This is a genomic window from Ruegeria sp. CDSA221 (genome assembly GCF_059611825.1).
The window spans coordinates 56,800-167,484 of sequence record NZ_JBXWPK010000007.1 but is presented as its reverse complement, the minus strand read 5'-3'; the positions used below and the strand labels follow the sequence as shown (position 1 = coordinate 167,484).

The following is a 110,685-nucleotide window of genomic DNA, read 5'->3' as shown; positions in this document are numbered from 1 at the left end:
AGGACCTCTCGAAGTTCTGCGCGCAACCCATGCATCTGGTCGATCAGGGAAATCATCATCGACACTGCGTCTGCCTCCATTTCGTATTGGTCGTGCAACTCGCAGGCCAACTCCAGCCGGGCAACGTCGAGGCTGTGATAGACCAATCCGCGATCTGTTTGTTCGGGGATCACGATTTCGGCGGCCAGATATTCTGTCAATCGGGTCGAAGTCAGCCGGGCTACGGCAGTGATCAGTTCCTCTTCGGTCAGGGTGCGGGTCATGACGGCATTCCTTTGCGTGGGTCATAGCGGTGGGTTTCTCGCCATGAATCCATAAATTGCCTCAACTCATCATCGATTTGATCGGGCATTGAAATGGTCAGCTCGATCAACTGGTCGCCCCGTTCGGCCGAGCCGCGCTTCTTGACGCCCTTACCCCGCAGGCGCAGGGTTCTGCCGCTGCTGGTTCCGGCCGGAACGGTCACGTTTACGCCCCCATCGATCGTGGGCGCCGCCACTTTGCCGCCCAGCACCGCCTCATCAATCGTGATGGGCAGCGTGATGTGAATGTCATTTCCCTGACGGTCGAATACCGGATGATCCGCGACTGATACTGTCACCAGCGCATCGCCGCGCGGCCCCTCACCATAGCCAGCGGCACCCTTGCCCCGCAGGCGAATGGTCTGACCGCTTGTGATCCCTGCGGGTATCTTGACTTCGATCCGGTCCCCATCCGGCAGGGTCAGCTTCTGGCTGGCGCCGAATACCGCATCCAGAAAGCTGATCTGAAGCGTGAAGTTCAGATTGTGGCCGGGCGCGTGAAACTCGCGGCCGCCTTGCCCACCAAATCCGCCGCGACCCCGCATGAATTCGGCAAATATATCCGACATGTCGTCCGGGTCCGTCGCCTGCCCGCGATAGGGGTTGCCGGCGGCTTCGGCGTAATCGCGATAGTATTGCTGTTGCGGGCGTTCCTGTCCCGAGGCATCAATCTCACCATTGTCATAGCGTTTGCGCGTCTCAGGATCTTTCAACAGATCATAGGCCGCGGCGGCGGCCTTGAACTTGGCTTCGGCCTCGGCGTCCCCGGGTTTCAAGTCCGGATGGCATTCCTTGGCAATACGCCGATACGCTTTTTTGATTTCAGCGTCGCTGGCATCTTTGGCCACGCCAAGTGCGGCATAGGGATCGTCGCTCATCTCACCTCTCATGGATGGGGGAAGGGCTGATCATGATGAAGGTATTTTATCACGTGATTTCAACAGGTCAAAAAGAACCGGTGGCTAAATTGGTTCGCAAGTTTCGCAATCTCTGATACTATCAGGCTGTTTCATATTATTCATTGACGGAGATCAGCCGATGACGCGCAGACTTAAATCGGTTCTGGCCCTGCTGGCGGGCAATGCCATTGGGTTAATGTTGGCCGCTTTGCTACTGACCGGTTTTGCAATCAAGCCGATTTCATTCATCGTTGTGGTGATCGTCTTCACGCTGGTGCAGGTGGTGGCCGAGCCGCTGATCCTGAAGTTGGGTGAGAAAAGGGCGCCTTCGTTGAAAGGCGGGATCGCGTTGATCGTGACCTTTGTCGGCCTGCTTGTGACCGATCTGGTGACCAATGGGCTGACGGTTGGCGGAATTTCCAACCTGCTGGCTGCGACACTGCTGGTCTGGCTGGGCGCGCTGATTGCCAGCGTCGTGCTGCCGATCTACGTGTTCACCGAGCTGCGCACGCCCAAAAAGTAATTACAGTGCGTTCAGGCTGGCATCGATTGCCTGCCAAAGCTCAACCACCGGCTCGCATCCCACCGACAGACGGACAAAAGCGGGGTCAACGTCGTCGCCCCAACGGGCGCGGCGCTCGGCCGAGCTATGGACGCCGCCAAAAGACGTCGCAGGGCGCAGCATTGGACAGGTGTTGATGAAGGTTTCGGCCTTGGCCTGGGTTTCCAACGTGATCGAAAGAAGGAATCCGAACCGCGTGGTCTGAGCCTGTGCCAAGGTGTAGGATGGGTCATCTGGCAGGCCGGGATAGCGGATGTCTTTCACAGACGGATGCGCCGCCAACCGTTCTGCCAACACCTGGGCCGAGCTGCACATCCGGTCAAACCGAACATCCAGTGTTTCCAGCCCACGATGCAGCAACCAAGCCTCGTGCGGACCGGGGATCGCGCCAGAGACACGCCGCCATTCCTCGACCCGCTCCATGACATCTGTATTGCGGCTGGCCACATGGCCCATCAGCAGATCGGAATGCCCACCCATGGCCTTGGTGTCCGAGGACACGACGATATCTACGCCCATATCCAAAGGACGCTGGCCCAGTGGTGTCATGGTTGTGTTGTCAGCAATGGTGATCCCACCAGCTGCGCGCACGGACGACGCGATGGCTGGCAGGTCCATCATATCCAGACCAGGGTTCGAGGGGCTTTCGACAAAGACCACATCGATGCCGTCGAACCCGCCTTCGGAAAAGGCGGTTGTCGGGCGTTCTGTCACGATGACACCCAGACCAGACAGAAATCGGTCGGCCAGCACGCGAGTGACGTAATAGCCATCCGACGGGATCAGGATGCGCGACCCGGCTTTGACCGTGGCAAACAACGCGGCCGAGATCGCCGCCATGCCCGACGGGAAAGCCAGGCAGGGGGCGTCTTCAAGATGGGCGAGAACCTGTTCCAGATGTTCCCAGGTTGGGTTGTTGACGCGACCGTAGAAATCATGCCCGTCCGGTGCGCCGGGCAGGTGAAACATACTGCTTTGGGTCAGGGGCAGGGCCACGGGCTCGCCCTTGGTCAGTGCGTTGCCCCGCAGATGCAGCATTTCGCCGGTCTTGCGCCCCATCATTTAGCGCCCCGGTATTTCGTCACGGGGCGGGGTGGGTTCCCATTTATCGATTATGTCGACCGCCTCTTGCGCGGTATCGACGAACCGGAACAGGTCCAGATCCTCGTCCGAGATGGTGCCGGCGTCGGCCAGCGCCTCCCAGTTGATGACCTTTTCCCAGAACGCGCGACCGAATAGCAGGAAGGGCACACGCTCCATACGGCCGGTTTGAATCAGGGTCAGGGACTCGAACAGCTCATCCATGGTGCCAAAGCCGCCGGGGAAGATGGTGATGGCGCGGGCGCGCATCAGGAAATGCATCTTGCGGATGGCGAAATAGTGGAAGTTAAAGCTGAGCTCGGGCGTAACGTACAGGTTCGGTGCCTGTTCATGCGGCAGCACAATGTTCAGGCCGATGGAACAGCCGTTCGCATCCTGCGCGCCGCGGTTACCAGCCTCCATCACGCCGGGGCCACCGCCGGTGACGATCACATTTTCGCGCCCGCCGGTCTCGTTCGATTTCACGGTCATCAAACGGGCGAACTCACGCGCCTCGTCGTAATATTCCGACAGCCCGGCCAGCGTTTGTGTCCGCGCGGTGTGTTTCTGTGACGGCTCAGGGATACGCGCGCCGCCGAACATGACGATGGTCGAGGTGATCTCACGCTCGGTCATGATCATCTCGGGCTTGAGCAGTTCCAGCTGCAGGCGCACCGGGCGCAACTCGTCCCGGCACAGGAAATCCTCATCGGCAAAGGCAAGGCGATAGGCGGGTGAGCGGGTTTGCGGGGTGTCGGGTACCTCGCTTGCGGTCGAACGGTCGGTCTGCGCGTCGCGAAACGGGCTGAGGCGGTCTTCTCTCATGGGGTAACGATCCCTGCTTGCGTGTTTTCCAAACAGCTATAGGGTTCGGGCGCAGAGTGCCAGTCACGGAAAGATGAGAATGAATTGGAAGAGCGAAATACTGGCGGCACAGCACCGCATAAGTGGCTATGCGCAGGTGACGCCAGTGGTGGAAAGCCGTGCCCTGGGGCTGGATTTTCCGGTGGAAATGAAGCTGGAGCATATGCAGCACACCGGCAGTTTCAAAGCGCGCGGGGCGTTTAACACTCTGATCAGTTCGGATGTGCCCGAGGCCGGGGTTGTGGCCGCATCGGGCGGCAATCATGGCGCAGCCGCAGCCTATGCGGCACAGGCGCTAGGCTATCCGGCCAAGATTTTTGTCCCGGAACTGGCAGGGCCGTCCAAGATTGCGCTGATTGAACAGGCAGGCGCAGATCTGAGCGTGGTGCCGGGAGAATATGCCAACGCTCTTGCTGCGGCGCAGGCGTATGAGGATGCGTCGGGCGCGATGCAGATTCACGCCTATGACGCCCCCGCTACGGTCGCCGGGCAGGGAACCTGCTTTGCCGAATGGGAGGCACAGGGCCTGAAAGCGGATACCGTATTGATCGCGGTGGGCGGTGGCGGTCTGATCGCCGGGGCGCTGGCCTGGCTGCAAGGCACGCGCAAGGTCGTGGCGGTTGAGCCGGAAACCTCCTGCGCGCTGAATGCAGCCCTGCAGGCGGGAGAACCGGTGGATGTGTCCGTCTCGGGCATTGCGGCAAATGCGCTGGGCGCGCGGCGGATCGGCTCGATTTGTTTCGATCTGGCACAGGGCGTGCAATCAGTTCTGGTCAGTGATGAGGCCATCGCGCAGGCGCAGAAGGTCCTGTGGCGGGCGCATCGGATTCTGGTGGAACCGGCAGGCGCAACCGCCTTGGCTGCGCTGCTTTCGGGGGCTTACACGCCAGAGCCGGGCGAACGGGTGGCGGTGCTGATCTGTGGTGGAAACATCTCACCGGACCCTCTGAACGGCTGAAACCGGAACAAACAGCCGCAAAGCGCGCGCTCAGCGTCGCATTGCAGCCAGTCCGTCGCTTGCGTATAGGCAACACAAGCGTGAACAGAATCTGCAGGGAGCCGCCAAATGTCCAACGCGCAACTGGAAGCCGCCATCGAAGCCGCCTGGGAGGCGCGAGATGCCATCACCCCCGCCACCACCGGCGAGACACGCGAAGCGATCGAAGATACGCTGAACGCGCTGGACAGCGGGTCGCTGCGGGTCGCGGAAAAGCAAGACAGCGGCGACTGGCATGTGAACCAGTGGGCGAAAAAAGCGGTTCTGCTGGGCTTTCGCATCAAGGATATGGAAATCCAGACCGGCGGCGCTCAGGACGGCGGCTGGTGGGACAAGGTGGACAGCAAGTTCGCGGGTTGGGGTGAAAACCAATGGCGGGCCGCTGGCTTTCGCGCGGTGCCGAATTGCGTCGTTCGCAAATCCGCCTTTATTGCGCCCGGCGTGGTTCTGATGCCGTCATTTGTGAACCTGGGTGCCTATGTGGACGAGGGCACAATGGTTGATACTTGGGCCACCGTCGGTTCATGCGCACAGATCGGCAAGAACGTCCATCTGTCGGGCGGTGTTGGGATCGGCGGCGTTCTGGAACCGATGCAGGCGGGTCCGACCATCATCGAAGACAACTGCTTTATCGGCGCCCGGTCCGAAGTGGTCGAAGGCTGCATCGTGCGCGAAGGCTCGGTTCTGGGCATGGGCGTGTTCATCGGCAAATCGACCAAGATCGTCGACCGCGAAACCGGCGAGGTCACCTATGGTGAAGTTCCGCCCTATTCGGTGGTTGTTGCGGGCTCGATGCCGTCCAAGAACAACATCAACCTCTACTGCGCCGTGATCGTGAAACGGGTGGATGAAAAGACCCGCTCGAAAACCGGGATCAACGAGCTGCTGCGCGACTAATACTGGGCGCGGATCAAACAAGGGGGCTGCAGCGCGATCCGCTGCGGCCCTTTTTTTGTTATCGCTTACCCTTTGACCGGATAGCGGTCCGGTTCTTCGAACACATCAATGACGCGCGACCCGGCTTTGATCTTGCCGCCATGCTCCACTCCTGCGGGGATCGAATAGCTGTCACCGGGGCCATAGCTCTTGGTTTCATCGCCAATGGTCAGCTCAATCTCACCTTCGACCACAGTTCCCCATTGTGCCAGATGGGAATGAAGGGGCAGTTCGAAATCCTGAAGAAAGGTAAAAAACGCCACCAGCCCCGCGTCTGATCTGATCACGGCCGTTTGCACCACATCTTCGGGGAAGGGCACGTCGAGGCTTGGGAATCCTGTGATGAAATCCGGATAAGTCATGGCAACGTCCTTTTGTGATCGGTGTCAGGTTACTGCGGGCACTATGGCGGCACAGGCGATCCACTGCAATTCCCCGGCTGCTTGACCGCAGGCAGGTGCGCGGCTATGGCCCCTTGCATGGAAAAGCAAAAGAAACCTTCGCGTCAGCAGGTCTATACCCTGCTTGTGCAGATCGGTCGCAAGGATGGCGATGGCCTGCCCGACGGCGCAACCGGGGCGGCATTGATGTGTTTTGCCAGCGGCGTCGACGAGGCCGAGGCCGTGCGCGAAACGGTGGCGATCCTGAAACAGGCAGATACCGCGCCTTTGGATGTCACAGGCTATGGCACTTTGGTCGAACGTGAGGCGCAAGGTCACGAGATCGACCCGGATGAACGGGCCCTAATGCAGCGCGCACTGGATGAAAATGCAGTGATCGTGGCGCAGATGACCCCGTTTTTCGGGGATGAAGAGACGGCTTAGTTCCGCGCCCCAAACCACTTGCGATAAATCTCGTCATAGGTGCCGTCTTCGCGCAGCGCCAGCAGCGCCTGGTTGACGTCTTCGACCAGCGGGGACCCGGTAGGGAAGGCAATACCGTAATTCTCGCGCAGGAATATACCGCCTGTCATCGAGGCGATCCGGCGTCCTTCATGGGCGGCGAAATAGGACAGGATCGGCGCGTCGAACACTATGGCGTCCAGTTCCTCGTTGCGAAAGGCTTCAAGCATGGGGTCGAGCCCATCATAGTTGGTAAACTCGATCTCGCGGCGGTTCAGAAAGTTAGCAGCGGTTGAATTCGAGATTGTTCCGACCTCTTTGCCGTAAAGGTCATTTATCGAATTCACGCTGCCACTGATTGCATCCACTGTCATGACCGAGGTGATCCGCGCAGTGAAGACCGAGACGATAAACAGCGAAGATACAACCAGCACTACACCCAGAATTCGACCAAATGGCGTGCGCGGCATTCGTTCCTCAAACCCGCCATTGACCACCAGGTTCAAGGCCCACCAGAATGAGGGGAACCAGGCCTCGTCTAGCTTGCGGTCGAAATAGGGCTGCGAGCGGCGCTCGAACACCCACATCAGCATGCCGCCGCCAAGAAGGATTGCAAAGGCGAGCCCGATAGCAATAAACAATTCGCGCGACAGTAACGCATGTAGCAGTGACGGGCGGCGCACCGCGTCCGATGGCACCATGATCTGCAAACCAGCCTCGAAAATCGGCTGGCTGAAGTCCATCTGCGTTTCTCGCGAGGCAGTGATCGAGATATTGGCGATGGCCAGATCGGCGGATCTGTTCTGCACTGCGCCCAGCATGTCGCCAAAGGCGTCGGAACGCTGGATGGAATAGTCCCAATTCAGGGATTCAGCCAACGCCTCAAGCAGGTCCATCGAGAATCCGGTTTGGGCTCCATCTTCGACAAAAGAAAACGGAGGCCGTGTCACGGTCGAAACCGTCAGCGTCTGGGCCTGGCTTTGCTGGCCGAGAACGGCGAAAGTCAGGCAGATCAATGCGAAAAGAGCACGTGTCATCGTAAAATCACCTGTTTCGCGGCCCTCTAGCGCATATTCGAACCGGCAGACAAGGCAATCGCAGCGTAAGGCCCCATGTTTTCCGGGGGTGTCAGTTCGATACAAGGTGGAAAAAGCCCGCGGTTTCTGGCCTGTTGGGGTTGGCAATCGGGCCAATTCGTTGAATCTGTGCACGAACCTGAAAGAAATTTTATGAAAAGGGCCCACCATGACAGATCCGATTGCGTTGACGGCCGACCTGATCCGTTGCCCATCGGTCACACCTGAAGAAGGCGGTGCCCTTGTCCTGCTGCAGGATGTCCTGTCACAGGCGGGGTTTGATTGTACCCGTGTTGATCGCGCCGGCATCAGCAATCTGTTTGCGCGATGGGGTGCAAAAGGTCACGCCCGAAGCTTTGGGTTCAACGGTCACACCGATGTTGTTCCGGTGGGCGACGAGGCCGCTTGGACCACACCGCCTTTCGGGGCAGAAATCCGGGAAGGGTTCATGTATGGGCGCGGGACCACTGACATGAAATCGGGTGTGGCGGCCTTTGCAGCGGCGGCAGTGGATTTTGTACGCGACACGCCGCCCGACGGGGCCATCATCCTGACGATCACGGGTGACGAAGAGGCTGATGCGCTGCATGGCACCACCGCCCTGCTTGACCATATGGATCAATGCGGCGAGCGGATGAGCGTCTGCCTGGTCGGTGAACCCACCTGCCCGAACAGGATGGGTGAAATGATGAAGATTGGCCGTCGCGGCTCGATGACCGCCTGGTTTACCGTAACAGGTGTGCAGGGCCATTCGGCCTATCCGCACCGGGCAAAGAACCCACTACCCGCTATGGCCCGGCTGATGGACAGGCTGGCCAGTCACGAGTTGGACCAGGGCACCGACCATTTCGATGCCTCGACGCTGGCGGTTGTGGCGATCGACACCGGCAATTCCGCCACAAATGTCATCCCGGCACAGTGCAGCGGGGCGGTGAACATCCGGTTCAACGACCTGCATTCCGGCGCCAGCCTCAGTGATTGGCTGCAAGCGCAGGCGCGCGATGTGGCCACCGCGTTTGGTGTCGAAATTGACGTGCGTATCAAGATATCGGGCGAAAGCTTTCTGACCCCTCCTGGCCCCCTGTCGGAATTGGTGGCCAAAGCGGTTGCGGCTGAAACCGGGGTCACGCCCGAGATGTCGACAACCGGGGGTACTTCGGACGCGCGTTTCGTCAAGGATCATTGTCCGGTTGTCGAATTTGGTTTGGTCGGCAAAACCATGCATCAGGTGGATGAATGCGTTGAGGTGGCGCAGATTGAACAGCTCAAGTCAGTCTATACCCGTATTTTGGCCGACTATTTTTCCTGATTCATGCAGCGCACCCTGGTGATCATGGTGAAAGAACCGCGCCCGGGCCGTGTCAAAACCCGGTTGGGGCGCGATATCGGTATGGTCGGTGCGGCGTGGTGGTTTCGCCATCAGACCCGGTCGCTGATCCGGCGTCTGCGCGATCCGCGTTGGCAGATCGTGCTTGCGGTCTCGCCGGATCGCGAAGGGCTGACCAGCCGCATCTGGCCCGCCGACCTGCCGCGTGCGCCACAGGGTCGAGGGGATCTGGGCGATCGTATGGGGCGGATGCTGCGGGAAATGCCAACAGGGCCAGTCTGTCTGATCGGTGCGGATATCCCGGGGGTTGCACGGGAGCATATCGCGCGCGCGTTCCGGGCATTGGGGCGCAACCAGATGGTGTTTGGTCCGGCCCCGGATGGCGGATATTGGCTGGTCGGGGCGCAACGCATTGGTGCCCTGCCGCACAGCCTGTTTCAAAACGTGCGCTGGTCGACGGAACATGCGCTGGCCGACACGCTGGCCTCGATCCCCGGATGCCGGGTGGCGATGCTGGATCAGCTGCGCGATGTCGATACGGTTGCCGATCTGCGAGCCTGACCCTTTTTGGTCATGACGCCGCCGCATCTCCGTGATAGGCCGAAATCATGACTCGCATCCCTACCAAGCAAGAGGTCCTCGACTGGATCTCGGCGAACCCCACCCTGACCTCGAAACGCGACATTGCTAAAGCCTTTGGCATCAAGGGCGCGGATCGGATCGACCTGAAACGGATCCTCAAGGAACTTGAGGCCGAAGGTCATCTTGAAAAGCGCAATCGCAACTATCGTGACCCGGATCGTCTGCCGCCTGTCAGCGTGCTGCAGGTGAAGGCCCCGAACGCCGATGGTGATCTGTTCGCACGGCCCTTGGAGTGGCATGGCGAAGGGGTCGAGCCGGTTGTTCTGATGATCACCCGCGCCAGTGACCCGGCGCTGGGTGAAGGCGACCGCATTCTGGCCCGTCTGACCGTGGTGCATGAGGAAGACCATAATTACGAGGCCCGCCTGATCCGCCGGATCGGAACCAACCCGCGCAAGATCGTCGGTATCTTCCGCAAAGGGACCGAGGGCGGACGGATCGTGCCCATCGACAAGGCCGGACAGAACGAGTGGCTGGTCAATGAAGGTGCCGTATTGGGTGCAAAAGACGGTGAGTTGGTCGAGGCCGAACAGGCCGGACCCAAAACCCGCATGGGCCTGCCACGTGCCCGCATTGTCGAACGGCTGGGCGACCCGTCGGCCCCCAAGGCCGTGTCGCTGATCGCCATTCATCAGCATGGCATTCCCGATGACTTCCCCGACACAGTGATTGCAGAGGCCGACAAGGCCAAACCCGCTGGTCTGAAAGGGCGCGAAGACCTGCGCGATATGCCGCTGCTGACCATCGACCCCTCGGATGCGCGCGATCATGATGACGCCTGTTATGCGCATGCGGATGAGGATCCGAAGAATCCCGGTGGATATGTCATCTGGGTCGCTATTGCCGATGTTGCCGCCTATGTGCAGCCCGGTACGGCGCTAGATCGCGAGGCGCGCAAACGGGGCAACTCCAGCTACTTCCCCGACCGCGTGGTTCCGATGCTGCCGGATCGGCTGTCCGGTGATTTGTGTTCGTTGCACGAAGGCGTCCCGCGCGCGTGTATCGCCGTGCGGATGCAGATCGACGCCGAGGGCTACAAGATCGGCCACCGATTCGTGCGAGGGCTTATGCGCTCCGCCGCCTCGCTGCATTATGCCGAGGTGCAGGAGGCCATCGATGGCGCCCCCAATGACCGCACCGGGCCGCTGTTAGAGACCGTACTGAAGCCGCTCTATGCTGCTTATGCTGCACTGAAAAAGGCGCGGGCTGTGCGGCAACCGCTGGAACTGGACCTGCCGGAACGCAAGATTATCCTGAGCGATACGGGCGACGTTCAAAGCGTGGCGTTCCGCGACCGTCTGGACGCGCATAAGCTGATCGAAGAGTTCATGATCCTCGCCAATGTCGCTGCGGCTGAAACCCTGATCGCTAAGCGCCGCCCGCTGCTGTTCCGTGTCCACGAAGAACCGGCACCTGAGAAGCTGGAAAGCCTGCGGGAAACGGCTCAGGCGGCGGGGTTGAATTTGGCCAAGGGGCAGGTGTTGCAGACCCGCCACCTGAACGCACTGCTGAATGCGGCTGCGGGCACCGAGGATGCAGAGTTGATCAACCTGACCACCCTGCGGTCGATGGCGCAGGCCTATTACAACGCTGAAAATTTCGGCCATTTCGGGCTGGCGCTGCGGAATTACGCGCATTTCACCTCGCCCATCCGGCGCTATGCCGACCTGATCGTGCACCGCGCGCTGATCTCGGCCCATGGCTGGGGCACCGATGGGCTGACCGAGGATGAGATCGCCCGGCTGGACGAAACTGCCACTCATATCTCGGATACCGAACGCCGCTCGATGATGGCGGAACGAGATACGACCGACCGGTATCTGGCGGCTTATCTGAGCGAGCGTGTTGGGACCGAGTTCTCGGGTCGGATCAGTGGTATCGCCCGGTTTGGGGCTTTCGTGAAAATGGACGAGACCGGCGCGGACGGTCTGGTACCGGTGCGATCCTTGGGGCGCGAGTTCTTCCATTTCGACCGCGAGGCCGGAACCCTGATGGGGTCGGACACCGGGCTGATCATAGCCATCGGCCAACGCGTCACCGTGCGTCTGACCGAGGCGACACCTGTGACGGGCGGGCTGGAGTTGGAGCTGTTGTCGATCGACGATCAGGCCCTGCCGACGGGGCGCGGAGGGGCATCCAAGCGCCCAACGCGACGCAAGGCAGTCAGCACCAAGCGCAAGAAGGACAAGATCAAACGCAAGGTGGAACGCAAACGCCGTCAGAAGTGAATTCGCATCTCGGGAACAAGGCGCATGTAAGTCAGCCTTTTGCGGGAAGGTGATAGGTCAACGCGCGGGCTATCAGCCAGCCATGGCGGGTGGCGTCGATCTGATCCGGATTATCAAACAGAACTGCCCGGTTGCCGTCTATCCGATCTTCGCCCGGAAAGGCCGAGGTGAAATCGCCCATCAACCGGCTTTGGCAATGCACGAACAGGGCAAAGCGGGCCGCTTTGTGCCCGCCCAATCGGATCGTGGATCCCTTGGGCGCCAGATAGGCGGGCTGCCCCCAGCGCAATGCCTCTTGCAACGGCTGCGCGCGGGGCAACGAAGTGGCGGTTTCCAGGATCAACTGACGCAGCGCAAGCGCCCCGGCACGTGTGCCTTCGGGCAGGGCTTGATAGGCCGCTGCCACTGCGGGATCGTCAAATTGTGTCATGACAGCGGTATCGCCTGCTCCATCCGGTCTATGTAGTCGCTTAACAGCTTATCCTGTTTGATCCGCCGGGTCAGCGGTGTATTGGCCGGCGTCGCGCGCATCGCGGCAAGCATGGGGGCCACGCTCATATCCACCGAGGTCGGGGTTTCTCCCATCAAATAGGTCGACTGCCATAGATAGGCCGAGATCGCCTCAAGATCGCGTTCCAGCCTGTCCTGACGTTCGGCGGCTGAAAACCGCGAAACACCCTGAAACCCCAACCCTTTAACAACGTTCTTGCGGATAGAATTGGCAACCGGTTTGCGGATCAGGGTGGGGATGCCTGTGAAAAAGGTCTTGTACAGGGTTGGCCAGACTTCGTCATTCGCCCAACGGTCCTGAACGATCTGAAAATACAAATGTTCCTCAGCCAGGCGGATCAGAGCACGAGATTGGGCTTTTTGCAGATCGCTCAGCCCGTGATCAAAATCACTACCTTGCGTCTCAAGCCAGTCGCGGATCAGGTCGCTGTCGGGGATCAGACGCTGCGGCGTGCGCAGAACCGGCAGCTTCTGATGCGGCATCTTGCGCGGATCAAGGAGGTCAGATCGCTGCCAGCGTTGGCCCGATGTTTGCAGCATTAGTGCCGTCTTCACGCAAAACGGGCTGGCGCTGAACAGGCCAAAGGCAGAGGGGTAGGTCAAAAGGGTCAGCATCTTGGGCTCCATCATGGGTATAGGTGATGGGTATGCCGAGCTAATGACAATTTCTGTCATTAGAGATAAAGTAACCTGCATTATGACCCGCACCGCCCGTTTGTTCCAATTAATGCAATCCTTGCGCTCTGGCCCGTCGCCAAGAACGTCGATTGAGCTGGCTCAGGATCTGGGCGTTTCGCCGCGCACGATTCACCGAGACATCGATTCATTGCGCAGCCTCGGCGCCGTGATCGACGGAGAGGCGGGGTTCGGGTTCACCCTGATCGAGGACGCCACCCTGCCACCGCTTGGCTTCACCGATGATGAGCTTGAGGCCCTGGTGCTTGGCCTGCGCGAGGTACAATCCATTGGTGATCCCGGCCTCTCTGAGGCTGCCAGCGAAGTTCTGCGCAAGCTGCAGGGTCGTTTGCCACCGCGCCAGTCTCAGCGCCTCAGCCATGCGGTGCTGACCGCCACACGGTTTGACCGGCCGCCGAAACCAACGGTGGATGTCGCTGAACTGCGGCGGGCCACCTGGGACGAACAGACGATCGAATTTTCCTATTGGGATGCCAAAGGCGACGAGACCCATCGCTGCGTAAATCCGTTGAGCATCGTTTACATGGACCGCGCCAGCGTGCTGATCAGCTGGTGCCTGTTGCGGCAGGATTTCCGCGTGTTTCGGTTGGATCGCATGCAAGAGATGCAGATTACCGGGGCCTCGTTCCGGCCCAATCGGGTCCCCCTGCTGCGCGAAGCTCTGAACCGGCTGCGGTCCGAGCGAGAGGCGAGAGACCGCGACTCGGAAAGCTGAGCGCTTTGAGATTTGCCGTTTTTGCGCTATCCTGTGGTTGAGCAGTTATCAGGAAATTCGGAATGCGTAGATGCGTAAGCGGCGTTATGACCGCAGCATTATGGGCATCCATCGTACAGGCGGAGTCCATCAAAAGCCCGGAAGGGCCACAGCCGATACAATTGGCGTCGGCTGATCTTACAGTCTCAATCCGACCGGTCGTCCGACCATCGGAGGAGATGTATCGCGTGTCAGAAGAAAGAAGCGCCCGGTTTCAGGCGTGGCTTGGTGATTTTCGGACGCGGGCACAGGCCCAGGGTATCTTGCCCGGCACTCTGGATCACGCGCTAGCGGGGCTGGCCTATGACAAGGATATTATCAAGCGCGATCGCAATCAGGCCGAGTTTACCAAGCCGATATGGGACTATCTGGATGCGGCCGTTTCTGATCGGCGCGTCGCAGACGGTCGCGCGGGGTTGGAACGCCATGCCGCAGTGCTGACCCGGATTGAAGCGCAATATGGGGTCGAAAAAGAGGTCGTGACCGCGATTTGGGGGCTTGAGACATCTTTCGGCACATTTCGGGGGTCGGATCAGACGATCCGTTCGCTTGCGACGCTGGCCTTTGATGCCCGACGGGCTGAGTTCTTTGAAACGCAACTGATTGCCGCCTTGCGGATCATTCAGGCAGGCGATGTCAGCCCCGCAACGATGGTCGGAAGTTGGGCCGGAGCAATGGGGCATACGCAATTCATGCCGACCTCGTTTCTGGATCACGCCGTGGATTTCGACGGTGACGGGCGGCGGGATATATGGACGGATGACCCGACCGATGCGCTGGCCTCGGCAGCGGCCTATCTGGCGCGTCATGGGTGGACCAAGGGACAGCCATGGGGTGTTGAAGTGCGCCTGCCCGCCGGGTTCGATTTTGCAGCCGCGAGACGCGATTACACACTGCTGCCGTCAGACTGGTCGGCACTGGGCGTGGTTGCGTGGGATGGACAGCCCGTTGCGGATCATGGTCAGGCAGCGATCTTGTTGCCAGCGGGTGGTGAAGGCGTTGCATTGATGGTCTTCGATAATTTCCGCGTGATCGAGCAATACAACGGTGCAGATGCCTATGTGATCGGCATTGGGCATTTGTCCGACCGTCTGGCGGGCCGCGCGGCGTTTCAGGCCGAGTGGCCTCGGGGTGATCGGGTGTTGAGCTTTTCTGAGAAGAAGGAATTACAGCTCCGGCTGACCGAGGCAGGGTTTGACACACGGGGGATCGACGGGCGCACCGGCCCGAATACCACTGAGGCGGTTCGGGCCTATCAACTGGCGCAGGGGCTTGTGCCGGACGGCTATGCGTCCGCGCCGCTGTTAGAGCGGTTGAGGTAGGGGAGGGGGCTCTGCCCCCGTCGCCTGACGGCGCCTCCCCCGAGGTATTTTCAGCCAGATGAAGCTGCGCGGGTCAGGAGGCCGCTTTCATCAGGCCCTGTGCAATGATCTCGGCCTGTGCCTCGTCCAGCGATTTGTGGATGCGTACGAGCATCTCATCAATTTCCGCGGGTGTTAGAACCAGCGGAGGAGAGATGATCATCCGGTCGCCTACATGGCGCATCACCAGGTTGTTGGCAAAGCACCGATCGCGACAGATATAGCCGACAGTGCCCGGATCGGACGCGAATTTGGCACGGCTGGCCTTGTCCGGTGTCAACGCGATTGACGCCATCATGCCGACAATCTTGGCTTCGCCCACAAGCGGGTGATCGGCCAGCGCTTCCCATTTTTTCTTCAGATAGGGGGCGGCTACGTCGCGGACATGCTCGACGATCTTTTCTTCTTCAAGGATGCGCAGGTTTTCCAGTGCCACGGCTGCAGCGACCGGATGGCCGGAATAGGTGTAGCCGTGATTGAACTCGGTTCCGCCAATGACCTCGGCAATCTCGTCACTCACGATGGACCCGCCAATAGGCGCATAGCCCGAGCTGAGCCCCTTTGCGATGGTCATGATATCGGGGCGAATGCCGACGGTTTGAGACCCAAACCAGTTGCCTGTGCGACCAAAACCGCAGATGACCTCATCCGCAATCAGCAGGATATCGTATTTGTCACAGATGCGCTGAATTTCAGGCCAGTAGGTATCCGGTGCAACAATCACGCCACCTGCGCCCTGTACGGGTTCGGCGATAAAGGCTGCGACGCGGTTTTCGCCAAGTTCCTCAATCGCCTCTTCCAACTCACGCGCGCGGGCCAGGCCGAATTCTTCGGGAGACATGCTACCACCTTCAGCCCACCAGTTTGGTTGGTTGATATGGTGGATATTCGGGATCGGGATTCCACCCTGCGCGTGCATCCCTGCCATGCCGCCCAACGACGCCGAGCCGACCGAAGAGCCATGATAGGCGTTATGTCGGCTGATGATGATGTTCTTGTCGGGCTGGCCTTTTTCGGCCCAATAGGTCCGAACCAGACGGATGTTTGTGTCATTCGCCTCAGACCCGCCGGCTGCAAAGAACACATGGTTCAGATCGCCCGGCGCAAGTTCCGCGATCTTCGCGGCCAGCGCGATGGCAGGGACGTGGGTCGTTTTGAAAAAGGTATTGTAATACGGCAGTTCGCGCATCTGGCGGGCTGCGACCTCGGCCAGTTCATCGCGACCATAGCCGATATTGACACACCACAGGCCCGCCATTGCATCGAGTATTTCTTCACCCTCGCTGTCCGTAAGGTAGACGCCCTTCGCACGGGTGATCACACGCGCGCCTTCTTTCCCTAGGGCGCCATTGGCCGAAAAAGGGTGCATGTGGTGGGCGGCGTCCAAGGCCTGCAGCTGGGCCGTGGGCAAATGGTTTGTGATGGTCGACATCGGAAAATCTCCTGCAAGAGCGATTGGCAGCTACAATATGATCAAATTTTTTCCTGTCAATCGAATCGGACAGATCTAAGCGTTGACTAAGGCGTCTGCCATCAGCTCCATGCCCTGTTCGATATCTTGTGCGGTTGCTTTTGCTGCCATATCCGCGTCCTGATTGCGCAACGCCGAAATGATATCCTTGTGGCGGTCCGGCAGGCTCTGAGTGCCGAATCTACCGCATACAACGCGCAAAGACGGCCCGAATCTAAGCCACAGGCGCTCGGCCAGATCATTGAGAATCGGGGCGTTTGCATGGCCGTAAAGCGTTTCGTGAAACCGGTGGTTGAGGCGCAGATAGCCGCTGACGTCTCCGTCGCTGATAGTGCGATCCAGACGTTGGTCGATCTGCTCAAGATGATCAATGTCCTGAGGTGTCACATTCGCAGTTGCACGCCTCGAAAGCTCTGATTCTATTTTGATTCTTGAATAAATCATCTGTTCGACGTCGCCGTCGGTCAGAAGAGGAACACTCACTCGGCGGTTGCCCTGAAACACCAGAGCACCATCGGATATCAGGCGTCTGATAGCCTCCCGCACAGGGGTCATTCCAACACCCAACGAATCAGTGAGACCCTGGATCGTGACGGGTTGCCCCGGCACCAATTCACCGTACATGATTTGTGATCTGAGGGTATTATAGACCTGTTCATGCGCAGGTCGTTTTTCACGCGCACCGTCAGTGCTGGATGCCTTATTTTTGATCAAATCCAAGTGGTTTGCCCTGTTTCCCGCTATGTTGACTTGTCAGGTTTCTGACCTCGTGAAACCATACGACGGATCGTGCGAAAACGCAAAACTTGATCAAATCCAAAAAAACGGGAAAATAGCGCGTACACTTGCAGGGAGAATAATATGACAATCAAAACGCTGACCATGACAGCGGTCATCGCATTGGGGACTTCGGCGGCCTTCGCTGAAGAGGTGCGTGTTTACAACTGGTCCGACTATATCGACGAAGAGCTTCTGACAAAGTTCGAGGAAGATACCGGTCTGACTCTGATTTATGATGTTTTTGACAGCAACGAGGTATTGGAGACCAAGATGCTGGCCGGTGGATCAGGCTATGACGTGGTGGTGCCTTCGGGTACTTTCCTTCAGCGTCAGATCCAGGCTGGAGCCTTTCAGGCGCTTGACGCTGCACAGCTGTCGAATTCAGGCAATCTGTGGGATGTGATTCAGGAACGTACTGCCGGGTATGATCCGGACAACGCCTATTCAATCAACTACATGTGGGGCACAACCGGGCTTGGTGTAAATGTTGGAAAAGTGCAGGAAGCGTTGGGCGAGGATGTTGCGCTGAACAGCATGGATCTGGTTCTGAAACCCGAGAATATGGAGAAACTTGCATCCTGCGGCGTACATTTCCTGGATGCTCCGGCAGAAATCATTCCGATGGTTCTGCAATATCTGGGTGAAGACCCGGACAGCCATGACAAAGATGTCATTGGCAAGGCCGAGGCGGTTTTGACCAGCGTTCGACCACACATTCAGAAGTTCCACAGCTCGGAATATATCAACGCATTGGCCAATGGCGACATCTGTGTCGCCGTGGGGTGGTCGGGTGATATCCTGCAGGCCCGCGATCGTGCGGCCGAAGCCGATAATGGTGTTGAAATTGAGTACCATCCCTTTGCTGAAGGGTCGTTGATGTGGTTCGACCAGATGGCGATTCCGGCTGATGCTCCGAACCCGGAGGGTGCGCATAAATTCCTGAATTTCATTCTGGATGCCAACAATATGGCTGCGGCCTCGAACTATGTTTACTACGCCAATGGCAACAAGGCTTCGCAAGAATTTCTTGAGGAAGACGTGATCGGTGATCCGGCCATCTATCCGGATGATGCGACCATGCAAAACCTCTATATCACGACGCCTTACCCGTCGAAGATACAGCGGGTCGTGACCCGTTTGTGGACCAAGATCAAATCGGGCACCTGATCCGGCTTGTTTCAGCAGGGCGGACCAACCGCCCTGCCATTCTTTTCAGATTGCCGAACGGGGGCCGTTTTGAATTCTACTGTTTTTGTGCCGTGGGAAGACCCACAGGCGAAACCTCTGATCCAGTTCCAGAATGTCACCAAACGGTTTGGTGAGTTCACGGCCATCGACAATCTGTCCTTGGATATATTTGAGAAAGAATTCTTTGCTCTGCTAGGGCCCTCGGGCTGCGGCAAGACCACGATGATGCGAATGTTGGCCGGGTTTGAAAAACCGACCGAAGGGCATATTCTGCTGGGCGGGCAGGATATAGATCCCATTCCGCCGAACAAACGGGCGGTGAACATGATGTTCCAATCCTACGCGCTGTTTCCGCATCTATCTATCTGGGAAAATATCGCCTTTGGTCTGCGTCGGGACAATATGCCAAAGCATGATCTTATGGATCGTGTCGAAGAGATGTTGCGCCTGACCCGGCTTGAACAATTCGCCCGTCGCAAACCGCACCAGATCTCGGGTGGTCAGCGTCAGCGCGTGGCGCTTGCGCGATCCCTGGCCAAAGCGCCGAAGCTGCTGTTGCTGGACGAACCATTGGGGGCGCTGGATAAGAAACTGCGACAGGATACGCAGTTCGAGTTGATGGATATTCAGGAAAAGACCGGCACCACCTTTGTGATCGTGACCCATGATCAGGAAGAGGCGATGACCGTGGCCAGCCGGGTTGCGGTAATGGATCAGGGTAATCTGATACAAGTGGCGACACCCGACCGGATTTATGAGAATCCCAGTTCGGTCTATGTGGCCGATTTCATTGGCGACGTGAACATCATCCAGGGCCGAGCCGCGGCAAGCGCCGATGAGACCTATCAGATTGACTGGGCTGAAGGTCAGGCACCTTTGACTGCGTCCTCGACCACAGAGTTTTCGAACGGCCAGCTCTGTCATCTGGCGATCCGCCCCGAGAAGGTGACGATCTCGGTTGATCGTCCAGCGGATGCAATCAACGCAGTGCAGGGCAAGGTGCTTGACATTGCCTATCTGGGCAATCTGTCCACTTATCACGTCGAACTGAATAACGGCACGATTATCAAGGCGCAGACGGCAAATACCCGTCGCATTTCGCGTCGTTCCTTTACATGGGAAGACCCGGTCTGGCTGTCCTGGACAGCCACCGCCGCGGTTCTGTTGGCGGATTGATGCGCCGCGCCCTTCTGATCGCCGTCCCGTATGTCTGGCTTTTGGCGCTGTTTCTGGTGCCATTTTTCATCGTTCTGAAAATTTCGCTTTCGGACACGGACCTGGCCATCCCGCCTTACACGCCGACACTGGATTTATCTCAGGGCTGGGCCGGGCTCAGGGATTTCTTCAGCCAGCTGGATTTTGAGAATTTCGTCTGGCTAACCGAAGATGACCTGTATTGGAAAGCTTACCTGTCCAGTGTCAAAATCGCGTTGATTTCAACTATACTGACTTTGCTGGTGGGGTATCCTATCGCGTATGGCATGGCCCGCGCACCGGCTGAGTGGCGCCCGACGTTGATGATGCTGGTTATCCTGCCGTTCTGGACGTCGTTCCTGATCCGGGTCTATGCTTGGATGGGTATTCTCAGCAACGAAGGTTACCTGAACCAACTGCTGCTGTGGACGGGCATCATCTCGACCCCGCTGACCATTCTGAACACCAACACAGCTGTCTATATCGGTATCGTCTATACCTATCTGCCCTTCATGATTTTGCCGATCTATTCCGCGCTTGAACGAATGGACGAGTCGCTGATCGAGGCCGCAGAGGATTTGGGCTGTTCGCGTATTCAAGCCTTCTGGCTGATAACGATCCCCTTGTCACGCCCGGGTATCATCGCGGGTTGTTTCCTGGTGATGATTCCGGTGATCGGCGAATTTGTGATCCCATCATTGCTCGGAGGATCCGGGACATTGATGATCGGCAAAGTGTTGTGGGAGGAGTTCTTCTCGAACCGAGACTGGCCGGTGGCCGGTGCCGTGGCAGTTGTGCTGTTGCTGATCCTTGTGATTCCCATCGTGCTGTTCCAGCGCAACCAGCAGAAACAGACGGAGGCTGAGCAATGAACAGGTTAAGCTGGTTCAACGTCGTCTCGTTGACGCTTGGTTTCGCGTTTCTCTATATCCCGATGCTCATTTTGATCATCTTCTCTTTTAACGAAAGCAAACTGGTCACGGTTTGGGCTGGGTTTTCGACCAAATGGTATGGTGAGTTGGTCCAGAACGAAGCGTTTCTTGATGCTGCCTGGGTCACCTTGCGGGTTGCAGTATTCTCGTCGACCCTGGCTACCATTCTGGGTACGGCGGCGGCTTATGTGCTGGTACGCGGTGGGCGGTTCTTTGGCCGGACTCTGTTTTCGGGCATGATCTATGCGCCTCTTGTGATGCCCGAAGTGATCACTGGCCTGTCGCTTTTGCTGCTGTTCATCGGAATTGGACTGGACCGGGGTATTTTGACCATCGTGCTGGCACATACGACCTTTTCAATGTGCTTCGTGTCGGTTGTTGTATCCTCACGTCTGGTCACGTTTGACCAGTCTCTGGAAGAGGCAGCGTTGGATCTTGGGTGCTCACCCGCACAAGCCTTCCGTCTTGTCACCCTGCCGATCATCGCCCCGGCGGTGATTTCAGGCTGGCTATTGGCTTTTACGCTGTCGCTGGATGATCTGGTGATCGCATCATTCACATCGGGCCCGTCAGCCACGACTCTGCCGATCAAGATTTTCTCAGCTGTGCGGTTGGGCGTCAGCCCTGAAATCAATGCGCTATCCACGATCATGATTGCGGTCGTGACGGTCGGTGTCATAGCAGCATCTTTGGTCACCAAGCGCGCGATGGTCAGGCAGAAACAGGATGAGATGGCGGCAGTGCGTGCGGAATGAATCGCCTGTTCCCTGAGTATACCTATGGATCTGGACCGCGATCAGGGTGCTGGTGGGATGAAACTATCGCAGCACCGGACTGGCCGGTGTTGCAGGATGATCTGAGCGTGGATGTCGCCATCATCGGCGGCGGGTTCACAGGTGTTACAGCCGCGCTTTTCCTGGGGCAGGCAGGCCTATCCGTCGCAGTTCTCGAGGCGGAGACGCCGGGGTGGGGTGCCTCGGGTCGCAATGGTGGGTTTTGCTGTCGAGGTGGGTCAAAGCTGAGCGATCGTGGCATGGCTCGGCGATATGGGGTCGAGGGGGCCGAAAGCTTTGCCCAGGCCGAAGTGGATGCGGTCAATCTTGTCGCCGACCTGCTTGAGGCGCATCAGATCGAAGCGGACGTTCATTCCAAGGGCGAGACCGCCCTGGCCCACACCGCCCGCGCCATGGAGAAATTGCGACGCTCGGCGGATGACGGGGGCTGCTTGCATGAGGCGGCCGACCTGCCCGGGCTCGGGTTGGGAGGTGATTTTTTCGGGGGCTATAGCGTGCCGGTCGGATTTGGTCTGAACCCCCGGAAATACCTGTTTGGCATTGCAAATACGGCCGCTTCCGTTGGGGTCCGATTTTTTCAGAAAACCATGGCCAGAGACATCACCAAATCCAGCGCGAGCTTTGATGTTCGAACCGGGTCAGGGCGGATCAAAGCGTCGAATGTACTGATCTGCACCAACGGATATTCCAGTGAAAACATGCCTGAATGGCTGTCTGGGCGCTATATGCCAGCGCAATCAACCGTTCTGGTGACCCGCCCATTGACCGAGGCTGAGGTGTCGGCGCAGGGCTGGACCTCGGATCAGATGTCTTACGATACACGAAATCTTCTGCACTATTTTCGTCTTATGCCGGATCGACGGTTTCTGTTTGGGATGCGCGGTGGCCTGCGCTCATCACCTAAGGCCGAGGCTGCGATCCGGCAAAAGGTGCAGCGTGATTTCAAGGCCATGTTTCCGGCATGGGCCGATGTGGACGTGACCAATATGTGGTCAGGGATGGTGTGCCTTACCCAGGACCTGACGCCGTTCGCAGGGCCCGTTCCGGGTCAGAATGGGATGTTTGCCGGGCTGGCCTATCATGGAAACGGTGTCGCGATGGGTACCTATTGTGGGCGGGCGCTTAGTCGCATGGTGCTTGGACAGGATGCGGAATTGCCTGAGCCAATGGCCCGACCCCCGCGGCGTTTTCCACTTGGGTCCTGGCGGCGGGCGCTGATGCCGCCAGCCTATGCGTTAATGGCACTGGCCGACCTCTGACATTCACAAAGCGGCCAGTTCCAGCTCGAGCCCTTGTTCATAATCCGGTGCCCCATGTTCTGCGCGCCATAGGCAGTAGGCTGCCATCCTCCACCCGTACCAGCGGCGTAAAGACCGGTAGCGGTTTACGGTTTCCTGCCGGTCATACGCCGAAAGAAAGGACTTTTGCTCGTCAACGGTCAAAACCGCACCTCTGTAAAGATATTGCATGGCGGGTGACAGGAACAGCGCAAGGTCCTCGCAAGGATCACCAACGGCTGGGCATTGCCAGTCAATCAGCGTCAGACCAGAGGATGCGACGAGGATGTTTCCCGCCACCGGGTCGCCGTGAATCAGGCAAGTATGATCCGACCGCAAAATATGATGCTGTGGTTGCATCTTTTCCAGCTGAGCCCGTCGATCCGATGTGCACATCGCCAGAATGCTTTGACCATGTTCGGCCAGATCTGCGCTACCGTTTTTACCGGTGGGTGCGTTCTCTATGTTTGGGTTGAGCGAATGCAGGCGGTGCAGCAACCGGGCCACTGGGGCCGGGTCAGACCGCCAGGGGGTGCCCTGTGCGTGGTCGTAGAACACCCAATATCCGTTGTCATGTTGTCCCGTTGCCCGCAATCGCGGCACAACCCCAGAAGAAGCCAGTGCCCGCAGACAGGCGGCTTCCAATGCGGGATCGTTGTGAAACAATGGGTTTTCTAGGTCCGAGCGGTACAGTTTCAATACTTGATCACTGTCGTCGCCCAGCACCTTCCACACCCGGTTTGTCCTGCCACCATATAGAGTTTCGAACTGTGCCCCAGCGCTGGCAAATCCGAGCCTGACAAGTTGAGCAACAAGGTCGCGCGGTGGGGACAGTATTTGAGGCAGGGAGATCACCAATCAGTCAACGAGTCGGGCATTGCCTTGGTTTCGCCTGTCGTTAACCGTAGATCAAGCTCCTGTTCGCACCGCAGTGACTATTCCTGCTGGCACCACCTCTCCGCCGGCGAGCGTCAGCAAAACGGCATCCGTGCCCACCTGCGCCTCGAGCACCTGATTATAGGCCGAGGCGAGACGTTCAGACAGCAGCTCATCGCCGTCATAACTTTCCATCGTTGCAGTGTAATTTCCTGCCGGTAACGGGGCGCCATCGTCATCGGTTCCGGCCCAGACAAACTCGGATTCCGTCGTTGAAACAGCGATGCGTTCAACGACCTCGTCCGAGTCGTTGCGGATCACCATAAAGGCGCTGTCCGCCCCGGGGTCGGCCTGCGCATACAGCGTTTCTGGTGAACCGTCGAAATGAAAGGCCGAGGCGGTTCGCACATCCATCCCGACCCAGCTGGCAAGCTCTTCAAGGTTGACGCTACCAAGTGAATAGGCAAGCGCAGTAAGCAGATCGTTGGTTTGAACCTGCTGCTCGACCATCGAGAATTGAGCCAGTTGCGAGGCGTATTCCGATGAATCCAGCGGCTCCAGCGGGTCTTGGTTGCGGGCCTGGGCGGTCAGCATCAGAAGGAAGGTTTCAAAATCCGAGGCCAGGCCGGATGTTCCAGATTTCGCCGAAGACTGTGCCTGCGCGGCGGTAGAGCTTGTATTCTGTGCGGGTGTGATCATGCTCAAAGCCTCATATCAACGCGGCCACTATGGCCGATCCGGGTTAAGACCGGCTCGCTGGCCTGATCCATTTCGGTCTGGGTTGTAGTCAGTCCGGATTCTGTGCGCTTGTCCGCGCTTTCGGGCTGGTCGTCCGACGACGCGCCCAGATTGAAGGACAGATCGCCCAGGCCTAGGTTTTTGAACTCAGCCTCAAGAACCGAAAGATGTCGCCTCATCATTTCCAGAGTTTCCGGCCGCTCGGCTGCGATCGTCATCTGCAACCCGTCATCCCGGCCATTCATGACGATTGAGATCTTGCCCAGCTCTTCCGGATTCAAGGTCAGTTGAATCGTGCTGGATTGTGGTCTTGCATGTATCGCAGCGGCCATCTGCCCCGCGATTGCCCGCGCCGTTTCTGCCCGTGCTGAGGTTAAAAAGTGCTGATGGCTTGCTGACGTATCTCGTGCCGTTGAAAATGGCTGGCTTTCGCGCGCGGTCAGAATCCCCTCGGCGTCGGGGTCTGATACCAAATCAACGTCCTGCACCTTGGCAGACGTCATCAGTTGCATTTGAACAAGTGTCGGAACGGATTGTGTTGTCGGCGGTGAACCGGTGGCTTTGGGAGCCTGAGCCGCATCGGGTGTATCTCGCGAAACCAGCTTTGGTTCTGGCACTTCGGGTTTTCCGGGCGCAGAATCCGAGGGTATCGACGCCTTGGTCCGATAGCCCTTTGCAATAGTGGTTTGCGGCAGATTGTGTTCCGGTTTTTGCTGTGCGGTTTTCGCCTGCAACAAAGCCGGAACCTCAGATCGGGCGCGCTGCGCCGCGTTTCCAAGCGCATCACCCCGAGGATCGGGGGCCGCATTGTTTGGCGCTGCGAGTATTACGGCCTTGTCAGGTTCGGGCAGCGATGCCGGCGTTTCCTCAGGTGCCATCTCTTCGTCCTGCGCCGGCGGGCGGGCGGGCGGGTCAGTTACAGGTTTTCCCGACAGGCTGGTGGCAAGATCAACAGAGTCTTCTTCGACCACATCCTCTTCAACCTGCACCTCGGCATTAATGGTCAGTTCGGGCACGTTCTCATTCAAGCTGTCACCTTCGGAACGCTGCAATTCCTGCTCCATTACCTCAGCAAAGGTGTCAGCCCCTTCCGAGATTGGGTGTCCCTTGGCGGCAGTTTCAGATTTTGCGGCGCTGGCGGTCGAGGATGTGGACAATATAAGAGGGTTGGGCATTTTGCTCCGGCTCCGGTTTGCGTAACCAGGAATTTGCCCGCAGGAAGTTACGTTTATTTTAACCGCTTTCATCTTTGATCCAGAAAGTTCGATGCAATTTTTGGAGAAAGCTATGAAGCTATCTGGTATTCCAGCGGCGCCGCAGCCCTTGTCTGTTGAGCAAAAGCTGAAAGATGCTGCGGTAGAGCTTGAGGCGGCGTTCCTGTCTGAAATGCTTAAGTCCGCAGGTCTGGGCGAATCCCGAGATTCGTTCGGCGGCGGTGCGGGTGAAGACCAGTTTTCATCGTTTCTTGTTCAGCAGCAGGCACTGCAGCTTGCCAGGTCCGGCGGTGTTGGCCTGTCCGAAATCCTGTTTCAGTCCATGATGGAGAATACCAATGCCTAACAAGTCTGAACATGACCTGATCAAATCTCTTGAAGAAGTTCTGGACCTTGAACGCAACGCCTTGGTGACCGGGGATCTGGATCGGTTGAATCACATGGCCCCGGAAAAGGAAAAGCTGATCGGTGCGATCAATGATCTTGAGGTGATTGATAGTGATGAACTGATCGGGGTTCAAAAGAAAGTCGACCGGAATCAGGCTCTGCTGAACAGTGCGGCCGAAGGGATTCGGGCGGTTGCCGGGCGCATGGCTGAACTGCGCCGAGTGCGTCAGGAATTCAGTACTTATGGAGCGGATGGGCAACGCAGCGATTTTGCCGTTCGCAGTCACGCAAAGCTGGAAAAGCGGGCCTAGCACGAGGATTGAATCAAATCCGAACTTTCGGATTTTCGAGTCTTAGCACTCCGTTAGGGGATCGGCGTCAAAGGTGATCCTGCATCTGGAAAACTCAGGTGGCGCGAACAGCCCGTCGGCGGGTCGCAGTGATCAGAAAGACGTCAAAGCCCGCACATGTTGCGGGGTAAGCAAGGGCGAAAAGGCCCGAACGGAAAAGGAAGAAAGCTATGTCCAGCATTCTGACCAACAATGGCGCCATGGTTGCGCTGCAAACCCTGAAATCGGTCAACAAGAACCTGGCGCAGACCCAGAACGCGATTTCAACTGGTAAGGACGTCGCCACAGCCAAGGACAATTCAGCCGTCTGGGCGATTTCCAAAGTCATGGAGTCGGACGTTAAGGGGTTCAACGCCATCAAAGACAGTTTGGCACTGGGTGAATCGACCGTTGCGGTGGCCCGGAATGCGTCCGAGACAGTCACTGACTTGCTGTCCCAGATGAAAGAGAAGATCGTTGCGGCACAGGAAGACAACGTTGACCGCGGCAAAATCAATGACGACGTGACTGCTCTTAAAGATCAGATCGCATCGGTGGTTGGAGCGGCGCAGTTTAACGGGCTTAACCTGGTTGACGGTTCGGCGGGTACAGCCTCGATCCTGTCGTCTCTGGATCGTGACTCCAGTGGCAACGTAACCGCATCTTCGATTTCGGTGGCCTCGCAGAACCTGTCCACAGGTGGGTATGCCAGCAAAGGTGTTCTGGCCGGCTCGGACAACGTCACAACCGACAATGACGCCGCGGGCTTCACGATGGACAAAGCTGGTGGAACCGGCGACATCGTGGTGGACAGTTCAACGGACAACTTTGCTGCTGGTGACAAGATCTCGATCACTATTGGTGACAAGGTTGCGTCCTACACGGTGCAAGCTGCTGATCTGGACCCATCTGGAACATATGACGCCGCTTATACGGATGCCATTGTTGCCGTTGGCCTGAAAAATCAGATCGATTCCCTGGGGATCACGGGTGTCGCAATCGACTATGACTCGGCCAACCCGGGCACTTTGACATTTGTAACCGGTGCTGCGACGGCTGGCGCCGACGCTGATCGGGACGTTACTGTCTCGGCGCAGTTCACCAATGCCAATGCAGGTGGCCTGGGGGCGTTGGCTTCGATTGATGTTTCGACAGATGCTGGTGCTCAGGCGGCGCTGGGTACTATCGAAACCTTGATCGACACGTCCATTGATGCATCTGCGGCGTTTGGTTCGTCTCAGGGCCGGATCGAAACGCAGAAAGAATTCATCTCGAATCTTTCTGACTCGTTCAAGTCCGGTATCGGAGCGCTGGTTGACGCCGATATGGAAGAAACCTCGGCCCGTCTGCAGGCCCTGCAGGTACAGCAGCAACTGGCAACGCAGTCGTTGTCGATTGCCAACCAGGCGCCGCAGTCGATCCTGTCGCTGTTCCGCTAAGTTCAGGACCCTGGCCGGGGCGTGGAAACGCGCCCCGGCTTTGACCGCCGTAAGACGGCCTTTTGGAAGGATTTCAAGTGACACCGCAAACTCTTGCACAACGCGCCTATGCGCAGACCGCTGCTCCGACGCGCACACCGCGTGATACGGAATATGAGGCGATTTCCAAGATCACGCATCGGTTGAAGGCTGCGGCCGCGCGGCACAAAACCGACTTTGGAGCGTTTGTTCAGGCTTTGCATGAAAACCGGAGGCTTTGGTCTGTGTTGGCAAACGGGGTCGCCGATTCCGATAACGCCTTGCCGAATGACCTTCGCGCCCGGATTTTCTATCTAGCTGAGTTCACCGAACAGCACAGCAGCCAGATACTCAGCAATAAGGCTTCGGTAGAGCCCCTTCTGGAAATAAACATGGCCGTTCTTAAAGGCCTTCGGCAAATGGGTGCGAACTGATGGCGGGTTTGGTATTGAAGCTTGCCCCAAAAGAACGGGTGCTGATTAATGGTGTAGTTGTGGAAAACGGCGATCGTAGAGGTCGGTTTTCAATCATGACACCACAGGCAAATGTCCTGCGTTTGCGCGATGCGATACACCCTAACGAGGTGAACACACCCGTTCGCAGAGTGTGCTATGCGACGCAACTGGTTCTGTCTGGAGACATGGAAGCTGAAAGCGCCCGCCAACAACTGCTGCGTCGGGTGGAAGAGTTGAGCCAAGTGTTTACGGATGCGGACAGCCGCAGAGTTTTGGCCGAGGCAACCGAAGCTTTGTTGGCCGAGCAATATTACAAATGCCTCAAATCCCTGCGTGCTTTGCTACCGCGAGAAGAGCGCCTCATGGCTTACCAGCAATGACCTTTCAGCCGGTCATACCCTCAGGTGGCATTGTTGGCTGGCGGTTCCTTCAGCGCACCTACGAAGGCCAGTTGAACAGCTTTTCCTCTTCGACGGTCAATGAGCGTGAGGCGACGTATTTCCGGGAAAACATCGGCAAGGTTCAGACGGCTGAAGATCTGGTTTCTGACCGCCGGCTGCTACAGGTTGCCTTGGGCGCATTTGGTCTGGAGGGCGACATCGACAACCGCTATTTCATCCAGAAAATCCTGTCAGATGGAACGAGCGCAGATGATGCTTTGTCCAATCGCCTATCTGACAAAAGATACCGTGAATTCTCTGAGGCATTTGGGCTGGGCCCTGGCGAAATTCGAAGAACCATTCTTTCGACATTTATGGAGGATATTGCCCGGGACAACGTGACCTCGCGCTTTGAGGTCGCCGTGGGTGAACAGGACGAGTCAATGCGCATATCTCTCTATGCACAACATGCGCTGGCTGAGTTGGCATCGCAAGACAGCAGTGGTGACACGAAATGGTTCGACTTGATGGGTCTACCGCCGTTGCGAAAGATGATGGAGACGGCGCTTGGGTTGCCCTCAAGCTTTGGTCAGTTGGACATCGACAAGCAGCTTGAGGTGTTCAAGGATAGGTTGTCGAACCTGACTGGATCTGACGATTTAGCGCAGTTCGCGGATGAAGAGGCGATCGGGGATTTGACCGACAGATACCTTGCGCGCAGTCAGATCGCGCAGCTTCAAAGCACAATTTCCCCGGCCCAAACCGCGTTGCTTCTGCTGGGCGGATAGTCCTACGTCAATCGCAAGATGCCTCTATATCAAGCGCTGGCGCTCTAAATTTCTACCACAACTAGCTATTCAGGATCGCGTCCGCTGAGGTTTTGAGCGCGTATGAGCACACGGGTTGTGACACGTTGTGCAGCTTGACCTCTCCAAGTGGCAAAGCGTCAGTGCAGGCCGGCACGATGTCTTTGGTCACAACAATCCTGTGATTCACGATCTTGCTGTATTCCCCAAGTCGGGCGGCGACGTTCGCAGCTTGTCCGATTACGGTGAAGTCTAACCGTTCGCGCGACCCGATATTGCCGTAGGTTACGCGCCCATAGGCGACGCCAATCGAACAATCGCAATGCATGTCGGACCCAGACTTGCGCAGCTCTCCTAACCTTTCAACGATTCCAACTGCTGATCGCTGCGCGTTTTCGCGGGCTAAGGCAGAATCTTCGCCTGCCGGGAATACAGCAAGAACAGCGTCCCCGATGAATTTCAGAACTTCACCACCGTTTTCGTCGACGATGTCCGAGACCGTTTCAAAGAAGTCATTCAGCAGATTGATATAGGCGGCGCGGCCCAGCTTTTCTTCTAACAGGGTAGAATTGCGCAGGTCGCAGAACATGATGGCGGCATCAATCTCATCCCCGTCGCCACGACGGATTTCTCCGCCCAGGACACGCGCGCCGGTCCGCTTTCCGACATAGGTTTCCAGCAATACCTGGGCGTTTTCGCGCTGCATGAAGACTTCGTAGAACCGGGCAATCACCGAGGAGCATTCGAACACCAGCCCAAGATTGGCCGTTGTGAACCCGTCGGGGTGATCGCAAGTCAGCGTCAAGACATTGGTGCGCCCGTCGGAAAATGGCAGGGGCATCGCGACATAGTCAGTCGCCCCTTTGGCGCGCAGGTCTTCCATGATTGGAAAGCTGTGCTGAGGGTTCTCGTCATTCAGCCTTTGGCGCACGCCGCCCATACCGTTGGACACGTGGCGCAGAGGGCTGTTGATATAGGCGGGGTGGTCGTGGATTTCATAGGTGGGCACATTGGTCGAAATCTCGGCCTCACCCTTTTCCCAAATATAGTGTTTGCCCGCGATCAACGGATGTAAGGACCAGGCAAGGATACTGAGGCGCTGAATGGCAATTCCATGTTCCAGCATCTTCTCGGCCAGCGCTTTGGTGAATGCTTCGGGCGTGCTGAGATCACTGGCCCCCCGCATCAGCCAATCAATCAGCGGCCCGCTGATATTGCCGTCTTCCGGGTTGCGCAGGTTGTTTTCACCCAGCTCAATCCGCGTATATGCGGTGGGCATAAAGCCGATATGGCCCTGGATCGCGGCGCTTTCGGGCAGGGCGTTCTCGTAAGCCCAGACGGAGTTGGCCAATCGTTGACCCGCCAGAACGACATCGTGGTAAGTGGCGGTGCCCTTGAACGGGCAGAATGTCTGAAGTTCGGTCTCATCGCTGAGATCGACATGTACATCCTGACGGGGGATGTAGATCATCGGCGGCAACCGAGTTTCGTACATTACCTTGGCATCAAAGCTTTCAGCCAGAAGGATCTCATCCCGGTAGATTGCGATACGGCCGACAAGTGGTTCGACCGAGATCCCATAGCCTTTGATATTTGGAGTCACGTGAACGTTCATAATCATCCTCCCTGGCACGGGTCTTTATAGGATGGGCGTTTGATCCGTGTTTTCCAAGGGGCAGAGCAGGATTTTCCCAATATCAAATCATCTGAATGACGTCTTTTTCAATCGACAACATATAGCCTTTTTTAGCGATGTTCTTGACCAGCAACTCGCTGACCATCTGATTGCCCAAAGCATCGCGCAGGCGCTTGATCCGCGTCGCGCCAGCAGCCTCGTCACAATCAGCGGTGCTTTTGCCGGAAATCATCGCCTCGATCTGAATGCCGGATAGTACCTCGTCATCCAACCGGGATTCGGCAAGAACTGACAGGGTTTCCATCGCCGACGCAGTCAGTTTGAAATCCATGTTATTGAGATAGACGGTATTCTCTTCCCGGCTGATCAAAAGTGAAGTGACCTGAATCCCAGTGCGCTCAATCTGTGCCATGCGTCGGTTCAACAGCACCAGCATGACCAGAAACACCAGCGCAGCAATCAGCATTGCAGTGGCGAAAACCAGCAAAACAAAGATAACCATGCGGTAACTGGACAATGTATCGGCAAAGGCAGTGCCGGACTGGGCCAGAATCTCGAGTAGGCGAATCTCGGTCTGCGAGGTCAGATCACTCTCGACGAACAGACGTTCGACGCGGGCATTGAACGCGTTTGCATCTGGCAATGTCCACAACAGAAAGGCGGCAGAGGCCACAAGTATGACAACGATTACCGTGATGCCCGCGCCAACCAACCTGACGCCCGAGCGCCGTGCCTCAGTAACGGAGATAGAATTTTCCGGCATTGGCCTTCCTTTTATCCAACCCTTCCGGCCCAAAAACGGACATGACGTTCAGCAGGGTCCAGCCCGAGCCGCGCAGCCGTTGTGCGACCTCTTTTTTGGCTTTTCCTTTGCCGCAGGATGAAACCTGCATGACGCCATAATGCAGACGCAACGGATTGTCCTGCTTGGCCTTGTAATCGGCATAGCAATCCGCCGCTGACGCCATGGAACCAAGCGATATCAGGGCCCCGATGGCCAGAGAAGAGAGGATCTGTTTCATAGGCCGCATCCTGCGCATGGCTTTGGTTGATATTCAATAACGCAAAGGGGTTTCGCGGTCTGATATCGGATAACAAAACGGCGTTATTGCTTGTCTGAAGGGGACACCCCCAATGTCGGGTTATCGAATTTACGGACTGTCATCACGTCCACCGAGTACCCGAAAGGACAGCACCATGCATAAGAAATTCATCGCTCTGATCATCGCCTCTGCAGTCGCAATCACCGGCGTTTCTGCATCCCAGGCCCGTGCCGCTGATGCAGAAGATATTCTTGGCGGGCTGGCGGCGATTGCCTTGATTGGCGCTGCCATCCATCATTTTGACAAGCAAGGCGACAGCAAAAAGGTTACCCGCAACTACAACCACGTGTATCAGGCCCCCAAACAGCACATCCAGAGGACCCCCAGGCATCGGCCGAACCATATCCGTCCCTTGCCCGAGCGCGTTGCGCGCTATAGTCTGCCGCAACGGTGCATGGAAACCTTCAAGGGCTATGGCAAAAAGCGCCCGCTTCTGGGGACGCGCTGCCTGGATAAGCACTACAAATACGCCAATAGCCTGCCCAAAAAGTGCAAGGTCGGTTTCTGGAATGGCAATAAGGTCAAGCGGGCCTATGAACCCGCCTGCCTGCGCCAACAGGGATACCGCGTCGTTTACAAGTAATACGGTTCGAGCAGGAGTGGTGCCTTAGAAGCATCACGTCGGAGAGGGCAGCGATTGCTGTCCTCTCTTTTTTCTTGCGCAATGGGGGAAAACAGGATTTTCCCAAAACATGACCACACCAGATTATGAGATTGAAAAAGCCGCTCTTGCGCAGGGATATCTGCGGATTGCCGGTGTCGATGAGGTTGGCCGAGGTCCGCTGGCCGGTCCTGTTGTGGCGGCGGCGGTGGTCCTGAACCCCGCGGAAATTCCCCAAGGTCTGAACGATTCAAAGAAACTCTCGGCCAAGCGCCGGGCCGCATTGGATACTGCCCTGCGTGGCTGCGCCGAATTCGCGGTGGCCGAGGCTTCGGTGGCCGAGATTGATGAGCACAACATCTTGCGTGCCTCGCATCTGGCAATGGAGCGCGCGGTGGCGGCGCTGGATCCCCCCCCTGATTATCTGTTGATCGACGGAAATATGATTCCGCGCGGACTGGCCATTCCGGCGCAGGCAGTGGTCAAAGGCGATGCCCATTCCGTGTCGATCGCCGCAGCTTCGATCCTTGCCAAAAACTGGCGCGATCAACTGATGGTGGATTTGGCGCAACAGCATCCGGGATACGGCTGGGAGACAAATGCCGGTTATCCGTCAAAACAACACAAGGATGCGCTGCGAAATCTTGGTGTGACCCCTCACCATAGAGTTTCGTTCAAGCCCGTCCACAATATGTTGTATCAAGAGTAAATCGTAAGCCGCTGATTCAAAAAAGAAATTGACGGCGAATCGTCTTTGACTCATCCTTGTCTCAACCAAATGAGCGCATAAGCGCCGTGGAACTTGAGGCAGCGATATGACAACGACCACCAAAAAGGGCGCGACAGCGCTCCCTGTAAACACGATTCTATCCGGGGACTGCATCGAAGTGATGAACAGTCTGCCCGAGGCTTCGGTTGACCTGATTTTTGCCGATCCCCCATATAACCTGCAGTTGAAAGGGCAACTGCACCGCCCCGATAACAGCCAAGTGGATGCAGTCGATGATCACTGGGACCAGTTTTCCAGCTTTGGCGTCTACGACCAGTTCACGCGGGAATGGCTGAAGGCGGCCCATCGCCTGCTGAAGCCCAATGGCGCCATCTGGGTGATTGGATCGTATCACAACATTTTCCGCGTTGGGTCTGCGTTGCAGGATGCAGGGTATTGGATCCTCAACGATGTAGTTTGGCGCAAATCGAACCCGATGCCGAATTTCCGTGGCAAGCGGTTCACCAATGCGCATGAGACAATGATCTGGGCCTCCAAGCGTGAAGGGGCGAAATACACCTTCAACTATGAGGCACTGAAAGCGTTGAACGAAGGCGTCCAGATGCGCAGCGACTGGGTGCTGCCGATCTGCACTGGCCATGAACGGCTCAAGGATGAAAACGGCGACAAGGCGCATCCGACGCAGAAACCAGAATCATTGCTGCACCGCGTGCTGGTTGGATCAACCAATCCGGGTGACGTTATTCTGGACCCGTTCTTTGGCACCGGGACTACGGGGGCCGTGGCCAAGATGCTGGGTCGCGAATTCATCGGGATCGAGCGCGAAGAAAGTTATCGCAAAGTGGCCGAAAAGCGCATCGCGAAAGTGCGTAAATTCGACCGCGAGGCGCTGGAGGTCAGCGCCAGCAAACGCGCCGAGCCACGCGTGCCCTTTGGCCAGTTGGTCGAACGCGGCATGCTACGCCCGGGCGAGGAACTCTATTCCATGAACCAGCGTCACAAGGCCAAGGTCCGCGCCGATGGCACGCTTGTGGGGCAAAACATCAAGGGTTCGATCCATCAGGTCGGTGCCCATCTTGAGAATGCGCCCTCGTGCAATGGCTGGACTTACTGGTGCTTCAAGCGCGACGGCAAAACCGTGCCGATCGACGTCTTGCGTCAGCAAATCCGGTCCGAGATGCACAACTGATTTCACCAATACCGCCGGTGCCTGTGGCCTGACACAAGGCACTAAGCCTTGCCCCGCCGATCAACGGCGGGGTCTTTTGTTTCTTTCCCTGATGAGTTCCGATATGAGCCTATTGAAGCAATCGGCGCAGTGTAGGAGCTTTCGCAATGTCGGACACAGCAGCCAGCGAACCTCGGGCTAGGCGGTTCTTTTTCACCCGTCCGAACGAAGTAGAAATCGAGAATAAATACACCGAAGCTGCGCTGGAACGGCACAAGCGCGAGGGGCTGGAGCTTGCTGTCCGGGCCCGCTGGATCGCTATGGGTCTGACTGGCCTTTTGCTGATATACCTGAACCCGCATTGGGAGGTCCTTTGGTATCATTTCATCCTTTTGCTGATTTGCGCAAATGGCTGGATGATCCGACGGGCAGGCCGTGTGGGGCAATCTCGGACAGAGTTGCTACTAATCTTTGTTGACCTTTTGATTATGACTTTGGGGATGATCATTCCCAACCCGTTCAGCGATGATGTGCGCCCGTTGGCGATGCAATTCCGGTTTGACAACTTTCAGTATTTCTTCGTCATTCTTGCAGCAGGAACCATGGCCTATTCCTGGCGCACGGTGATTGCCATAGGCACATGGACTGCAATAATCTGGACTACCGGATGGGTGATCGCCTGGTGGGTTGCGTTTCCGATTCCCGGCATAAGTGAGAAAGTGGCCGAGGCCTTGCAGGGGTATCCGGATGTAGCCGAAATGTTGGATCCAAATAGTTTCAGATCTTCGATCCGAATCCAGCAAGTGATTGTGTTCTTGATGGTGGCGGTGACGCTGGGCGTGTCGATGCGGCGACTCAATCATTTGCTGATGACCAATGCTGGGTTGGAACGGGAACGAGCGAACCTGTCGCGATATTTCTCACCAAATGTGGTGGAGGAACTGAGCCAAAATGATGATCCGCTCAAACAGGTGCGAAAAGAGAATGTCGCAGTGCTCTTCATAGATATTGTGGGGTTCACCAAATATGCGGCGGGTCGTGATCCTTATGACGTGATCGAGGTGCTGCGTGGATTTCACGCCAGGATGGAGGCCGAAGTGTTCCGCCATCATGGGACATTGGACAAGTACTTGGGCGATGGTCTTATGGCAACTTTCGGGACCCCGGTGACGACACCGTTGGATGCGACCAACGCGGTATCCTGCGCGCGCGGCATGGTGACTGTGATTGACCGGTGGAACATAGAACGTAGACGTGCCGGAGAGCCCGAGATTCATGTTGGCATCGGTGTCCATTATGGCTCGGTTGTTCTGGGGGATATTGGCGCCAACCGTCTGGAATTTGCTGTGATCGGTGATGCGGTAAATGTCGCTGCGAAACTTGAGGCAATGACCCGCGAGCTGCAGGTCCGGATCGTGCTGAGTGATGCGGTGCGCCTGCAGCTTGAGCAGGAAGGGAGCAGTGCCTCCGAACTGACAGCCGAATTTACCGAAAACAAGGGCCACCCTGTGCGCGGTGTTGAATACCCGATGGATATCTGGGTGATGTAGCTCAAGGCTCTCTCGTCGATGGATCACGCATCAAAGACGCAGGGCCAGTCGTTGGGCCGGGCAGCGCGCCGAGGCGCGCTGCGGTCAGGACCCTGGCATCGGGTTTTGTGACTTGTTGTAGGGTTGCCAGTCTGTGACTTCGGGGTAGTACCTGCGCCGCCAATCCCGCACACGGGGGTTCATGACACGCCGCCAGAGCGGTGGGATCATCGCGGCGATCGTCATCACTGGGTATCCGTAGGGCAGTTGCGGTGCGGTGTTCTGATCGTGATGTTGAAGCAGTGGAAATCGACGGTTGGGTTTGTAGTGATGGTCCGAGTGGCGCTGTAGATTGATCAGCAGCCAGTTCGACGCTTTTTGCGACGCGTTCCACGAATGACAGGGCAGGACGTGTTCGTATTTCCCCTGGCCTAGATATTTTCGGGTCAGCCCGTAATGTTCGACATAGTTCACCAGTTCAAGCTGCCAGATGGCGACGCCGGCCTGAATCAGGAACAGGACAAGGCCGGACCATCCGCCAATCAAACCTGCCAACGCCAGCAAGCCGCCCTGTAATATCCAATACCGCCAGAACGGGTTTGTGCGGTCCGTCCAGGGGCGGTCCTTGCGCGCCAGTTTCTCGCGCTCGGCATGAAAGGCGGAGGCCAGACATTGCCACAGAACACGCGGATAGAAGCGATGAAAGCCTTCGTTGTACCGTGCTGTTACCGGATCGCGCGGGGTTCCGACATAGCGGTGGTGAACCAGCAAATGTTCGGACCGGAAGTGCGAGTACAAGACCATGGCCAGCAGGATGTCGCCAAGCCCGCGCTCCAGCCGGCCCTTCTGATGCATCAGTTCGTGGCTGTAGTTGATCCCAATCGTTCCCGAGATCACGCCCATGCCAAAGAACAGGCAGATCTTTTCTGGTGAAGACAGGTGAGAGCTGTGCGTCACATACCAAAGCAGCCCGTAAAGGGTCAGGAACTGTACCGGAACCCAGGCTTTGGTCAGCAGGATATACCAGCGCAACATGCTGTCCGGCGTATCTGGGTCCGCATTTTCGAGGTCGAGCCCGGTGAGCTGATCCAGCGCCGCAAATATCCACCATGTTGAAAGCGGCACCAGCAAGACCCACCAGCCACCCACAAAGGCCGTGGCCCAAATCAATGGAATCAGCAAAAACGAGACCCAGAATGGAAGGGTGGATTGCCAGCGAGTCAATGTTTCAGATGCGATCATCAAAAGCTCCGGTCGACGCGGGACAGACTATCCGTAGGTCGTGTTTCAGCATAATGTGTTACTGGTTGCGCCAGAGGTCAAATGCCTTGCGCATGACCGTCGGAAGATCGCTGGGCCGAAAGGCATGTTTATCAAGCAAGATCATGTCCTCCGGTGCCGCACCGGGCGGTAAAGAGGTTGCCCAAACCTGCAGGATCAGGTGGAAATGCGTGAACGTGTGGCGCACTTCGCCCGGTAGAACGCGCCAGTCCGCCGCAAACGGCGCGGTGTCAGACGGCGCATCGGACCATTCGGATCCCGGCCATCCCAGCATACCGCCCAAAAGCCCTTTGTCTGGGCGGCGTTCAAGCAACATCGCCCCGTCCGCTGTCTGGGTGATGTAGACATGGCCATAACGTGTGGGTTTTGGCTTTTTCGGTGTTTTGCGGGGCAGATCGGCCTGGGTACCCGCAGCGTGGGAGCGGCAACGCGTGCGCATTGGACATATCCCGCATGCCGGGGATCTTGGGGTGCAGACAGTCGCACCCAGATCCATCACGGCCTGTGCATAGTCGCCCGGACGCACCGCTGGGGTCAATGCAGCTGCACGTTGCTTGAGTTGTGGTTTTGACCCCGGCAGCGGATCGTGAATGTCGTATAGGCGGGCTATGACACGTTCGACATTGCCGTCCAACACGGTTTCCGGACGATCAAAGGCAATGGCTGCAATCGCGGCGGCTGTATACGGGCCTATGCCCGGCAGGTTCAGCAGCTCATCGTGTGAGTCGGGAAAACAGCCATCATGGCTTTCAACCACAACGCGCGCGCATTTCAGCAGATTGCGGGCGCGGGCATAATATCCCAGACCGGCCCATTCCCCCATGACCTGCTCGTCAGGCGCTGCGGCCAGTGATTCAACTGTCGGCCACCGAGATGTGAACCGCAGGAAATAGTCGCGCACCGCTGCCACAGTTGTCTGCTGTAGCATGACTTCGGACAGCCAAACCCGATAGGGGTCAGGACGCATTCCGGAAGACCTATCGGCAGGACCGATGCGCCATGGCATTTCACGGGCATTGCGGTCGTACCAGGCCAGCAACTCATCGCTGAAGTCAATTTCGTGGGTGTCACGCAAGTTTTACATATCTCCTTGTCGGGTTTCGCTGGCGCCCGGTGTTCTGCCCTTTACAATAGAGAGACAGGAGTTGGAAACCAGATGCAGCCCAGACGTTCTTCGACACGCGGCTTTAAACGTACTGCGACATTGCTGAACGGCCAGATCAGGCGCGCCGGGGAAAGCCGGGGATTCGCCGTTTCACGCCTGTTGACCCATTGGGCCGAGATCGTCGGACAGGATGTGGCCTCGATCGCGCGGCCGGTTAACGTAGGCTATGGCAAGGGCGGTATGGGGGCCACGCTGACGGTGCTGACCACCGGCCCGCAGGCGCCGATGCTGGAAATGCAGAAGGAACAGCTGCGCGGTAAGGTGAATGCGGTCTATGGCTATAATGCGATTAGTCGGGTGCGCATCACCCAGACGGCTCCTACAGGATTTGCCGAGGGGCAGGCCAGCTTCGACCACAAGCCGAAACAGGCGAAACCCACAATCGAACCAGAAATTGCAGCCGAGGCAGACCGGGCTGCGCAGGGCGTCCATGATGGCGATCTGCGTACAGCCCTTGAACGTCTGGGCCGTAACGTTTTATCCAAGCAAAAACGCTGAGAAAGGGCTGATTCATGAGCCGTATTGCAATCGGAATCTGCGCGGCTGTCGCCATAGCCGCAGGTGGCTATTGGCTGTCGCTGTCAAATTCCTCTCCGTCCAACCCGCTGGTCAGCAGCGCCGAGGCACAACAGGCCGATCTGGACACTTCGACCATCATCGAAATGGTGCAAGGGTCCGCGGACGCGCCCGTCGAGATCATCGAATATGCGTCCTATACCTGTCCGCATTGCGCGAGTTTTCATCAGGGGCCGCTGAAGAAAATCAAAAAAGACTACATCGACACCGGCAAGGTCAAGTTTACCTACCGCGAAGTGTATTTTGACAAATACGGACTTTGGGCCTCAATGGTCGCGCGCTGCGGCGGCCCCGAGAAGTTCTTCGGTATCTCCGACTTGATCTACAAGGATCAGGCTGAATGGACCCGTGCTGGTGGACCTGCGGAGATCGTGGATGAACTGCGCAAGATTGGACGTTTAGCTGGGATCAGCAATGACCAGCTTGATGCTTGCCTGCAGGACGGAAATCGTGCGCAGACCTTGGTGGCCTGGTATCAGGAGAACGCAGAACGCGACGACATCAGAGCAACCCCATCCTTTATTGTGAACGGCAAGAAGGTCGACAATCAGTCTTACGAAGAATTCAAAAAGCTGATCGACGCCGAACTGGGCAGCTAAATCCAAATACGACCGGCCTGTCAGGGCCGGTCGCCTTCAGGGCGAAGGCGCGACCTGCAGTAGCAACTGTTTGACCCGGTCGCCCTCGTCCATATTCAGCCGGACTGGTAGGGTGATGACTTTGCTGCGAAAGGCGGCTGGCAGGCGGACCGCATCTTTTTCCGTCGTGACCATCTGAGCGCCCAGCAGGCGCGCTTCATTCTCTAGCCGTGTCATCAGGGCCGGTGTCAGGGGCTGGTGATCGTCCAGCGCCTTGGCCCGCAGCAGGGTGGCGCCCTGTTGGCGCAGGGTGGCAAAGAACTTCTCCGGATGGCCGATACCGGCAAAGGCCAGAACTGGCGTGTCGGTCCATTCCATTCCGGTCTGCAGCGGCTCGACCGCGCCGGTGGCATGCGGAACCGTCAGCATGTCGCCCCAGCGGGCGGCGAACCTTGTCTGCGCGTCTGTGCCGCCCAGCGACAGCACCAGATCGGCCCGTTGCTGCCCCACATTGATCGGTTCCCGCAGTGGACCCGCAGGCAGGCACAATCCGTTGCCGAACCCCCGCTCGGCATCCACTACGATGACCGAGAAATCCTTGGCGACCGAGGGGTTCTGAAACCCGTCATCCAACAGGATTACCGTTGCCCCGGCCTGGGCAGCGGCTTTTGCGCCCGCGGCGCGGTCCTTGGCCACCCAGACATCCGCAAATGCGGCCAGCAGCAGCGGTTCATCCCCGACTTCTGCCGCCGTATGTTTGCCAGGATCGACGCGCACAGGTCCTGTCAGTGCGCCGCCGTGGCCTCGGGTGACAACATGGGTCTGATGCCACGCGTCCCGCAGCTGTTCGATCATCCAGATCACGGTTGGTGTTTTGCCGGTCCCGCCTGCATTCAGGTTTCCAATGCAGATAACGGGGACGCCTGGGTTGAAACCTGTTTCCGAGGCCAGCCTGCGGGCTGTCGCCGCCGCATAAACCCGTCCCAACGGGGACAGCAGCCGGGCCCTGAGGTCCAACTGATCCGGAGCGGTGTTCCAAAAGTCAGGTGCCCGCATCGTCGGTGCTCCGTTCGTCCAGATAGTCCTGTACCAGTTCGATCAGCTGATCTGATTGCGGCGCGCCGTCGGTCACGATCTGCCAGCCTGCCAAAGCCATATCCGCCGCGCGGTCAGGCGCAAGTAGCTCTACCACGGCATCCCCAAGTTCGGTTGCGGTTCGGACCGTTAAAGCGGCGCCTGCCTGGTCCAGCTGATCGTAGGCTGTCTGATGCTGGTCAACATGTGGGCCATGTATGACAGCCGATCCCAGGGCGGTCGCACCAAACGGATCCTGTCCCCCGTCGCCCCGTTCGAGCGAGTTGCCGATAAAGGACACTGCCGAAACACGGTACCACAAGCCCAAAACCTCTGGGTCCGAGGACAAGACGACCTGTGTGGTATCTTCAATCATGCCGCCATCGTCCCAGTTGATGCAGCGCAAGTCCATGGCTTCGAGCCGCCGGTGCAGTGGGGCGGCTTCCTGTATGTCGGCGACATGCAGGATTAAGGTCAACCGGGGCAGCATCCGCATGGCCTGACGGTGGGCGCTGAGGACCGAGATGAACTCTTTATCCTTCACCCAGGCCGCGAGCCATATGGGTCTGCTTGAAAAGGCGTGATTGGTTTCGATCAGTTCGTCTTCGGGCCACGGAGAAGGGTTCGGACTTATCAGCAGAGGAGGCGCCTCGCTGACCTTGGTGAAGGCGATTCCCAATTTGCGGATCTGCCGGGCCGTTTCGTTGCTGGTAGCCAGAATTCGTTGAAAGCAATCGAGAGTGTACCTGCTGATATCGGGCAGCCACCGGGTCCCACGCGCGGTGTTCAGGTCGATTTCAGCTTCGATCAGGATCAACGGCACTTCGCGCTCGTGGGCACGGGTAATCACATTGGGCATCAGCCCGCCGCCAACCCAAATGCCAATATTCGGACGCCAATAGTCCAGAAACACCCGCGCGGCGCCGGTTTGTTCCGAAGGTAGGTTCACAAGAATGTATTTCGCGCAGTCCCACTGACTCAGGTCCGCTTCGGGTGGGGCCGACAGGACAACCGACAGGCCCGGGCGCGACTGCAGCAGCCTGTGGCAGAAATCCATCATCGCGCGAAGGCGACCCGGATTGGCGATGTGAATCCAGATCAGATCTCCTGATGGTCGGGGCACATAGGGTTGGTCCCCGTTGCCGGGTACGCCCCACGAAAGCACGCGATAGGCCGCCAGACTAAGGGATCGCGGTTTGCTCATGGCGCAATGCCCGCACTGTCTGGGTCAATCTGATCCGCCAGTTGCCGGTGCAATGGCGGGTTTGCCGCGATGACACCATTCAGGCGCGGATGTGGGTTGTTAAAGCGCAGTGGGGCGCCAAGCCGGTCCGTACATATGCCACCTGCCTCTTGGACGATCAAATCCCCTGCCGCGATGTCCCATTCCCAGCTGGGGCGCAGTGTCAACATTCCGTCAAAGCGACCCTGCCCGACCAATGCCAACCGATAGGCAAGCGACGGGCGATAGTTTCGACGGAATTGAGGAACCCGGCCCTGACACCAGTGCCGGCTGTCCAGATTGGGTTTTGCGGCCAGAATCTCGGCCGTCGTGATGTCTTGGGTGTCCGATACGACAATCGGCGCGCCGTTTAGTGTGGCCCCTTGGCCCTTGGCCGCTGCATACAACAGGTCACGTAAGGGCAGGTAAATGACCGCCGCCGTCACCTGACCATGTTCCGCCACAGCCAGGGAATGCGCCCAGGTTGAGGAACCTTCGGTGAAGCTACGGGTGCCGTCGATCGGGTCAATGATAAAAACCCGGTCCTGGGACAGGCGATGCTGGGTGTCCTCGGTCTCTTCGCTGAGCCAGCCGTAACCCGGTCGCGCAGAGGGCAAGCGCTGTTCGAGCATCGCGTTCACGGCCAGATCAGCCTCGGTTACCGGGCCTGCACCATCGGGCTTATCCCAGCGTTGTGCTTTTGCCCCGGAATACCGTGTTGCGATCTTTCCAGACTCGCGCGCGGCGTCAATCAGCAGGGGCAGGTCAGTTGCCGGCAAGTGTCATTCCCTCGATCAGCAACGATGGGACCACACGCGACAAATAGGGGCGGGCGTCATTCGCCGGAATAATCCGCAGAAGCATATCGCGCAGATTTCCGGCGATGGTGCATTCGTTGACCGGATGGGTGATCTCTCCGTTTTCGACCCAAAAGCCCGAAGCCCCACGAGAGTAATCCCCTGTATTGGGGTTGATGGTCGATCCGATCATTGACGTTACCAACAGTCCGGTGCCCATATCGCTCAGCAGCTCTGCACGGCTGCGCTCGCCCTGTGTCAGGCTCAGGTTCCAGTTGCTGGGCGACGGAGGTCCAGACACGCCCCGCGTAGCATTTCCTGTCGAGGCCATCTTGAGCTTGCGTGCGCTGGACAGGTCCAATGTCCAGCCCGTCAATACACCGTTTTCGATGATCGCCCGGCGTTGTGTGGGCAGGCCTTCGGCATCAAAGGGGCGCGACCCGGACATGCGCGGGCGATGTGGGTCTTCGATCAGCGAAAGATATTCCGGCAGAACCTGCTGTCCTAGGCTATCCGACAACCAGGACGAGCCGCGCGCGATGGATGTGCCGTTGCTGGCGCCCAGAAGATGCCCGATCAGCGACGAGGAAATCCGTTCATCGAACAGAACCGGATAGACGCCTGTTGCAGGCTGGCGCGCGCCGACCTGTGCCACTGCACGTTCGCCTGCGGTCCGGCCAATCTCGTCCGGGCTGCGCAAATCGCTTTGGAAGGTGCGGCTGTCGCCGTCATAATCGCGCTCCATCCCGGTGCCCTGGCCCGAGATTGCCACGCAGGAGGTCGACCGGCTGCTGCGCTCATACCCGCCGGAAAAGCCGTTGGTTGCGGCCAGATGCACGCGGTGGGTGCCATAGGCAGCTGCGGCATCCGACACTTGAGTGACACCGTCGACCGTAAGCGCCGCGGATTCTGCTGCCAAAGCGTCCTGCAATAGGTCTTCGGCTGTAGGTTCGGGCGCAGGATCGCGCAGTTCCAGCGCTTGAATATCCCAATCCCGGATCAGCTGAGCCTCATCCGCCAGACCGGTAAAGGGGTCTTCGGGCGCTTCGCGGGCCATGGCAACGGCGCGTTCGGCCATGGCCGTCAGGGTTTCGGGGCGGCTGTCGGAACTTGAGACGATGGCCTGACGCTTGCCCAGAAACACCCGCAGCCCCAGATCGGTGCCCTCGGACCGCTCGGCGGCCTCAAGCGCGCCAGAGCGTACCTCTACCGAGACCGAAGACCCGTCCAGCACGATGGCATCCGCAGCCTCGGCCCCGGCCTTTCGGGCGGCATCCAGCAGGTGTTGGCTGATCTCTTCGGGTGTGCGCGTCATGTGGCCTCCGGTCTTGTTTCTTTGGACCTATCGTCCGCCCGTCCGTCCCGCAAGACCTGCGGTCATTTTCGGGGGTTTGCAGAAAGGCCAGAAAGGCGAATTTCGCATGTGGCTGCAATAATTCCGCTGTTTTGTCCGTAGCCGTAGGTTAGTAGTTGATCCAACTGGATGAGAATGAGACGACTGGGCAGGAAGAACGGGCAGGCCACAACATGCAGAACAATCTATCGCTGCGCGGGGTTGCGATCCCCGATGATCCGCAGATCATTACGCCTAAGGTCAAGCGTTCAATCCTGGCCGAGCGTTACGAAAAAGACGAAGTGACCGGTCTGCCGAAATTCATCGACGCGAAGGATCGCGTGGTAGAGCTGGGCGCTGGGATCGGCTTCATCTCATCCTATCTGGTGACGCAACTTGGTGTACGCCACGCAATGTGCATCGAGGCGAACCCGACGCTGTGTGAATTCATCGGCCGTGTCCACAAGGCAAATGACATTGCGAATGTCGAGGTGGTGAACGCGGTTGCTCTCGGCGATACACGGGTTCCCGGAACCGCCCGATTTTACATACGTGAACCGTTCTGGTCCTCATCTCTGGACCCTGATCCGGACTATGTCAGAGAGGTCAGCGTGCCGGAACGTCCTCTGTCAGAAATTCTGCGGGACTTTGAAGCCAACGTGCTGATCGTCGATATCGAAGGAGGCGAGAAGTTTCTGTTCGACGGGGTCGATCTTGTGAATGTCCAGAAAGTCTATCTTGAGGTCCACACCCGTAAGATCGGATTGCACGGGATCAAGGCTTGTTTCGATCATCTTTCGGCACTTGGGTTTGCCTACGATCAACGTGTCAGCAGCGGTGGGTCGGTGCTGTTCCGGCGTGTTCGCCGGCGCTCGTCGTAAAAGGGAAGGCAGCCGGGCCGCCTTCCCTGTTTCTTTTATTTGATGCGCTGTCCATTGGCCAGAATTTGACCATCTTCCTTGAACTCGATTGTCGAATTCAGCGTGTCGGGCTCTTCCCCTGGCACTGCCATGAGACCCATCATCATTCGCGCGCCCATTGCGTCTTGCTCGGCAATCAGACCCATACCGATCAGAGTGTCGATCAGGGCATTCGCACCAACCAGTTGCAGGTTCGCAACGCCAGCGGGGGTCGGCAGACCGCCCAGTTCCTCAGTGTTGGAATTGTCGAAGGTGAAGTCACCATCGCCGGACAGTTCCGCACCGACCATAGAGACCAGCAACTCGTTGATCGTCAGAGAGTGCAATTCACCCGGCGCTTCGTCCGCAAACTCAAGCGCCTCTACGGCCTCGGGGTCAAAGAAGTTGGTCAGCACTTTGGCCGTACCGGAAAGGTCCAGCGCAATCGTGGCCGGATCGCGTGGCAGGGCGGCTGCAGGGTCAAAAAAGCTCCACAGCACGTCTGACATAGTGAAGTCCGTCAAGTTTATCGCCAGCCCAAAGGGTTGAATCTCTTCGGATTCCTGTACCGGGAATTCGAACTTGAAACCGCCACTTTCCATGGCAATTTCGATTGGAAAGGGCAGTTCCGCCGTTGTTACAGCAATTTTGGCGCTGTTTTGTTCGACGTCATAAGCAATTCGGTTGGCGTCGATGCTGCCGGAAAGCCGTCCGCCTTCGGATTCGCTGGCCATCGAAAAGTCTTCGCCTTCGCTGCTGCCCGCCATCGAAGACTGGCCTGATCCGTAAGTAAAGAGACCCGAGAAGGCAAAGCCAGCGTCATAGAATGCCTGCGGGTCAGAGAAATTGAAATCTGAAGGGATAATGCTGGTGCCGTCGAAGGCCAGATCGCCAAGCGTGCCGTCGAATTTTCCAGCGTCGTCGCTTTCGGGATCCTGAAATGCCAAGCTGTAGGTCATCTCTGATGCCGTAAAGCTTTGGTCGACATCGCGGTTTTCGCCGATCTTCATTTGCGAGCTGCCGCTCACATCCGCCATTTCAAGGTAGCCACCAACCACTTCGGGCGGCAACGTTTCACCGTCGACTTCGATGTTACCCAGTTTGATTCCAAGGCTGTCTGCAGAGTAATCGTAAGTCACATCATCCGGATCGCCAGAGACGGTCATAACAAGCCCGCTGTGGAGGTATTCGATATCGACTGTAAATGACTCGTCCTGACCATCGACATTGCCGGTGACGGTCATGGGGAAACTTTCCGGGACACCAATATTGACGCTCCCGTCGCCATTGTCGGTGAGGGTCATTTCAGGCATGGCCATGCTGAACGATCCCTCTTCTTCCGGGAGATCCATCGACATCGTCAGGTTTTCGATGGTGATACCATTGCCGGTATCTGTCTGGTCACCTGATACAGTATAGCCCATCTGCGCCAGATAGGACTGCCAGTCATCCCAGACTTCCTGTGGAGTAACGTCGGCAAGCGCCCCCTGCGAAATGACAGTGTAGGCCAGAACTGCGCCGCAGGTGCGGCGGAGAAAAACGGACATCATAGAACCCTTCTTGATCAAATTTGCGCGCATGGTGATGCCGGTGGCGGCGGGCGTCAAGGGGGAAGGGCTGGACCCATTCCCCGTTCGCAGGATAGAGGTTCATTAATTCTCAGGACAATGGAGGTACTGGAACCTTATGCAGGGGAAAACCGTACTGATCACTGGGGCCAGTCGCGGCATCGGGGCCGAGGCAGGGCGCGTATTTGCCGCAGCAGGGGCTAATGTCGTGCTAGTGGCGCGTAATCGGGATCAAATTCAGGAACTGGCGTCGTCGCTTGGTGAAAACGCCATTGCACTGGCCTGCGACGTCAGTGACTTCGCCCAGGTCGAGCTGGCCGTGGCAGAGTGTGTAAACAAGTTTGGCGGGCTGGATGTTCTGATAGGCAATGCTGGTGTCATTGACCCGATTTTCCATTTATCCAGCGCCGATGTCACGTCCTGGGGTAAAGCGATCGACATCAACCTCAAGGGCGTATTTCACGGAATGCGCGCCGCGCTGCCGGTCATGCGTGCCGCGGGTGGCGGCACTGTCCTGACGGTCTCTTCCGGTGCGGCGTCGAACCCAGTCGAGGCCTGGAGCCATTATTGCGCCTCGAAGGCGGGGGCCAAGATGCTGACGGAATGTCTGCATCTTGAGGAATCCTCCCATGGGATCCGCGTCATGGGCCTGTCGCCCGGCACGGTTGCAACCGATATGCAGCGGGTCATCAAGGCCAGCGGGATCAACGCCGTAAGCCAGTTGGATTGGACCGATCATATCCCCGCCGATTGGCCGGCGCGGGCGCTGTTGTGGATGTGTTCGTCAGACGCGGATGAGTTTCTAGGCACCGAAATTTCGCTGCGACGTGAGGATATTCGGCAAAGGGTTGGATTGACGTGATTGAATTGAACAAAGCGGACGGGCTGTGGACAATCACGCTCAACAACCCCGACAAGGCAAATGCGCTGACCGGTGCGATGCTGACCGAGTTGTGCGAGATTGCCGAGGCCGCTACCGACGCAAGTGCGCTGATCCTGACCGGGGCTGGCAAAGTGTTCAGCGCCGGCGCCGATCTGGAAGAGGCGCGCGCCGGTCTTGCGACCTCGGATCTGTGGGAGCGGTTGTCGGCTGCCATCGCCGCGTTACCCTGCCTGACGGTTGCCGCACTGAACGGAACGCTGGCTGGTGGGGCCAATGGCATGGTTCTGGCCTGCGATATCCGCATCGCCGTACCGGAAGCCAAGTTCTTTTATCCGGTGATGAAGCTGGGTTTTCTGCCACAACCCTCTGATCCCGCACGCATGGCGGCCCTGATCGGTCCGGCTCGGACAAAGATGATCTTGATGGCCGGGCAAAAGATCACTGCGGATGAGGCTTATGCCTTTGGGCTGGTCGATCGCGTGGTTGCACCTGAAGACCTGATGCAGACCTCCCTTGATCTGGTGGCTGACAGCGTCGCCGCCAATCCTGAAATTGCGACCGGTATCGCGCGGTTATGTTCATGAGGTTGTCTGCCCTGCGTCTGCGCGTGGCTGACACGGATCGTCTTGCCGAGTTTTACGGGGATGCAATGGGTATGACTGCACGCCGGCATGGCGCAAGCCTGCGATTGGGATATGTCGGGCAGGATGCCGATCTGCTTTTGATGCCGGGCGGCGGCGGGTACACACATGATCGGGGCCAGAGATATTGGAAGATCGGCATCACCCTGCCGGATGTTGATCTGGCTGCCGCTTTTTTGCGCGAAAAAGGCATCGAGGTTTCAGAGCCGGACCAGTTTCTGGATATCGGCTATATGTGCCACCTGACTGATCCCGAGGGTTTCGTGATCGAACTGCTGCAACACGATTTCCGTGGCAATCGCCCGGACGGTATCGCCGATCCCAAGACCCCTTTCGCGGATGCGCGTATTGGACAGATCACCTTGCGCACTGGGGATATCGCCGCCGAGGATGCGTTTTGCCGTTCACGGGGGATGCGGTTGTTGTCTGTGCAGGATGTGGCGCGATATGGGTTCGATCTGCACTTTTATGCCTTCACCGACGAGGTTCCCCCAAATGCCGACCTTTGGTCTGTTGAGAACCGCGAATGGCTTTGGAAACGCCCCTATACCACGCTCGAGTTTCAGCACACCGCCGGGGCCGCGTTTGTTCGGACTCCCGATTTCCGCGGGCTCGAGATGCAGGGCCTGGCCCAGCCCGCCCATGATGCCTTTGGCGACCCGGTCCTGCCGGGTTGATTACCGGCCACGTCGTTTTCCCGGCACTTTGGATCGAAACTCGGCGGGGCGTTTGCGCACCCAGTCCAGGAATCTCTCAAGACGAGGGTGGGCGCGCAAGGCTTCGACCGTGTTGAAATCCCGCGCCAGTTCCGCTTCGGTCAGGGTGGCGTGGATCTCTTTGTGGCAGATCACATGCAGAAAAACCGTGGGGCCGCCCTTGCCCCCTTTCAGTTTTGGGATCAGATGGTGCTGGCTGCCGTTCCCATCGGGGATCGGCCGGTCGCAGAGGGGGCAGATCGGGTCGCGGTCGGTCATATCAGCGTAACGTCGCGCCGCAGGGCGCAAAAGGCAAGAGGACAGCAATGGCACAAGCCGTCGTGATCGGAGGCGGGCCAGCGGGCCTGATGGCGGCGGGTGAACTGGCCGCCGCAGGTCATGATGTGCTGGTGGCCGAGGCCAAACCCTCGGTCGCCCGAAAGCTCTTGATGGCGGGCAAGTCCGGCCTGAACCTGACCAAGGATGAATCGCTCGAAACGCTTCTGTTGTCTTTTGGCCCCGGTGCTGAGTGGCTGCGCCCGATGGTGGCAGAATTCGAAGCCGTCGCCGTTCAGGACTGGGCGCGCGATCTGGGGCAAGAGGTATTTACAGGCTCAACCGGACGGGTGTTTCCAAAGGCGATGAAGGCTTCTCCGTTGTTGCGGGCGTGGCTGGGGCGACTTGATGCGGCGGGTGTGCAAATCAAGACCCGGTGGCGGTGGACTGGCTGGAGCGGCGATGCCCTGGAGTTTCACACGCCGGAAGGTCCCCAGCAGATAAAGACAGACGCAACCATTCTGGCGATGGGCGGCGCAAGCTGGGCGCGATTGGGATCGGATGGAGCTTGGGCCCCACTGTTGCAAGGGGCGGGTGTCGGCCTGTCGCCATTTGCCCCGGCGAACTCGGCGCTGTCGGTGAATTGGAGCGCTCATATGCAGCCGCATTGCGGTGCTGCGATCAAATCCGTTCGGTGGACCGCGGGAGATATGATCAGCCGCGGCGAGGCGACGATTTCAGCCAATGGTCTTGAGGGCGGAGGGCTCTATTCCCTGACGCCTGCTTTGCGAGAAGGCGCCCCGCTGAGTGTAGATCTGGTTCCCGATCTGGACGACGCCAGTTTGCGGAAAAAAATATCGACCAAGAAATCCAAGACGACTCTGTCGCAATGGTTAAAGAAATCTCTGCATCTGTCTCCGCAAAAGATCGCTCTGTTTTACGAGATGAACAAGGGGCGCGGTCTGAGTGTTGAGGCGCTGAAATCCCTGCCTCTCAGCCACGCGGGGCTGCGGCCAATGGATGAGGCAATCTCTACTGCCGGGGGAGTCGAGCGAGATGATTTGAACGAGGGGCTGATGTTGAAATCCAGGCCGGGTGTGTTCTGCGCAGGCGAGATGTTGGACTGGGAAGCGCCGACCGGTGGCTATCTGCTGACCGCCTGTCTGGCGACCGGGCGGTGGTCGGGTCGGTCTGCCGTGAACTGGTTGGCGCGGGCTGATTAGCGCGACTTGGCCAGCATCGCCAAACGGATCATGGCGCGCTCGACCAAGGCCATAGCCGGGGCTGTTTGCCCAGCTGACCGCAATGACAGATCCGTATCAGTCAGAACGGTCAAAGCGGTCTGCAGTTTGGGTGCCCCCCATCCCTGTGCTTGCCGCAGAATACGATCACGCCGCTTTCCATAGACGGGTGGGCGCAACTTGCCGACGCCCTGTGCCGCACCACCGGGATCGGCGGCACAGGCGTAAAGCGTTCGAAAGTGTCGGGTTGCTCCGATACACAGGCTGACCGCATTTGTACCTTGCGATTGCAGCCGTCGTATCAGCGGGCTAATCTCTCCGGCTCTGCCTTCGGCGACCACGTTCAGGACATCGTCCAGAGCGGCCTCGGTCGAGCTGGGTGCACAGGCCTCGATATCTTCGAGAGCCAATTCAGTATCGTCTCCGCGCTTGTAAAGAGACAATTTTTCAATGGTTTGCGTAAAGTCCCCGGGGCTGATGGCCGTGGCAAGTTCGGTGATGGCCGACATAGCATCCGGTGGAATGTTCTTGACTCCGGCCTGTGCCAGAACCCGTTCAACCTCGGCCCTAGAGGGCGGATCGTCATAGATCCCAACGGCATAGGCTGCGGGATGCGACTCGAATGCCTTACGGATCTTTGAGCTGGGTTTGAGCTGCCCGGCAGTCACGATGATCTGAGCGTCGCCCGTTGCCCAATCCTCGAATGCGGTAATGATGGCTGGGGCGGCGACATCAGTTGCATCTTCGACGAAAACTGCACGTGGGCCGGGGAAGAACCCGACAGCCTTGACCGCGTCCAGCAACAGTGCCGGTTCCCCGCGCAGATCACCACCTGGCATTCGGGTCAGGCGCATTTCCTCTTCGGCGCCTTCTCCCAGCAGGGCTGACAAGACCTGTTGCCGTTTCAAGGCCACACGCATCGCATCGGATCCGTAAATCAACAACCCTGCCTTGCCCGCGTCCGGTTTGGCGAAATACCCCTCAGCCTCGCGCGGGCTGAGCTTCATTGGGTCAGGCCCGGTGCTGCATAAAGGCGGTTCACGATTTGATCAGACAGGATGATCATCAGCCGCTCGGTCGCGTCACGTTCGTCTGCAAGCGTCGAGACGGTTGAGCCTGCAGCGGAATAGCCCACGAAATCATGGACATTTCCTGATACCAGAATCCGCCCGGTTTCAGCGGACCTGAGGGAAAATTCCGCGCGCCCTTCGATTGTATACCGGTTCGTCTCGTTGGTAGTCGTGATCGCTGCAGATTGCGTGGCCGTAGCAACCTTAACATCCAGATCATACAGCTTTTGTGCGCTCGCATCCCGGCCCAGCCGCTGTTCCAAATTCTGGACAAGCAAATAGCTTTCCACGGAATTTGGCTCAGTTACAGCAACTTTACCATGCAATGCTTCACCTGTTCCGCCCGGCGCGTAAACGGGTTGGAACCCGCATGCGGCCGCCAGCAAGCAAGCAGCCAGCGGCATCAACAAAAGGCTTCTGCGATTAAACAACGACATTCACGATCCGACCTGGAACAACGATCACTTTCTTCGGCGCGGCACCGTCCAGTGCCTTTTGCACAGCTTCGGTGCTGAGCGCGATTTTTTCAACCTCTGCCTTGTCCATATCTTTTGGAACGCTGATTTCCGCGCGGCGTTTGCCGTTGATCTGGATCGGCAGGGTTACAGTGTCATCGACCAGCATAGCTTCGTCCGCGACAGGCCAGGGGGCTGTTGCGATCAAACCTTCGCCGCCCTGATGCGCCCAGATATCTTCGGCCAGATGTGGTGTCATCGGCGACATCAACTGTGCCAGCGTCTTTATCGCCTGCTTTTGGGCCGCTGCACCCGCTTTGGATTTTGCCAACGTATTGGTAAACGCATAGAGCTTTGCAATGGCGGCATTAAAGCCGAAGCTTTCAACACCAAGCGTCACGTCATGGATGGCTTTGTGCATCTCGCGCAGCAGGTCTTGATCCCCGTCGCCTTTTGCCTCGGGGTCCATCGCGCCGATCTTGTCGCAGAGGTTCCAGACACGGTTCAGGTGCTTGAATGCAGCCTCTGCGCCTGATGCTGTCCACTCCACATCCCGCTCGGGCGGTGAATCGGATAACACGAACCAGCGCGCGGTATCCGCGCCGAAGGCCGAGATAATGCTGACCGGGTCGACCACGTTTTTCTTGGATTTCGACATCTTGGCCGAGGGGATGATTTCGACCTCCCTGCCATCGGCGAGTTTGCCGTCGGTCACATCCTCGGGCAGGTGATAGACCGGACGGCCATTGGCGTCGCGGGTTTGATAAATCTCGTGCGTGACCATGCCTTGGGTAAACAAGGCATCAAAGGGCTCGATGGCCTTTTTCGGCAAATGGCCAGTGATCTGCATCGCCCGCGCAAAGAAGCGGGAATAGAGCAAGTGCAGGATAGCGTGTTCGATGCCGCCGATATATTGATCGACATTCATCCAGTATTCAGCCTCGGCCAGATCGGTCGGGGTTTCCGCGTGCGGAGCCGTAAAGCGGGCGAAATACCACGACGAATCGACGAACGTATCCATCGTGTCGGTTTCTCGCTTGGATGGCGCACCGCAAGACGGGCAGGCGCAGTCGCGCCAGGTCGGGTGGCGGTCCAGAGGATTGCCCGGTTTGTCAAAAGTGACATCGTCGGGCAGGCGGATCGGCAAGTTTTCTTTCTTTTCGGGCACCACGCCGCAGGATTCGCAATGCACCACGGGAATCGGGCACCCCCAATAGCGCTGACGCGACAGACCCCAATCGCGCAGACGGTATTTGGTAACGCCTTCGCCCCAGCCCGCTTTTTCGGCGAAATCGACGGTGGTGTTGATTGCGTCATCACCCGTGGCGTCGGTCAGCCCGGCAAAATGGTTTACCCAGCGGACTTTTTCGGTTTTCGGCGGAACGAATGCGGTTTTGTCGACCGGCGTGTCATTATCAAGCGCAAAGAACGTGTCGACGACGGGCAAACCGTACTTACGGCAGAAATCCAGGTCGCGCTGGTCGTGGGCCGGGCAGGCAAAGATGGCGCCGGTGCCGTAATCCATCAGGATGAAATTGGCGATCCAGACCGGCAGCTCCCAATTCGGATCCAGCGGGTGTTTGACCTTGATACCAGTGTCATAGCCCAGCTTTTCGGCGGTCTCTATGGCCTCTTCCGTGGTGCCGCCCTTGCGGCATTCGGCAACGAACTCAGCAACTTCGGGGTTTTCGGCCTCAAGTTGCTTGGCAATCGGATGGTCCGGCGAGATGCCGACGAAAGACGCCCCCATCAGCGTATCGGGGCGCGTTGTATAGACGGTGATTGGCTCACCACTATCGACGCGTTCAAAGCCAAACTGCAATCCACGCGACTTGCCGATCCAGTTTTCCTGCATCAGGCGCACTTTTGCCGGCCAGTTCTCCAGCGTGTCCAGCGCATCCAGCAATTCCTCAGAGTAATCGCTGATCTTGAAGAACCATTGCGTCAGCTCGCGCCGTTCAACCAATGCGCCCGAGCGCCAGCCGCGCCCGCCTTCGACTTGTTCATTGGCCAGTACGGTCATATCGACTGGATCCCAGTTCACCACGGCGTTCTTGCGGTAAACCAGACCGGCCTTGAGCATATCCAGAAACAGCGCCTGCTGCTGGCCGTAATATTCCGGGTCGCAGGTGGCAAATTCGCGCGACCAGTCGATGGACAGGCCCAGAGGCTTCATCTGGCTGCGCATGTCGGCGATGTTGCCATAGGTCCAGTCTTTCGGGTGACCGCCAATAGCCATCGCAGCGTTTTCTGCAGGCATCCCGAACGCGTCCCATCCCATCGGGTGCAGCACGTTATGGCCGGTCGCAAGCTTGTGGCGCGCGATTACGTCGCCCATCGTATAGTTGCGCACATGTCCCATATGGATGCGGCCAGACGGGTAGGGGAACATTTCAAGCACATAGTATTTCGGCTTGTCCGCCTTGTGGTTGGCGGTGAAGATTCCGGCCCTGTCCCAGGCCTCTTGCCATTTTGCTTCGATTTCGGTGGCCGAATAGCGCGACATCGTGCGGTCCTTCGTAATGAAAACGCCGGGCATGAACCCGGCGTGGTAATATTGTGATTTGAAGCGGGTTGCTAGAGCTTGTTGTCCGCAATGCGCAGCTGACGGGCGCGGGACAGGATTGCATCTTCGATTGCGCGTGTGGTTGCCGCGCTGACCGGGGCACCCCCGCTGGTCTGCAGCGCAACCGACAAGGATCGTGCCGCCAGGGCGGGATCGCTGATGTGAACCGTGGCCCTGTATTGCCGTCCGCCACCCGGAGGCGTGCCGTAACCTGTTACGATTACACCGGTAAAGGGATCGACTTCCTGCACAGGCAGAAAGTTAAGGACATCCAGCGAGGCAGCCCACAGATAGCGGTTCACATTGGTAACCTGCTCGGCGTCTGCGGTGTTGAATACATCCCAGATCGTTGAGCGATTCGGATCGTTCAGCTCACGCTCGTCCGAGCGACCGCCATCCACATTGAGTGGCGTTGCACTGGGTTCTGCGTTGCGATTCTGTCCGCAAGCCGACACCGCGGCTGTCACTATGATCAAACCGAAAATTGTCTGCAGGCGCATGTTGGACAGGTTCCGTTTCGTTGGTTTTAGGTTATTCACGTTACTCCTAGACAAGGTCTGGTTCGTCAACAAGCTTAATCTTGTCACATCCAGAGCAGGCTTCGGGGTTGATTCAGTGGGCAAATCAGACTGTGGCATCCTTGCACCAATTCTAGGCCAATGCGCGTCAGTTTTTATGCCAAGCTTGCGTGACAGGGGCAAAAAGGGCGAAACGGTTCCCGTGCTGAGACATGTGCCTAAGCACGTGTCGAGTTAAAAAACTTTTGAAACCGAGGGAAACAAGATGAAAAAAGTTCTCTTCGCATCGACCGCACTGATTGCAACCGCAAGTGTTGCAGCGGCCGAAGTTAAGTTCAGCGGCTACGGCCGTTTTGGTATTGGTTACCAGGAGGACCGCACAAACGTGACGTCCACCACCACGACCACTACCACCACTGCGAGCAGTGCGACTGTACAAAACGTCAACGTCAACTCGGCTGACAGCGATGACACCATCCTGGTGTCGCGCTTCCGCCTGAACATCGACGGCACTGCCGAAACCGATGGCGGCGTTGAGTTCTCGGCTCGTGTCCGTTTGCAGGCCGACGAAAACGCTAACACCGGCGAAGCCAACTCGGCTGGCCTGAACGGCGCGCGTTTCTCGGTCATTTACGGTGGTCTGCGTGTAGACGCTGGCAACGTCGCGGGTTCGTTCGACAACCTGGCAAACTACTACGGTAACGAGCCTGGCCTGGAAAACTTCATCGGTCAGTACTCTGCCGTTGACTATGGCTTCCTGGGTTACTCGTCGACCGGTTCGGGTTCGAACGCTGTGTTCTTCCAGTACGCAGTTGGTGACTTCGCCTTTGGCGCGTCGTATGATCAGAACACCGTGTTCTCGAGCGATGGTTCCGGCAACACCACGAGCGCTGACCGTTGGGACGTAAGCGCGACTTACACCTTCAACAACATCACTGCAGCGCTGGCCTATGGTCAAACTGACGCGGGCGATGCTGGCGACGACCCAAGCCTGCTGGTCTTCACCCTGGGTGCAGAATTCGGCGACTTCTCGGGTACGCTGTTTGTTGCTGACGATAAAACCGAAAACGACCTGACCGACGGCACTGCTTGGGGTGTATCGGGTGCCTACAATGTTGGCGCCGCGACCACTCTGACCTTCGCCTACGGTGACGGTAACGCTGATGCGGACACGCAGCAGTACGGCATCGGCGCCATCTACGACCTGGGTGGCGGTGTATCGCTGCGCGGTGGTGTAGGTGTCAGCGACTGTGACGTCTGCGACGACTCGACCACACGTGCCGACTTTGGTGCACAGTTCAACTTCTAAGTTGATCTGAGCCGCAAGGTTTAAGGGCAGGTCTTCGGACCTGCCCTTTTCTTTTTGTCCGACATAGTGTTTTTCTTCGCCCATAACTGATCGAGGACCCAAATGTCGCTGCAAGAAATATCTGCCCGGATAACCAAAGCCGAAACTGCCTCGGGGCGGGACGTCGGGGCCGTGAAGCTGATCGCCGTGTCAAAGGTTCAGCCGAATGAGCGTGTAGCGGAAGTGCTTGCTTTAGGGCATCGCTGTTTCGGTGAAAACAGGGTTCAAGAAGCCGTCGGAAAATGGCCGGAATTCAAATTGCAGTACCCGGATGTCGATTTACATCTGATTGGGCCGTTGCAAACGAACAAAGCCCGTCAGGCGTTGGATCTGTTCAGCACGATCCATTCTGTTGACCGCCCCAAACTGGCCAATACTCTGGCCCGGCTCGCGCAAGAGGTCGGCACTTGCCCGGACCTGTTCATTCAGGTCAATACCGGTGAAGAGGATCAAAAGGCAGGAATTCTGCCCACTGAGGCAGACGCATTTATTGCCGATTGCCGCGGGCTCGACCTTCCGATTCAGGGCCTGATGTGCATTCCGCCTGTCGAGGAAGAGCCATCTCTGCATTTCGCCTTGCTTGCCAAGATAGCTGAACGCAATGGTCTGAAAGGGCTATCCATGGGGATGAGCAGCGATTTCGAGCAGGCCATTGCACTTGGCGCGACCCATGTGCGCGTCGGCTCGGCCATTTTCGGTGAACGAGTTAAGCCTGAGGGATAATCAGCCGCGTGCCTGGCTCGATTCGACGTGCGATCCACCGCAGATGGTCGCGCCGAAAGGCAACGCAGCCTTCTGTAGGAAAACCGGGCCGTCGCCATTGATGCAGGAAAATTGCTGAACCGCGCCCGGCCACCGCATTGGGCCAGTTCCAGTCAGTGATCAGAACCAGATCGTAAAGCGGGTCCGCGCGGCGGAGTTTTTCGTGGCTGAAAGGATAAGGTGCGCTGACCATATGATTGTACTGCGTGTCTTGCACATCATCTGACCAGAGGTCCTGAGGGCCGATTGGGATGGCCCAAGGCGACGGTCTTGCGAGCCGGTCGGGCCGGTACAGCATACCAACGATGTTGAGACAGCCGGTCGGCGTGGCGCCGTCCCCCTCACGCTTGCTGTTGCTTAACCCACCTTTCCCGATCGAACATGGAAAATACCCGCCGCGAAAACGAACGCCGCGTCGGGTTAGAACCAGATCTGCGGGTGTCACAGCAAATGTCCCGACTTGGCTGCTTTGGTGGCCAGATAGTCGCGGTTATGGGCAGTTTCGCCGACTTTCAGCGGGACGCGCTCGGTGACGGCGATGCCGGTCTTCTCCATCATCGCGATCTTGGCGGGGTTGTTGGTCAACAGCCTTACGGAACTGAAGCCGAGCAATTTCAGGATGTCCGAGCCCAGACGGAAATCGCGCTCGTCATCCTCGAACCCGAGACGGTGATTGGCCTCGACTGTATCGAACCCTTGATCCTGCAGGAAATAGGCGCGCATCTTGTTGGCCAAGCCAATCCCGCGGCCTTCCTGATTCAGATACAGAAGTACTCCTGCCCCTTCAGACCCCATCTGGGCCAGGGCCCCACGCAGTTGTGGCCCGCAATCACATTTCAAGCTGCCCATCAGATCACCGGTGAAGCAGGCCGAATGCAGCCGAGCCAATACCGGTTTGCTGCGGTCGGGGCGGCCGATCTCTATTGCGTAATGTTCCTCGCCGCCATCTTCAGGGCGAAAAACGTGCAGGCGCCCGGCTTCGGATACCTCCATCGGCAGTCGGGCGGCCACGACCTCATTCAAAATGCTTCGATCCGACAGATGTGGCGCGGCGCGGGTATGGTCTATACATGTCAGGCCATGTGCAGTAGCGAAGTTTCGGCCGTCTTGGACAGGAACAACGATTGCCGCTGGCAGAAGGTGGGCTGACTTGGTCAAAGCAATGGCAATGCGATGCAGATTGGCGTTGCCCTGACGCTCTGTCATCAGTGGGCCTTTCATAGGCGCGTTCAGATCGTCCGAGGGATCGGCCACCGCCTGCACCCAGGCAACATCGGCATCTGCCGGAACGATCACGCGCGCCAGGTCACCGTCATAGGCCCGTGCCTTTAATGTCTCGGCCCGTCGGACAGTCACTGCGACAACAGGATCGCCACCCAGACCTTGCAAGTCGGCAAGCCGCTGTGCGCTCAGCGTTTCCGACGCAATGGCCAGTACGCTAAAGCCGGTGTCATCCGTCAGGGCGACCGGCAAGCCCATGCGCAGGTCAGCCCGTGCCCGAGCAAGCAGTTCCGAGATATCCGGGATAAGACTCATCTATTGTTACCCTGTAACGTTCAGCCCTTCATGTAGCCTGATCAAAAGGAAATGTGAAACAATTCCTCATCCTGAGACACGAGGGCGTGAAACGGTTGCAGCAAACCTTGTTGATTGCATCTTTCGCGCGCAAGTGGTGGAAAAGGGCTTAGGAGGACCGGATATGGCACAGCTAAAGAAAATCCTGCTAGTGGATGATGATGAGGACCTGCGCGAAGCGTTGAGCGAACAACTCGTGATGACCGAGGATTTTGATGTATTCGAAGCATCGGACGGGGCATCAGCCATGGAGCGGGCTCGCGAGGCGATTTACGATCTGGTCATTCTGGATGTTGGCTTGCCCGACACGGATGGGCGCGAGCTGTGCCGCCTGATGCGCAAGCAAGGTGTGAAAAGCCCGATCCTGATGTTGACCGGTCATGACAGTGACGCGGACACCATCCTGGGTCTGGATGCCGGTGCCAATGACTATGTTCCCAAGCCGTTCAAGTTTCCGGTCCTTCTGGCTCGTATCCGTGCACAGCTTCGCCAGCATGAACAATCAGAAGACGCAGTATTTGTACTTGGGCCTTATACGTTCAAGCCGGCGATGAAGATGCTGATCACCGACGAAGACCGCAAGATTCGACTGACCGAGAAGGAAACCAATATCCTCAAGTTCCTGTACCGGTCCGCCGACGGTGTCGTCGCCCGTGACATTCTGCTGCATGAGGTCTGGGGCTATAATGCCGGTGTCACCACACATACGCTGGAAACTCATATCTATCGCCTGCGTCAGAAGATCGAGCCCGATCCATCCAACGCGCGCCTTTTGGTCACAGAATCGGGTGGATATCGCTTGGTATCGTAACTTGATGTGGATTGACTTGGATCAAAGTGATACCCTGTAGACATCTTTAAGTTACTCCCAACCCGTACATGTCCGGGTAATGACATGTACCTCCCTGTTGGACTGCCGGGCCTGATGGCCCGGCCTTTTTTGTTTGTGCTGCAAAATGTTTTGCGGCTCCTAGCGGATTGCGACAAAGTATACGTTCATGTAATGTTCTATTTCTGGAGTGCAAAATTGGAGGCGAAAGTGATTCATGGAAGTTGCCTGTGTGGCGCCGTAAAATTCCAACTTACCAGTGAACCTTCGGTTATGGGAACATGCCATTGTTCGCGTTGTCGGAAGGCAGGTGCAAGCACTGTTGTCTTCGTCAAGAAAGATGATGTTGTTTGGCTGGACGGTAAGGACCGAGTTGTCACTTACCAGCCTGAACCGCCCTATAAATATGGCAGGTGTTTCTGCGATACCTGTGGGACGTCGCTTGGTGAAATTCTGGCTGATGCGGACAGTTTTCCGATTGCTGCTAATGCGCTGGACACTCCGTTTGGTCTGAAAGTCCAGTTTCACGAATCCGTATCTGAGAAACCGCATTGGTACGAGATTTGCGATGATGCGCCCCAATCCTCAGGGCATCCGTCCTGATAATTTCTTTTACGATGGTACCTGTGAAAGCACCGCGTTAGGGTGCGCCAACCGCGACAGAGGAATTCCCTATGCCTTTTACTCTTGCCACATGGAACATCAACTCGGTCCGCCTGCGCGAGCCTATCGTGCTGAAATTGTTGCGCGAAGAGGCGCCGGATGTTCTGTGCCTGCAAGAATGCAAGTCTCCGGTGGACAAGATCCCCACCGAAGGGTTTGCCGAACTGGGTTACACTCACATAGTTGCGCGCGGGCAAAAGGGCTACAACGGCGTTGCGATCCTGTCTCGTTTGCCGATGGTCGAGGCGGGCGACAAGGATTTCGCAGATCTCGGCCATGCGCGCCATATCGCGGGGCGGCTGGAAAACGGCGTGACGATTCACAATTTCTATGTGCCTGCGGGCGGGGATGTGCCGGATCGTGAGGTGAATGAGAAATTTGGCCAGAAGCTGGATTACCTGACCGATATGCGTGACTGGTTCCACGCGGAAAAACCGGAAAAATCTATTCTGGTTGGCGATCTGAACATCGCCCCGCGTGAGGATGATGTCTGGTCGCACAAAAAGTTGCTCAAGGTCGTTTCGCATACACCGGTCGAGGTCGAGGCTTTGGCCGAAACACAGGACTCAGGCGGTTGGGTCGATGTCACCCGGCAGGACATCCCCGAAGGGCAGCTTTATAGCTGGTGGTCCTATCGCGCGCGGGATTGGGACGTGGCCGACAAGGGGCGGCGGCTGGATCACGTCTGGGCGACGCCGGATATCTCGAATGCAGGCCATTCCAGTCGCGTTCTGCGCAACGCGCGCGGGTGGGAAAAGCCCAGTGATCACGCCCCGGTCTTTGCGACCTTTGACGTCTGACGTGAAACTCTGCCCTTGGTTTCCGGGTCAAGCGACTGCATATAGAGCGCAAGTTTAATCGAAAGAGTGACAGCCATGGACCTTCTGAACGGCGCAGACACCCCCGCCACCGATCTGATCAAGGACGGGACCGAAGCCACTTTTATGGCGGATGTGGTCGAAGCCTCGCAGGACGTGCCGGTAATCGTTGATTTCTGGGCACCGTGGTGCGGCCCATGCAAAACGTTGGGCCCGCTGTTGGAAGAGGCTGTGACCGCCGCCAAGGGTGCGGTCAAGATGGTCAAAGTCAATGTGGACGAAGCACAGATGATCGCCTCACAGATGCGCGTTCAGTCTATCCCGACCGTGTATGCCTTTCACAAAGGCCAACCGATCGACGGATTTCAGGGCGCAGTGCCCGGATCCGAGATCAAAGCATTTGTAGATCGCGTGATCGAGGCGACAGGCGGCGAAAGCCCGGGTGGTCAACTGGACGATGCTGTCGAGGCTGCCGAAGAAATGTTGACCGAAGGTGCCGCAGCGGATGCCGCTCAGACCTTTGCTGCCATTCTGGGTGAGGATCCGAACCACGCCGCCGCTTATGGTGGGCTGGTACGCGCGCATATCGCCACTGGCGATTTGGAGCAGGCCGAGGCAATTTTGAACGGTGCCCCGGCGGAGATTTCCACATCGCCAGAGCTTGAAGCGGCAAACGCACAGTTGGAACTGGCCAAGCAAGCGGCAGATGCCGGCCCGGTGGCCGAATTGACCGCAGCGGTTGAGGCCGATCCTGACAATCATCAGGCACGGTTCGATCTGGCGCAGGCCCTGCATGCCAATGGCGAGGTTGAAGAGGCGGTGGCGCAGCTGCTGGAAATGTTCCGCCGTGACCGTGAATGGAACGAAGGCGCGGCCAAGTCTCAGCTGTTCACGATATTTGATGCGCTCAAACCTAATGATCCGATTGTTCTGAACGGGCGGCGCAAGCTCAGCTCGATGATATTTGCCTAATTCTGGATCAGAGCTACACTCGGGTACATGATGCATCCCGCTGATCTGCCGGAAACGGTATCCGTTTTCCCTTTGCCCGGGGCGCTGTTGCTGCCCCGATCGCGCTTGCCGCTGCATATATTTGAGCCGCGCTATCTGCAGATGCTGGACGACGCTTTGAAAACCCAGGAACGGTTGATCGGGTTGGTTCAACCGAATCCCTGTCAAAGCAACGAAAACAAGCTGCACCAAATTGGCTGCGCAGGGCGGGTGACGCAGTTTTCCGAAACTGAAGACGGCCGCTATCTGATCACTCTGACTGGCATCTCCCGGTTCCGTATTCAGGCCGAGTTGGATGCATTTACCCCATACCGCCGTTGTAACGTGACCTGGCGCGGGTTTGACCGTGATCTTGGCAAGGTCGAGCACGACGAGGGTTTTGATCGCGTGGGGCTTTTGAAGCTGTTGGAAAAGTTCTTTTCGTCGCGAAAGTTGTCGGCTGATTGGGATATGTTGAAAGACGCGAATGATGAACTGCTTGTGAATTCGCTGTCGATGTTGCTGGATTTTGATCCGGAAGAAAAACAAGCCTTGCTAGAGGCTCCCTGTTTGCGCACCCGGCGCGAGACTTTGGTGACACTGATTGAATTCGCCATGCGCGGCGGAGCGAATGAGGAAACACTACAATGACCACCGTTGAACACGCTTTTGACCGCCACATGCTTGAGGCGCTAATTTGTCCGAAGACGCATACAACGCTGCATTATGACGCTGAAAAGCAGGAACTGGTGTCAAAAGCGGCGGGTTTGGCCTTTCCGATCCGCAATGGCATTCCCGTCATGTTGGTGGATGAGGCGCGCGAGCTGGACTAGATCGCCCGACCCTGCAGTAGTTTTGGCAGGTCCCCAGTCAGGCCGGCGGCCTCGCGCACGAAACCGCGACGCAGGCCGGGTAGTGACCCGACGACGCCCATCCCGATATCCCGTCCGATCCGTAGTAGAGGATTGTCGTTGGAAAACAGTTTGTTGAACACATCCGTCGCCATCGCCAAAGACGCGGTATCAAACCGTCGCCATTCCTGAAAACGCTCCAAAACCAGTGGCGAACCAATATCTTCCCCGCGCCGTCCGGCCAGGGTCAGTACCTCGGCCAGGGCGCCCACGTCGCGCAGGCCAGCATTCAGGCCCTGGCCTGCAATCGGGTGCATTCCATGGGCTGCGTCTCCGACCAGTGCCATCCGTTCTCCGATGAAAGAGTTGGCGATGGTCAGGTTCAGCGGATAGGTAAACCGATCTCCGGCCAGACGGATTTCGCCCAGGAAATCGCCGAATCTGGGGCGCAGGACCTGCAGATAGTCCTCCTCGGGCAGGGCGTTGATGCGCTTGGCCATTTCTGTTCGCTCGCTCCAGACGATAGAGCTGCGATTGCCGGTCAGAGGCAGAATGGCCAAAGGGCCGGGTGGCATGAAGAACTGATGCGCGATGCCGTGATGCGGCAAGTCATGTTCGATGGCGCAGACCAGCGCGGTCTGCCCGTAATCCCATCCTGTGCGTTTGATCCCGGCACGTTCCGCTGTGCCGCTGCGACGCCCATCGCATCCGATCAGCAGCGCACCCTTGACGACCGCGCCATCATCCAATGTCAGGCTGACGCCTGTTCCCGAGGTCTGCTGTGACACTACCGACTTGCCGCTGATCTGGGTAATGGCCTTTTCCGCGGCCATCGCGTCCAGAAAGGCACGGCGCAGGAGGCGGTCTTCGACCATAAAGCCCATCGGACCTTCTTCGATCTCGGCATGGTCGAAATGCATGAAAAACGGCGACGGGCCAGCGCCTGCATGGCCATCGGTGACCTTGATTTCGAGCATTGGCTGCGCGTGTTTGGCAACCCGTGTCCAAACCCCAATCGCCTCTAGCAGGCGCTGCGAGGCCAGGGCCAACGCATAGGCTCTGCCGTCAAAAGCCGCATTTTTGCGAACCTTTTCGGCCAGCGCGTCAATGACGGTAACTCTGTGCCCTGTTTGTGCCAGTGCCAAAGCCAAAGCGGGGCCATTCAGGCCGCCGCCGACGATCAGGATATCCGAGCTCTGTTCCATGCTGCGCACTATGCGCGCCCATTCGGGATTGTCCATGTGCGGTCCTGTCGCTACCGTCGCTGGGAATGCAGAAATCGAAGGGGGCAGTGATGCAGGATTGGTTCTCGATGACGGCTTGTGATCTGGGTCGGGGCATTGGCATGGGCCAGATTGACCCGGTTGAACTGACAGAGACCTTTCTGACTGCGATAGCAGCCCACCCGCATCGCGACCGAATCTATGCCCGCGTGACCGAAGCGCGCGCCCGAGCCGAGGCTGAGGCGGCGCAGGAACGGGCCAAGCTGGGATTGCGCCGATCATTGTTGGATGGGGTGCCGATCAGTTGGAAAGACCTGTTCGATACTGCCGGGACTGCCACCGAGGCAGGAACGGCACTGCTGAAAGACCGGGTTCCCAAAACTGATGCAGTCGTGCTGCGAAATGCCAGTGCCATGGGCGCTGTATGCCTTGGCAAAACCCATATGAGCGAGCTGGCTTTCTCGGGTCTGGGCCTGAACCCGATCACCGGAACACCGCCCTGCATCGATGATGAGGACGCGGTTCCCGGAGGATCATCTTCGGGGGCTGCGGCATCCGTGGCTTGGGGGTTGGCAGCTTGCGCGATCGGCTCGGATACCGGTGGGTCAGTGCGGATACCGTCAGCCTGGAACAATCTGGTCGGGCTGAAAACCACTGCCGGGCGGGTCAGCCTGGAGGGTACAGTCCCGTTGTGCCTGCGGTTTGATACCGTTGGACCGCTGGCCCGCTCGGTCGAAGATGCGGCCCATATGCTGGCCATGCTGGAGGGCGGTACGCCAGCTGATTTGCGCGGAGCCAATCTAAAGGGGCGTCGTTTCGCGGATTTACAGACTGTTGCCAAGGATGATTTGCGCGCAGAGCCGCGTGTCGCTTACGAGGATGCCCTGGATCGGTTGCGTGAGGCCGGTGCAGATATCCTGCCTCTTGAGGTCCCTGAACTGACGGACGCGATGGGGCTGTCGGGGGTTCTTTACACCACCGAAGCCTATGGCCTGTGGCGCGATGTGATCGAGGCCAACCCAGATGTGATGTATCCCGAAATACTCGAACGGTTCCGTGCCGGACGAAATGCTTCGGGCCCCGATTATATTGCGGCCTGGTCAAGGCTGAAGGCATGTCGCGGTGCATGGGACGTGGCCACTGCCGGGTTTGACGCCGTTTTGGCCCCAACTGCACCGATCCTGCCGCCCAATCTTGAACGGCTGATGAGCGATCATGACTATTACGTCACCGAAAACCTGCTGGCATTGCGGAACACCCGGATCGGCAACCTCATGGGGCTGGCAGCGCTGACCTTGCCGACCGGAAAACCAGGCTGCGGGCTGATGATGATGGGTTATCCGGGGTCCGAAGAGGCGCTTTTGCGGCTTGGTTCCGCGGCCGAGGCCGCATTGGCCTGAATGCCACAATCCCCTGATTCGGCACCTCTTTGTCTGGACGAAGCCCCGCCCGGCCTGTAACCTGCTTGAAAACGGGGCGGAATGATCCCGATATTGAGGCAGTAGTTATGAATTTCCCCGAGCGGTTTTCGAACCTTCCGGAATACGCATTCCCGCGCCTGCGCACCCTGTTGGATAATCACCAACCGGGCGGTGAAGTGATTCACATGACCATTGGTGAGCCGATGCACGCATTTCCGGCCTGGGTCAGCGATGTGATTGCGGAAAACGCTGCCGGGTTTCAGGGATATCCGCCCAATGAGGGCTCGGCCGAGCTGCGCGGCGCGATCACTGACTGGATTGCACGCCGCTATGGCGTCACGATGGACCCGGACACGCAGGTTATGGCCCTGAACGGGACGCGCGAAGGGCTGTATAACGCCGCAATGGCGCTGTGCCCCGAGCAGAAAAACGGGCAAAAGCCAGTTATTCTGTGCCCGAACCCGTTCTATCAGGTCTACATGGTTGCTTCGATTTCGGTCGGGGCCGAGCCGGTTTTTGTCCCTGCCACGGCGGCCACAGATCATCTGCCTGATTATGCCGGTTTGCCCGCCGATGTGCTGAACCGCACCGTCGCCGCCTATATCTGCTCCCCCGCCAACCCGCAGGGCGCAGTGGCCACGCGCGAATATTGGGCCGAGCTGATCCGGCTGGCCGAGACATATGATTTCCGCATCTTGGCCGATGAATGCTATTCCGAGATTTACCGCGACACAGCGCCAACGGGTGTTTTGACGGTCGCAAAGGAACTGGGCGCTGATCCCGAACGGGTCACGCTGTTCAACTCGCTGTCAAAGCGGTCGAATGTGGCCGGGCTGCGGTCAGGTCTGATTGCAGGCGGGCCGGAAACGATCAAGCGGGTCAAGCAGTTACGCAATTATGCAGGCGCGCCATTGCCGCTGCCGTTGCAGGCCGCCGCCGCAAGGCTCTGGGCCGATGAGGCGCATGTGGGCGAGAATCGCGCGCTCTATCAGGAAAAATACGCCATCGCAGACCAGGTGTTTGCAGGCATCCAGGGCTATATGCCGCCCGAGGCAGGGTTCTTTCTGTGGCTGCCGGTCGAGAATGGTGAGGAAACCGCATTGAAACTGTGGCAGCAGACCGGAGTTCGGGTGCTGCCGGGCGCATATCTTTCTCAAGGTGATCCGGGGCAAAACCCGGGCGAGCAATTTATCCGGGTCGCGATGGTGGCCCCAAAAACAGAGATGCGGCAGGGGCTGATCACGCTCCGCGACTGCATCTATTCGTGAGGTACGAGGGCAAAATGGCATCATATAACGCGCGCAACCGCGATCCATTGCTGGACAGCACGACTCAGGCCGCCATCGAGAGGCGCAGCAAAGAGTTGATCGGCATCGCCCTGATCCTACTTGGGTTGGCTTCGGCGGCAATGATCTGGTCCTACACACCGGATGACCCGAACTGGATGGTGTCGACGGATGCACCAGTGCAGAACTGGATGGGGCGTGTTGGTGCCTCGATCGCGGCGCCATTGTTCATGATTGTCGGTTGGGGCAGTTGGAGCATCGCGTTGGTGTTGATCGGCTGGGGTGTGCGTTTTGCCGGACATTTCGGTGAAGATCGTGCCGTCGCCCGCCTGATATTTGCACCGATCTGGATCGCCATAGTCTCGGTCTATGCGGCGACATTGGTGCCGGGTGAGGCTTGGCGCGTAACGCATAGTTTTGGTCTGGGTGGATTGTTTGGGGATACGGTCATGGGTGCCTTCCTGACCTTGTTGCCCATATCCTCGCATTTTATTGTCAAGCTGATGTCTCTGGCGATGGCTATTGGGATGCTGACGCTGGGTGTGTTTGTTCTTGGTTTCACCAAGGACGACGTGCGCAAGGGGTTCCGTGCCTTTCTGCTGGGGCTGGTCATGTCCTATGACATACTGATGAATCTGCTGGGCCGTGGGGCTGCCGCAACAGCGGAGGCTGCGCGCGAACGTCGTGCCCAATGGGACGAACGCAAGATGGCCCGCGCCGAAGGGGCCGTGTTCGACGACGAGATTGCCTTTGCGGACCCTGTTTTCGACGAGCCACTTCTGGAAGCGCCCGAACCGGTGAAGACCGGCCTTCTGTCGCGCATTCCTGATCTGATCCGTCGCCCGGACCCTATGCCCGAACCCGAGCTGATCGACCGTGAACCTGTCGCGGGTTACGAGGAAATGCCGGGCGAGGACCGTATCCGTTCAAAGATTTCTGCCGCCGTGCGCAACCGTAAGGTTGCAGTCGGAGAGATAGCTCCTGAGCCCGATCCCGACCTGCCGCTGACCAAAGGGCGGGGCCGTGGACCTGATCCGTTGATCCTGAATGCAGGTCATGCCGACGAACTGCCGCCAGAGCCGCCAGTGACATCAACCGGGCTGCCGCCCGAGCCGATGCTGTCAGCGAAGCCTGAAACAGAATGGCAGGAACCGCTGCATCAGGATTTTGCGCCCGAGCCAGATTTCGATGACGAGGCCGTTTTCGAGGATGACGCCGATGAGATGCCGCAAGCCCGCCCAGCGATGAAAATCCCCGTGGCCGAGCCGCGCAAGCCTGTGGTTGCGCAACCCGTGCGCCGCACCCCGCCGCCCTCGCGCCGGGCCCAGGCCGAGGCGCAGCCCGCGTTGTCGTTCGAGGAAAAGCACTCCGATTTCGAACTGCCTCCGCTGGGCCTGCTGTCCAACCCCTCCAGCATTCAGCGCCATCACCTGAGCGATGAGGCCCTGGAAGAGAATGCGCGGATGTTGGAAAATGTGCTGGATGACTATGGCGTCAAAGGTGAGATCGTCAGCGTCCGCCCCGGTCCGGTTGTCACCATGTACGAACTTGAGCCGGCTCCGGGTTTGAAAGCCAGCCGCGTTATTGGTCTGTCGGATGACATTGCCCGCTCGATGTCGGCCCTGTCGGCGCGGGTTTCGACCCTGCCGGGCCGCTCGGTCATCGGGATCGAACTGCCCAATGAAAACCGTGAAATGGTGGTGCTGCGCGAAATCCTTTCGAGCCGTGACTTCGGAGACGGCAATCAGGCGCTGCCTTTGGCGCTGGGCAAGGATATCGGCGGTGAATCCGTTGTGGCCAATCTGGCCAAGATGCCCCACCTGCTGATCGCGGGGACCACCGGTTCCGGTAAATCGGTGGCGATCAACACGATGATCCTGTCGTTGCTGTATAAGCTGACGCCGGATGAATGCCGCCTGATCATGATCGACCCCAAGATGCTGGAATTGTCGGTCTATGACGGCATCCCGCATCTGCTTTCTCCGGTCGTGACAGACCCGAAGAAGGCGGTTGTCGCCTTGAAATGGGTCGTGGGCGAGATGGAGGATCGCTATCGCAAAATGTCCAAGATGGGTGTGCGTAACATCGCGGGCTATAACGGCCGGGTGAAAGACGCGCTGTCAAAGGGCGAGATGTTCAGCCGCACGGTCCAGACCGGTTTTGACGACGAAACGGGTGAACCGATGTTCGAGACCGAGGAATTCGCACCCGAGTCGATGCCCTATATCGTTGTTATTGTCGACGAGATGGCCGACCTGATGATGGTCGCGGGCAAAGAGATCGAGGCCTGCATCCAACGTCTGGCGCAGATGGCTCGGGCCTCGGGTATCCACCTGATCATGGCCACGCAACGCCCCTCGGTCGATGTGATTACCGGCACGATCAAGGCGAACTTTCCGACCCGGATTTCCTTCCAGGTGACGTCAAAGATCGATAGCCGCACCATTCTTGGTGAAATGGGCGCCGAACAACTGCTGGGTCAGGGTGACATGCTGTATATGGCGGGTGGCGCGAAGATCACCCGTTGCCACGGTCCGTTTGTCTCGGATGAAGAGGTCGAGGAAATCGTCAACCATCTGAAGCAATTCGGCCCGCCGGATTATATGAGCGGTGTGGTCGATGGACCGACCGAGGAAAAGGCTGATAATATCGACGCTGTTCTGGGTTTGAACACCGGGGGCAACACCAATGGTGAAGACGCCCTGTACGATCAGGCCGTGGCGATTGTGATCAAGGATCGCAAATGCTCGACCTCGTATATCCAGCGGAAACTTGCCATTGGCTATAACAAAGCTGCGCGTCTGGTTGAGCAGATGGAGGACGAAGGCATTGTTTCATCGGCAAATCACGTCGGAAAACGCGAAATCCTGGTGCCAGAGCAATAGGATATTTAATAACAAGGGCAGAGCGCTTATCTGGGTCTTATGAAACAGATTGCTTTTGCCCTTGCACTGACACTGGCCGCACCCTCCGCCTGGGCGGCGGACAAGCTGCCGCTGTCGCAGATATCAAATTACCTCAATGGCCTGAAAACCGTCGAGACGACGTTTACTCAGGTCAATGATGATGGCTCACTGAGCACAGGAAAGCTGTGGATCGCACGGCCTGGAAAGATGCGGTTCGAATATGACCCGCCAGACAGCGCCGTTGTGTTGGCGCGCGCTGGCACCGTTCAGATATTCGATCCGAAATCCAATCAACCGCCCGAGCAGTATCCGTTAAAGCGAACACCTCTGTCTCTGGTTCTGGCACGGAATGTCGATCTGGGTCAGGCTAATATGGTGGTTGGGCATGACTTTGACGGAACGGCCACTGTCGTGACAGCACAGGACCCGAAAAACCCTGACTCCGGTCGAATTGAGCTGATGTTCACCGGCGATCCGGTTGAGCTGCGAAAATGGGTGATCCACGATAATGCAGGCGGACAGACAACGGTTCTGCTGGGTCAGCTTGATACCGAAAAAAATCTAAGCAGCAGCTTGTTTTCGAACAAGAACAGAAGCGGGTCAGGCAATCGCTGACCCGCTGTTTGTTCAGTAACGACAGCCTGACAGTTGCGCCTGGTACATCCGGGCGCGCGCATCCACATCATTGGCCACGTTCAGCAACCACGTCTTGCTGTAATGGCTGCCGCGGGCATAACCGGTATGGCCTTCATGATAGGCCAGATACTGATTGCGCGTGTCGCTTGGCTGGATGCCATTCCGCTCATAGCTTTTGTTCATGTACCAGCCGATGAAATCCGAAGCGTCGCGGATACGGTCCCGCTTGGCCCGGCGTTTGCCGGTTTCGCGCTGATACTCATCCCATGTCCCGTCCAGCGCCTGGCTGAAGCCATAGGCGCTGCTCTGACGGCCCATCGGAATCACACCCAGAACATATTGATGGGGCGTTCGCGCATCGTGGCGATACCGGCTTTCCTGATAGATCGTTGCCATCTGAACGTGAACGGGGATTCCCCATTTCCGCTCGGTGCTTTTGAACGCCTTGATATATTCGGGCCGTTCACGCGCAATGCTGCATGCATCATTCAGCTTGCTGGGTGGCTGGTTGGAGCCACCCCCGCAGGATGCCAAAAGCAGCACCCCGAAGAGTACGATAAGAATTCTGCTCATGTGCCTCGTGCCTTTTTTCTTCATTCTAGCGCAGATTGAGCGATTAGGAAATCACAATCGCTACAGAACAATAGCTAGAATTATAGGCAAAGCGCCGACGGACATCAGGGTTGAGACCATAACCAGCCCCGCAACCGCGTCAGAATCCGCCTCGAACCGTTCGGCTAGCAGGTATGAGGTTACGGCAACCGGTGTACACATCTGTACCACCAGAACGCCGAACGCGACGTTATCCAGATCAAACCCTTTTGCGATTGCCCATGCCAGGGCAAAACACACGACCAGTTTCAACGCCGATAGCCAGACCGCTTGCCCTAGCTTTCTGGTGGTCAGCCGCGCAATCGCAACACCAAGCGTGATCAGCATCATCGGAATCGCCATCTGTCCCAGCAGGTCCAGCGTATTGGTCACGAAGACAGGTGTTTGCCAGCCCTGCCACAGAAACAGCGCCCCCAGCAGAGTAGCCCAAACCATGGGTTCACGCGCTACCTTGCCGAAAGCGCCTTTTCCCGCCACCAAGTAGATCCCGTAAGTAAAGGAAAACAGGGCGGTAACGGCCAGAAATATCACCGCGAAACCCAAGCCTGCCTGCCCAAATGCGAAAATGGCCAGAGGCAGGCCCAGATTCCCCGTGTTGCCGAATATCAGCGGCGCCAGATAGGTGCGCCTTTCCAGCTTGCTGGCCCGGACAAATACGCCAAATGCGACCGCCAGCCCGACATGGCCTGTGATGGCGGCCAAAGTGAACCGGGTCAGCTCTCCGGGCGGGATCTGGGTTTGCATCAGGGCCACGAAAATCAGGCTGGGCACGGCGAGCGTCACCGCAAGGCGGGTCACAAATTGCAGCCTGTATTCAATGCCAAGTTTGACCCAGGCAAACCCGATCCCCGCCAAGAGGAAGACCGGGGCCACGATTTCAAGCACTGTCAGTAAGAGGTTCACAGACTGTTTCCCATTATTTTAGATCAATGATTGGCATTCCTATGAGGAAACGGGTAGTAAGACCTTTGGGGGCAAACGTGATGCTAAAGACACAAGCAAAGTACCGGCTGGGCCAAGTCGTCCGCCACAAAAAACATCCCTTCCGAGGGGTGATTTTTGACGTGGACCCAGAGTTTTCAAATACCGAAGAATGGTATCAGGCCATTCCCGAAGACAGCAGGCCGATCAAGGATCAGCCGTTTTATCATCTGTTGGCGGAAAATGACCAATCCTTCTATGTTGCTTATGTTTCTGAACAAAATCTGATTGCTGACCAGTCCGGAGAACCGGTCGAGCATCCGGATATCCCCGATATGTTTGGTCCGTTTGAAAACGGCGCATATCCGTTGCATTTCCATTTGAACTAAAAATGGAAGCGCGGGTGAAACCGGGCCCATACTGTCAATAACCAAGCGCGCACCCATCTTTTCGTGGATCGCTTGCGCCTTGCAAAACGCCGCTCTTCTGGATTCGGATCGCTTGAGCCCCGCCAAGAGGTGTTTCTGAAATCAAAACTTTGTGGCCGATTTCAGATAATTGTTGCGCAACATTACGCGGAATTCCGCGTTCCAGTTTCAAGACAGGTCCGTCTGCAAAGGCGCGCGGTGCGTCTATGGCCTGCTGCAGCGCAAACTCATCGTCGGTTAGCAGCGAGACCAGCTTTGCATGCCCTTTGGGCTGAAAGGCGCCACCCATCACACCGAAGGGCATCAGGATTTTGCCTTTCTGTTTCAACATGCCGGGAATGATCGTGTGCATCGGGCGTTTGCCGCCGCCAAACTCGTTCGGATGGCCTGATTGCAACGTAAATCCAGACCCGCGGTTTTGCAGCAGAATGCCGAATTTCTCAGAAGCGATACCCGATCCAAAGCTATGAAAGATCGAATAGATCAGCGATACCGCCATCCTGTCCCTGTCGACCACCGTGATATAAACCGTGTCCTTGTGGATGGCTTCGGTCAGTGGGGCAGCAGCGGGCATGGCATGGTTTGGATTGATAAGCTCTGCCAGCCGATCGGCTGTTGTCTGGTCCCAAAACCTGTCTGCGTGTGTCGTATGATCCGGATCGGCGATGAATCTGTTGCGGGCATCGTAGGCGAGTTTTGAGGCTTCGGCCTCGATATGCAGACGCTCTGCGGATAGCGGATCCATGGATCCGAGGTCAAAGTTCTTGAGGATATTCAGCAGCAAAAGGGCGGTTGCACCTTGGCCATTGGGCGGATGTTCCAGCAGGTCCAAGCCACGATAGTGCCCTGCGACCGGAACTGTAGGTGTGGCAGCGGTCGCGTCCAGATCTTCGGCTGTGTGTACCCCGCCCATGGCCGTCAGGGTCGAGATAATATCTTCAGCGACCTCGCCCGCGTAAAACGCCTCTCGTCCGTATTTGGCGATTCTGCGCAGCACTTCTGCCTGCCCGGCGGACCGGAACATGTCTCCGGTCTTTGGAACGTCTCCTTTCAGCAGATAGTGGTTCCTGGCTGCCCCCTGCAACGTGTTAGCACCCGGGCCCCAATCAAAAGCCACACGTGGGGCGACCGGCACGCCCTGGTCTGCATAGCGGATGGCGGGTTGCAGGATGGCGTCCAGCCCTAGTTTGCCCTCGGTTTCGGCCAGCTGGCAGAACGCCTCGACCGCGCCGGGAATGGTGACCGCATCCGGTGTATTGAGTGGAACTGCAGTCAGTCCCTTATCGCGCAAGCTGCCAGCGTTGGCTGCTGCCGGTGCCCGGCCAGAGCCGTTGAGGGCCCGAACCTCATCTTCTCCGGCGCGGTTGTACAGAACAAAGCAATCTCCGCCCAGGCCGGTCATTTGTGGTTCGCAAAATCCCAAAAGCACTGCCCCGGCGATGGCTGCGTCCATCGCGTTGCCACCTTGCTGTAGAATGCCAAGGGCCGCTTGGGCTGCCAGCGGGTGAGATGTGGCGCACATCCCTTCGGTCGAAAAAACTTCGGATCTGCCTGGTGCCTGAAAATCCCGCATTGCGCTGCCTTCCCGTGTGATCGCGCAGAAGGTATCGCGCGTCCGGGTATTGTCCAGTCAAATCAAAGGGGAAGTTCCTCGGCATCGTTCACTGGGTGGGGGCTGTGACATACGATGCCGAGGGAAGCTATCTGAGCTACAGTTAAGACTTTGATCTTTGTTTGCGGCGCTACAATGGTTCGAAAAGGGCCTTATTGTGACGTTTTATAGCCCTAATCCGCGTCGAGAAAACTGAATCGCAGTGACAACCGGTTGCAGCCTTCGCTACGGTCATAGCGGATTTCACTGGTCAGTTGGTGGATCAGAAACCATCCAAATCCCCCCTCGGGCAGGTCTTCACGTCTTTGCCCCAGAGGTGCAGGTGCACCTTCTGGTACGCGAAAACCAGGAAGGGGATTGCCGGTATCCGAGATGAGGATTTCCAACCAGTTCTGATGCAGGCGGCAGTGTACCTTTACGCTGGCGGGCGTGGTTCCGGCATAGGCGTGTTCAACGACATTGTTAATGGCTTCGGCCAGGGCAATTCTGACATCAGCCGCTTTGTGTGCAGGCAGCCCTTTAGACGACAGTGCCTGGCTCAACTTGGCAATGCCAGAACTTGCTTCGACCTCGGTCGCAGCGAAGCTCAAATCGAAACTGATGCCGTTACACATTAGCCTAGCGCCTGTTCAGTTTCTCCTTGTGTTCAATCCGGCGCACCGGACAGTGCGTCATCCATCGTTGGGTAAAGCTTGAACACTGTGTCCATGCGGGTAAGACGAAACACCTTTTCCACAAAAGGCTGAAGACCTGCCAGATCCAGGCGCCGTTCAGCCCCGAGTTGTTTCATGGCGGCGACAATGGCGCCCAAACCACTGGAATCGATAAATTCGACGCCGCTGAGGTCCAGAACCACACGCACAGACCCACCTTCGGTTTCCGTGCGCATGTTTTCTTTGAACTGAATGGCCATTGCGGCATCAATCCGGTTGGATTGTACAGTAATTATTTGAATATTTTTGGTCGTAGTACTCGACAGGCCCATACGTGACGGTCCTTTAACTGAAATCGCTCGTAGAAATACGCTAGACGGGAATTCTTACCATTCGGTATCCATTGAACGACAAGAATTTAGGAGCGCCCAGATGAAGCAAGTTGTAATCGCCGGAGCAGCACGTACCCCGATGGGTGGATTTCAAGGAATGTTCGATGGTGTTTCTGCCGCCGATCTGGGTGGAGCCGCGATCCGGGCCGCGCTGCAGGGTGCCGGTGCTGAAACGGTTGACGAAGTGCTGATGGGCTGCGTTCTGCCAGCCGGTCAGGGTCAGGCCCCTGCACGTCAGGCTGGGTTTGCAGCCGGTTTGGGCCAAGAGGTCCCGGCCACGACGCTCAACAAGATGTGCGGATCAGGGATGAAGGCTGCGATGATGGCCTTCGATCAGATCGCATTGGGCCATGCCAACACAATGATCGCAGGCGGGATGGAGAGTATGACGAACGCGCCCTACCTGTTGCCCAAAATGCGTGAGGGTGCGCGCTTGGGGCACGCTCAGGTCGTCGACCACATGTTTCTGGACGGGCTAGAGGACGCCTACGACAAAGGTCGTCTGATGGGCACCTTCGCCGAAGACTGTGCCGAGGCGTTCCAGTTCACCCGCGAAGCGCAGGACGAATACGCCCTGCAGTCTCTATCCAACGCGCTGGCCGCGCAGGACAGCGGCGCGTTCGACGGTGAAATCACTCCGGTAACCGTCCGCACAAGGAAAGGCGAGGTCACGCAGTCCGCGGACGAGCAGCCGAAAACCGCCCGCCCGGAAAAGATACCTTCGCTGAAACCGGCTTTTCGCAAGGGTGGAACGGTGACGGCGGCCAACGCGTCGTCGATCTCTGATGGGGCGGCAGCTCTGGTTCTGGCGTCAACTGAAGCCGCCGAAGCGCAAGGTCTCACGGTTCGGGCGCGCATTCTGGGTCATTCCTGCCATGCGCAGGCTCCGGGATTGTTCACGACTGCGCCAGTTCCCGCTGCGCAAAAGCTTTTGGCCAAAATCGGCTGGTCCAATGATGATGTGGATCTGTGGGAGGTAAACGAAGCCTTTGCCGTGGTGCCGATGGCATTCATGCATGAGATGGGTCTGACGCGTGACAAGGTAAATGTGAATGGTGGTGCATGCGCCCTGGGTCATCCTATCGGCGCTTCGGGGGCGCGTATCATGGTCACCCTGCTGAACGCGTTGGAAAAGCGGGATCTGAAACGCGGCGTGGCGGCGATCTGCATCGGTGGTGGAGAGGGCACTGCAATCGCGATTGAGCGCGTTTGACGCGGGGCCGATTCCACCATAGGTCCGGTGCTGTAGAACCTGTTTACAAGATCACTGACCGGACCCGCCCCCCATGACCGTTGATTACGATACGCTGACCAAGACAATCGTCGCCCTAACCGCAGGCGAGACAGATCAAGTTGCTCTGATGGCGACAATCGCCTGTGAAGTTCATCACGCCGATGATCGGTTTGACTGGACGGGGTTCTATCGCGTAACAGATCCGGGCATTTTGAAAATAGGCCCCTATCAGGGTGGTCACGGGTGTCTGGTTATTCCCTTCGGGCGCGGTGTCTGTGGTGCCGCGGCGCGGACCGGAAAGGTACAGTTGGTGGCGGATGTGCATGCGTTTTCAGGTCACATCGCCTGCGCCTCGTCTACGCAGTCCGAACTGGTGCTTCCGGTGCGCAATGCCTCGGGCGAGGTCATCGCGGTTTTTGACATCGACAGTGACCAGCCGGATGCGTTCACGGATGAGGACGCAGAAAAGCTGTCTGCCATATTGTCAAAGGCGTTTTCGGGCGAGTTAAGAGGGGCCTGACGCAAAATCGGCCCGTCTGTTAGACTGGAATGGACACTAATTGCGACTGGCCAAGGCATGATCCCGGACCAATTCACCACAGAGCGGCTTGCCGTCTGCCACTGGCAAGTGGAAGTCTCTGAAGCTGGTCGCCTTTCAGCGTTGACGGCCGAGTTGGCAGCCGTCCTGACACCAGCGGTTCTTGAGCCCCTGCCGCCTTCGATGCAGGTCGAAGAAACGCCCAGCGGGATGACCGACTGGATAGCGGCACGCAAGACCGAAAGCGATGTTCTTCTTGTTCGGCTAAGGCAAAATAATCAGCTGATCGGACTGCTGATACTGGCCTCAGAACCCGAAGATCAGGCCGCACCAACCATCCACCTTGGATATCTGTTTGCCGAACGAGCCTGGGGCTGTGGCTATGCAACCGAACTTGTGTCCGGCTTTATCGTGGCCTGCGGCACGAGCCGCGCCATTCGGGTTTTGGCCGGGGTCGAGCACAGCAATCCCGCCTCTGCCCGTGTGCTACAGAAATCGGGGTTCACGCGATCCTCAGCTCACTCCACCGACGATACCGATATGTATGTCTGCGACATTTCCTAGATCCCATCGGGATCTTACGTGGCTTGCGGATCAAGCCAACTACAGAATGTCAGGCAGAATTTCCGTGATTAGGAAATATGCCAGCCCGACCTGAGTCGCAAAGATCGCAAATAGCGACAGGGAAAACCGGCCATTTCGGGACTTGTGATTGAAAATCCAACGCCCGACCAGGGCACCGGGACTGCCGCCCAGTGCAGCCAGCCACAATAGCCTGCGTTCCGGAACCCGGCTTTTTCTGCGTCTGGCGCGCATCTTGTCCCAGCCAAAGGCCAGCAAAGTCAGGCCGTTGATGACCCACAGGTATATAACCGCAATCCACATAGCTGACGGATAGCTAAATGCGTCGATTTTCCCAAGTGAAAAAATGCTTGGAATTTTCACCGATTCGCGGCATCGTGAAAAACACGAGGAAAATTTCACCAGATATCGGAGAGTTCGGTGAACAGCCAAGCCCCCCACAGTGCAACGCTCGGAGCCGACATTCGCGCATTGCGTAAGGCGCGTGGGTTGACGCTGACCGAGATCGCAGAGCGGTTGAACCGGTCGGTCGGATGGCTCAGCCAGGTTGAACGCGACAAGTCCGAACCGTCAATTTCAGACCTGCGTCAGATCGCGGAATGTCTGGGTGTGCCGATGTCCATGCTGTTCGCCCATTCTGCCGCCCCCGCCAATGAACAAGGCTATGTCGTGCGCGCCGGGTCGCGCCGCCCTATGGGGTCGGGCGAAGAAGGTCTGATCGAGGAACTGCTGTCACCCGATCTGACTGACGATTTTGAGATGGTGCATTCCACCTTTGAGCCGCATTCCAAGATGCAGAATCCGGCGGACCGCCCCACGCAAGAGGTTGGCTATGTGATTTCCGGTCAGTTGAATCTGACCATCGGCGCGCAAAGCTTTTCGGTTGGGCCCGGTGACAGTTTTCGGATCAAGAACGAACCCTATATTTGGGCGAACCCTCATGATGAGCCTGCTGTGGTCATCTGGGTCATCGCACCTCCGGTGTACTGATGAGTTTCGAGGCCTGGACCATATTCGCGCTGTTCTGGGTGGTGTTTGTAACCACACCGGGGCCTAACGCGGTGAACTGTATCTCGAACGGGATGAGCCTGCCCTTCGCAAAAGCGATGCTGGGTGTCTTGGCGATCCTGACCCAAGCCAGCGCCTTTTTGGTTTTGTCGGCGCTTGGGGTGACGGCCTTGATCGCGGCCTCACCCACCGGATTCTTCATCGCCAAGCTGGTGGGCGCAGGGTTTCTGATCTGGCTGGGTGTCCGAGGCTGGAAGGCTGCAGCAAATCCCGCCCCTATTTCCGAACGCCCTGCACGGCATGTCTATCTGCACGCGCTGGCCGTCGCGACAATCAACCCCAAAAGCGTCGCGGGTTATCTTGCTGCATTCTCGCAATTCGTGCAGCCGGATGTGCCGATCTGGGAGCAAATGTTGGTCATCATGCCAACGGCGCTGATCATCACAACGCTCAGCTACATCGGGTTCACTCTTCTAGGTGCGCTTATGGGGCGGGCCGCGCTGGGGGCCGTGTTCAACATCTGGGTGCGCCGGGTCATGGCCACCTGTTTCATCATTTATGGCGTGTTGCTGGGCACCACCAGCGCGCCAGCAGCAAGGGGATAAGCGAAATGCATACAGGTTCCTGTCTGTGCGGCTCGGTTGCGTTCAAGATCGAAGGCGATCTTCCTGCCGCCTCGGCCTGCCATTGCGGTCAATGCCGCAAACAGTCGGGTCATGTCTGGGCCTCGACCTCGGCCCATCAAGACGACATCACCTTCACCGCCAGCGATACGCTGAGCTGGTTTCGTGCTACCGACATCGCCCGACGGGGATTTTGCAACGCCTGCGGCTCTTATCTGTTCTGGCAGCATAAGGACGAAGACCGGATTGCCATTGCTATGGGGGCGCTGGATGCACCCACCGGACTGACCCTCGCCCGCCATATATTTGTGGCTGACAAAGGCGATTACTACGACATCACGGACGATCTGCCTCAAGAGGCACAGTAACAGGGACTGAAAGACATGAGTGATTTTCCGACAAAAGCCCGCGTGGTTATTATCGGTGGCGGAGTGGTGGGGACATCGTCCCTGTATCATCTGGCCAAAAAGGGCTGGACCGATTGTGTTCTGCTGGAGAAAAACGAGCTGACCGCCGGGTCGACCTGGCATGCAGCTGGCAACGTGCCGACCTTTTCGACCTCTTGGGCGATCATGAACATGCAGCGCTATTCGACCGAGCTTTATGCGCGGCTGGGTGAAGAGGTCGACTATCCGATGAACTATCACCAGTCCGGCTCAATCCGGTTGGCCCATTCGAAAGAGCGGGTGCAGGAGTTCGAGCGGGCAATGGCGATGGGCCGTTATCAGGGCATCGAGATGGAGATGTGGTCACCCGAACAGGCCAAAGAGCATTACCCGTTCCTGGAAACTCATGACCTTGAAGGTGTTCTGTTCGACCCGACCGATGGCGATATCGACCCGGCGCAGCTGACCCAGGCACTGGCCAAGGGTGCGCGCGACATGGGGGCGAAGATCCTGCGTTTCTGCCCGGCCACGGGTGTGACCCAGAAGGAAGACAAGACCTGGATCGTGCATACTGACAAGGGCGATATCGAAGCGGACCACGTGGTCAATGCCGCCGGGTATTACGCCCAGCGCGTGGGTGAATGGTTCAAGCCCTTCGGCGGTCGCACCGTTCCGGCCATGGTGATGAGCCACCAGTACCTGCTGACCGACGAAGTGCCCGAGATCGAGGAATGGTCCAAGGCCAATGGCGGTAAAAAGCTGCCGCTGCTGCGCGACGTGGATATCTCCTATTACCTTCGGCAGGAGAAGAACGGATTCAACCTCGGCCCCTATGAGCCCAACTGCAAGGGCCACTGGATGACCGAGGATGATCCGATGCCCGAGGATTTCAGTTTCCAGCTATGGAATGATGATCTGGACCGGATCGAAGACATCGTCACCGACGCGATGGAGCGGGTGCCGCTGATGGGGACCTCGGGAGTGGGCCGGGTGATCAACGGGCCCATCCCCTACGCGCCGGACGGGCTGCCGCTGGTTGGCCCGATGCCGGGCGTGGCCAACGCGTTTGAGGCGCATACTTTTACCTTCGGCATCGCGCAGGGCGGTGGTGCCGGCAAGGTGCTGGCCGAATGGATCGTCGATGGCGCAACTGAGTGGGATATGTGGGCCGTCGATCCGCGCCGTTACACCGATTACACCGATCAGGATTACTGCAACCAGAAGGGGCTTGAGGTCTATGGCAACGAATACGCCATGCATTTCCCGCACCATGAATGGCCCGCCGCGCGCGACAAAAAGCTGTCGCCTGTCCACACCAAGGTCAAGGAATTGGGCGGCGTGATGGGGCCCTATAACGGCTGGGAACGCGCCAACTGGTTTGCGCAACCGGGCGACGATACCTCTGAAGAAGCGACCCATACCTGGGGCCGTTCGGGGCCATGGGAGAAGCGGATCAAGGAAGAGTGCGAGGCTGTCCGTGATCATTGCGGCGTATTGGACTTGCCTGGATTTTCGCGTTTCATCGTAAAAGGTGAGGGTGCCGCCGAGGCGCTGCGGTCGCTGGTCACCGGCGGTTTGCCCAAGGTGGGTCGCATCAACCTGGTCTATATCTCAGATGGTCGCGGCCGGATCCTGACCGAAATGTCCTGTATCCGCCTCGGCGATGACGAGTTCGTCATGATCACGGCCGCTACAGCGCAATGGCATGACCGCGATATCCTGACCGAGGCAATGCCCACTGGCGTCACCGTCGAGGATGTCACCACCACTCGTGACACGCTGATCGTGACAGGTCCAAAATCGCGCGACATTCTGGCGGGGCTGAGCGATGCGGACCTGTCGAGTGGCTGGCTGACCCATCAAACGGCCACGGTTGCAGGTCAGCCCGCATTCCTGATCCGCGTCTCGTTTGCAGGAGAACTTGGCTGGGAGGTTCACGCGCTGAACGACCATATGCCCGCGATCTATGGCGCGATCCTTGACGCTGGTGCCAAACCGTTCGGGATGTACGCCCTGAACTCTCTGCGCATCGAAAAGGGTTATCGGGCCTGGAAAGGCGATCTGTCCACTGATTACTCTCTGTTGGAAGGCGGGTTGGAACGGTTCGTCAAACTTGACAAACCGCAGGACTTCCCCGGCAAGGCCGCGATCCTGAACGAAAAGCAGCAGGGCGTGAAAAAGGTGTTTGCCACTATGTTGGTTGAGGCAGGTGACGCGGATGCGCCCTACATGTCCTGTATCTGGCACAACGGCGAGATCGTTGGCGAAACCACCTCGGGCGCTTGGGGGTATCGCGTTGGCCAATCCATTGCGCTGGGCATGATCCGTCCCGAATTGGCGGTGGCAGGTACCGAGCTTGAAATCGAAATCTTCGGTGAAAAGCGACGCGCCGTGGTTCAGGACGATAAACCGCTCTGGGATCCAGAAAACGAGCGGCTGCGCGCCTGATCGCCCGAAGGAGACCTGCATGAGCACGCGTTATTCAAAACGGGGGCCCGGAGAGGGCCTCAATTATGACTGGGAAAATGACCACACATTTGTGAAGGTTTCGACCCGGGATACTGATGGCGCCTATACGCTCATGGAAGACAATCTGAAGGCCAGCTTTGCGCTTGGCCTTCATCGCCATGAAACCTATGCCGAAAGCTTCTATTTTCTGGAAGGCGAAGTGGATTTCTATGTTGATGGCGACTGGCATCGCTGTGGGCCGGGCAGCACGATGCATGTGCCGCCCGGTGTGTCGCATGCCTGCCGCGTTGCTGGAAATGCACCTGCTAAGATGCTGATGATTTTCCAGCCTGCCGGTTTTGACGGATTCCTTGCTGAACTGGCCAAGATGACCGAGGCGGACTTCGCCGATGAGGCGAAAATGGCCAAATTGAACGCGCGGTATGACATTGTCCCGATGGGCTCTGTGCCGCCTCATCCCGATGACGAGGTTTGATCATGACACTGCCTAAAACGATGTCCGGTGTATTCCTGACCTGTCACGGCGGGCCCGAGGCGCTGGAATGGCGTGACGATATACCCGTCCCAACCCCTGCGCCGGGGCAGGTTCTGGTCCGTGTGGCCGCAGCCGGGGTGAACAACACCGATATCAACACCCGTATCGGCTGGTATTCCTCGGACGTGACCGGCGCCACAGATGCCGTGGATCAAGAGGTCGAAGCCGGAGGCTGGGGCGGCGCGTTGAACTTCCCGCGCATTCAGGGCGGTGACCTTTGCGGCATCGTCGAAATCGCAGGACCCGAGACCGGGTTCACCCCGGGCCAGCGCGTGACCTGCCCGATCAACCTGCCACGTCCGCGACCGGGCAACCCAACAGGCTTCATCGTGCTTGGGTCCGAGATTGACGGCGCCTTTGCGCAATATTGTCTGGTGCAGGCCGATGACCTTTACGATGTCAGCGCCTCACCCCTGTCCGATATTGAAATTGCCGCCATCCCCTGCGCATTCGGAACTGCCGAGGCTTTGCTGACCCGATCCGGTGTGACTGCCGGGCAAAAAGTGCTGATCACCGGCGCATCCGGTGGCGTCGGCCTTGCCGCTGTGCAACTGGCGGCGCTGCGCGGTGCCTCGGTTTGGGGCGTGACCGGTGCGGCCAAGGCCGAAGCGGTGAAAAGCCAGGGCGCGACCGCCACGTTCGACCGGGATGCGTCGCTGCCCACCGACATGTTCGACGTGGTCATTGACGTGGTGGGCGGGCCTGCATGGGCTGACCTGATCCTGGCGCTGAAACCCGGCGGTCACTATGCCGTTGCGGGTGCGATTGCTGGCCCGATGGTTCAAGCCGATCTGCGGGATATCTATCTGCGCGACATCACCATTCACGGCAGCACCCATCAGCCGTTCGAGGTCTTCGGTCGCCTGGTCGAACTGATGAATGCGGGGCGGATCAAACCGCTGATTTCAAAAACCTATCCGCTGAAAGACATTGCGACGGCGCAAGAGGATTTTCAGTCAAAAACGTTTCCGGGAAAACTGGTTCTGGTTCCCTGAGGAGGTTCATCAATGGCAGACATAACCCTTCTGGATGGGTCTATCGGGCAGGAACTGGTCAAACGCAGCGGCGATGCGCCGACGCCTTTGTGGTCGACCCGGGTGATGATGGACCATCCCGAGTTGGTCGGGGATGTGCATGCGGATTATTTCTCACGCGGTGCGACGGTGGCCACGACAAATACCTATGCTGTTCACCGGTCGCGTCTGGACCGTGTCGGCTTGGGTGATCAGCTGCCAGATCTGATCGAGGCGGCCCTGTCGCAGGCCGAGCGTGCGCGCCCGGCGGGTAGGCGCATCGCTGGGGCTTTGGGTCCGCTTCTCGCCTCTTACCGGCCGGACCTGAATCCAGAGGTCGAAGAGGCGGCAGAGAAATTCTCCGAACTGGTGGCGATGATGGCAGATCGCGTTGATCTGTTCCTGATCGAAACCGTGTCGTCGGTGCAAGAGGCCGAAGGCGCGTTGCGTGGAACGGAACAGGCAGACAAGCCGGTCTGGCTGGCGCTGTCCGTGATGGATGATGATGGGACGCGGCTGCGGTCGGGTGAGCCATTGTCGGGAATAGCATCTTTGGTTGATCGCTTTACGCCTGAGGCCGTGCTGATCAACTGCTCACGCCCGGAGGCGGTGCCTGCTGCGCTGAATATTATCGCTACCTTCGGGCGTCCGTTTGGGGCATATGCCAATGGCTTCACCGGGATTACCCAGGAATTTCTGCAAGACGCCCCAACCGTTGATGCGCTGCAACAGCGCCACGACCTTGGGCCGGATGAATATGCTGATCAGGCGATGGGGTGGGTGGCGCAGGGTGCAACTATCATCGGCGGATGCTGCGAAGTCGGTCCCGATCACATTCAGCGACTGGCAGATCGGCTATGCGCTGCTGGCCACAGCATCGTCTGAAGGGGGGTAAAGATGCGGCAACGACCAGATAGCTTGACCGACAAGGCGCAGACACATTTCGATGTTCTGGTCGCGCCAGGCTATGTGCTGTTGGAACTTGCCGCATTGATTGAGGTTCTGAGGCTGGCCAACCGCGTCTGCCCCAACCCGCCCTTCAGCTTTACCTATCGGTCTCTGAAAGGTGGGCCCGTTGCCAGCAGCAGCGATGCGACGGTCCAAACTGAACCCGTATCAACCCATCCCAAGGCGGATTATCTGTTTGTGATTGGAAATTCCGACCCTGACCACCCCGATCTGTCCATCGGACGGGTTGTATCGGACTATACGTTCCGAGGCGCTCAGGTCTTTTTGCTGGCCGAAGCCGCCAGCCGCTATATTGACGAATTCGGCTCCGCAGACATGGCGACCCATTGGGAAAACGCCTCTTTCCTGAGTGAACGCGGGGCCCGGTTCGAGGCGAAGCTGTCGATAGCCACAGAACAGGGCCCGGTCGTGACCTGCGCAGGGATGGAGGCGACAACCGATGTTGCTTTGTCCGTGATCGGACGCCACATCTCGGGGCCTGCCAAGATGACGGTGGCCAATATCATGCTGCACGAAAACATCCGCGACTTTTCATCGATGCAGCCTTTCTCGGGGGCGCAACTGACAGCTACAGGGGACGCCAAGCTGGATCAATGTATCAAGCTGATGCAAGCCAATATCGAAGACCCCTTACCCATCCAGCAGATTGTCGAGGCGTTAAATCTTTCGAACCGGTCGCTTGAGCGAAAATTCAAAGCTTTCTTTGGCACCAGTCCAAACGGTTTCTATCGCGAGATGCGGCTGGCGAAGGCTAACAACCTGCTGCTGAACACCACGATGAGCGTTCGGGAAATCGGTCTGGCCTGCGGCTTTCCGAACGGTTTCTCCTCGGTTTACAAAAGCTTTTTCGGGGTCACGCCCTTTGTTCTGAGGCGCGAAAGACGGGCTGCGTCACATAGGTGAAAATCGCCTATAACATGACGCTTTCGGTGCATTTATTGCCGATCTTCCATGGCAACGTGCCCAAAACCTGATTCAGCGGAGACCTCAGGATGGTTGATCTTCCAAACAAAGCCCGAGTTGTCATCATCGGCGGCGGCGTCATCGGATGCTCGGTCGCCTATCATCTGACCAAGAAAGGTTGGAGTGATGTTGTGCTGCTTGAACGCAAGCAGTTGACCAGCGGCACCACATGGCATGCGGCGGGTCTGATCGCTCAGCTGCGGGCCTCGTCCAACATGACCAAACTGGCGAAATACACGCAGGAGCTTTACGGCGCGCTGGAAGAGGAAACCGGTGTGTCCACCGGGCTTAGGCGCTGTGGATCGATCACCGTGGCGTTGACCGAGGAACGCCGTGAAGAGATCTATCGCCTGGCCGCCATGGCCCGCGCCTTTGGCGTCGAGGTCGAAGAGATTTCCAATGACCGCGTCAAAGAGATGTATCCGCATCTGAATGTCGAAGACGTCAAGGGCGCGGTCTATCTTCCGCTGGACGGGCAGGGTGACCCGGCCAATATCGCGCTGGCCCTGGCTAAGGGCGCGCGGCAACGCGGTGCCATTACCAAGGAACGAGTGAAGGTCACCGACATCACTAAACAAGGTCGCACTGTGACCGGTGTGGACTGGGTTGCCGATGACGGCAGCGCTTCGGGTCATATTGAATGCGACATGGTGGTGAACTGTGCCGGCATGTGGGGGCACGAGGTCGGCCGCATGGCCGGTGTGAACGTCCCGCTGCACGCCTGCGAACATTTCTACATCGTCACCGAAGGCATTGACGGGCTTTCGCAACTGCCGGTTCTGCGAGTGCCCGATGAATGCGCCTATTACAAGGAAGATGCCGGTAAAATCCTGCTGGGCGCGTTTGAGCCCAATGCCAAACCTTGGGCGATGAAGGGCATCCCGGACAGTTTCGAATTCGATCAGCTGCCCGAAGATTTTGATCATTTCGAGCCCATTCTAGAAGCGGCGTGTAACCGGATGCCGATGTTGGCCGAGGCGGGCATTCATACCTTTTTCAACGGCCCTGAATCCTTTACTCCGGATGACGCTTATCATCTGGGTCTCGCGCCCGAGATGGACAATGTCTGGGTCGCAGCGGGCTTCAACTCGATCGGCATTCAATCTGCGGGCGGTGCGGGCATGGCGCTGGCGGAATGGATGGATAGCGGCGAGAAACCGTTTGATCTGGGCGATGTGGATATCAGCCGGATGCAACCGTTTCAGGGCAATAAGCAATATCTGTTTGAGCGTTCGAAAGAGACGCTGGGCCTGCTCTATGCCGACCACTACCCCTATCGCCAGAAAGCCACTGCGCGCGGTGTTCGGCGCACCCCGTTCCATCACCATCTGAAAGAGCAGGGCGCGGTGTTTGGTGAACTGGCGGGCTGGGAGCGTGCAAACTGGTACGCAAATCCGGGGCAGGAGCGCGAATACCAGTACAGTTGGAAACGTCAGAATTGGTTCGAGAACTCAGCTGCTGAACACCGCGCGGTGCGCGAGAATGTGGGCATGTACGACATGTCTTCTTTTGGCAAGATTCGCGTTGAAGGACCGGATGCCGAGGCGTTCATGAACTATATCGGGGGCGGCGATTATTCGGTGCCGAACGGCAAGATCGTCTATACCCAGTTCCTAAACCGCACCGGCGGGATCGAGGCGGATGTGACGGTGACCCGTCTGACCGAGACCGCCTATCTGGTCGTGACCCCGGCGGCGACGCGGCTGGCGGACCAGACCTGGATGATGCGCCATGTAGGTAGCTTCAGCGTGGTCATAACCGATGTCACCGCTGGCGAAGGCGTTTTGGCCGTGATGGGCCCCAATGCGCGCGCTTTGCTGGAAAAGGTCTCGCCGGCGGATTTCTCGAACGCGACCAACCCCTTTGGCACCGCACAAGAGATTGAGATTGGCATGGGCCTGGCCCGCGCTCATCGGGTGACCTATGTGGGCGAGCTGGGATGGGAGATCTACATGTCCGCCGATATGGCGGGCCATGTGTTCGAGACGCTGCATGAGGCCGGTCAGGACATGGACCTGAAACTCTGTGGCATGCACATGATGGACAGTTGCCGGATCGAAAAGGGTTTTCGCCATTTTGGTCATGACATCACGTGCGAGGACAACGTCGTGGATGCCGGGCTTGGTTTTGCGGTCAAGGTGGACAAAGGCTGTGACTTTATCGGGCGCGAAGCAGTGATTGCCCGCAAGGAAAGCGGGCCCAAAAACCGTCTGGTTCAGTTCCGCCTGACCGACCCGGAACCGCTGTTGTTCCATAATGAACCGATCGTGCGGGACGGGGAATATGTCGGTTATCTCAGCTCGGGCAATTATGGTCATACTTTGGGTGGCGCTATTGGTATGGGCTATGTGCCCTGCGAGGGTGAGAAGGCGGCGGATCTTCTGGGGTCAACCTATGAGATTGACGTGTGCGGCGTGAAGGTAATGGCCGAGGCATCGTTGAAACCGATGTACGATCCGAAATCCGAACGCGTCAAAGTGTAATCAAATTGTCGGAGCGCTGCGGCGCTCCGGCTTTGTTCTGGTCTCACATATCAAATATCCTGATGGGTTGCTTCACAGTTTTCGCGGTTCCCAAGTATGTCCGGGTTGCCGTAAAGACGACCGGTATTCCCGGAGATCCGCAATGGCTGACGCAACACCCACACAAAATGCCGATACGCCAAAAGGACTTGTTCTGGCGGTAACGGCCTATGTTTTGTGGGGCTTCTTGCCCATATACATGAAGGCGATGGCCCATATCGCGCCGGTAGAGGTTGTGGCGCATCGTATCATCTGGTCTGTACCCGTTGCCGGACTATTGCTGATCGCACTGGGGCGGACGCGGGATCTGAAGTCAGCTTTGCGCGATCCCAAGATGCTGGGCATGGCCTGTCTGACGGCTGCATTGATATCGGTGAACTGGGCGATCTATGTCTGGGCCATAGCCAGTGGGCATGCGCTGGACGCAGCGCTGGGCTATTACATAAATCCGCTGTTCAGTATCGCGCTGGGCGCGGTGCTGCTGCGCGAACCATTGAACCGGACGCAGCTGATTGCTGTTGGGTTGGCCGCAGCCGGGGTGTTGTTTCTTGTTGTAGAGGCCGGAAGCCTGCCTTGGGCGGCGCTGGGGCTTATGTTCAGCTGGGGGTTGTACGCCTTCTTCAAACGCTCACTCCCCATCGGGCCAAATCAGGGGTTCTTGCTGGAAGTGCTGATCCTGCTGATCCCCGCATTGGTTTATGTGACTTGGCTGGGGGTCAACGGGACGGGGCATTTCGGGCTGGTCGCAACCGACACCATGCTGCTGGCCGCGGCCGGGGTGGTGACCGCCGTGCCGCTGTTGATCTATGCCAATGGCGCCAAGCTGGTGCGCCTGTCGACGATGGGCATCCTGCAATATATCGCGCCGACCATGATTTTTGTGACTGCCATCGCGGTTTTTGGAGAGCAGATTGACCGTGGTCGCTTGATTGCGTTTCCGCTGATCTGGGCCGCACTTGTGGTCTATTCGATCCCGATGATCCGGCAGATACGCGCTCAGGCCTGACGCAACAATTCGGCGGCCTTCTGCGCCCAGATCGCATAGGCTTTGGGGCTGGGATGATACCCATCCGAGGCGGCCAGCGCCGGGTCGTCGGGCAGATCAATCGACAAATGGCGGATCTGAGGGAAGCCGGTCGCAATCTGTTGCAGGCCTTGGTCCAGGCGGGCTGCCTGACGCCCCAGCACCCAGGCAAGCGGTTGAGGCAAGGCGGGAAACCGACCCATCTGGGGAACGGCCGTTACAACGACACGCCGGGCTCCAAGCTGGTCGGTGATCAGGTGCATCATACGGGATTGGTGTTCGACAAACCGCTTTTTAGTGACGCCACGGGTGACGTCATTGACGCCAAGCGCCGTAATGGCGGCATCAAATTGATCTGTCAGACCGTCAAGGCGTTTCAGTGTATCTAGCGTTGTATGCCCTGTCGTAGCCTCGAGCCGCCATTCGACACTGTGGCTTTTTGCTAGTTGTGCGACCAACTGCCCGGACAAAGCCTGCGCCTGGGTGCCAGCGCCAACACCTGCTGCCGAGCTGTCGCCTGCGATTAGCAACCGCAAACGCGGGCCGCGCCCTTCACGGCCTTCGCGCGGCCCGGTCGGTTCGGGCAGGAACCGCGCCTTTCGTCGAACTGAAATCCCCTGTGCCGCCAATAGTGGCAACAGCGGTAGTCTCAGAAACTGATCAGCTCCGATCCGGGCAGGCTTGGTCAACCCAAAGCGTCCTTAAAATTGATAAAGCGAGGGTCTTTTGCCACGCGTGCCATCATCTCGGTGCGCAGGGCTGCAATAGTTTTAAGTGGGCGCATGACCACTTCGAACTTTTCGATCAAGCCTTCATCATTCAGCCGGATCAAGTCCACACCAACCGCATCCAGATCACCAACCTTGCACTGAAATTCCAGCGCCCAGTCTTTGCCTTCACCCATGATCCGACGATAGCTGAAGTCCGAGAATACCTGCCCCACATGCCCCAGCAGAGCCGCCACGGGTTCGCGCCCGGCCCAGGTGCTGTAGTAGGTCGGCGGCAGAAAACGCACGTCTTCGGCCAGAAACTCGTGAATCAGACTTTCATCGCCTTTTGTGATGACATCTTTTAGTTGTTCGATTGTCGGGTGCATGGTTTCTCCTCCGAGTTGTCGCATGATTTGCTGAACTATTCAGTTCAGGCAAGCACGACGTTGCGGGAGGTTGTCGCTTGCGATAGGCAGACCCGCATGAGCGAGACCTACGATCCCCCGAAAACACCGCTGGATGTGCTGCACGAAGATGCGCATCTGATTGTGGTGAACAAGCCCTCGGGGCTTTTGTCCGTACCGGGTCGCGGAGAGCATCTGGCCGATTGTCTGTTGACCCGTGTGCAGGCGGCGTTCCCGCAAGCCCTGCTTGTGCACAGGTTGGATCGCGACACTTCGGGCGTGATGGTTTTTGCCCAAACCCCTCATGCTCAGCGCAATCTGAGCATGCAGTTCGAACAGCGTCAAACTCGTAAGACCTATATTGCCCGCGTCTGGGGCATGGTAGAGTCAAAGACCGGAACTGTTGATCTGCCGTTGATTGTAGACTGGCCCAACAGGCCGCTGCAGATGGTGTGCCATGACACTGGCAAGCCTGCGGTGACGGATTGGCGCGTGGTCAAATATGAAGGCAACACTACCCGCATACGCCTGTTCCCGAAAACCGGGCGCTCGCACCAGCTGCGGGTTCACATGCTGGCGCTGGGCCATCCGATTTTGGGTGATCCGTTCTATGCAAAAGGTGAGGCGCGGGCCTTCCCGCGCCTGATGTTGCATTCCGAGGAATTGCGGTTGAAAAGCCCCGATAGCGGGGCGTCGATGAAGTTTCGCGCAAATGCCGAGTTCTAGAGTCAGGCGGGGTTGGTCCAAAGCAGTTTGAGATTGCCCAGTGAAAATCGTCTGACCCGTTTCCTAGGAGCGCAGGGCTGTCGGCTGGCCATGATCTCGCGTTCGATTTCAAAGGCGCGCAGGGTATGGTCCTGGGACCAGCGTCCCAGTTGCAGTGTCATCATTACGTGATTGTCGAGGCTGGGCATCAGTAATCTCCTGTGAATTGTTGAACCAGCATCCCGCATCACTCCTGACAGCGCGTTGTCAGGGGGGTGTGCTAAGGTGTCAGCAGAGAAACCGGAGTTTGCCATGCGCCGTTCGTCCCGCCTGTTTGAAATCATCCAGATTCTGCGTGCCGCCGACGCTCCGGTTACCGCTGAGATGCTGGCGCAAAAGCTCGAAGTCTCGGTGCGCACGGTGTATCGCGACATCGCGGCACTGCAGGCCCAACGCACACCGATCGAGGGCGAAGCCGGCGTCGGGTATCTGATGCGGCGGGGCTATGACTTGCCACCACTGAACTTCGACGCTGAAGAGGTCGAGGCGCTTTGGGTCGGTCTGTCAATGCTGGCACGGACCGGCGACAGTACCCTGCAGGAAGCCGCCAAACGCATTTGCCGGAAAATAGAAGGCCTGCGCGCAAGTCCCGACTGGTTGCAGGTCGCGCCTTGGGGGGCTCCGGTTGATGATCCGGCCAAGGGCTGTATCCCGGTCGTGAATTACCGCGAAGCCATCCGGGACGAGCGCAAACTTCGCCTCACATATGTCAGCTCGCAAGACGTTCGCTCCGAACGGGTCGTCCGTCCGGTTGCCCTGATCTATCACATCGAGTGCACGATGCTGGTTGCGTGGTGCGAATTGCGCAACGGTTTTCGCCATTTTCGGACCGATCGCGTCTGGGCCTGCGAAATGGTTGACGATCATTTCTGCGGCCAAGGGCAGCCGCTGCGGGAGATCTGGCAGGAGCAGAACCAATGGGGTTCCCCTGCCGAGGCCCATTGAACGGCGGGTATTCGCCGATATCACCTGATTGTTGCTTGAGCCTGCGGGGGGGCAGCGCGATATACTGTGCCAAATAATGGGACCCGGCAAACGGGCCTCTGAGCAGAAGGTGATATCATGACGATTTCCAAGCTTGTTGTTTCTGCTGGGCTTTGCTCGGCCTTGTTCTTGGCGGGCTGCACCGACCCCGGAACGCTGAACTTGCCCTCGGACCCCAACCAAAATACCAAACAGGGTGCGCTTTTGGGTGGGTTGGTTGGTGCCGGTGTCGGGGCCATTGCGAACGACTCGGATCCGCTTTTGGGTGCGCTGGCTGGTGGTGCAATCGGTGCAGCAGGTGGCGGCCTTATCGGCAATCAACTGGACCGCCAGGCGGCTGAGTTGCGCCAGCAGTTGGCAAATGACGGCATCACAATCGTCAACGCGGGCGACCGCCTGATTGTTACCGTCCCCAACGACATCACCTTTGACACCGACAGCTCGACCGTGCGGCCTGCATTGCGTTCTGATTTGGTCCGGGTGGGTCAGAACTTGGTGAGATATCCCAACTCGGCCGTTCAGGTCATTGGCCATACGGACAGTGATGGCGAAGCCTCTTATAATCAGGCCCTATCTGAGCGTCGGGCTAGGTCCGTGGCGGATGTTCTGCAAGCCAATGGTGTGAACGGGGCCCGTATCAGCACCATCGGTTTGGGTGAGAACCGACCTGCGGCCTCGAATCTCACACCCGAAGGGAAGGCGCGGAATCGTCGGGTTGATATCGAAATCATCCCCAACGGCAACACCTGATGTGATCGGGCACCGTCAAGGTGCCCGTTTTTGCACATTGACTGCGCGTCAAGTGGGCTTTGGCTGGCGGTGATCAGGGGCTACCTTCTGGAAAACGCCTGAACGGAGACCTTTTATGTCCGAACCGATCCTTCTGAGCCTGTCAGGTTCGCTGCGCCAAAATGCCACAAACCGAAAACTGCTTCGCGAGGCGGCGCGGCTGTTTGAGCCGGGCACTCATATCGAGGCTGACTTGAACTTGCCATTATATGACGGTGATCTTGAAGAAGGCGAAGGGGTTCCCGAGACCGTCCAGATTTTGGCGGATCAGATTGCCCGTTCGGATGCGGTCATCATTTCGACGCCGGAATATAATAAAGCGCCGTCAGGTGTGTTGAAGAATGCGCTGGACTGGGTCAGCCGCACCAAGGACAAGCCTTGGGCAGGCAAGCCGGTTGCGGTGATGTCTGCCGCTGCGGGCCGTGCCGGCGGGGAACGTGCACAGATGATACTGCGCAGCTATATGGTTCCGTTCCAGACGCGCATCTTGCAAGGGCCGGAAATTCATCTGGCCGACAGTTCGAACGAATTCGACGCGCAGGGCAAGCTGGTTAACGAACGCTATGAAAACGCCCTTCGGACCTTGATGAAGAACTTGCGGTCAGAGGCCGGTTTCTGAAACTGCCGGTTTGCTTGCCCGTATGGGGCAGGCCGCCTAATCTTGCGCTATGTCGATGGAAATTCAGACAGATGTGATGGACGCAGCCCGTGCTGGCGCGTTGCAGGTGGCGCTTGGGAAACAGGCAACTGTGAGGGGCGGCACTGCGTTGCCGCCGTTCTTTCATCACCTGTATTTCTGGACTCCGCAGCCACCCGGCCAACTTGGGCGCGACGGACATCCCAAAGTCGGGGGCCTGATCCCCGATATGGGCCTACCCCGCAGAATGTGGGCAGGCGGACGCTTGGAGTTTTTCGCGCCTCTGATAGCAGGTCAGTTAGCCGAACGGCGATCGCTATGTGAAAGTTCGAGTTCGAAATCGGGACGCACCGGCCCCTTGGGCTTTGTCACGTTGCGCCACGAGGTTTGGCAGGGCGGTGCGCTGCGCCTGACCGAATGGCAGGATCTGGTTTACCGCCAAGACCCCTCGGCAGATACGGCCACCCCTCCGGCACCACTGGCCAGGCAGGATGAAACCGAACATCGCGAGCTGTCCTTCGACAGCACAATGCTGTTTCGCTACTCGGCCCTGACATTTAACGGACACCGTATTCACTATGACATCGACTATGCCCGTGATGTCGAAGGATATGCCGGGCTGGTCGTGCATGGCCCGCTTTTAGCGCAGCACCTGATGTTGTTTGCGGAAGATGTGATGGGCCCATTGGCGCAGTTTTCTTTCCGCGCAACCTCGGCATTGATGCATTTCGAAACTGCGAGCCTGTGCCGGAAGGGCAATACCCTGTGGGTGCGTGCGGCAGACGGGCGCCAATGTATGATTGCCGAAGCCTCAGCCTAAATGTTTCTGCATGGTAATCGAGGTCGCCCGGGTGAACCCGGGATGCGCCGTTTCCGCCGTTTTGACAAAGCCCATCCGGGCAAAGGAGGCATGGTTTTCGAACAATTCGACCCGTGTCTTCAGTTCCAGCGTCGCAAAACCTATTTCAACCGCCCGCGCGGATGCCAGATCGACCAGACGCTGTGCCAGCCCCTGACCACGTCGGGTTTCGTCCACAGCCAGTTTGCTCAGATACAGACAGTCCTGTTTGGGTGTCAGAAAAACGACCGCATCCGGGCGATTGCCTATGATCCAAACCTCGTGGTCGCAGGCCTGTTGCCGAAGCGTTTCCTCGGTCAGGCGATGCATTGACGAGGGCGGGTCTATACGCCCCTCCATGAATGCAAAGCTGTGGCGGATCAGGCGTAACACCTGTGGCAATATCGGATCGTCCGGTTGCAGGCGAACTGGGGTGTCGTCGAGGGAGGTCACAAAGAAGCCTCGGGTTGAAAATCTGCGGGGATTTCATCGCGCCCTTCAAGCACCAGTTCGGCCATGACTTCTGCCACTTTGGGCGCCATACCAAAGCCGATCTTGAACCCTCCATTCGCGATGAATTCTCCGGCGTGCAGCGGATGCGCACCCAACATCGGCGCACGGCTTTTGCTGCGGGGTCGAATCCCGGCCCAGCGTTCGATCACTTCGGCACCGTGCAGGACCGGAACCGCCCGCGTGGCCCGGTCCAGGACATCATCCAGCGCCGCATCGGTGCTGGTCGGATTGTCATAATCCCGTTCCGAGGTCGATCCGATGGCCAATGTGCCATCCGCATGCGGGACAATGTGAACGGCATCTGCAAACAGCTGGGAGACGTCCCCGGCATCGAACCGCAGCAAAGCCGCCTGTCCCTTGACGCCATTGCCGACCGTTTTGCCAAAGGCGTCGTTCAGTTCTAGCAGGCCGGAAAGCCCGGTGGCGTGAATGATCTGCCCTTGATTGGCCGCATCGGTTTTGACCTCAACCCCCATCACCGCCAGCGCCGAAACCAGTGCAGAGCATGCCCGCCTTGGGTGCATCCGGGCGCTAAGCGTGTCGTGGATCACAAAGCCAGTGGGGCTGGGAGGGCACCACGACCCGACCTCATCCATTGCAACAACGCGCCATTCGGCCCGCCCCTGCCATAGCTCCGCGGCGGTGACCGTACGTGCATAGGCCAGATCCAGCGTGCGGCTATCTGCGATGGGCTGCAGCCTACCCAACCGGGCATATCCGGCTGAGACGCCTCCGGTCGCCTCAACCTGTTTCCAGAAGGGTTCGGCCATGATCAGGCTTTCGAATTGAAATGCTTTCTTGGCATTCCAATTCTCGGGCACATGTGGTGCCAAAGCCCCGACCAGACCGCCGCTGGACCCGGCACCGGGCCCAAAAGGGTCAATGATCTGAACTTTTGCGCCGCGTTTTGCGCAGGCCCAGGCGATCGAAAGGCCAAAAATGCCCGCGCCTCGCACCGTCACATCGACCATTGCCATTCCCCTTTTCCTTGTTCAGTGTCGCGCCGCTTAGCTACAGGATTCCCCGATGGCAGACCAGCGCGCCGAACTGACCTGGAAAGACGGGCAGATACCCATCTCGGACCGTTTCGACGACCCCTATTTCTCGTTGCAGAACGGGCTGGAGGAGACGCGGCATGTGTTTTTGGTGGGCAATGACCTGCCCGCGCGGTTTGCGCCGGGGTTTCATATTGCCGAGCTTGGTTTTGGCACCGGCCTGAACTTGCTGACTGTCTGGTCCGAATGGGAAAAGGCTGGCCAAACGACCCCGCTGACATTCACTAGTTTCGAAGCCTATCCAATGGCGCCAGACGACATGACGCGCGCTCTGGCCGCCTTTCCTGAGTTGTCCCCTTGGGCCGACCGGTTCCTGTCCCAATGGCAGGGCGGTACCCGCGATCTGGGCACCCTGCGGCTTGAGGTTATCGAGGGCGACGCGCGGTCCACCCTGTCCGCATGGTCGGGGCAGGCGGATGCGTGGTTTCTGGATGGGTTTTCGCCTGCCAAAAACCCCGAGCTTTGGGGCGCAGAGCTGATGCAGCAGGTATCCGACCACACGGCGCCCAATGGAACCGCCGCCACCTATACCGCCGCTGGGTTCGTCCGGCGCGGGCTCCAAGACGCGGGGTTCAACGTCACCCGCGCGCCGGGCTATGGGCGCAAGCGTCACATGACGCGGGCGGTCAAGCCATGACCCAACAGAACAACACTCGCGCCGGTATCGCGCTGATGATCGCGGCGACTGTGGTTTTTGCGCTGCAGGACGGTATCTCGCGCCATCTGGCCGGGACTTATAACACCTATATGGTCGTGATGATCCGCTATTGGTTCTTCGCAGCATTTGTCGTCGCTCTGGCGCTACGTGCGCCCGGCGGTATCGCGGCCACGGCCCGCACCAGCCAGCTTGGGCTGCAGATCCTGCGCGGGGTGCTCTTGGCGGGGGAAATCTGCGTCGCAGTCTATGCCTTCACCATCCTGGGGCTGATCGAAAGCCAGGCCGTGTTCATCTGCTACCCGCTGCTGGTGGCGGCACTCAGCGGCCCGGTTTTGGGCGAGAAAGTCGGTTGGCGCCGTTGGTCCGCCATCGGCGTGGGCTGCATCGGCGTGCTGATCATCCTGCAGCCGGGAGTGGGCGTCTTTAACCCTTGGGCGGTGATCCCGCTGATCTCGGCCCTGATGTTTGCCGTCTATGGCCTGCTGACCCGCTATGCGGCGCGGCGCGACACTACCGCCACCAGTTTTTTCTGGACCGGCATCGCCGGGGCGGTTGCCATGACGGCCGTGGGCGTGTGGTTTTGGGAGCCTATGCAGGGCGGTGACTGGCTTTGGATGGGCCTGCTCTGCCTGACCGGAGTTCTGGGACATTGGTTGTTGATTAAGTGCTACGAAATGGCCGAGGCCAGCGCCGTTCAGCCCTTTGCCTATTTTCACCTGATGTGGAGCGCCATTCTGGGAATCTCGGTCTTTGGTGAAAGCTTGAGACCCGCGGTTGTTGCAGGGGCCACATTGGTTATTGCCGCCGGACTGTTCACCTTATGGCGCGAACGACGCCAGAGTTGACCCGATCAGTTCCTCGGAAAATGGCACCGGCAACGCCTGCTGCCCCAACCGTGCGCGATACACAGGCAGGCTTTCGGCGACGCGCATGACATAGTTGCGGGTCTCGCTGAAGGGTATGAATTCGATCCAGTCGACGATATCGGCCTCACCCCGGCGCGGGTCACCATTGCGTTTCATCCACGAGATCGGCCTGCCCGGCCCGGCATTATACCCCGCAGCCATCATCACCACATTGCCGTTGAATTCTGCTGCCAGCTCGGACAGGTAATTCGCCCCCAGCTTGGCGTTATATCGCCAGTCCGAGGTCAGTTTTCCGGTTTGGTGGCTGCTTAGGATGCCCATATTCCGAGCCACAACTTTCGCCGTTGCGGGCATCACCTGCATAAGCCCGCGCGCGCCCGCGCCGCTGATGACAACCGGGTCAAACTCGCTTTCGCGCCGGGCGATTGCTAGCGTCATTTCCTTTGCCATAGGCAGGCCTAGATCTGCCACCGGATGAACCGGGTAATACGCGGCGGGCAGGACAACGCCGGTGGTCGCGGCGCGCTTGGCGATCATCACCGCCAGATGTGGTTCGTTCAGTTCGATGGCCAAATCGCCCAGTTGACTTGCCTGAACGGGGTCGAGCCCCTCAACCAGATGGGTCAGGAACCGCTCGGATAGGTTTGCCTCACCTGCGCGCAACAGCAATAGCCCCGCTTCCAGAACGCTGGAATCGGCAAACTCCGCTTGTTTCCAGTGCGGTGCCCTTCGCGGGTTTGCCAGATCGCTGTCGAAGGGGCGCCCTATCCGTTCGGCGGCAAGAAGCCCGTAGAACGAGGTCTGGTGATCAGCACCCATGGCATAGGCCTCATAAGCCTTTTCCGCATCCCCCTGCGCGGCATAGGCCCGACCCAGCCAATACCCGCCGCGCCCCTTGGAAATCGGTGACTGCACCGCGCCCGAGAAGTTTTGGAAATGCCGTACAGCCGTTGCGGGATCATTCAACCGACGCAGGGCAAGGAACCCGGAAAGCCATTCGAGATCGGCATAGGCATAGCCCATGTCCGGCGTCATATGGTGACTAGAGGCAATCTTGTATGCGCGGCTCATATCACCGTTGCGCATCTCAAGCCGGGCCAACCGGCGACGGCCCTCGGCCCATTTGTCTGGCTCGCCCAGAGCATCCGGGCTGGATGACCGCGCCAGCATCAGATCAATCGCACTGTCATCCAGTTCCTTTTTGTCTCGCCAGACAAAGCGGTCAAAGGCAAGCCCCGCCGATCCGGCCACGGAATCGGGAACCGCCCCTACTTTGGCATCAACACCCGGCGCACGTTTTTGCAATGCAATCCGCGCCTCGGCCAGCTTGCGCTGATCGTCATTCACCAATGGCAGCATTTGTCCTGCGCTGATCAGATGACCGTCCCACAGCATCCGGTCTAGCCGCGCCGCGTGGTGGGGTTTCAGCAATGTTTCAAAGTTCTCGATATAGTCTTTCTGCAGGCCCGATCCCATCGGCATCGTGCGCCAGGCGGTGACGATATCCGCCTGCGCATCACCCTGCCGTCCCTTAGCCTTCAGCGCTACGGCGAAATTCAGCGCCCCTTCCGCCGTTTGCGGGGCAGTGGCGGCGTAGAATTTCAACACCCGGTCCGGGTCAGCCCCGGTAAAGGCGGGTTCGCTTTCGCGCCGTAACCATGCCAGCCCCGGCCAATCCGGCCTGCGGTTCAGAAATACCAGCACATCGCCCGAGCTTCCGAACCCCTCGCGCAGCCAATGCCATACGATGATGTCACGTGACACAGATCCGCGCGGACCTGCCTCTTGCAGCGCGGCGTTCCAATCGCCCTTGCGCATTTCATACATGCCAGCGCGCAGATCGCCCACCGAGTCGGCTTGGGCCGGCCCGAAGGATGCCAGAATCACCGCTGTCAAAAGCGCCAGAACGCGTGTCATGCCTTGCATTTCCCAACCAACCAAGGATAGAGCCATTTAGGATAAACCTTGCGCCAGCGGGATCAACACACATTGCTAGGAATGTGATTGCCCAAGGCGCAAAAATTGCTAACCGCACAGCAAGGAGCGTGTCATGTTCAAAGGCTCGATGCCAGCCCTCGTTACCCCGTTTTCGAATGGCGAGTTGGATCTGGGTACGCTCAAACGTTTGGTGGAATGGCAAATTCAGGAAGGCTCGACCGGTTTGGTGCCGGTGGGGACCACCGGTGAAAGCCCAACCCTCAGCCATGAAGAACACGAAACGGTGGTGGCAGAAGTTGTCAGTGCCGCAGCCGGTCGTGTCCCGGTGATCGCTGGTGCGGGCTCGAACAACACGGTCGAGGCGATCCGATTCGTTCAATTTGCGCAGCAAGTCGGCGCGAATGCCGCTCTGGTGGTGACCCCGTATTACAACAAGCCGACCCAGAAGGGCCTAATTCAGCATTTCCGTACCCTACATGATTGTTCTGATATTCCGATCATCATCTACAACATTCCAGGCCGTTCCGTCATCGACATGACGCCCCAGACGATGGGTGAGCTGGCCGAGTTGCCAAGGATCGTTGGGGTTAAAGACGCAACCGGAGATTTGGGGCGTGTCAGCCAACAGCGCGCCTCTTGCGGGCCCGAGTTCTGCCAACTGTCGGGCGAAGACGCCACGGCGCTGGGTTTCAATGCGCATGGTGGTGTGGGCTGTATCTCGGTCACGGCGAATGTTGCGCCCAAGCTATGTGCCGAATTCCAGCAGGCCACCCTGCAGGGGGATTATGCCAAAGCGCTGACTTATCAGGACCGCCTGATGCCTCTGCATGAGGCGATCTTTATCGAACCCGGTCTGGTCGGGGCCAAATACGCCCTCAGCAAGCTGGGCCTGTGCAGCGAAGAAGTTCGCTCGCCCCTGACCACGCTGGACGACAGCACCAAAACCACTATCGATGCAGCCATGAACCACGCAGGTCTGCTGTAACCAGGGGTGTTCTTGGCCTGATCCGATCTTCATCTGGCCAGAAATACCTCGGGGGATGAATTGGCCTGTTTGGGCCAAGAAGGGGGCTGGCCCCCTTCTTTACCGTTTGCCGTAATACAGACCCACGACATGCTCGGCCTGCGCAAAGAACAGCCAACGCGAAACTGCAACGCCGGCCACATGCGACAGCGCAGCCAGAAGAGCGAAGAAGTGGTTGAACGGCAGGATCAGCAGGATGACCGGCAATAGGAAGGCCAGCACAAACGAGATGACCCGCAATTTGTCCGCATGTTTCCTGCCAACCACGTGGACAAATTCGCGCAGAAGATAGTTTGTACCTGTATGTGGAGGCTCAAACGCACGCACTGCCCCGCGCTGCCCCAAACCCGTAGCGGTGCCAAGGTTTGTTCCTGAGTTCGCAAATGCCTTATCCCCTTGCCACCAGTAAAATGTCTGCGCAACGGCAGCGACCACCAACAGAGGGACGGCAAGGCTGACCTGACCGGCCAGAAGCGAGCCACCGGCAAGGCTGAAGCTCAGAAACATGATTGGTGTCAGTTTCATGTTCCAACGTGGGATTGTCTTGAGCTGGGTGTAGATCATTGAGGTGGTGAAAACTGTTGCCAGCGAAAACAACGCGCCAAGGACGCCCAAAACACCCCAACGCTGACCAAAGATGACAGCGCCCAGCGCGTAGAAGCCCATAAGAATCAAGGCGATCACTGCGCACCAACCCTCACGGCTGAGCCAGCTTGACCGCCATTGGGTGAATGCTTTCCACGCACGTTCAGGATGGCCCAAGTGAAAGGTCGAGGCCATCAGCCCACCCACCGACAGGCCAAAGGCCATGGCATAGAATACGAAGGCCACCCACCCGGTGACATCCGGCATCCCAAGGCCCAGAAAAAACAGCAGCCCAAAGCCCAGACCGGACAAGGTGGTGAAGATAATGACGGATGGGGCCGGATGCATCAGAGCTTCTCCAGTGTCTTGTCGAGCCAACCCAGAAAGCCCTTGGGCTCTTCGGCTACCGGGGCCAGAAGGGGCGCGAGAATGTCGATCTGGTCCTCGATCTGATCTTTAGGGCGAGGTGGCAGGTATTTGTTGACGGGCTTGGTGCCCATTTCAGGCATCAGATCCATGCCACCACGTTCGGCGACCAATTTGCTGACATCGCTATCTGCGTCGCCCAGATCACCGAAATGGCGGGCTCCGGCGGGGCAGGTCCGCACACAGGATGGCACGCGGTCCACTTCGGGTATGTTCTCGTTATAGATGCGATCCACGCAGAGGGTGCATTTCTTCATCACGCCCTCGGCCATATCCATCTCACGCGCGCCGTAAGGGCAGGACCAGGCGCAAAGCCCGCAGCCGATACAGTCGCTTTCATTGACCAATACGATACCGTCCTCGACCCGCTTATAGCTGGCCCCGGTGGGGCAGACGGTGACGCAGGGCGCGTCCTCGCAATGGAGGCAGGATTTGGGGAAGTGGATCAGCTGGGCGTGACCCTGTTCGGGTTGGACCTCGTAGGAATGTACGCGGTTCAGGAAGGTGCCGGACGGGTTGCCGCCATAAGCGTCCTGATCCGACAGGGGCGCCCCGTAGTTTTCGGTGTTCCAGCCTTTGCAGGATATCACACAGGCATGGCAGCCGACACAGGTGTCCAGGTCGATGACCAGACCCATTTTCTTGTCTGTGGATTGGGGGAGCTGGGTCATTTTCCTACCTTCCACGCCAGATCTTTTGGTCCGGTGCCGACCGGTGATTTGATCGGTTTGAATTCGGGCTGGCTTTCTGCATCCGAAGGTGGCGCCGCCTTTTCGATCCTGACCTTCAGGTCGAACCAAGCAGCCTGACCTGTAATCGGATCAGAATTGGCCCAACGCATTCCATCGCCTTTTGACGGCAGCAGTTCGTGGATCAGGTGGTTCAGCAAAAAGCCTTTGGTGGCCTCGGGCGCGTCTTCTTGCAGGGCCCATGCGCCTTTGCGTTTGCCGATGGCGTTCCAGGTCCAGACAGTGTTTTCGTTCAACGCGGCCATCTCCATGACCGGCACGGTGATCTCCCCGTGCGGAGAGGTGACTTTGGCCCAGTCGCCGTCCTGCAGCCCGTGTTCGCGCATCAGTTTGGTTGGGACGTATAGCGGGTTGCGCCCGTGTAGCTGGCGCAGCCAGGCGTTTTGGGTGCCCCATGAGTGGTACATCGCCATCGGGCGCTGGGTCAGGGCGTTGATGGTGAAGCCTTCGTTGCCCTGTTGGTCGGTTTCGTACCAGATCGGCAGCGGGTCCATGGTGTCTTTGAGGCGTTGACGCAGATTTTCCGGGGGCTGGCGGTCGCCATGACCCTCGGCGGCCAGTTGGAATTTGCGCATCGGTTCTGAGTAGAGCTGGAACAGATAGGGTTGCGGGCTGTCGTAGATTCCCATGCCCACGGCCCAATCCTGATAGGCAGCGTTCCAGGGTTTGTAGTAATCCGCCCCTTCGGGGATATGCGCGACGTAGAAGCCGCCATTTTCGATGTAGCGATTCAGCTGGTCGGGGTTGACCTCGCCACGACCTTCCTTGTCGCCATTTTCGCCTCGAAACCCGGCCAGTGGGCCAATACCGGGCTTTCGCTGATGGTTAACGATATAGTCAGCGTAGTCTTTCCACTTCGGCGTACCGTCTTCGTTGGTAAAGCCTGGCAAGCTCATGCGGTTGGCCAGTTCCACCAGCACCGACTGAAAGCCTCGCACGTCGCGGTCGGGCTCGATCACCGGCCAGCGGATTGCGTCGGCGGCGGCGTCTGCCTCGCAGATCGGGCGGTCGAGCAGCGAGATGCAGTCGTGCCGTTCAAGATAGGTGGTGTCGGGCAGGATCAAGTCGGCATAGGCCACCATTTCCGAGGAATAGGCATCGGAATAGATGATGTTTGGGATGACATATTTGCCGTCTTCGGTCTTGGCGGTCAGCATCTCCATCACACCTTTGGTGTTCATGGAGGAGTTCCACGACATATTCGCCATATACATGAACAGCGTGTCGATCTTGTAGGGATCACCGGCGGCGGCGTTTGAGATTACCATATGCATCAGCCCATGGGCTGACATCGGGTTTTCCCATGTGAATGCTTTGTCGATCCGTTGGGGAGTGCCGCAGTCGTCCAGCAACAGGTCTTCGGGCCCGCGGGGGAAGCCTAGATGGGGGCCTTCCAGGGGTCTGCCGGGGCGGCGGTCGCCATGCGGGGTTGGGTGTGCCTCGACTGGTTTGGGATAGGGCGGTTTGAAGCGGAAACCGCCTGGAACTTCGACGGTGCCGAGGATGATCTGCAGCACGTGCAGCGCGCGGCAGGTCTGGAACCCGTTGGCATGGGCCGAGATGCCACGCATGGCGTGGAAGCTGACCGGGCGACCGATCATCTTAGCATGGGTTTCGCCGCGGAAATCGGTCCATTCCTGATCCAGCTCGATCGCCTCATCAAAGGCGACGCGGGCGATTTCCGCCGCGATGGCGCGAATGCGACTGGCCGGGATGCCACAGCGGTCAGCCACGGCCTCAGGGGCGTGCTCGTCGCTTAGGTATTTCTCGGCCATCAGGTGGAAAACCGGGCGATGGGTGACGCCGTCCTTTTCGTAAGTAGCCGACAAGTCCGGGCGTACGCCCGGCTTGTCGAACGCAGTGAGTTCGCCTGTGGCCCGGTCGATCACCAGCGGTTTGCCGTCACTATCGCGCAAGAACAGACCTTTGTCGGGGCCTTCGGATGCGTTCACCAGAACAGGCGCGTTGGTATAACGGCTGAGGTAATCCAGGTCGATCTTGCCGGCCTTCATCAGCACATGGATCAGCGACAGGATGAACAGCCCGTCGGTGCCGGGCGTAATCCCGACCCAGTCATCGGCGACGGCGTTATAGCCTGATCGAATCGGGTTCACACCGATCACCCGTGCGCCGCGTGCCTTGATCTTGCCGATGCCCATCTTGATCGGGTTGCTGTCGTGGTCTTCGGCTACGCCGAACAGCATGAATAGCTTGGTGTGGTCCCAGTCGGGCTGGCCAAACTCCCAAAACGCGCCGCCCATGGTGTAGATGCCGCCTGCGGCCATGTTGACGGAACAGAACCCGCCATGGGCCGCATAGTTTGGGGTGCCGAAATTCTGAGCCCAGAAGCTGGTGAAGCTTTGGCTTTGGTCGCGACCGGTAAAGAAGGCCAGCTTTTGCGGCGCTGTCTCGTGCAGCTCATTCATCCAGCCGACGGCTGTGCTGATCGCTTCGTCCCACTCGATCTCGCGGAACTCGCCCGATCCGCGCGGGCCGACACGGCGCAGCGGTTTGCGTAGGCGCGACGGCGCGTTAACCTGCATAATGCCCGCGGACCCTTTGGCGCACAGAACGCCTTTGTTCACCGGGTGGTCTCGGTTGCCCTCGATATAGGCGACCTTGCCGTCTTTCATGTGAACGTTGATGCCACAGCGACAGGCGCACATGTAACAGGTGGTCTGCCGGATCTCGTCCGAGACTTTGGGCGAGGTGTCAATCACTGGCTGGTTCATAGGCGCCCCTGTAGTTTGCAGACCGGTATTCCCCCGAGTATTGCCGGGAACCGGAATAAAATTTGTTTTTCACGGACTTGTCGAGACTTATATTCCGTTTTCGCCATGTTGTGCTTGAACAGCAGTCACGGCGATCATGTGAAGGATGTCCTCTGCCGTACAGCCGCGCGATAGATCATTTGCCGGCTTGGCCAGGCCTTGTAGGACTGGCCCGATTGCCTCAACCCCTCCGATGCGCTGTGCGATCTTATAGCCCAGATTGCCCGCATTCAGGCTGGGGAAGACAAAGACATTCGCTTCGCCCTTCAGTGGCGAATCCGTCGCCTTTTGCGCCGCAACCTCGGGGACAAAGGCGGCATCGAACTGCAGCTCTCCGTCGATCAGAAGGTTCGGATCTTTTTCGCGTGCGATCCGGGTTGCCTCGACGACCTTGGATACTTTTGGATGTTCGGCGCTTCCCGAGGTGGAAAAAGACAGCATCGCCACACGCGCCGTGTTTCCAGTCAAAGCTGAATAGGATGCGGCCGATGCGCGGGCAATTTCCGCCATTTCTTCGGCGTTTGGATCCACCACCAGACCACAATCGGCAAAGATGCGCGCGCCTTTGACCTCGTGATGATCCTGGCAGAACAGCATGAGAAAAAAACTGGATACCATTGTTGTACCCGGCGCTGTTCCGATGATCTGCAACGCCGCGCGAACTGTGTCAGAGGTGGTTTCAACCGCTCCGCCCACGGTGCCGTCAGCGATACCCTGATGCACCAGCATGGCGGCAAAGGTCAGCCGGTTGGTGATCTGTTGCCCTGCCTCTTCAAGGGTCATGCCCTTGTGCTTGCGGCGATTAAACAGCGCTTCAGCCAGTTCCGTGGTGATTGAGGAATGCGCCGGGTCAAGAATGTCTATCCGAGTGGGATCAAATCCTTCATGCGCATCCAGAAGGGCCGAAATTTTGGCCCCGTCGCCGATCAGGATGATCCGTGCAACGTCCTCTTTTACGGCCCTGACCGCACCTTCCACGACGCGGGGATCATCGCCCTCTGACAGGGCGATGATCTTGTCCGACGCGCTGGCCGTCCCAAGAATGGCGCGCAGCGGTTTCACGCGGATTATACCCCGGCCTGCGGTTCCATGTCGTCATTGCTGATGCCTGCCACCGCGACCGGTTTCTTCATTGCGTCCCGACGGAACGGCTCGCCCAGTTCCTGGTTGATCATTGCTTCGATCAGCGTGGTGATCCCATTCTTCTGATCCTCAATGGCCTGATTCAGGGCTGCAGTCAGCTCATCCTGTGTGCGGGCCACGACACCTTTCAGGCCACAGGCCTGAGCGATACCGGCATAGGACACTTTGGTGTCCAGTTCGGTTCCAACAAAATTGTCGTCGAACCACAGGGTCGAGTTGCGCTTTTCAGCACCCCACTGATAGTTGCGGAAAACGATCTGGGTGACTGCGGGCCATTCATCGCGGCCGATTGCGGTCAGTTCGGTTACAGCAATACCAAAGGCGCCGTCACCCGAGAATCCAACGACAGGCACATCCGGGCAACCGATCTTGGCACCCATGACAGATGGCAATCCGTATCCACAGGGGCCGAACAGCCCGGGGGCCAGATATTTGCGGCCCGCTTCAAAGGATGGGTAGGCGTTGCCGATGGCACAGTTATTGCCGATGTCGGACGAGATGATCGCCTCTTTCGGCAGGGCTGCCTGAATGGCGCGCCACGCCATGCGCGGGCTCATCCAGTCGGGCTTGGCTGCACGGGCGCGTTCGTTCCAGGTTGTGCCCGGATCGTCCTGCTCGTGGTCCATCGAAGTCAGTTCCTGCGCCCAGCGTGACTTGGTTTCCGCAATCTTCGCTTTGCGTGCATCGCGTCCTTCGTCACCTGCGGTGTCCGACAGCTGTGCCAGGATATTGGTTGCAACGGTGGCTGCGTCGCCAACAATACCGACAGATACCTTCTTGGTCAGGCCAATGCGGTCGGGGTTAATGTCAACCTGAATGATCTTTGCATTCGCCGGCCAGTATTCCATACCATAGCCAGGAAGAGTCGAGAACGGGTTCAGGCGAGTGCCGAGACACAGAACCACGTCTGCTTCTTTTATCAGCTCCATACCGGCTTTCGAGCCATTGTAACCCAACGGGCCAGCAAACAGCGGGTGCGAGCCCGGGAAGGCGTCATTGTGCTGGTAGCCAACACAAACCGGGGCGTCCAGACGCTCGGCCAGTGCTTTCGAGGCTTCGATGCCGCCCGCAGACAGAACCGTACCCGCTCCGTTCAGGATGACAGGGTTCTTGGCATCCGACAGCAGCGCGGCGGCTTCGGTAACAGCTGATGCGCCGCCAGAAGGCAGTTCAAATTCAACTACGGCAGGCAGTTCGATATCGACAACCTGAGTGAAGAAATCACGTGGAACATTGATCTGTGCCGGTGCCGAGGCGCGCTTGGCTTTGGTGATAACGCGGCTAAGAACTTCGGCCATCCGCGAAGGGTCGCGTACTTCTTCCTGGTAGCAGACGCAGTCCGCGAACATGCGCATTTGTTCCATCTCCTGGAAACCGCCCTGACCCATGGTCTTGTTTGCGGCCTGAGGGGTCACCAGCAGCAGCGGGGTGTGGTTCCAGTAGGCGGTTTTGACGGCAGTAACAAAGTTGGTGATCCCGGGTCCGTTCTGCGCGATCATCATCGACATTTTGCCGGTGGCGCGTGTGTACCCGTCAGCCATCATCCCACCCGAGCCTTCGTGTGCGCAATCCCAGAACGTAATGCCAGCTTTTCCAAAAATATCCGAGATCGGCATCATTGCCGAACCGATGATCCCAAACGCATGCTCGATCCCGTGCATCTGCAGAACTTTAACAAAGGCCTCTTCGGTGGTCATTTTCATCTGATTTGTCTCCGCGGATTTGTGGATGAAGCCGGACGATCAGCCCAGCCTTTGGGTACGGTTGTGGCCCAAGGGACGGAATGGCGTTAGGTCCAAAACGAAATGCGGATTAAGTCCAGACGCGGGCTACTGCGTTTGGATGGCATCCGCGATCAGCTTCACGCCCGGAGCGATGCGGTCGGGCGCGATGGATGAGTATCCGAGCCGGTAGAAGTTCTGTGGCCTATCCGGCCCTGCGAAAAACGGTGCACCAGGCTCGATGTGAACGCTTTGGTTTTGCAGGCTGCGCGCCAGCTGGGACATGTCGACATGTTCAGGGGCGGACATCCACATCGAAGATCCGCCCATCACACCGCGCCCCGCCACCGACAGCCCGTATTCGTCGATAGCCTTGTCCATTGCATCCCGCCGCTTGGACAGCTCTTTGGACATGCGCCGGATCTGTGCATCGTAATGTCCCAGAGACAGAAAATACGCTGCCGTGCGCTGAATGTGGCCCGGCGGGTGGCGCAGCACCAAAGAGCGCAGCGCGCGCGCCTCGCGGATAAATGGCTCGGATCCAACCATGTAACCAAGGCGCAATCCAGGGAACAGCGATTTTGAGAAGCTGCCCACATAGATGACACGTCCATCCCGGTCCATGGACTTCAGCGCGGGTGAGGGCGCCCCCAGAAACGCCATTTCGAATTCATAGTCATCCTCGACCACCATTGCGTCCAGATCCCGGGCACGGTCCAAAAGTTGGCGGCGACGGGTGATCGGCATGGTTGCGGTTGTCGGGCTCTGATGGCTGGGCGTGGTGAAGATGACATCCGTTTCATCGGGCAGCGCCTCGGGTGGCAGGCCATCCTTGTCCACGCCAATGGGTACGACCGCGCAGTCCCAATGGTTCAACAGGCTGCGCAGCGCATAGTAACAGGGGTCTTCGATGACGGCGGTGTGATTGTGAGTCAGCAGAATGCGCGACGCCAGCCAAAGTGCGTTCTGCGCCCCCAGTGTGATCAATATTTCTTCGGGGCGTGCCGAGATTCCACGGCGGGGCAGAGTGTGGCGGGCGATGAACTCGATCAGCAACGGATCGTCCTGATCGACATAGTCGCGGGTCAGCGATTCGAAATCCTTGTGCCCCAATGCCCGCACTGCACATAGCCGCCAGTTGGCATGATCGAACAGGGTTCGGTCCGCCTGACCATAGATAAAAGGATAGGTATAGTCCCGCCAATTCCAGGGCTTGGGCAACACATCCGAATCTACAAACCGGCGGGCCAGCGCCTTGTCCCAATCCACGGTCTCAGTGCCCCGTTGGATGGGCGTGTATTTAGGCGGTACTGGCGCATTTTCCGACACATAATACCCAGATCGGCCCCGGGCGGTCAGGTAGTCATTGGCCAACAGCTCGGTATAAGCCAATGTCACGGTGATCCGGCTGACACCCAGATGCGTGGCCAGTTTACGCGACGAGGGCAGTTTTTCTCCGACATGGAACCGGCCTGACAGGATGCCTTCTGCAATCATTTGCTGAATCTGGGCCTGCAAGGTGCCTTGCCCATTCAGCTCTAGAAAGAAGGTATCTACTGAAATCCCCATAAGACCTTATAGAGTGGCCTTATTGATTGAGCAATCTGGACTCACTCTCTTTTCACGAATTCTGATCAGAATTTGTTGACGGTAGCTTTCAATACTTCTATATAACTAGAAATCTAGTTTATTGGAGTTGTGGATATGTGGGAAACCGCTGCAGCAGGATTTTCGGCGATGGGGTCAGAGGCGCGACTGAAAGTCCTCAAGACACTCGTTCGCGCCGGAGAGACCGGGCTCACCGTAGGTGAAATCCAGGAGAGAACCGGCATTGCCCCGTCGACGCTGGCCCATCACCTCCGGTTTCTTGCGGCCGGTGATGTTGTCGAACAGGAAAAGATCGGGCGCACCACGATCAACCGTGCCCGGTATGACCATCTCAGAAACCTCGCGCAGTTCATTCTGTCGGAATGTTGTGCGGACGAAACTGGAAAGGCGGCAAACGATGGCTGACCTTACTCAGAGCCCTCGAGCCCCGTTCAAAACCGTCTTCGACCTGATCAAAACCCCATGGGCGGTGATTGTCGCCATTCTGATCGCGGTGGCGATACTCGACCCAGGCAATCTAATGGAGGTGATAACATTTGCCGGTAAGGCACTGGCCCATACCGGCCAATATATTCTGTTTGCTGTGCTGCTGTTGTCATACCTCAAGGCCACCGGTGCCGAAGTCATGGTGGCCCGAGCCTTTGAGGGCCGCGAGACGCGGATGATCCTTTTGGCTGCCCTGTTTGGCGGGTTGGCCCCATTCTGTTCCTGCGAGGTCATCCCGTTCATTGCTGGTTTACTGGCGCTTGGGGCGCCACTGTCTGCGGTTATGGCGTTCTGGCTCAGCTCTCCGCTGATCGACCCGCCGACGCTGTTGATTACGGCTGGCGCTTTGGGATGGCCCTTTGCTATCGGAAAAGCCTTAGCCGCAGTGGCACTTGGCCTGTTTGGCGGATTCGTCGTGCGCACCATGACGCGCAGCGGTGTGTTGACCCAACCTTTGCGGAACTACCAACCAGCTGGATGCGGCAGTTGTGGACCTAAGCAAGAGGACAAACCGGTCTGGAAATTCTGGCATGACCCTGCGCGCCGGAATAGATTTCGTAGCGAGTTCTTTCGAAACGGCCTGTTCTTGTTGAAATGGCTGGCGCTTGCCTATGTTCTCGAGGCGTTGCTGATCAATTATGTACCCGCTGATCTGATCGCACGCGCGGTCGGAGGAGACGGCGTGTTGCCCATAATCATCGCGGCACTTGTTGGGATGCCAGCCTATCTGAACTCATACGTCGCGCCGCCGCTATTGGCAGGTCTGATGGAGCAGGGGATGAGCGCCGGGGCCGCAATGTCCTTTATGATCGCGGGTGCGGTTAGCTCGATCCCGGCCATGGCTGCGGTATGGTCGCTGGTCAGGCCGAAAGTGTTTGCGACCTATCTGGGCCTGGGGATAGTCGGCGCAGTGATCGCAGGAATCATCTTTCAGATGATCTGAAGGAAAAACCGCCCGGTGTGGACACCGGGCGGTTTTGCTTTGTCAGCTTGCTTCGCAATAACGCGGAAGTTTGAAGCGATACCTTGGTTCGCCACTTTCCACATAGACCCGCTTTTCGACACAGGCGCTTTGGCCGACGGTCTGGGAAATCGGGGCCTCGGTCGAAGTGATCGACGTCGCGGACCCGTCGGGTAAACGTACCGAGGCAATCACCCCGTTCTTGAGGTCGCCGTTGATAGCGGTGGCGGACAGAACCGGGACGGTCATGAAGGCTTCGTGTTCATGCGTGCCGTCGTCGTTCAGCAACAGCAGGGCTGCGGC

The 110,685-nt window shown here is 58.1% G+C and carries 117 protein-coding genes (2 of these 117 cut by a window edge); 67 read left to right on the top strand and 50 right to left on the bottom strand.

What is annotated here, in order from left to right; genetic code table 11:
* Positions 1–263, bottom strand: the 5' portion of a protein-coding gene (locus AC2FJ5_RS13035; RefSeq protein WP_281973035.1) for a hypothetical protein. The gene continues 76 nt to the left of window position 1, outside the view; 263 of the gene's 339 nt are visible here — the first part of the coding sequence; the start codon lies at positions 261–263; its stop codon lies off the left edge, out of view.
* On the bottom strand, positions 260–1,180 hold the full coding sequence (locus tag AC2FJ5_RS13030; RefSeq protein ID WP_271949567.1) for a DnaJ C-terminal domain-containing protein: 921 nt from the start codon (positions 1,178–1,180) through the stop codon (positions 260–262). Before AC2FJ5_RS13030 ends, AC2FJ5_RS13035 begins: the two co-directional genes overlap by 4 nt.
* 160 nt (positions 1,181–1,340) lie before the next feature.
* Between AC2FJ5_RS13030 and AC2FJ5_RS13025 the strand changes: the two genes are divergently transcribed.
* Complete coding sequence (locus AC2FJ5_RS13025) at positions 1,341–1,724, top strand: hypothetical protein (RefSeq protein ID WP_142637207.1); 384 nt, start codon at positions 1,341–1,343, stop codon at positions 1,722–1,724.
* Here AC2FJ5_RS13025 and AC2FJ5_RS13020 read toward each other — a convergent pair whose 3' ends face one another.
* Positions 1,725–2,825 (bottom strand): cystathionine gamma-lyase, encoded by a 1,101-nt coding sequence (locus tag AC2FJ5_RS13020; RefSeq protein WP_496793595.1) that lies wholly within the window; start codon positions 2,823–2,825, stop codon positions 1,725–1,727.
* Positions 2,826–3,668: an LOG family protein gene (locus AC2FJ5_RS13015; protein ID WP_496786754.1), complete on the bottom strand. Its 843-nt coding sequence runs from the start codon at positions 3,666–3,668 to the stop codon at positions 2,826–2,828.
* Positions 3,669–3,747: 79 nt separating this feature from the next.
* On the opposite strand from AC2FJ5_RS13015, the gene AC2FJ5_RS13010 reads away from it, so the two are divergent.
* Together AC2FJ5_RS13010 and dapD are read left to right on the top strand one after the other, a co-directional pair.
* Positions 3,748–4,665 carry a serine/threonine dehydratase gene (locus AC2FJ5_RS13010; RefSeq protein ID WP_496793593.1) on the top strand — a complete coding sequence of 306 codons (918 nt, stop codon included), beginning with the start codon at positions 3,748–3,750 and terminating at the stop codon, positions 4,663–4,665.
* Positions 4,666–4,773: 108 nt separating this feature from the next.
* Positions 4,774–5,601 (top strand): 2,3,4,5-tetrahydropyridine-2,6-dicarboxylate N-succinyltransferase, encoded by an 828-nt coding sequence (gene dapD / locus AC2FJ5_RS13005; RefSeq protein ID WP_271949578.1) that lies wholly within the window; start codon positions 4,774–4,776, stop codon positions 5,599–5,601.
* A gap of 65 nt (positions 5,602–5,666) precedes the next feature.
* Here dapD and AC2FJ5_RS13000 read toward each other — a convergent pair whose 3' ends face one another.
* Positions 5,667–6,002 (bottom strand): cupin domain-containing protein, encoded by a 336-nt coding sequence (locus tag AC2FJ5_RS13000; RefSeq protein ID WP_142637196.1) that lies wholly within the window; start codon positions 6,000–6,002, stop codon positions 5,667–5,669.
* A gap of 117 nt (positions 6,003–6,119) precedes the next feature.
* Here AC2FJ5_RS13000 and AC2FJ5_RS12995 point away from each other — a divergent pair, with 117 nt between their 5' ends.
* Positions 6,120–6,464: a DUF8846 family protein gene (locus AC2FJ5_RS12995; protein WP_496793592.1), complete on the top strand. Its 345-nt coding sequence runs from the start codon at positions 6,120–6,122 to the stop codon at positions 6,462–6,464.
* Here AC2FJ5_RS12995 and AC2FJ5_RS12990 read toward each other — a convergent pair.
* Positions 6,461–7,519, bottom strand: coding sequence for a transporter substrate-binding domain-containing protein (locus AC2FJ5_RS12990; RefSeq protein WP_142637194.1), 1,059 nt, complete (start codon positions 7,517–7,519; stop codon positions 6,461–6,463). The two genes, AC2FJ5_RS12995 and AC2FJ5_RS12990, sit on opposite strands and share 4 nt — an antisense overlap.
* A 208-nt stretch (positions 7,520–7,727) precedes the next feature.
* On the opposite strand from AC2FJ5_RS12990, the gene dapE reads away from it, so the two are divergent.
* Genes dapE through rnr form a run of 3 tightly spaced genes read left to right on the top strand, consistent with a single transcriptional unit; the run spans position 7,728 to position 11,755 of the window.
* A complete protein-coding gene (dapE, locus tag AC2FJ5_RS12985) occupies positions 7,728–8,867 on the top strand; it encodes a succinyl-diaminopimelate desuccinylase (RefSeq protein WP_496793591.1) in 1,140 nt (379 codons plus the stop codon).
* Positions 8,868–8,870: 3 nt separating this feature from the next.
* Positions 8,871–9,446 carry a TIGR04282 family arsenosugar biosynthesis glycosyltransferase gene (locus tag AC2FJ5_RS12980; RefSeq protein WP_496692553.1) on the top strand — a complete coding sequence of 192 codons (576 nt, stop codon included), beginning with the start codon at positions 8,871–8,873 and terminating at the stop codon, positions 9,444–9,446.
* Between the two features lie 47 nt (positions 9,447–9,493).
* Positions 9,494–11,755, top strand: a complete 2,262-nt coding sequence (rnr, locus tag AC2FJ5_RS12975) for a ribonuclease R (RefSeq protein ID WP_496793590.1) — start codon at positions 9,494–9,496, stop codon at positions 11,753–11,755.
* 31 nt (positions 11,756–11,786) lie between these two features.
* Here rnr and AC2FJ5_RS12970 read toward each other — a convergent pair whose 3' ends face one another.
* Together AC2FJ5_RS12970 and AC2FJ5_RS12965 are read right to left on the bottom strand one after the other, a co-directional pair.
* Positions 11,787–12,185 (bottom strand): DUF1801 domain-containing protein, encoded by a 399-nt coding sequence (locus tag AC2FJ5_RS12970; protein ID WP_496793589.1) that lies wholly within the window; start codon positions 12,183–12,185, stop codon positions 11,787–11,789.
* The gene (locus AC2FJ5_RS12965) at positions 12,182–12,895 is read right to left on the bottom strand and encodes a glutathione S-transferase family protein (protein ID WP_496793588.1); all 714 of its coding nucleotides are present in this window, start codon (positions 12,893–12,895) and stop codon (positions 12,182–12,184) included. The genes AC2FJ5_RS12970 and AC2FJ5_RS12965 overlap by 4 nt, the downstream gene beginning before the upstream one ends.
* Positions 12,896–12,962: 67 nt before the next feature.
* On the opposite strand from AC2FJ5_RS12965, the gene AC2FJ5_RS12960 reads away from it, so the two are divergent.
* Both AC2FJ5_RS12960 and AC2FJ5_RS12955 read left to right on the top strand, forming a co-directional pair.
* Positions 12,963–13,676 carry a helix-turn-helix transcriptional regulator gene (locus tag AC2FJ5_RS12960; protein ID WP_496793587.1) on the top strand — a complete coding sequence of 238 codons (714 nt, stop codon included), beginning with the start codon at positions 12,963–12,965 and terminating at the stop codon, positions 13,674–13,676.
* Between the two features lie 62 nt (positions 13,677–13,738).
* Complete coding sequence (locus AC2FJ5_RS12955) at positions 13,739–15,037, top strand: lytic murein transglycosylase (protein WP_496793585.1); 1,299 nt, start codon at positions 13,739–13,741, stop codon at positions 15,035–15,037.
* A gap of 73 nt (positions 15,038–15,110) precedes the next feature.
* Here AC2FJ5_RS12955 and AC2FJ5_RS12950 read toward each other — a convergent pair whose 3' ends face one another.
* Complete coding sequence (locus AC2FJ5_RS12950) at positions 15,111–16,508, bottom strand: aspartate aminotransferase family protein (protein ID WP_496793584.1); 1,398 nt, start codon at positions 16,506–16,508, stop codon at positions 15,111–15,113.
* Between the two features lie 75 nt (positions 16,509–16,583).
* The gene (locus AC2FJ5_RS12945; protein ID WP_271949594.1) at positions 16,584–17,267 is read right to left on the bottom strand and encodes a GntR family transcriptional regulator; all 684 of its coding nucleotides are present in this window, start codon (positions 17,265–17,267) and stop codon (positions 16,584–16,586) included.
* Positions 17,268–17,408: 141 nt separating this feature from the next.
* Here AC2FJ5_RS12945 and AC2FJ5_RS12940 point away from each other — a divergent pair, with 141 nt between their 5' ends.
* The 5 genes from AC2FJ5_RS12940 to AC2FJ5_RS12920 all read left to right on the top strand — a co-directional run bounded on the left by AC2FJ5_RS12940 (position 17,409) and on the right by AC2FJ5_RS12920 (position 22,694).
* Positions 17,409–18,494: a polyamine ABC transporter substrate-binding protein gene (locus AC2FJ5_RS12940; RefSeq protein ID WP_142637176.1), complete on the top strand. Its 1,086-nt coding sequence runs from the start codon at positions 17,409–17,411 to the stop codon at positions 18,492–18,494.
* Positions 18,495–18,563: 69 nt separating this feature from the next.
* Positions 18,564–19,691, top strand: coding sequence for an ABC transporter ATP-binding protein (locus AC2FJ5_RS12935; RefSeq protein WP_496697546.1), 1,128 nt, complete (start codon positions 18,564–18,566; stop codon positions 19,689–19,691).
* Entirely contained in the window at positions 19,691–20,581 is an 891-nt protein-coding gene (locus AC2FJ5_RS12930; RefSeq protein ID WP_496793582.1) for an ABC transporter permease subunit, read from the top strand. The genes AC2FJ5_RS12935 and AC2FJ5_RS12930 overlap by 1 nt, the downstream gene beginning before the upstream one ends.
* Positions 20,578–21,396: an ABC transporter permease gene (locus tag AC2FJ5_RS12925; protein WP_142637169.1), complete on the top strand. Its 819-nt coding sequence runs from the start codon at positions 20,578–20,580 to the stop codon at positions 21,394–21,396. Before AC2FJ5_RS12930 ends, AC2FJ5_RS12925 begins: the two co-directional genes overlap by 4 nt.
* Positions 21,393–22,694 (top strand): NAD(P)/FAD-dependent oxidoreductase, encoded by a 1,302-nt coding sequence (locus tag AC2FJ5_RS12920; RefSeq protein ID WP_496793581.1) that lies wholly within the window; start codon positions 21,393–21,395, stop codon positions 22,692–22,694. The genes AC2FJ5_RS12925 and AC2FJ5_RS12920 overlap by 4 nt, the downstream gene beginning before the upstream one ends.
* Positions 22,695–22,697: 3 nt before the next feature.
* On the opposite strand, the gene AC2FJ5_RS12915 is transcribed toward AC2FJ5_RS12920, so the two are convergent.
* Genes AC2FJ5_RS12915 through AC2FJ5_RS12905 form a run of 3 tightly spaced genes read right to left on the bottom strand, consistent with a single transcriptional unit; the run spans position 22,698 to position 25,501 of the window.
* Positions 22,698–23,567, bottom strand: a complete 870-nt coding sequence (locus AC2FJ5_RS12915; protein WP_496793580.1) for a phosphotransferase family protein — start codon at positions 23,565–23,567, stop codon at positions 22,698–22,700.
* Between the two features lie 54 nt (positions 23,568–23,621).
* Positions 23,622–24,287: a flagellar hook capping FlgD N-terminal domain-containing protein gene (locus tag AC2FJ5_RS12910; RefSeq protein WP_496692545.1), complete on the bottom strand. Its 666-nt coding sequence runs from the start codon at positions 24,285–24,287 to the stop codon at positions 23,622–23,624.
* 2 nt (positions 24,288–24,289) lie between these two features.
* A complete protein-coding gene (locus AC2FJ5_RS12905; RefSeq protein ID WP_496793578.1) occupies positions 24,290–25,501 on the bottom strand; it encodes a flagellar hook-length control protein FliK in 1,212 nt (403 codons plus the stop codon).
* A 112-nt stretch (positions 25,502–25,613) separates the two neighbouring features.
* Between AC2FJ5_RS12905 and AC2FJ5_RS12900 the strand changes: the two genes are divergently transcribed.
* The 6 genes from AC2FJ5_RS12900 (at position 25,614) to AC2FJ5_RS12875 (ending at position 29,336) form a co-directional block, all read left to right on the top strand.
* Entirely contained in the window at positions 25,614–25,886 is a 273-nt protein-coding gene (locus AC2FJ5_RS12900; protein ID WP_142637161.1) for a rod-binding protein, read from the top strand.
* Positions 25,879–26,238, top strand: coding sequence for a flagellar biosynthesis protein FlgN (locus tag AC2FJ5_RS12895; protein WP_496692543.1), 360 nt, complete (start codon positions 25,879–25,881; stop codon positions 26,236–26,238). Before AC2FJ5_RS12900 ends, AC2FJ5_RS12895 begins: the two co-directional genes overlap by 8 nt.
* Positions 26,239–26,447: 209 nt before the next feature.
* A complete protein-coding gene (locus AC2FJ5_RS12890; RefSeq protein ID WP_496692542.1) occupies positions 26,448–27,695 on the top strand; it encodes a flagellin N-terminal helical domain-containing protein in 1,248 nt (415 codons plus the stop codon).
* A 77-nt stretch (positions 27,696–27,772) separates the two neighbouring features.
* A complete protein-coding gene (gene flaF / locus AC2FJ5_RS12885; RefSeq protein WP_271949611.1) occupies positions 27,773–28,147 on the top strand; it encodes a flagellar biosynthesis regulator FlaF in 375 nt (124 codons plus the stop codon).
* Positions 28,147–28,548, top strand: coding sequence for a flagellar biosynthesis repressor FlbT (flbT, locus tag AC2FJ5_RS12880; protein ID WP_496793577.1), 402 nt, complete (start codon positions 28,147–28,149; stop codon positions 28,546–28,548). Before flaF ends, flbT begins: the two co-directional genes overlap by 1 nt.
* A complete protein-coding gene (locus tag AC2FJ5_RS12875; RefSeq protein ID WP_496793576.1) occupies positions 28,545–29,336 on the top strand; it encodes a DUF1217 domain-containing protein in 792 nt (263 codons plus the stop codon). The genes flbT and AC2FJ5_RS12875 overlap by 4 nt, the downstream gene beginning before the upstream one ends.
* A 61-nt stretch (positions 29,337–29,397) precedes the next feature.
* Here the strand turns inward: AC2FJ5_RS12875 and AC2FJ5_RS12870 are convergent, their stop codons facing one another.
* The 3 genes from AC2FJ5_RS12870 to AC2FJ5_RS12860 all read right to left on the bottom strand — a co-directional run bounded on the left by AC2FJ5_RS12870 (position 29,398) and on the right by AC2FJ5_RS12860 (position 32,012).
* Positions 29,398–30,969, bottom strand: a complete 1,572-nt coding sequence (locus AC2FJ5_RS12870) for a DUF427 domain-containing protein (protein WP_496703283.1) — start codon at positions 30,967–30,969, stop codon at positions 29,398–29,400.
* 82 nt (positions 30,970–31,051) lie between these two features.
* Positions 31,052–31,753 (bottom strand): winged helix-turn-helix domain-containing protein, encoded by a 702-nt coding sequence (locus AC2FJ5_RS12865; protein WP_496689945.1) that lies wholly within the window; start codon positions 31,751–31,753, stop codon positions 31,052–31,054.
* Positions 31,725–32,012: a hypothetical protein gene (locus AC2FJ5_RS12860; protein ID WP_142637145.1), complete on the bottom strand. Its 288-nt coding sequence runs from the start codon at positions 32,010–32,012 to the stop codon at positions 31,725–31,727. Before AC2FJ5_RS12860 ends, AC2FJ5_RS12865 begins: the two co-directional genes overlap by 29 nt.
* Positions 32,013–32,187: 175 nt before the next feature.
* On the opposite strand from AC2FJ5_RS12860, the gene AC2FJ5_RS12855 reads away from it, so the two are divergent.
* From AC2FJ5_RS12855 to AC2FJ5_RS12840, 4 genes are all read left to right on the top strand, one after another.
* Entirely contained in the window at positions 32,188–32,676 is a 489-nt protein-coding gene (locus AC2FJ5_RS12855) for a hypothetical protein (RefSeq protein WP_496689943.1), read from the top strand.
* 109 nt (positions 32,677–32,785) lie between these two features.
* On the top strand, positions 32,786–33,403 hold the full coding sequence (rnhB, locus tag AC2FJ5_RS12850) for a ribonuclease HII (RefSeq protein WP_496692538.1): 618 nt from the start codon (positions 32,786–32,788) through the stop codon (positions 33,401–33,403).
* Positions 33,404–33,509: 106 nt separating this feature from the next.
* Entirely contained in the window at positions 33,510–34,613 is a 1,104-nt protein-coding gene (locus tag AC2FJ5_RS12845) for a site-specific DNA-methyltransferase (RefSeq protein ID WP_142637139.1), read from the top strand.
* 146 nt (positions 34,614–34,759) lie between these two features.
* Positions 34,760–36,142 carry an adenylate/guanylate cyclase domain-containing protein gene (locus AC2FJ5_RS12840; protein ID WP_496793574.1) on the top strand — a complete coding sequence of 461 codons (1,383 nt, stop codon included), beginning with the start codon at positions 34,760–34,762 and terminating at the stop codon, positions 36,140–36,142.
* 84 nt (positions 36,143–36,226) lie between these two features.
* Here the strand turns inward: AC2FJ5_RS12840 and AC2FJ5_RS12835 are convergent, their stop codons facing one another.
* Positions 36,227–37,363, bottom strand: coding sequence for an alkane 1-monooxygenase (locus AC2FJ5_RS12835; protein WP_496710519.1), 1,137 nt, complete (start codon positions 37,361–37,363; stop codon positions 36,227–36,229).
* A gap of 58 nt (positions 37,364–37,421) precedes the next feature.
* Positions 37,422–38,477, bottom strand: coding sequence for an A/G-specific adenine glycosylase (gene mutY / locus AC2FJ5_RS12830; protein ID WP_496677842.1), 1,056 nt, complete (start codon positions 38,475–38,477; stop codon positions 37,422–37,424).
* A gap of 81 nt (positions 38,478–38,558) precedes the next feature.
* Between mutY and AC2FJ5_RS12825 the strand changes: the two genes are divergently transcribed.
* Positions 38,559–39,065 (top strand): DUF721 domain-containing protein, encoded by a 507-nt coding sequence (locus AC2FJ5_RS12825; protein WP_496689939.1) that lies wholly within the window; start codon positions 38,559–38,561, stop codon positions 39,063–39,065.
* 14 nt (positions 39,066–39,079) lie between these two features.
* Positions 39,080–39,742 carry a DsbA family protein gene (locus tag AC2FJ5_RS12820; RefSeq protein ID WP_282027812.1) on the top strand — a complete coding sequence of 221 codons (663 nt, stop codon included), beginning with the start codon at positions 39,080–39,082 and terminating at the stop codon, positions 39,740–39,742.
* Positions 39,743–39,778: 36 nt separating this feature from the next.
* Here AC2FJ5_RS12820 and lpxK read toward each other — a convergent pair whose 3' ends face one another.
* The 4 genes from lpxK to AC2FJ5_RS12800 are packed head-to-tail and all read right to left on the bottom strand — an operon-like array spanning position 39,779 to position 44,129.
* Complete coding sequence (gene lpxK / locus AC2FJ5_RS12815) at positions 39,779–40,777, bottom strand: tetraacyldisaccharide 4'-kinase (RefSeq protein WP_496793573.1); 999 nt, start codon at positions 40,775–40,777, stop codon at positions 39,779–39,781.
* Entirely contained in the window at positions 40,764–41,999 is a 1,236-nt protein-coding gene (locus AC2FJ5_RS12810) for a 3-deoxy-D-manno-octulosonic acid transferase (RefSeq protein ID WP_496709376.1), read from the bottom strand. The genes lpxK and AC2FJ5_RS12810 overlap by 14 nt, the downstream gene beginning before the upstream one ends.
* Entirely contained in the window at positions 41,996–42,796 is an 801-nt protein-coding gene (locus tag AC2FJ5_RS12805; protein WP_496709377.1) for an inositol monophosphatase family protein, read from the bottom strand. The genes AC2FJ5_RS12810 and AC2FJ5_RS12805 overlap by 4 nt, the downstream gene beginning before the upstream one ends.
* Positions 42,783–44,129, bottom strand: a complete 1,347-nt coding sequence (locus tag AC2FJ5_RS12800) for a TldD/PmbA family protein (RefSeq protein ID WP_496793572.1) — start codon at positions 44,127–44,129, stop codon at positions 42,783–42,785. Before AC2FJ5_RS12800 ends, AC2FJ5_RS12805 begins: the two co-directional genes overlap by 14 nt.
* Before the next feature lie 155 nt (positions 44,130–44,284).
* Between AC2FJ5_RS12800 and AC2FJ5_RS12795 the strand changes: the two genes are divergently transcribed.
* Complete coding sequence (locus AC2FJ5_RS12795) at positions 44,285–45,028, top strand: FkbM family methyltransferase (RefSeq protein ID WP_496709379.1); 744 nt, start codon at positions 44,285–44,287, stop codon at positions 45,026–45,028.
* 35 nt (positions 45,029–45,063) lie between these two features.
* Here AC2FJ5_RS12795 and AC2FJ5_RS12790 read toward each other — a convergent pair whose 3' ends face one another.
* The gene (locus AC2FJ5_RS12790; RefSeq protein WP_496793570.1) at positions 45,064–46,593 is read right to left on the bottom strand and encodes a DUF2125 domain-containing protein; all 1,530 of its coding nucleotides are present in this window, start codon (positions 46,591–46,593) and stop codon (positions 45,064–45,066) included.
* Positions 46,594–46,732: 139 nt separating this feature from the next.
* Between AC2FJ5_RS12790 and AC2FJ5_RS12785 the strand changes: the two genes are divergently transcribed.
* Genes AC2FJ5_RS12785 through AC2FJ5_RS12775 form a run of 3 tightly spaced genes read left to right on the top strand, consistent with a single transcriptional unit; the run spans position 46,733 to position 48,815 of the window.
* Positions 46,733–47,476, top strand: coding sequence for an SDR family oxidoreductase (locus AC2FJ5_RS12785; protein ID WP_496793569.1), 744 nt, complete (start codon positions 46,733–46,735; stop codon positions 47,474–47,476).
* Positions 47,473–48,081: an enoyl-CoA hydratase/isomerase family protein gene (locus AC2FJ5_RS12780; RefSeq protein WP_281995427.1), complete on the top strand. Its 609-nt coding sequence runs from the start codon at positions 47,473–47,475 to the stop codon at positions 48,079–48,081. The genes AC2FJ5_RS12785 and AC2FJ5_RS12780 overlap by 4 nt, the downstream gene beginning before the upstream one ends.
* On the top strand, positions 48,078–48,815 hold the full coding sequence (locus AC2FJ5_RS12775; RefSeq protein WP_496793568.1) for a VOC family protein: 738 nt from the start codon (positions 48,078–48,080) through the stop codon (positions 48,813–48,815). Before AC2FJ5_RS12780 ends, AC2FJ5_RS12775 begins: the two co-directional genes overlap by 4 nt.
* On the opposite strand, the gene AC2FJ5_RS12770 is transcribed toward AC2FJ5_RS12775, so the two are convergent.
* The gene (locus tag AC2FJ5_RS12770) at positions 48,816–49,112 is read right to left on the bottom strand and encodes an HNH endonuclease (protein WP_496706821.1); all 297 of its coding nucleotides are present in this window, start codon (positions 49,110–49,112) and stop codon (positions 48,816–48,818) included.
* Between the two features lie 47 nt (positions 49,113–49,159).
* On the opposite strand from AC2FJ5_RS12770, the gene AC2FJ5_RS12765 reads away from it, so the two are divergent.
* Positions 49,160–50,332, top strand: a complete 1,173-nt coding sequence (locus tag AC2FJ5_RS12765) for a TIGR03862 family flavoprotein (RefSeq protein WP_496793566.1) — start codon at positions 49,160–49,162, stop codon at positions 50,330–50,332.
* On the opposite strand, the gene holA is transcribed toward AC2FJ5_RS12765, so the two are convergent.
* The 4 genes from holA to AC2FJ5_RS12745 all read right to left on the bottom strand — a co-directional run bounded on the left by holA (position 50,329) and on the right by AC2FJ5_RS12745 (position 54,941).
* Positions 50,329–51,357 carry a DNA polymerase III subunit delta gene (gene holA, locus AC2FJ5_RS12760; protein WP_496793565.1) on the bottom strand — a complete coding sequence of 343 codons (1,029 nt, stop codon included), beginning with the start codon at positions 51,355–51,357 and terminating at the stop codon, positions 50,329–50,331. The genes AC2FJ5_RS12765 and holA overlap by 4 nt on opposite strands.
* Complete coding sequence (gene lptE / locus AC2FJ5_RS12755; protein ID WP_142637105.1) at positions 51,354–51,857, bottom strand: LPS assembly lipoprotein LptE; 504 nt, start codon at positions 51,855–51,857, stop codon at positions 51,354–51,356. The genes holA and lptE overlap by 4 nt, the downstream gene beginning before the upstream one ends.
* Positions 51,844–54,381, bottom strand: coding sequence for a leucine--tRNA ligase (leuS, locus tag AC2FJ5_RS12750; protein WP_496793564.1), 2,538 nt, complete (start codon positions 54,379–54,381; stop codon positions 51,844–51,846). Before leuS ends, lptE begins: the two co-directional genes overlap by 14 nt.
* Positions 54,382–54,452: 71 nt before the next feature.
* Positions 54,453–54,941, bottom strand: coding sequence for a DUF3576 domain-containing protein (locus tag AC2FJ5_RS12745; protein WP_142637277.1), 489 nt, complete (start codon positions 54,939–54,941; stop codon positions 54,453–54,455).
* A gap of 283 nt (positions 54,942–55,224) precedes the next feature.
* Between AC2FJ5_RS12745 and AC2FJ5_RS12740 the strand changes: the two genes are divergently transcribed.
* The gene (locus tag AC2FJ5_RS12740) at positions 55,225–56,268 is read left to right on the top strand and encodes a porin (RefSeq protein WP_496793562.1); all 1,044 of its coding nucleotides are present in this window, start codon (positions 55,225–55,227) and stop codon (positions 56,266–56,268) included.
* Positions 56,269–56,370: 102 nt separating this feature from the next.
* Complete coding sequence (locus AC2FJ5_RS12735; protein ID WP_142637099.1) at positions 56,371–57,030, top strand: YggS family pyridoxal phosphate-dependent enzyme; 660 nt, start codon at positions 56,371–56,373, stop codon at positions 57,028–57,030.
* Here the strand turns inward: AC2FJ5_RS12735 and AC2FJ5_RS12730 are convergent.
* Positions 57,014–57,514 (bottom strand): L,D-transpeptidase family protein, encoded by a 501-nt coding sequence (locus AC2FJ5_RS12730; protein WP_142637097.1) that lies wholly within the window; start codon positions 57,512–57,514, stop codon positions 57,014–57,016. The genes AC2FJ5_RS12735 and AC2FJ5_RS12730 overlap by 17 nt on opposite strands.
* On the bottom strand, positions 57,511–58,605 hold the full coding sequence (gene ribA, locus AC2FJ5_RS12725) for a GTP cyclohydrolase II (protein WP_496706810.1): 1,095 nt from the start codon (positions 58,603–58,605) through the stop codon (positions 57,511–57,513). The genes AC2FJ5_RS12730 and ribA overlap by 4 nt, the downstream gene beginning before the upstream one ends.
* A 163-nt stretch (positions 58,606–58,768) precedes the next feature.
* On the opposite strand from ribA, the gene AC2FJ5_RS12720 reads away from it, so the two are divergent.
* From AC2FJ5_RS12720 to AC2FJ5_RS12695, 6 genes are all read left to right on the top strand, one after another.
* Positions 58,769–59,455, top strand: coding sequence for a response regulator transcription factor (locus AC2FJ5_RS12720; RefSeq protein ID WP_142637092.1), 687 nt, complete (start codon positions 58,769–58,771; stop codon positions 59,453–59,455).
* 228 nt (positions 59,456–59,683) lie between these two features.
* On the top strand, positions 59,684–60,076 hold the full coding sequence (locus AC2FJ5_RS12715; RefSeq protein WP_496793561.1) for a GFA family protein: 393 nt from the start codon (positions 59,684–59,686) through the stop codon (positions 60,074–60,076).
* 71 nt (positions 60,077–60,147) lie between these two features.
* Positions 60,148–60,936: an exodeoxyribonuclease III gene (locus AC2FJ5_RS12710; protein ID WP_496793559.1), complete on the top strand. Its 789-nt coding sequence runs from the start codon at positions 60,148–60,150 to the stop codon at positions 60,934–60,936.
* A gap of 75 nt (positions 60,937–61,011) precedes the next feature.
* Positions 61,012–61,926 (top strand): thioredoxin, encoded by a 915-nt coding sequence (gene trxA, locus AC2FJ5_RS12705; protein ID WP_496706808.1) that lies wholly within the window; start codon positions 61,012–61,014, stop codon positions 61,924–61,926.
* Between the two features lie 27 nt (positions 61,927–61,953).
* Positions 61,954–62,595 carry an LON peptidase substrate-binding domain-containing protein gene (locus AC2FJ5_RS12700; protein ID WP_142637086.1) on the top strand — a complete coding sequence of 214 codons (642 nt, stop codon included), beginning with the start codon at positions 61,954–61,956 and terminating at the stop codon, positions 62,593–62,595.
* Positions 62,592–62,777 carry a Trm112 family protein gene (locus AC2FJ5_RS12695; protein ID WP_142637084.1) on the top strand — a complete coding sequence of 62 codons (186 nt, stop codon included), beginning with the start codon at positions 62,592–62,594 and terminating at the stop codon, positions 62,775–62,777. Before AC2FJ5_RS12700 ends, AC2FJ5_RS12695 begins: the two co-directional genes overlap by 4 nt.
* Here AC2FJ5_RS12695 and AC2FJ5_RS12690 read toward each other — a convergent pair.
* Positions 62,774–64,000, bottom strand: coding sequence for an FAD-dependent monooxygenase (locus AC2FJ5_RS12690; RefSeq protein WP_496703387.1), 1,227 nt, complete (start codon positions 63,998–64,000; stop codon positions 62,774–62,776). The two genes, AC2FJ5_RS12695 and AC2FJ5_RS12690, sit on opposite strands and share 4 nt — an antisense overlap.
* A gap of 89 nt (positions 64,001–64,089) precedes the next feature.
* Here AC2FJ5_RS12690 and AC2FJ5_RS12685 point away from each other — a divergent pair, with 89 nt between their 5' ends.
* The 4 genes from AC2FJ5_RS12685 to AC2FJ5_RS12670 all read left to right on the top strand — a co-directional run bounded on the left by AC2FJ5_RS12685 (position 64,090) and on the right by AC2FJ5_RS12670 (position 70,246).
* A complete protein-coding gene (locus AC2FJ5_RS12685) occupies positions 64,090–65,418 on the top strand; it encodes an amidase (RefSeq protein WP_496793618.1) in 1,329 nt (442 codons plus the stop codon).
* Positions 65,419–65,525: 107 nt separating this feature from the next.
* Positions 65,526–66,707: an aminotransferase class I/II-fold pyridoxal phosphate-dependent enzyme gene (locus AC2FJ5_RS12680; RefSeq protein ID WP_496793558.1), complete on the top strand. Its 1,182-nt coding sequence runs from the start codon at positions 65,526–65,528 to the stop codon at positions 66,705–66,707.
* Positions 66,708–66,721: 14 nt separating this feature from the next.
* Positions 66,722–69,610 carry a DNA translocase FtsK gene (locus AC2FJ5_RS12675; RefSeq protein WP_496793557.1) on the top strand — a complete coding sequence of 963 codons (2,889 nt, stop codon included), beginning with the start codon at positions 66,722–66,724 and terminating at the stop codon, positions 69,608–69,610.
* A 39-nt stretch (positions 69,611–69,649) separates the two neighbouring features.
* The gene (locus AC2FJ5_RS12670; RefSeq protein ID WP_496793556.1) at positions 69,650–70,246 is read left to right on the top strand and encodes a LolA family protein; all 597 of its coding nucleotides are present in this window, start codon (positions 69,650–69,652) and stop codon (positions 70,244–70,246) included.
* A 12-nt stretch (positions 70,247–70,258) separates the two neighbouring features.
* On the opposite strand, the gene AC2FJ5_RS12665 is transcribed toward AC2FJ5_RS12670, so the two are convergent.
* A complete protein-coding gene (locus tag AC2FJ5_RS12665; RefSeq protein ID WP_282021966.1) occupies positions 70,259–70,840 on the bottom strand; it encodes a transglycosylase SLT domain-containing protein in 582 nt (193 codons plus the stop codon).
* Between the two features lie 60 nt (positions 70,841–70,900).
* Positions 70,901–71,782 carry an AEC family transporter gene (locus AC2FJ5_RS12660; RefSeq protein WP_496703313.1) on the bottom strand — a complete coding sequence of 294 codons (882 nt, stop codon included), beginning with the start codon at positions 71,780–71,782 and terminating at the stop codon, positions 70,901–70,903.
* 80 nt (positions 71,783–71,862) lie between these two features.
* On the opposite strand from AC2FJ5_RS12660, the gene hspQ reads away from it, so the two are divergent.
* Positions 71,863–72,189: a heat shock protein HspQ gene (gene hspQ, locus AC2FJ5_RS12655; RefSeq protein WP_142637073.1), complete on the top strand. Its 327-nt coding sequence runs from the start codon at positions 71,863–71,865 to the stop codon at positions 72,187–72,189.
* Between the two features lie 34 nt (positions 72,190–72,223).
* Here hspQ and AC2FJ5_RS12650 read toward each other — a convergent pair whose 3' ends face one another.
* The 3 genes from AC2FJ5_RS12650 to AC2FJ5_RS12640 form a co-directional block, all read right to left on the bottom strand.
* Positions 72,224–73,801, bottom strand: coding sequence for a gamma-glutamyltransferase family protein (locus tag AC2FJ5_RS12650; protein WP_496793554.1), 1,578 nt, complete (start codon positions 73,799–73,801; stop codon positions 72,224–72,226).
* Positions 73,802–74,013: 212 nt separating this feature from the next.
* Positions 74,014–74,454 carry an ATP-binding protein gene (locus AC2FJ5_RS12645; RefSeq protein ID WP_496793553.1) on the bottom strand — a complete coding sequence of 147 codons (441 nt, stop codon included), beginning with the start codon at positions 74,452–74,454 and terminating at the stop codon, positions 74,014–74,016.
* Between the two features lie 32 nt (positions 74,455–74,486).
* The gene (locus AC2FJ5_RS12640) at positions 74,487–74,825 is read right to left on the bottom strand and encodes an STAS domain-containing protein (RefSeq protein WP_496677829.1); all 339 of its coding nucleotides are present in this window, start codon (positions 74,823–74,825) and stop codon (positions 74,487–74,489) included.
* Between the two features lie 100 nt (positions 74,826–74,925).
* Here AC2FJ5_RS12640 and AC2FJ5_RS12635 point away from each other — a divergent pair, with 100 nt between their 5' ends.
* From AC2FJ5_RS12635 to AC2FJ5_RS12625, 3 genes are all read left to right on the top strand, one after another.
* On the top strand, positions 74,926–76,098 hold the full coding sequence (locus tag AC2FJ5_RS12635; RefSeq protein WP_496793552.1) for a thiolase family protein: 1,173 nt from the start codon (positions 74,926–74,928) through the stop codon (positions 76,096–76,098).
* A 73-nt stretch (positions 76,099–76,171) separates the two neighbouring features.
* Positions 76,172–76,639 carry a GAF domain-containing protein gene (locus AC2FJ5_RS12630; protein WP_496793550.1) on the top strand — a complete coding sequence of 156 codons (468 nt, stop codon included), beginning with the start codon at positions 76,172–76,174 and terminating at the stop codon, positions 76,637–76,639.
* A 57-nt stretch (positions 76,640–76,696) separates the two neighbouring features.
* The gene (locus tag AC2FJ5_RS12625; RefSeq protein ID WP_496786831.1) at positions 76,697–77,221 is read left to right on the top strand and encodes a GNAT family N-acetyltransferase; all 525 of its coding nucleotides are present in this window, start codon (positions 76,697–76,699) and stop codon (positions 77,219–77,221) included.
* Between the two features lie 39 nt (positions 77,222–77,260).
* Here the strand turns inward: AC2FJ5_RS12625 and AC2FJ5_RS12620 are convergent, their stop codons facing one another.
* Positions 77,261–77,542: a DUF1294 domain-containing protein gene (locus tag AC2FJ5_RS12620; protein ID WP_496793549.1), complete on the bottom strand. Its 282-nt coding sequence runs from the start codon at positions 77,540–77,542 to the stop codon at positions 77,261–77,263.
* Between the two features lie 117 nt (positions 77,543–77,659).
* On the opposite strand from AC2FJ5_RS12620, the gene AC2FJ5_RS12615 reads away from it, so the two are divergent.
* The 10 genes from AC2FJ5_RS12615 (at position 77,660) to rarD (ending at position 88,733) form a co-directional block, all read left to right on the top strand.
* Positions 77,660–78,229, top strand: a complete 570-nt coding sequence (locus tag AC2FJ5_RS12615) for a helix-turn-helix domain-containing protein (RefSeq protein WP_142637059.1) — start codon at positions 77,660–77,662, stop codon at positions 78,227–78,229.
* On the top strand, positions 78,229–78,852 hold the full coding sequence (locus AC2FJ5_RS12610) for a LysE family translocator (RefSeq protein WP_281973074.1): 624 nt from the start codon (positions 78,229–78,231) through the stop codon (positions 78,850–78,852). The genes AC2FJ5_RS12615 and AC2FJ5_RS12610 overlap by 1 nt, the downstream gene beginning before the upstream one ends.
* A gap of 5 nt (positions 78,853–78,857) precedes the next feature.
* Positions 78,858–79,238, top strand: coding sequence for a GFA family protein (locus AC2FJ5_RS12605; protein ID WP_496689920.1), 381 nt, complete (start codon positions 78,858–78,860; stop codon positions 79,236–79,238).
* A 15-nt stretch (positions 79,239–79,253) separates the two neighbouring features.
* Positions 79,254–81,704 (top strand): GcvT family protein, encoded by a 2,451-nt coding sequence (locus AC2FJ5_RS12600; protein WP_496793547.1) that lies wholly within the window; start codon positions 79,254–79,256, stop codon positions 81,702–81,704.
* Positions 81,705–81,723: 19 nt separating this feature from the next.
* The gene (locus tag AC2FJ5_RS12595) at positions 81,724–82,200 is read left to right on the top strand and encodes a cupin domain-containing protein (protein WP_496793546.1); all 477 of its coding nucleotides are present in this window, start codon (positions 81,724–81,726) and stop codon (positions 82,198–82,200) included.
* A 2-nt stretch (positions 82,201–82,202) separates the two neighbouring features.
* On the top strand, positions 82,203–83,255 hold the full coding sequence (locus AC2FJ5_RS12590) for an alcohol dehydrogenase family protein (protein ID WP_496793544.1): 1,053 nt from the start codon (positions 82,203–82,205) through the stop codon (positions 83,253–83,255).
* A gap of 12 nt (positions 83,256–83,267) precedes the next feature.
* Positions 83,268–84,158, top strand: coding sequence for a homocysteine S-methyltransferase family protein (locus tag AC2FJ5_RS12585; RefSeq protein ID WP_496793543.1), 891 nt, complete (start codon positions 83,268–83,270; stop codon positions 84,156–84,158).
* Between the two features lie 12 nt (positions 84,159–84,170).
* Positions 84,171–85,145 carry a GlxA family transcriptional regulator gene (locus AC2FJ5_RS12580; protein ID WP_496793541.1) on the top strand — a complete coding sequence of 325 codons (975 nt, stop codon included), beginning with the start codon at positions 84,171–84,173 and terminating at the stop codon, positions 85,143–85,145.
* Between the two features lie 89 nt (positions 85,146–85,234).
* Entirely contained in the window at positions 85,235–87,688 is a 2,454-nt protein-coding gene (locus AC2FJ5_RS12575) for a GcvT family protein (protein WP_496793540.1), read from the top strand.
* Between the two features lie 142 nt (positions 87,689–87,830).
* Positions 87,831–88,733, top strand: a complete 903-nt coding sequence (gene rarD / locus AC2FJ5_RS12570; protein WP_496793538.1) for an EamA family transporter RarD — start codon at positions 87,831–87,833, stop codon at positions 88,731–88,733.
* Here rarD and AC2FJ5_RS12565 read toward each other — a convergent pair.
* Both AC2FJ5_RS12565 and AC2FJ5_RS12560 read right to left on the bottom strand, forming a co-directional pair.
* Positions 88,724–89,440 (bottom strand): SGNH/GDSL hydrolase family protein, encoded by a 717-nt coding sequence (locus AC2FJ5_RS12565; protein WP_496793536.1) that lies wholly within the window; start codon positions 89,438–89,440, stop codon positions 88,724–88,726. The genes rarD and AC2FJ5_RS12565 overlap by 10 nt on opposite strands.
* Positions 89,437–89,847, bottom strand: a complete 411-nt coding sequence (locus tag AC2FJ5_RS12560) for a nuclear transport factor 2 family protein (protein WP_142637264.1) — start codon at positions 89,845–89,847, stop codon at positions 89,437–89,439. Before AC2FJ5_RS12560 ends, AC2FJ5_RS12565 begins: the two co-directional genes overlap by 4 nt.
* Positions 89,848–89,907: 60 nt before the next feature.
* Between AC2FJ5_RS12560 and AC2FJ5_RS12555 the strand changes: the two genes are divergently transcribed.
* Complete coding sequence (locus AC2FJ5_RS12555; RefSeq protein WP_496793617.1) at positions 89,908–90,591, top strand: RluA family pseudouridine synthase; 684 nt, start codon at positions 89,908–89,910, stop codon at positions 90,589–90,591.
* A 2-nt stretch (positions 90,592–90,593) separates the two neighbouring features.
* On the opposite strand, the gene AC2FJ5_RS12550 is transcribed toward AC2FJ5_RS12555, so the two are convergent.
* Positions 90,594–90,779, bottom strand: a complete 186-nt coding sequence (locus AC2FJ5_RS12550) for a hypothetical protein (RefSeq protein WP_496703340.1) — start codon at positions 90,777–90,779, stop codon at positions 90,594–90,596.
* A gap of 103 nt (positions 90,780–90,882) precedes the next feature.
* Between AC2FJ5_RS12550 and AC2FJ5_RS12545 the strand changes: the two genes are divergently transcribed.
* From AC2FJ5_RS12545 to AC2FJ5_RS12530, 4 genes are all read left to right on the top strand, one after another.
* Positions 90,883–91,575, top strand: coding sequence for a helix-turn-helix transcriptional regulator (locus tag AC2FJ5_RS12545; protein WP_271949714.1), 693 nt, complete (start codon positions 90,883–90,885; stop codon positions 91,573–91,575).
* 117 nt (positions 91,576–91,692) lie between these two features.
* Positions 91,693–92,364: a YiaD family glycine zipper/OmpA-like lipoprotein gene (locus AC2FJ5_RS12540; RefSeq protein ID WP_142637036.1), complete on the top strand. Its 672-nt coding sequence runs from the start codon at positions 91,693–91,695 to the stop codon at positions 92,362–92,364.
* A 115-nt stretch (positions 92,365–92,479) separates the two neighbouring features.
* Complete coding sequence (locus AC2FJ5_RS12535) at positions 92,480–93,022, top strand: NADPH-dependent FMN reductase (RefSeq protein WP_496786842.1); 543 nt, start codon at positions 92,480–92,482, stop codon at positions 93,020–93,022.
* A gap of 49 nt (positions 93,023–93,071) precedes the next feature.
* Entirely contained in the window at positions 93,072–93,860 is a 789-nt protein-coding gene (locus AC2FJ5_RS12530) for an HTD2 family dehydratase (protein ID WP_496697638.1), read from the top strand.
* Here AC2FJ5_RS12530 and AC2FJ5_RS12525 read toward each other — a convergent pair.
* Both AC2FJ5_RS12525 and AC2FJ5_RS12520 read right to left on the bottom strand, forming a co-directional pair.
* The gene (locus tag AC2FJ5_RS12525) at positions 93,852–94,331 is read right to left on the bottom strand and encodes a GNAT family N-acetyltransferase (RefSeq protein WP_496793534.1); all 480 of its coding nucleotides are present in this window, start codon (positions 94,329–94,331) and stop codon (positions 93,852–93,854) included. The two genes, AC2FJ5_RS12530 and AC2FJ5_RS12525, sit on opposite strands and share 9 nt — an antisense overlap.
* Positions 94,328–95,368, bottom strand: coding sequence for an NAD(P)/FAD-dependent oxidoreductase (locus AC2FJ5_RS12520; protein WP_496793532.1), 1,041 nt, complete (start codon positions 95,366–95,368; stop codon positions 94,328–94,330). The genes AC2FJ5_RS12525 and AC2FJ5_RS12520 overlap by 4 nt, the downstream gene beginning before the upstream one ends.
* A 49-nt stretch (positions 95,369–95,417) precedes the next feature.
* Here AC2FJ5_RS12520 and mnmC2 point away from each other — a divergent pair, with 49 nt between their 5' ends.
* Together mnmC2 and AC2FJ5_RS12510 are read left to right on the top strand one after the other, a co-directional pair.
* Positions 95,418–96,083, top strand: a complete 666-nt coding sequence (mnmC2, locus tag AC2FJ5_RS12515; RefSeq protein WP_496793531.1) for a tRNA (5-methylaminomethyl-2-thiouridine)(34)-methyltransferase MnmC2 — start codon at positions 95,418–95,420, stop codon at positions 96,081–96,083.
* Complete coding sequence (locus tag AC2FJ5_RS12510; RefSeq protein ID WP_281973084.1) at positions 96,080–96,949, top strand: DMT family transporter; 870 nt, start codon at positions 96,080–96,082, stop codon at positions 96,947–96,949. The genes mnmC2 and AC2FJ5_RS12510 overlap by 4 nt, the downstream gene beginning before the upstream one ends.
* Here the strand turns inward: AC2FJ5_RS12510 and AC2FJ5_RS12505 are convergent.
* Entirely contained in the window at positions 96,923–98,887 is a 1,965-nt protein-coding gene (locus tag AC2FJ5_RS12505) for a lytic transglycosylase domain-containing protein (protein ID WP_496793615.1), read from the bottom strand. The genes AC2FJ5_RS12510 and AC2FJ5_RS12505 overlap by 27 nt on opposite strands.
* 133 nt (positions 98,888–99,020) lie before the next feature.
* Here AC2FJ5_RS12505 and dapA point away from each other — a divergent pair, with 133 nt between their 5' ends.
* The gene (gene dapA / locus AC2FJ5_RS12500; RefSeq protein ID WP_496793530.1) at positions 99,021–99,893 is read left to right on the top strand and encodes a 4-hydroxy-tetrahydrodipicolinate synthase; all 873 of its coding nucleotides are present in this window, start codon (positions 99,021–99,023) and stop codon (positions 99,891–99,893) included.
* 99 nt (positions 99,894–99,992) lie between these two features.
* On the opposite strand, the gene AC2FJ5_RS12495 is transcribed toward dapA, so the two are convergent.
* The 6 genes from AC2FJ5_RS12495 to pdxR form a co-directional block, all read right to left on the bottom strand.
* The gene (locus AC2FJ5_RS12495; protein WP_496706771.1) at positions 99,993–100,865 is read right to left on the bottom strand and encodes a dimethyl sulfoxide reductase anchor subunit family protein; all 873 of its coding nucleotides are present in this window, start codon (positions 100,863–100,865) and stop codon (positions 99,993–99,995) included.
* A complete protein-coding gene (locus AC2FJ5_RS12490) occupies positions 100,865–101,614 on the bottom strand; it encodes a 4Fe-4S dicluster domain-containing protein (RefSeq protein WP_271949727.1) in 750 nt (249 codons plus the stop codon). The genes AC2FJ5_RS12495 and AC2FJ5_RS12490 overlap by 1 nt, the downstream gene beginning before the upstream one ends.
* Complete coding sequence (locus AC2FJ5_RS12485; protein ID WP_496703350.1) at positions 101,611–104,424, bottom strand: molybdopterin oxidoreductase family protein; 2,814 nt, start codon at positions 104,422–104,424, stop codon at positions 101,611–101,613. Before AC2FJ5_RS12485 ends, AC2FJ5_RS12490 begins: the two co-directional genes overlap by 4 nt.
* A gap of 87 nt (positions 104,425–104,511) precedes the next feature.
* Positions 104,512–105,525 (bottom strand): phosphate acetyltransferase, encoded by a 1,014-nt coding sequence (gene pta / locus AC2FJ5_RS12480; RefSeq protein ID WP_496677819.1) that lies wholly within the window; start codon positions 105,523–105,525, stop codon positions 104,512–104,514.
* A gap of 5 nt (positions 105,526–105,530) precedes the next feature.
* On the bottom strand, positions 105,531–107,309 hold the full coding sequence (gene xsc, locus AC2FJ5_RS12475) for a sulfoacetaldehyde acetyltransferase (protein ID WP_142637005.1): 1,779 nt from the start codon (positions 107,307–107,309) through the stop codon (positions 105,531–105,533).
* A 126-nt stretch (positions 107,310–107,435) separates the two neighbouring features.
* Positions 107,436–108,896, bottom strand: coding sequence for a MocR-like pyridoxine biosynthesis transcription factor PdxR (gene pdxR, locus AC2FJ5_RS12470; RefSeq protein ID WP_281973089.1), 1,461 nt, complete (start codon positions 108,894–108,896; stop codon positions 107,436–107,438).
* A 135-nt stretch (positions 108,897–109,031) separates the two neighbouring features.
* On the opposite strand from pdxR, the gene AC2FJ5_RS12465 reads away from it, so the two are divergent.
* A complete protein-coding gene (locus AC2FJ5_RS12465) occupies positions 109,032–109,340 on the top strand; it encodes an ArsR/SmtB family transcription factor (protein WP_282021955.1) in 309 nt (102 codons plus the stop codon).
* Entirely contained in the window at positions 109,333–110,364 is a 1,032-nt protein-coding gene (locus tag AC2FJ5_RS12460) for a permease (protein WP_496793528.1), read from the top strand. The genes AC2FJ5_RS12465 and AC2FJ5_RS12460 overlap by 8 nt, the downstream gene beginning before the upstream one ends.
* Before the next feature lie 42 nt (positions 110,365–110,406).
* On the opposite strand, the gene AC2FJ5_RS12455 is transcribed toward AC2FJ5_RS12460, so the two are convergent.
* On the bottom strand, positions 110,407–110,685 hold the 3' portion of the coding sequence (locus AC2FJ5_RS12455) for a hypothetical protein (RefSeq protein ID WP_142636997.1). Its footprint extends 111 nt past the window's final position; the window shows 279 of its 390 coding nt (coding positions 112–390); the start codon falls outside the window, past its right edge; its stop codon occupies positions 110,407–110,409.

Coding starts and splice junctions, on each gene's coding strand:
- dapA (WP_496793530.1), top strand. CDS start 99,021: ATGTTCAAAGGCTCGATGCCAGCCCTCGTTACCCCGTTTTCGAATGGC.
- AC2FJ5_RS12765 (WP_496793566.1), top strand. CDS start 49,160: ATGGCACAAGCCGTCGTGATCGGAGGCGGGCCAGCGGGCCTGATGGCG.
- AC2FJ5_RS12845 (WP_142637139.1), top strand. CDS start 33,510: ATGACAACGACCACCAAAAAGGGCGCGACAGCGCTCCCTGTAAACACG.
- AC2FJ5_RS12620 (WP_496793549.1), bottom strand. CDS start 77,542: ATGTGGATTGCGGTTATATACCTGTGGGTCATCAACGGCCTGACTTTG.
- AC2FJ5_RS12595 (WP_496793546.1), top strand. CDS start 81,724: ATGAGCACGCGTTATTCAAAACGGGGGCCCGGAGAGGGCCTCAATTAT.
- trxA (WP_496706808.1), top strand. CDS start 61,012: ATGGACCTTCTGAACGGCGCAGACACCCCCGCCACCGATCTGATCAAG.
- flbT (WP_496793577.1), top strand. CDS start 28,147: ATGGCGGGTTTGGTATTGAAGCTTGCCCCAAAAGAACGGGTGCTGATT.
- AC2FJ5_RS12590 (WP_496793544.1), top strand. CDS start 82,203: ATGACACTGCCTAAAACGATGTCCGGTGTATTCCTGACCTGTCACGGC.
- AC2FJ5_RS12485 (WP_496703350.1), bottom strand. CDS start 104,424: ATGAACCAGCCAGTGATTGACACCTCGCCCAAAGTCTCGGACGAGATC.
- AC2FJ5_RS12530 (WP_496697638.1), top strand. CDS start 93,072: ATGTCGATGGAAATTCAGACAGATGTGATGGACGCAGCCCGTGCTGGC.
- hspQ (WP_142637073.1), top strand. CDS start 71,863: ATGCTAAAGACACAAGCAAAGTACCGGCTGGGCCAAGTCGTCCGCCAC.
- AC2FJ5_RS12960 (WP_496793587.1), top strand. CDS start 12,963: ATGACCCGCACCGCCCGTTTGTTCCAATTAATGCAATCCTTGCGCTCT.
- AC2FJ5_RS13025 (WP_142637207.1), top strand. CDS start 1,341: ATGACGCGCAGACTTAAATCGGTTCTGGCCCTGCTGGCGGGCAATGCC.
- AC2FJ5_RS12890 (WP_496692542.1), top strand. CDS start 26,448: ATGTCCAGCATTCTGACCAACAATGGCGCCATGGTTGCGCTGCAAACC.
- dapE (WP_496793591.1), top strand. CDS start 7,728: ATGACAGATCCGATTGCGTTGACGGCCGACCTGATCCGTTGCCCATCG.
- rnhB (WP_496692538.1), top strand. CDS start 32,786: ATGACCACACCAGATTATGAGATTGAAAAAGCCGCTCTTGCGCAGGGA.
- AC2FJ5_RS12625 (WP_496786831.1), top strand. CDS start 76,697: ATGATCCCGGACCAATTCACCACAGAGCGGCTTGCCGTCTGCCACTGG.
- AC2FJ5_RS12825 (WP_496689939.1), top strand. CDS start 38,559: ATGCAGCCCAGACGTTCTTCGACACGCGGCTTTAAACGTACTGCGACA.
- AC2FJ5_RS12680 (WP_496793558.1), top strand. CDS start 65,526: ATGAATTTCCCCGAGCGGTTTTCGAACCTTCCGGAATACGCATTCCCG.
- AC2FJ5_RS12740 (WP_496793562.1), top strand. CDS start 55,225: ATGAAAAAAGTTCTCTTCGCATCGACCGCACTGATTGCAACCGCAAGT.
- AC2FJ5_RS12900 (WP_142637161.1), top strand. CDS start 25,614: ATGAAGCTATCTGGTATTCCAGCGGCGCCGCAGCCCTTGTCTGTTGAG.
- AC2FJ5_RS12905 (WP_496793578.1), bottom strand. CDS start 25,501: ATGCCCAACCCTCTTATATTGTCCACATCCTCGACCGCCAGCGCCGCA.
- AC2FJ5_RS12630 (WP_496793550.1), top strand. CDS start 76,172: ATGACCGTTGATTACGATACGCTGACCAAGACAATCGTCGCCCTAACC.
- leuS (WP_496793564.1), bottom strand. CDS start 54,381: ATGTCGCGCTATTCGGCCACCGAAATCGAAGCAAAATGGCAAGAGGCC.
- AC2FJ5_RS12665 (WP_282021966.1), bottom strand. CDS start 70,840: ATGAGCAGAATTCTTATCGTACTCTTCGGGGTGCTGCTTTTGGCATCC.
- AC2FJ5_RS12510 (WP_281973084.1), top strand. CDS start 96,080: ATGACCCAACAGAACAACACTCGCGCCGGTATCGCGCTGATGATCGCG.
- AC2FJ5_RS12670 (WP_496793556.1), top strand. CDS start 69,650: ATGAAACAGATTGCTTTTGCCCTTGCACTGACACTGGCCGCACCCTCC.
- xsc (WP_142637005.1), bottom strand. CDS start 107,309: ATGAAAATGACCACCGAAGAGGCCTTTGTTAAAGTTCTGCAGATGCAC.
- AC2FJ5_RS12820 (WP_282027812.1), top strand. CDS start 39,080: ATGAGCCGTATTGCAATCGGAATCTGCGCGGCTGTCGCCATAGCCGCA.
- AC2FJ5_RS12875 (WP_496793576.1), top strand. CDS start 28,545: ATGACCTTTCAGCCGGTCATACCCTCAGGTGGCATTGTTGGCTGGCGG.
- lpxK (WP_496793573.1), bottom strand. CDS start 40,777: ATGCGGGCACCTGACTTTTGGAACACCGCTCCGGATCAGTTGGACCTC.
- AC2FJ5_RS12540 (WP_142637036.1), top strand. CDS start 91,693: ATGACGATTTCCAAGCTTGTTGTTTCTGCTGGGCTTTGCTCGGCCTTG.
- AC2FJ5_RS12970 (WP_496793589.1), bottom strand. CDS start 12,185: ATGACACAATTTGACGATCCCGCAGTGGCAGCGGCCTATCAAGCCCTG.
- ribA (WP_496706810.1), bottom strand. CDS start 58,605: ATGAGTCTTATCCCGGATATCTCGGAACTGCTTGCTCGGGCACGGGCT.
- AC2FJ5_RS12605 (WP_496689920.1), top strand. CDS start 78,858: ATGCATACAGGTTCCTGTCTGTGCGGCTCGGTTGCGTTCAAGATCGAA.
- AC2FJ5_RS12735 (WP_142637099.1), top strand. CDS start 56,371: ATGTCGCTGCAAGAAATATCTGCCCGGATAACCAAAGCCGAAACTGCC.
- AC2FJ5_RS12855 (WP_496689943.1), top strand. CDS start 32,188: ATGCATAAGAAATTCATCGCTCTGATCATCGCCTCTGCAGTCGCAATC.
- AC2FJ5_RS12585 (WP_496793543.1), top strand. CDS start 83,268: ATGGCAGACATAACCCTTCTGGATGGGTCTATCGGGCAGGAACTGGTC.
- AC2FJ5_RS12710 (WP_496793559.1), top strand. CDS start 60,148: ATGCCTTTTACTCTTGCCACATGGAACATCAACTCGGTCCGCCTGCGC.
- holA (WP_496793565.1), bottom strand. CDS start 51,357: ATGAAGCTCAGCCCGCGCGAGGCTGAGGGGTATTTCGCCAAACCGGAC.
- AC2FJ5_RS12955 (WP_496793585.1), top strand. CDS start 13,739: ATGCGTAGATGCGTAAGCGGCGTTATGACCGCAGCATTATGGGCATCC.
- rnr (WP_496793590.1), top strand. CDS start 9,494: ATGACTCGCATCCCTACCAAGCAAGAGGTCCTCGACTGGATCTCGGCG.
- AC2FJ5_RS12610 (WP_281973074.1), top strand. CDS start 78,229: ATGAGTTTCGAGGCCTGGACCATATTCGCGCTGTTCTGGGTGGTGTTT.
- AC2FJ5_RS12895 (WP_496692543.1), top strand. CDS start 25,879: ATGCCTAACAAGTCTGAACATGACCTGATCAAATCTCTTGAAGAAGTT.
- AC2FJ5_RS12465 (WP_282021955.1), top strand. CDS start 109,032: ATGTGGGAAACCGCTGCAGCAGGATTTTCGGCGATGGGGTCAGAGGCG.
- AC2FJ5_RS12920 (WP_496793581.1), top strand. CDS start 21,393: ATGAATCGCCTGTTCCCTGAGTATACCTATGGATCTGGACCGCGATCA.
- AC2FJ5_RS12460 (WP_496793528.1), top strand. CDS start 109,333: ATGGCTGACCTTACTCAGAGCCCTCGAGCCCCGTTCAAAACCGTCTTC.
- AC2FJ5_RS12770 (WP_496706821.1), bottom strand. CDS start 49,112: ATGACCGACCGCGACCCGATCTGCCCCCTCTGCGACCGGCCGATCCCC.
- lptE (WP_142637105.1), bottom strand. CDS start 51,857: ATGTCGTTGTTTAATCGCAGAAGCCTTTTGTTGATGCCGCTGGCTGCT.
- AC2FJ5_RS12800 (WP_496793572.1), bottom strand. CDS start 44,129: ATGACGCGCACACCCGAAGAGATCAGCCAACACCTGCTGGATGCCGCC.
- AC2FJ5_RS12745 (WP_142637277.1), bottom strand. CDS start 54,941: ATGCGCCTGCAGACAATTTTCGGTTTGATCATAGTGACAGCCGCGGTG.
- mnmC2 (WP_496793531.1), top strand. CDS start 95,418: ATGGCAGACCAGCGCGCCGAACTGACCTGGAAAGACGGGCAGATACCC.
- AC2FJ5_RS12790 (WP_496793570.1), bottom strand. CDS start 46,593: ATGTCCGTTTTTCTCCGCCGCACCTGCGGCGCAGTTCTGGCCTACACT.
- AC2FJ5_RS12940 (WP_142637176.1), top strand. CDS start 17,409: ATGACAATCAAAACGCTGACCATGACAGCGGTCATCGCATTGGGGACT.
- AC2FJ5_RS12930 (WP_496793582.1), top strand. CDS start 19,691: ATGCGCCGCGCCCTTCTGATCGCCGTCCCGTATGTCTGGCTTTTGGCG.
- AC2FJ5_RS12720 (WP_142637092.1), top strand. CDS start 58,769: ATGGCACAGCTAAAGAAAATCCTGCTAGTGGATGATGATGAGGACCTG.
- AC2FJ5_RS12785 (WP_496793569.1), top strand. CDS start 46,733: ATGCAGGGGAAAACCGTACTGATCACTGGGGCCAGTCGCGGCATCGGG.
- AC2FJ5_RS12950 (WP_496793584.1), bottom strand. CDS start 16,508: ATGTCGACCATCACAAACCATTTGCCCACGGCCCAGCTGCAGGCCTTG.
- AC2FJ5_RS13030 (WP_271949567.1), bottom strand. CDS start 1,180: ATGAGCGACGATCCCTATGCCGCACTTGGCGTGGCCAAAGATGCCAGC.
- AC2FJ5_RS12645 (WP_496793553.1), bottom strand. CDS start 74,454: ATGTGTAACGGCATCAGTTTCGATTTGAGCTTCGCTGCGACCGAGGTC.
- AC2FJ5_RS12835 (WP_496710519.1), bottom strand. CDS start 37,363: ATGATCGCATCTGAAACATTGACTCGCTGGCAATCCACCCTTCCATTC.
- AC2FJ5_RS12865 (WP_496689945.1), bottom strand. CDS start 31,753: ATGCCGGAAAATTCTATCTCCGTTACTGAGGCACGGCGCTCGGGCGTC.
- AC2FJ5_RS12575 (WP_496793540.1), top strand. CDS start 85,235: ATGGTTGATCTTCCAAACAAAGCCCGAGTTGTCATCATCGGCGGCGGC.
- AC2FJ5_RS12995 (WP_496793592.1), top strand. CDS start 6,120: ATGGAAAAGCAAAAGAAACCTTCGCGTCAGCAGGTCTATACCCTGCTT.
- pdxR (WP_281973089.1), bottom strand. CDS start 108,896: ATGGGGATTTCAGTAGATACCTTCTTTCTAGAGCTGAATGGGCAAGGC.
- AC2FJ5_RS12840 (WP_496793574.1), top strand. CDS start 34,760: ATGTCGGACACAGCAGCCAGCGAACCTCGGGCTAGGCGGTTCTTTTTC.
- AC2FJ5_RS12505 (WP_496793615.1), bottom strand. CDS start 98,887: ATGACACGCGTTCTGGCGCTTTTGACAGCGGTGATTCTGGCATCCTTC.
- AC2FJ5_RS12980 (WP_496692553.1), top strand. CDS start 8,871: ATGCAGCGCACCCTGGTGATCATGGTGAAAGAACCGCGCCCGGGCCGT.
- AC2FJ5_RS13000 (WP_142637196.1), bottom strand. CDS start 6,002: ATGACTTATCCGGATTTCATCACAGGATTCCCAAGCCTCGACGTGCCC.
- AC2FJ5_RS12495 (WP_496706771.1), bottom strand. CDS start 100,865: ATGCATCCGGCCCCATCCGTCATTATCTTCACCACCTTGTCCGGTCTG.
- AC2FJ5_RS12870 (WP_496703283.1), bottom strand. CDS start 30,969: ATGAACGTTCACGTGACTCCAAATATCAAAGGCTATGGGATCTCGGTC.
- AC2FJ5_RS12925 (WP_142637169.1), top strand. CDS start 20,578: ATGAACAGGTTAAGCTGGTTCAACGTCGTCTCGTTGACGCTTGGTTTC.
- AC2FJ5_RS12635 (WP_496793552.1), top strand. CDS start 74,926: ATGAAGCAAGTTGTAATCGCCGGAGCAGCACGTACCCCGATGGGTGGA.
- AC2FJ5_RS13010 (WP_496793593.1), top strand. CDS start 3,748: ATGAATTGGAAGAGCGAAATACTGGCGGCACAGCACCGCATAAGTGGC.
- AC2FJ5_RS12560 (WP_142637264.1), bottom strand. CDS start 89,847: ATGCACCCGACAATCGAACAACTAAAAGATGTCATCACAAAAGGCGAT.
- AC2FJ5_RS13020 (WP_496793595.1), bottom strand. CDS start 2,825: ATGATGGGGCGCAAGACCGGCGAAATGCTGCATCTGCGGGGCAACGCA.
- rarD (WP_496793538.1), top strand. CDS start 87,831: ATGGCTGACGCAACACCCACACAAAATGCCGATACGCCAAAAGGACTT.
- AC2FJ5_RS12700 (WP_142637086.1), top strand. CDS start 61,954: ATGATGCATCCCGCTGATCTGCCGGAAACGGTATCCGTTTTCCCTTTG.
- AC2FJ5_RS12640 (WP_496677829.1), bottom strand. CDS start 74,825: ATGGGCCTGTCGAGTACTACGACCAAAAATATTCAAATAATTACTGTA.
- AC2FJ5_RS12810 (WP_496709376.1), bottom strand. CDS start 41,999: ATGAGCAAACCGCGATCCCTTAGTCTGGCGGCCTATCGCGTGCTTTCG.
- AC2FJ5_RS13015 (WP_496786754.1), bottom strand. CDS start 3,668: ATGAGAGAAGACCGCCTCAGCCCGTTTCGCGACGCGCAGACCGACCGT.
- AC2FJ5_RS12775 (WP_496793568.1), top strand. CDS start 48,078: ATGAGGTTGTCTGCCCTGCGTCTGCGCGTGGCTGACACGGATCGTCTT.
- dapD (WP_271949578.1), top strand. CDS start 4,774: ATGTCCAACGCGCAACTGGAAGCCGCCATCGAAGCCGCCTGGGAGGCG.
- AC2FJ5_RS12580 (WP_496793541.1), top strand. CDS start 84,171: ATGCGGCAACGACCAGATAGCTTGACCGACAAGGCGCAGACACATTTC.
- AC2FJ5_RS12600 (WP_496793547.1), top strand. CDS start 79,254: ATGAGTGATTTTCCGACAAAAGCCCGCGTGGTTATTATCGGTGGCGGA.
- AC2FJ5_RS12490 (WP_271949727.1), bottom strand. CDS start 101,614: ATGACCCAGCTCCCCCAATCCACAGACAAGAAAATGGGTCTGGTCATC.
- AC2FJ5_RS12910 (WP_496692545.1), bottom strand. CDS start 24,287: ATGATCACACCCGCACAGAATACAAGCTCTACCGCCGCGCAGGCACAG.
- AC2FJ5_RS12990 (WP_142637194.1), bottom strand. CDS start 7,519: ATGACACGTGCTCTTTTCGCATTGATCTGCCTGACTTTCGCCGTTCTC.
- AC2FJ5_RS12690 (WP_496703387.1), bottom strand. CDS start 64,000: ATGGAACAGAGCTCGGATATCCTGATCGTCGGCGGCGGCCTGAATGGC.
- AC2FJ5_RS12535 (WP_496786842.1), top strand. CDS start 92,480: ATGTCCGAACCGATCCTTCTGAGCCTGTCAGGTTCGCTGCGCCAAAAT.
- AC2FJ5_RS12650 (WP_496793554.1), bottom strand. CDS start 73,801: ATGCGGGATTTTCAGGCACCAGGCAGATCCGAAGTTTTTTCGACCGAA.
- AC2FJ5_RS12520 (WP_496793532.1), bottom strand. CDS start 95,368: ATGGCAATGGTCGATGTGACGGTGCGAGGCGCGGGCATTTTTGGCCTT.
- AC2FJ5_RS12695 (WP_142637084.1), top strand. CDS start 62,592: ATGACCACCGTTGAACACGCTTTTGACCGCCACATGCTTGAGGCGCTA.
- AC2FJ5_RS12685 (WP_496793618.1), top strand. CDS start 64,090: ATGCAGGATTGGTTCTCGATGACGGCTTGTGATCTGGGTCGGGGCATT.
- AC2FJ5_RS12965 (WP_496793588.1), bottom strand. CDS start 12,895: ATGATGGAGCCCAAGATGCTGACCCTTTTGACCTACCCCTCTGCCTTT.
- AC2FJ5_RS12550 (WP_496703340.1), bottom strand. CDS start 90,779: ATGCCCAGCCTCGACAATCACGTAATGATGACACTGCAACTGGGACGC.
- AC2FJ5_RS12545 (WP_271949714.1), top strand. CDS start 90,883: ATGCGCCGTTCGTCCCGCCTGTTTGAAATCATCCAGATTCTGCGTGCC.
- AC2FJ5_RS12675 (WP_496793557.1), top strand. CDS start 66,722: ATGGCATCATATAACGCGCGCAACCGCGATCCATTGCTGGACAGCACG.
- AC2FJ5_RS12860 (WP_142637145.1), bottom strand. CDS start 32,012: ATGAAACAGATCCTCTCTTCTCTGGCCATCGGGGCCCTGATATCGCTT.